Origin of the sequence: Pseudomonas sp. PAMC 25886 (assembly GCF_000242655.1) — a bacterium.
GTDB lineage: Bacteria > Pseudomonadota > Gammaproteobacteria > Pseudomonadales > Pseudomonadaceae > Aquipseudomonas.
Genome location: NZ_AHHC01000084.1, coordinates 114,312 through 225,723, shown reverse-complemented (window position 1 = coordinate 225,723; position 111,412 = coordinate 114,312). Strand labels below are relative to the sequence as shown.

Here is a 111,412-nt window from a genome sequence, read left to right as displayed (position 1 = left end):
CAGCGGTGCCGGCCACGACGCCATCCACCTGGCGCGCTTCTGCCCGACGGCGATGGTGTTCATCCCGTGCGTGGGTGGCTTGAGTCATAACGAAGCGGAAGACGTGCTGCCCGAGGATGTTCGCCAGGGCACCGATGTACTGCTCAATGCCGTGTTGAAACGCGCCGGCCAGGCTCAGTAAGGAGAAATTCCATGCGTACTTTTTTCCATCCCGAACAACTCCTGCACCATCCCCGCAGTTACTACTCCCGCGGCCAGATGCGCACCCCGCAGGAAGTCCCCGAGCGCGCCCGCAATCTGCTGCTGGCCGCACAAACCCTGGGCTTCGACATCCACCAACCGCACGACCACGGCCTCGATCCTCTGCTGGCCGTGCACGGTGCCGCCTACCTGACCTTCCTCCAGGAAGCCCACCAGCGCTGGAAGGAGATCCCCGAAGACTGGGGCGACGAAGTCATGTCCAACATCTTCGTGCGTGAACCCAACGCCCTGCGCGGCATTCTCGCCCAGGCGGCGCGCTACCTCGCCGACGGCAGTTGCCCGATTGGCGAACTCACCTGGCGTTCGGCCTACTGGTCGGCCCAAAGCGCAGTGGCTGCGGCTAAAGACATCCTCGACGGCGCGCCGGCAGCCTATGCGCTGTGCCGCCCGCCGGGTCATCACGCCCGCTTCGACGCGGCCGGTGGGTTCTGCTACATCAACAACGCCGCGGTTGCGGCGCAGGCGTTGCGCGATGGATTCGAGCGCGTCGCCGTGCTCGATACCGACATGCACCACGGGCAGGGCATCCAGGAGATTTTCTACGACCGTGATGACGTGCTGTACGTGTCAATTCACGGCGACCCGACCAATTTCTATCCCGGCGTCGCAGGCTTTGCCGAAGAACGCGGCACTGATGCGGGTGAAGGCTTCAACCTCAACCTGCCAATGGCGCATGGTGCCAGCGAGGCGGTCTTCTTTGACAAGCTGGAGCTGGCGTTGAAGGCGGTGAAGGAGTTCTCGGCGGACGTGCTGGTGTTGTCGCTGGGGTTCGATATCTACGAACTGGACCCGCAAAGCAAAGTGGCGGTGACGCGGGAAGGATTTGTGCGGCTGGGTGAGTGTATTCGTGGGTTGGGGCTGCCGTGTGTGATCGTGCAGGAGGGCGGGTATCACCTGGAGACACTGGACAGTAATGCGCAGGCGTTTTTTGAAAGTGCGCGGGCATGGTCGAAATAAGCTGCTGAATAAAGGGTCCCGGACTGCCTTGAAAATACATTCAAGGCGCGTCCGCCCCGTGGGCCTTTTAGGTCGATAATTTTTATCTGTTAACTTCTGGTCGACCCCCCTCAAGTCCCGCCCCGCCTGGCCGAAACTCTGTCATACGATGTCGTATGCCAATAATGAGAACAATCGCCATGTCGCTCCGCAATCTGTCCATCGCCCGCCGTGCGGGTCTCGGTTTTGCCTTGATTGCCTTGCTCGTGGCGTTACTGGGGTTCTTTGCGCTCTCGAACATGGCGAGCATCCGCGAAAGCGCCGTGCAGGTTGAAAGCGGCCTGGTGCCGAAAATGCGCCTGGTCTCGGATATTCGCGAAATCATGCTGCGCATCCGCACCATTTCCCTGCGCATGGCCCTTGATTCCAATCCGGCGAGCATCGCGCAATACCGCAGCCAGATGGACACCCGTAGCCAGGACTTGGCTAAGAAACTGGCCGACCTCAATGCGGTGATTGATACCCCTGAGGTACGCAATCTCTACGATCAGTTCCAGGTTTCCCTGCGTCAATATCAGCAAGGTCTCACGCAGTCGTTCATCCTCGCTGACAAGCAACAGACCGCCGAGCTGAACAAGTTGCTGCTGGTGGACATGAAAACCGTGGTCGACGGTTCCGGCAATCAGCTCAATGCCCTGGCCGACTACTACAACGCCCAGATAAACCTGCAGGGCCAGACGGCCGAATCTCAGTACAGCCGCTCGCGCACGATGGTCTTCGGTTTCGTGCTGCTGGCGGCGTTGAGCACCGTGGCCCTGGCCTGGTTGCTGACGCGCAGCATTGTCGGCCCGCTGAACCACGCGGTGCGCGCCGCAGAAAACGTCGCCCAAGGCGACCTGACCCAGACCGTTGAAGTCACCGGCGACGACGAAGTGACGCGCCTGCTCGTGGCACTCCAGACCATGCAGGGCAGCCTGCGCAGTACCCTGCAACTGATTCGCCAGTCGGCCGGGCAGATGGCGGCATCTGCCACCGACCTCAACGGCATTACCGACCAGAGCAGCCGCAGCCTGCAAAAGCAGACCGCGGAAATCGAGCAAGCCGCCACCGCCGTCAACGAGATGACCTCGGCGGCCGATGAGGTGGCGCGTAATGCTGTCTCCACTTCCGAATCCACCCGGCTCTCCAATGAAACGGCCCGCGACGGCCAGCAGCGCGTCGGCGAAACGGTCAGCGCGATTCAGGCGCTGAGTACCAACATCGGTGAAACCTCAAGCCTGGTGCAAAACCTCGCCGATCAGTCGCGGGATATCGGCAAGGTGCTGGACGTGATTCGCTCCATCGCCGAGCAGACCAACCTGTTGGCCCTGAACGCCGCCATCGAGGCCGCGCGTGCCGGTGAGTCCGGGCGTGGCTTTGCAGTGGTGGCCGACGAAGTGCGTGCGTTGGCCCATCGTACGCAGCAATCGACCCTGGAGATCGACCAGATGGTCAGCGCGATGCGCACGGGTTCCAGCGAGGCATTGACGTCGATGCAGTCGAGCACCCAGCGCGCCAGTGAAACCTTGGTCCTGGCCGAAGGGGCCGGTGGCGCGTTGAGCCAGATCACCGACTCCATCGATCAGATTCACCAGCGCAACCTGGTCATCGCCAGTGCTGCCGAGGAGCAGGCCCAAGTGGCCAAAGAGGTCGACCGTAATATCGTCAATATTCGTGACCTGTCCGCGCAATCGTCCTCCGGAGCGGGGCAGATCAACGGGTCGAGCCATGAGCTGGCGCGTTTGGCCGTGTCGCTCAATGAGGCGGTGGCGCGGTTTCAGCTGTAACGGGGTTTACCCGTGCCAGGGACGGCACCAATTCCAGGACACGGTTACGGCCACCTTCGGCCACCAGGTAGGTTCCCTTCGTCGTACGCACAATCGACTGCGGGGCCTTCAGGAAAGACAGAATCGTCTGCTGGCGCCCTTGCTTGTCGATCAACAGTAAACGCGCGCGGTGTGTGGAATCCTCGTTGATCCATAACCCGCGTTCATCGCACATCAGGAAGGTGGGTTTGTTCAGCTGGCTCAGTACCACCGGATCGCTGCCGTCGTCGGTCAGTTCCCGCACCACGCCTTTCTTCTTTTCCGTGTAGAGCATGCGCCCATCCGTGCAGCGAACGATCGACTCGCCTTCGCTGAGTTGGTCACGCACGACGCTCAATGTCTTGTCGCGCCAGTGATAGCGCAGGATCCGGGCCCCGACCTTGCGGTCTTCGATGGCGTAGAGGTACTCGCCGTCGTCCCACAGCCCTTGCACGCTTTCTCCCTTGAACAGCTCGGTGACCACGCCGTCCTTGAGAAAGCTGACCGGTGCTCCATCCACTTCCTGGCTGAACACCCAACCGCCCTGAGTGGCGACCATGCCATCGGGCTTGGATAGATTGCCTACCACCAGCTCACGTTTTCCGTCCGGCAGAATGCGCACGATACTGCCAAGCCCGTCGCTCAACTCCTGGCTGACCATCAGTGAGCCGTCGGGCATCGGCATCAGTGATGCGGCCTTTTCCACGTCGCGGTGGACTACTTGAACACTCCAGTCATCGGCAGCGCTGACCGGGTAGAAACTTTGCCAGGCGAAGAAGCCCAAAGCGGCAAAGCAGAGCGAACCCAGTAGCCACAACCCTGGTCGAAGCGTGCGATAGAGAGAGGCCGGGCTTGAAGTCCTTTTTATTGTTTTATCCATTGATTGCGTTGCCGGTAGGTATGGGGGAATGGAAAAGAGTGGAGCTGAAGTTAATCGTTATCCTGCAAGAGGGCCGCATGGTCTTGCCCTCCGTAAAACACCCCTAGAATCGATACCGTTTCCGTGTCGGCATCCACTGTAAAAGCGATGATCGTGGCGTGCCGATAGTGAGTTGTACGCAGAGTGGGTGACAAATCCTCACGGCTGGTCCCACGCTGGGGAAAAAGGGACAGGTTTTCGCAATAAGTGATGATGGCATCTACATAGCGCGCAGCGACGATGGGTGAGCCGGCCTGGGTGATGTAGTCTTCAAGTTCTTCGAGTTGCGCTACTACCTTGGGTGAAAAAGCTACTGTGTAGCTCACGGCTTGCGAGTGCCTTTCTGTTTGCGTTTGGCTGCCATCTGTTCGCGGACCTGGGCGGCAGACAACGCGCTACCGGGATCCGCTTTGAGAGCGGCGGCTGCCGGAATCACCTGATCCCGAAGCCAGTCCTCCATTGCGCGATCACGTGCCAGCAGGGCGCGTAGCCCATCGCGTATGACTTCACTTTCACTGGCGTATTCGCCGGTGCTCACTTTGGCTTTGACGAGTGCGGCCATCTCAATCGGCAAGGTGATGCTCATTTGCTGGGTTGAGCGCATGGTGGCGTCCGCTTTTGCTGGGTAGGATTTAATCCTACCCAACGATGGGCGTGTTGCAAGCGATAACTGACCAGTGTGAGCCGTTGGTATCTCCTGGACTAAGCAGCGTGCCGCCTGTTTCGTGCAGATATTGGTGGGGTAATCCATCGTCAAAGACTTTTCCATAACGGGCCTAAGGAGTAAGAACGAAATTTGAGGTTGTCAGTATTGACGCTTTTCAGGGCCTCCGTTTCTCACCAGCGCTAATTCCCGTCTGATATGTATGACCGCATATTTTCTGCAGGGCTATTGGCTGATCCCGAGTAGGTGGATCGCGCCAATAGCATCCCGCCGGCCCCCATACGATAATGCCCGCCACATCTGATCAACCAATGGCTGCCCTCGTGATCATCAACTTCGACCTCAACGACCTCCAAGCCTTCCGTGCCGTCGTAGACAAGGGCAGTTTCCGTGCGGCGGCCGAAGCCATCCGTATCTCCCAGCCGGCCCTCAGCCGGCGCATCGAGAAGCTCGAATCCGCCCTTGACGTCAAACTCTTCGAACGCACTACGCGCCGGGTCAGCCTGACCATGGTCGGTCGCGCGTTCCTGCCCCAAGTCGAGCGCATGCTCGATGACCTGGACATCGCCCTGATGGGCATCAGCAACGTGGCCTCAACCCGCATGGGCAACGTCACCATCGCCTGTGTGCCGTCCACCGCGTACTACTTCATGCCCCACGTGATCTCCGAATTCCACAAGCTCTATCCGAAGATTCGCCTGCGGGTGTTGGACGCGAGTGCGGGCGAGGTGTGTGCGGCGGTGGAAAGTGGCGAGGCAGATTTCGGCGTGAGTTTCAGTGGCAGCCTGGCCGACGGGGTGGAGTTCGAGCTGTTGTTGCAGGAGCGTTATGTGCTGGCCTGTCGCCGGGAACATCCATTGGCGGACCGGGCCAGTGTGACGTGGGCCGAGGCGTACGAGCACGACTACATCACCGTGGACAAGACCTCAGGCAATCGCTTCCTCCTGGATCAGGCCCTGCGCGGTGTGCGGGTGAAGAAGCAAAGCATCTGCGAAACCCATCACGTGACCACGATGATCGGGCTGGTGGAGGCGGGGCTTGGGGTGGCGATGGTGCCGTCGATTGCGATGCCGGCGGGCGAGCACCCGATTCTGATGAGTGTGCCGCTGGTGGAGCCGGAGGTGGTGCGTAATGTGGGGTTGATCAAGCGCCGCGGGCGTACGTTGACGCCGGCGGCACTGGAACTGGAGCGGTTGACGCGGGAGATGCCGTTTCGGTCAGTGTGACACCGAGTCCAGGCCGGTGGATTGCACCACCGGTTGCGCCTGGGGCGAGGCGAGGAATTGCAGGAGCTTTTTCGCCTGCGCCGGGTGCTCGGCGTTCACCGGAATGCCTGCGGCAAACCGGGTGACGGACTGCACGTCTTCAGGGATTTTTCCGACGTAGGTCACGCCCGGAATCGGCAGCAATTCAGAGACCTGCTGCAAGCCCACTTCGTAATCACCCTTGGCCACCTGGGAGGCCACCGGGATGCGTTCGATCATGGTGCCCTTGGACGGCATGCCGAGTTTCTTGAACAGTTCCTTTTCGACGTAGACGCCGCTGGCACTGTCTGAATACGCCACGGATTTGGCGTTGGTCAGTACGGCCTTCAGTTCGGCATCGGTGGCAATCGAGGGCTTGGCCGCACCTTCCTTGACCACCAGGCCGATGCGCGAATCCGCCAGCTCAACGCGGGACGCCTTGTCGACCTTGCCTTGCTTGATCAGCTCATCCAGCGCGTAGCCGACCATGATCACCACGTCGGCGTGTTCGCCACGGGCCAGGCGGTTGGGAATCGCTTCCGGCGCCTTGCCCATCGACGGGCCGAGGATGGTGTCGAGGGTGTCGCCGCTCTGTGTCGCGTATTGCGCACCCAGCACCTTGTAGGCAGCGGTGAAGCCGCCTGAGGTCATGACTTTCAGCGCTTCAGCGTGGGCAACCATCGCCACGGAACCGATCGCCAGTGCCACCAGTGTTTTCAACAGGGATTTCATCGGCGTGGCTCCTCAGGCGACTTGCAGGCGGGCACTGGCACGGCGATACAGCGCGAACGTTGCGCACAGGGCGCACAGCGCGGCAAACATCAGCCAGTAGGCGGGCGAAGCCTTGTCGCCCGTCTCGTGGATAAACCAGGTGGAAATCGCCGGGGTGAACCCACCGAAGATCGCGGTCGCCAGGCTGTAGGCCAGGGAGAAGCCCGCCACGCGCACTTCCACCGGCATGATTTCGGTCAAGGCCGGGATCATGGCGCCGTTGTACATGCCGTAGAGGAAGGAGAACCACAGCAGGGTTTCGAGCATGTGGGCGAAGCTTGGTGCATTTACGACGTAGGACAGTGCCGGGTAGGCGGTAAGCACGGTCAGGGTGGTCATGGCGATCAGCACGGGCTTGCGGCCAAAACGGTCACTCAGGGTGCCGCCGATGGGCAGCCAGATGAAGTTCGACACGGCCACCAGCAAGGTCACCAGCAGGGCGTCGGAAGTGGTCAGGTTGAGCACGGTTTTGCCGAAGGTCGGCGCGTAGACGGTGATCAGGTAGAACGCGGTGGTGGTCATTGCCACCATCATCATGCCGCCGATCACGATGGTCCAATTCTTCACCAGCGTGGCCAGCACTTCGCGCATGGTTGGGCGGTGCTTGCGGTTGGCGAACTCTTCGGTTTCCTGCAGGTTACGACGCAGCACGAAGATGAACGGGATGATCACGCAGCCGATGGCGAACGGAATGCGCCAGCCCCAATCGGCAACCACGGCCGGTTCCATCCATTGGTTCAGGCCATAACCCAGGGCGGCAGCGACCACGATGGAGATCTGCTGGCTGCCCGATTGCCAGCTGGTGTAGAAACCCTTGCGGCCCGGGGTGGCCATTTCGGCCAGGTACACCGACACGCCGCCCAGTTCTGCGCCGGCCGAGAAGCCTTGCAACAGACGGCCCATCAGCACCAGCAGCGGTGCCCACAAACCAATGGTGTGATAGCCCGGCACCAGCACGATCAGCAGGGTGCCACTGGCCATGATCGCCAGGGTCACGATCAAGCCTTTGCGACGGCCCACATCATCGATGTACGCACCGAGGATGATGGCCCCCAGTGGACGCATCAGAAAGCCCGCGCCGAATACGGCGAAGGTCATCATTAATGACGCAAACTCATTGGCGGCAGGGAAGAAGGCGGCAGCGATATAGGTGGCATAGAAGCCGAACAGAAAGAAGTCGAACTGTTCGAGAAAGTTGCCGGAGGTGACGCGAAAGACCGCGCCGACTTTGGAGCGGGCAGAGTCAGGCCGTGAAGGGTTTTGCATTTTTTTGTGTCTCCAGCGTTCTTTTTAAAGTGCTTGTTTCGCTTAAGACCGCGGATAGTGGCTGACACATTTAGAAATGATAAGTGAGTTGTTTACATGCATTGATGCGCTGCAGTTATCAATCGGCGGGCTCACACAAAACCGCTCCCTCATCTATGCTTCCCCAGTGTGTCCAAATCTTACGGATGGGAGGTGGGTATGAGTAACGAGCAGAAGCAGCGCGAGGAGTTGGAGCTGGAGCGGGCCAGGAAGCTTCGCGAGGAAGAAAAACCGCAGACCTGGAAGCATCCGGACGATGGCACGGAGCTGTCGGAGCGCGATCAGGAGCGCCCGCTCAGGCCTTGAGGCGTGCATTTCACTGTGGCGAGGGAGCAAGCTGTGGCGAGGGAGCTTGCTCCCGTTGGGCTGCGAAGCGGCCCCAAGATTTTTGGGAGCGCTTCGCACTCCAGCGGGAGCAAGCTCCCTCGCCACAGTACGATTCACTGAATCGGCGTACACAACTCCACCAGCGTGCCGTCCGGGCACCGCACATATGCCACCACCTGCCCCCAGGGCTTGGTGTTCGGCGCTGCCAGTTCTGTCGCGCCCTCCGCCAGCGCTCTGGCATGGGCCTTTGGCACATCTTCAGTCACAAACCCCAGCTCCATCCCCAGCGGCTGCCGTGAAGCATGCGCTTCTACGTGCCCGCCCTTGAAGTTCATCTCACCCAACTCATGCGCCGCGAAGGAGAGGGTGGTACCGCCCGTATCCAACTCACCATACGTCCCCGATTCATGCAGGAAACGGCGACTGAAGCCGAAGGCTTTTTCGAAGAATTGCAGGGATGCGGACACGTCCGGGACGTAGACGATGGTGTAGGCAAATTTCATGGTTCAGCGGTCCTTGCTTGAGAGAGGGGTCATTAAAGTCAGCGTCGCACGGACGGTCAACGGGAAACTATTTGACATATTTGATTTGTGATCACATATTGGGGCCATAAGAACGACAACACAGGTTTTGACTCATGACAGATGGCCCGCTTCTCCTTCCCACCTTGCGCCAGGTGTCCCGCGATACCTTGCAAGACCAGGTTTATCGCCAGATCCGCGAAGCCCTGATGAGTGGTCGTTTCCAGCCCGGCCAGAAACTCACCATCCGCGGCCTTGCCGAAGCCCTCGGCTCCAGCCCCATGCCGGTGCGCGAAGCGCTCCAGCGCCTGAGCGCCGAAAACGCCTTTGAAGTCACCGAAACTTCCCGTCTGCGGGTACGCATGATGACGGTCGAACGCCTGCGCGAGATTCGCGACGCGCGGGTCGCCCTGGAAGGTTTGCTGGCGGAAAAGGCCGTGCTGCTCCTGGAAAAAGCCGACCTCGACGAAATCTCCGACCTCTGCCAACAGATGCAACAAGCCGCCGACGAAGTCGACGTTTCCCGCTACCTGTGGACCAACTTCGCCTTTCACCGTCGGATCTATGCCGTCGCCCAGGCCGAATTGACCATGGCTGCCGTGGAAAACTTCTGGCTGCACATGGGCCCGTGTTTTGCCCTGGTCGCTCCCGATAAAGCTCACTTGCAGCGCTCGATGGAGGCGCACACGCGCATCGTCGAAGCCCTGGCCGCCCGCGATGGCGCCGGCGCCCGCGCTGCCGTGACCGATGACATCATGCAGGCCGCCGATTCCCTGGCGCGCCTGCTCGTCAAGAACGACCGCTCGCGGTCGTCTGTTTCAGGAGGTAAACGTGCATGAGTGTCCTACAACGGCTGCAGCCCTATCCTGGGTTACGTGTATTGATTTCCGGCGGGGCTGCCGGCATCGGTGAAGTGTTGGCCGCGGCTTATCTGGAGGCGGGCGCCAAGGTGCATGTGTGTGATGTCAGCGAACCGGCCCTGGCGGCGTTTCGCGACAAGTACCCGGGCACCGTGGCCACCCGTGCCGACGTGAGTGATGCCGCGCAGATCGAGGCGGTGTTCCAGGTGCAGCGCGAGCAGTTCGGCGGGCTGGATGTGCTGGTCAACAACGCCGGGATTGCCGGGCCCACCGGCGGTATCGATGCCATCAGCGATGCCGAGTGGCAAGCCACGATCAACATCAACCTGACGGCGCAATACCGCTTTGCCCATCACGCGGTGCCGATGCTCAAGGAATCGTCCCACGGCCATCTGCTGCATATCGCCTCGGTCGCCGGGCGTCTCGGCTACGCCTGGCGCACGCCGTATGCCGCGACCAAGTGGGCCATCGTCGGCCTGATGAAATCCCTGGCCTCGGAGCTGGGCGAAAGCGACATCCGCGTCAACGCCTTGCTGCCCGGCATCGTCGAAGGCCCGCGCATGGACGGCGTGATTCGCGCCCGTGCCGAACAGGTCGGCGTGCCCGAAGCCGAGATGCGCCAGGAATACCTCAACAAGATCTCCCTCAAGCGCATGGTCACCGCCGAAGACGTCGCGGCCATGGCCTTGTTTCTCTGCTCGCCCGCCGCCCGCAATGTCACCGGCCAGGCGATCAGTGTCGACGGCAACGTCGAGTACCTGTAGGCCGCGCCAGCGTTAGCCAAGGAAGAACACACACGCAGCACCCGGGATTTTTTTCATAAGAATAAAAGTCGGAGAATCGTCATGTCCAAAAATCGTCCTGTCATCATCACCTGCGCCGTCACCGGTGCCATCCATACGCCGTCGATGTCGCCGCATTTGCCGATCACCGCGCAGGAAATTGCCGACGCCGCCATCGGTGCCGCCGAAGCCGGCGCCGCGATTGTTCACCTGCATGCCCGCGATCCCATCGATGGCCGCCCCAGCCAGGACCCCGCGCTGTTCGCCGAATTCCTGCCGCAAATCAAAGCTGCCAGCGACGTGGTGATCAACATCACCACCGGTGGCGCACCGACCATGGGCGTTGAAGAACGCCTGCAACCGGTGATGCAGTTCAAACCGGAACTGGCCTCGTTGAACATGGGTTCGATGAACTTCGGCCTGTACGAAATGCTTAACCGCTTTACCGAGTTCAAGCACGACTGGGAGCGTCCGTACCTGGAAGAAAGCGACGACCGGATCTTTCGCAACACCTTCCGCGACATTACCCACATCCTCAATTCCTGCGCCGAGAACCGCACCCGTTTCGAAATCGAGTGCTACGACATCGGCCACCTGTACACCGCCGCTCATTTCCTGGAACGCGGCCTGCTCAAGCCGCCGCTGTTTATCCAGTCGGTTTTCGGTTTGCGCGGCGGCATCGGCGGCCACCCGGAAGACCTGGCGCACATGCGTCGCACCGCCGACCGGCTGTTTGGTGACGACTACGTGTGGTCAATCCTCGGCGCCGGCCGTGGGCAAATTCCGTTGGCAACGATGGGGCTGTCCATGGGCAGCAACGCACGGGTCGGCCTGGAGGATTCGCTGTGGGATGGCCCGGGCAAACTGGCCGCGTCCAACGCCGATCAGGTGCGGCGCATTCGCACGGTGATCGAAGCCCTCGGGCACCGGGTTGCCACACCGGATGAAGCGCGGGAAATCCTTGGGCTGAAGGGGCGCGACCAGGTCAACTTCTAAGTGATAAACCGGCCGCGTCACGGCGCGGCCATGCCCATCCCGCACAACAACAAAAAAGGGGATAACACCATGCGTATCGAAGTGCTTGTCGACGTGAAAACCACCCTGGGCGAAGGCCCGGTGTGGGACGTCGAGCAACAACGGTTGTACTGGATCGACAGCGCTGACGGCCGGATCCTGCGCTGCACCGATGACGGTCGCGAGCTGCGTGCCTGGGACGTGGGCCAGAAGATCGGCTCCATGGCCCTGCGCCATAGCGGCGATGCGGCCATCGTCGCTCTGCAAAACGGCGTGCACATCCTTGACCTCAACAGCGGCGAACTGGCGCTGGTGATCGACCCGGAACCCGCGCTGCCCAACAACCGCCTCAACGACGGCAAGGTCGACCGCCAGGGACGCTTTGTCTTCGGCTCCATGGACACCCAGGAAGACAGCGCCAGCGCCAAACTCTACCGCCTGGACGCAGACCTGAGCCTGCACACCCTGGACGAAGGCATCATCGTGTCCAACGGCCCGTGCTGGAGCCCGTCGGGCGACACGCTCTACTTTTGCGACACCTGGTCCGGCGAGATCTGGGCCTATGACTACGACCTGGCCAGCGGCGCCGTGAGCAACCGACGCACCTTCGCCAAGGTCGACACCAGCGGTGGTGGCGCCGCCGACGGCTGCACCGTGGATGCCGAAGGCTGCCTGTGGCAGGCGCTGGTCTACGCCGGAAAACTGGTGCGCTACACACCGGATGGCCAGGTCGACCGGATCATCCAGATGCCGGTGAAAAAAGTCACCAGCCTGACTTTCGGCGGGCCGAACCTGGACACCCTGTTCGTAACCTCCATGGCCAAGCCGCCGTTGCCGCGTTTCCCGGCCGACGGTCAGCAGCGCGGGGCGCTTTTTGCGATCACCGGGCTGGGCGTGCAAGGAATAGCCGAGCGACGGTTCGCCAGCTAGCGCGTTTTTTCAACAAGGCATATTCCTTCCGCAACCTTGTGTCAGTGCGCGCCCTCGCGCGCCTGGAGAAACCCATGGCAACCTTAAAAAAAGCCTCGCTGCGCAGCATTCACCGGCACTCCTGGGTGTCGTTGCTGGTGTGCTGGATGATCTGGATCCTCAACGCCTACGACCGTGAGATCGTGCTGCGCCTGGGGCCGACCATCTCCAAGCATTTCGATTTGTCGGCTGATCAGTGGGGCACCATGGCCACGGTGATCATGCTCGCCCTGGCCCTGCTGGATATTCCTGGCTCCATGTGGAGCGACCGCTACGGCGGAGGCTGGAAGCGTGCGCGGTTCCAGGTGCCGCTGGTGCTGGGCTACACGGCGATTTCGTTTCTCTCCGGGTTCAAGGCCCTGAGCGGCAACCTCGCGACCTTTATTGCGCTGCGGGTGGGCGTCAACCTCGGTGCAGGCTGGGGTGAGCCGGTGGGCGTGAGCAACACCGCCGAATGGTGGCCGGTGGAGCGTCGTGGTTTTGCCCTGGGCGCGCACCATACGGGTTACCCGATTGGCGCCATGCTCAGTGGCATCGTCGCCAGTTTTGTCATCAGCACTTTTGGTGAAGACAACTGGCGCTACGTGTTCTTCTTCGCGTTTGTCGTGGCCTTGCCGCTGATGATTTTCTGGGCGCGGTATTCCACCGCCGAACGTATAACCGCGCTGTACGTCGACATCGCCGCCAAGGGCATGACCCCGCCGGACAACGCACCGGCCAGCCAGGTAAAAGGCCACGCCTGGCGCACCTTTATCGCCACCTTGCGCAACCGCAATATCGCCCTCACGGCGGGTAATACGATGCTGACCCAAGTCGTGTACATGGGCGTCAACATCGTGCTGCCGGCGTACCTCTACAACATCGCCGGGCTGTCCCTGGCGGAGTCGGCGGGCATGAGCGTGGTGTTCACCCTGACCGGGATTCTCGGGCAACTGGTGTGGCCGTCGCTGTCGGACATCATTGGCCGGCGCGTCACCCTGATCATCTGCGGGGTGTGGATGGCCGCCAGTGTCGGGGCGTTCTACTTCGCCAACACCCTGACCCTGATCATCGTCGTGCAACTGCTGTTCGGCCTGGTGGCCAACGCGGTGTGGCCGATCTACTACGCGGTGGCCTGCGACTCGGCCGAGCCGTCGGCGACCTCCACCGCCAACGGCATCATCACCACCGCGATGTTCATCGGCGGCGGCCTGGCGCCGGTGCTGATGGGCAGCCTGATTGCCATGGGCGGCGGCTGGACCACCTTGCACGGCTACACGGTGTGCTTCTTCGTGATGGCCGGCTGTGCCCTGGGCGGGGCGCTGCTGCAACTGTTTTCCCACCGCCCGCCGGCGCTGGTTGCGCAACTCGAACCCTAGAACAACACCGATGCGTCCCCCAGCCAGGGTGCTGGCGGGGCGCCAAGAGGACTTGCCCGATGAAGACTGCCAACCCTGCCCGTGAGCCACGGGCGTTGAACAAACTGATGTTCGTCAAGCTGATGCCCTTGCTGATCATCGCCTACGTGCTGAGCTTTCTGGACCGCACCAACATTGCCCTGGCCAAGCATCACCTGGACGTGGACCTGGGAATTTCCGCCGCCGCGTACGGCCTGGGCGCCGGGTTGTTTTTCCTGACCTATGCGCTGTCGGAAATCCCCAGCAACCTGATCATGCACAAGGTCGGCGCGCGGTTCTGGATCGCCCGGATCATGGTGACCTGGGGCCTGATTTCGGCGGCCATGGCGTTCGTCCAGGGCGAGACCTCGTTCTATGTTCTGCGCCTGCTGCTGGGCATTGCCGAAGCCGGCCTGTTTCCCGGGGTGATGCTGTACCTCACCTACTGGTTCAACCGCGAGCAACGGGCGCGGGCCACCGGGTATTTTCTGCTCGGCGTGTGTTTTGCCAACATCATCGGCGGCCCGGTGGGCGCGGCATTGATGCGCATGGACGGGATCCTCGGCTGGCACGGCTGGCAGTGGATGTTCCTGCTCGAAGGCTTGCCGGCGGTCGCGTTTGCCTGGGTGGTGTGGTGCAAGTTGCCGGACCGTCCGAGCAAGGCACCCTGGCTCTCGGCCGAAGAGGCGCGCGGGATTGAACAGCGCATCGCGATGGAGACTGACGAGGGCGCAGGCGAGGGCGGGCATTCCCTGAAAAACTGGCTGACGCCGCAAATCCTGCTGGCGATCTTTGTGTATTTTTGCCATCAGATCACCATCTACACCGTGATCTTTTTCCTGCCGAGCATCATCAGCAAATATGGCGAACTGAGCACCATGAGCGTCGGCCTGCTGACCTCATTGCCATGGATTGCCGCAGCGGCCGGCGCCGTGCTGCTGCCGCGTTTTGCGACCACACCCACCCGTGCCCGGCGGCTGTTGATCACTGGTTTGCTGACCATGGCGGCGGGGTTGGGCATTGCCTCGGTGTCGGGGCCGGTGTTCAGCCTGTTGGGCTTCTGTGTGTCGGCGGTGATGTTCTTTGTGGTGCAGTCGATCATCTTTCTGTACCCCGCTTCACGCCTCAAGGGCGTGGCGCTGGCGGGCGGGCTGGGCTTCGTCAATGCCTGCGGGCTGCTCGGCGGGTTTGTCGGGCCGTCGGTGATGGGCGCAATCGAGATGAGCACCGGCAATGCCATGAACGGCTTGAAAGTGATTGCGGTGGTGCTGGTGGTGGCCGCGTTGGCCGCCTTGCGTTTGCGCCAGGGGCAGGAGCCCGATCACACCAGCAATGAAGTGGGAAACCCCGAAGCCAGCACCAGATAAGCCACGACTGCCGCCAGGCATAAACCGACAAATACCCGCAACAGTGTCCTGGCGGTGGGATGAGCGACGAATTTGATGGCCCAGAGCAAAATCCCGGCGACCAGGACGCTCAAGACAGAAATGACCAGCACGATGGTGTTCTCGAAAGCCTCGGAAGCTGTTTTATAGTCTCAAAGGCCCGCGTTGAACAGTGTGCGCATAGACGCAGGGCCCCGGGTGTTTCTAAACTGCCCCCTATCCAGGGCAGTGGGGCGAGCGCCGATGAATCGCAATGAATTACGCAAGGCCGACATCAACCTGATGGTGGTCTTTGAAACCTTGATGCTCGAACGCAATGTGACCCGGGTGGCCGAGAAGCTGTTTCTCGGCCAACCCACCATCAGTTCGGCCCTCAACCGCCTGCGCACGTTGTTCAATGACCCGCTGTTCATCCGCGTCGGCCATCGCATGGAACCGACCGCGCGGGCCGAAGAGATCATCAAGCACCTGTCGCCGGCCCTCGATTCATTGTCGTCGGCCCTGAGCCTGACCCACGATTTCGACCCGTCCATCAGCACCATGACCTTCCGCATCGGTCTGTCCGATGACGTCGAGTTCGGCCTGCTGCCGCCATTGCTGCGGGCCTTGCGCCAGGAAGCACCGATGGTGGTGTTCGTGGTTCAGCACGTGGACTACTGGCGTATCCCGGACCTGCTGGCCTCCGGCGATATCACCGTCGGCATCACCCAGACCCGTGGCCTGCCGGCGAATGCCAAGCGCAAATTATTGCGGCATATCCGCCCTTGCCTGTTGCGGGCGGACGCCTCGGACAAACCCCTGACCCTCGACGAATATTGCGCACGGCCCCATGTGCTGGTGTCCCACACGGCCAACGTGTCCGGGTTTGCGGATGAATGGCTGGCGGAAATCGGCCGCAAGCGTCACGTGGTGCTCTCGGTGCCGCAATACAGCGCGCTGCCGGCGTTGCTCGCCGGCACCGACATGATCGCCAGCCTGCCGGACTACACTGCCCAGGCCATGGCCGCCGGGGGAAATCTGTTCTGTGAGCCGTTTCCGTTCGAAACCCCGACCCTGGATTTGTCCATGGTCTGGCTCAGCCACGTCGACACCGACCCGGCGGAACGCTGGATGCGCTCGCGGCTGGAGGCGTTCATGAGCGAGCGGGACATGCTGCCGGTTGTAGCGCCAAAATCTTGAGATAACACCTTCAGGGAGATCCACCCATGACCCCATCCCGTTCCTTGCTACGTGGGCGCGGCAGTCATGACAGCGGCAAGGTTGGTATGGTCGAGCTGTTTTTCGACCTGGTGTTCGTGTTTGCCGTGACCCAATTGTCCCATTCGCTGCTCGCGCACTTGTCCATCGGCGGTGCGGTGCAGGTGGCGCTGATGATGGTGGCGGTGTGGTGGGTGTGGATCTTCACCTCGTGGGTCACCAACTGGCTGGACCCGGAAAAAATCCCGATCCGCATCGGCCTGTTCGGCTTGATGGTGGCGGGCTTGCTGCTGTCGTCTTCGATCCCCAAGGCGTTTACCGATCGCGGCCTGCTGTTCGCGGGCGCCTATGTGTTCATGCAAGTGGGGCGCACGCTGTTTGCCTTGTGGGCGGTGCGCGGCGAGTCGCTGAACATGACCCGAAACTTCCAGCGCATCCTGGCGTGGATGCTGTTTTCCGGGGTGTTCTGGATCACCGGCGCCCTGCTTGAGGGCGAGCAGCGTTTGGCCTTCTGGGCCCTGGCGCTGTTGATCGAGCTGATTTCCCCGTCGGTGTATTTCTGGGTACCGGGGCTTGGGCCCTCAACGCTTTCGGACTGGAATGTGGAAGGCAACCACATGGCCGAACGCTGCGGCCTGTTTGTGATCATCGCCCTGGGCGAGTCGTTGCTGGTGACCGGCGCTACCTTTGCCGAACTGCCCTGGAGCATGGATGGGCTGGCGGCGTTCCTGGTGGCGGTGGTGGGCAGCATCGCCCTGTGGTGGATCTATTTCGACAGCGGCGCCGAGCGCGCCCACCACCGCATTGCCAGCTCCGCCGACCCGGGACGTCAGGCGCGCATTGCCTACACCTACCTGCACGTGTTGATCGTGGCCGGGATCATTGTCAGTGCCGTGGCCGATGAACTGGTGCTGGTGCACCCGGGGCACGCCAGCCAGGCCGGCGTGGTGGCGATCATTGCCGGCCCGTGGTTGTTCCTGCTGGGCAGTGCGTTGTTCAAATGGGTGATGAGCGACCGGCCCTTGCCGCCGTTTTCGCACCTGGGTGGGTTGCTGCTGTTGCTGGTGTTGTTGCCGCTGGGATTGCAGCAGGTGTTTTCGGCGCTGGTGCTGGGAGCGCTGACGTCAGCCGTGTTGGTGGTGGTGGCGATTTGGGAAAATCGCTCGCTGCGTGGCCTGACCGAAGTTTCACATTGAAAGCGGTCTGATTTCGCCCGGCACCGTGCTATATGTATGACTCTTTTCCTACAACAACTCGGAGCTTTTCATGCCGCATCTGCATCTGGAATACACCGCCAACCTGACTGAGCTGGCGGTTGAGAAAACCCTGTTGCGGCTCAACAACGTGCTGATGGCGTCCGGGCAGTTCGGTTCCGAGTTTGATATCAAGAGTCGCGCGGTCAAGGTGGAGACGTTCCAGGTCGGCACGTCCCTGAGCCCGCGTGCGTTTATCGCCGTGAAGCTGTCGCTGCTCAGCGGGCGATCGCCGCAGGTCAAGAAGCAATTGTCGGAAAGCCTGTTGGCGGCGTTGCAGGATTTGGGCGATTGGCCTGCGGATTTGCAGGTTCAACTCAGTGTTTTGCTGGTAGACATGGACCGCGAGTCCTACAGCAAAGTCACCATCGGCTGATGGGCAGGGGTTACAGCAACCCCTGATCCGCACACACCTTCACCACCTGCTCCCGGAACCACGTGTTGGCGCTGTCCTGCTCGCTGTGTTCATTCCACTGCATGTCCAGGGTAAACCCCGGCAAACCGTTTGGTGCTTCGCAATGGCCGAACACGCTGTTGTCCGCCAGTTGCTTGTGCACCCGACGGGGCAGGGTGACGATAAAGTCGGTGCCGGTGATCATCTTCAGCGCCGCGCTGTAGCTGTTGGCCCGGGCGATCACCTGGCGCTTTTGGGACTGGCGCGCCAGCCAGCCGTCGATCATGTTGGTGTCGGAACTCCAGGGCGTCGGAAACACATGACGCCGGGCGACGAAGGATTGCAGGCTGAACGCCGGTTCCCGGGGTGCCGACTGTTTGTCGAAGACGCACACCAGGTCGTCCTCCAGCAGCATCTGGGTCTTGATGTCTTTGTGCTCGCGATGAAAGTGCGGGCCGAAGCAGATCACCAGGTCCAGGCGACCGTCGCGCAAGGCGTCGGCCGGGATCTCGGTTTCCAGCTTCTGCACATTGACGATCACCGGCAGGTCGGCGTGGTCGAAGGTTTTCAGCAGGCGCGGCAGGACCAGCTGTTCGAAGTATTCCGGGGCGCAGATATTGAAGGTCACGGCCTTACGGGTGGGGTCGAAGGCGTGGCTGCCGGCGTGGCAGAGGTTGATGCTTTCGAGGATTTTCTGCACGTGGTCGTACATGGTGGTGGCTTTGTACGTAGGACGCATGCCCGCCCGGGTGTTGATAAACAGCTCATCTTCGAAGCTGGTACGCAGCTTCTTGAGGCTGTAGCTGACGGTGGACTGGCTGACGAACAGGGTTTCGGAGACCTCGGTGACGCTGCTTTGGTCATAAACAGCGATAAACACCATCAGGTCCTGCATATCGAGCTTTCTAAGCAAGTTGCTGTTTAGCATCCGTTCCGTCCGCAAATCGTTTGTACCGAGTTCGGTACAAGACAATACAAAATGTTAACGGAACGTTCGTGCCAATAGAAAGCGCTGTCGGACCTTTCTATGTTTGAGGTGGGACAAATAATGTTTACAACACGACCTCAGCGAATATGCCGCGCGTAATGCCGGGGGTCGAAGCGCAACACGATCAGCAGCATCACCACCACCACGGCCGTCAGTGACCACCAGGCCCATTCGAAGCTGCCCAGGTGGTCGCGGATCATCCCGGCGATCAGCGGCGACAAACCGGCGATCAGGTAACCGATGCCCTGCACAAAGGCGGTCAGGCCGCCGGCGCGGCGCGGGTTGTCCAGATGGTCCAGGGACAGGATCAGGCTCATCGGAAACAACCCGCCAATGCCCAGGCCCAGCAGGCAGGGCCACAGCAGGCTCAGGTGTTGCGGGCTGAGGATCAGGCCGCAGAAGCCGGCGATGATCAGCACCAGCAACACCGCGACCACACCGCGCTTGTCCTGGCGGCGGTTGGCGATGGCCGGGGTGACCAGCCCGGAGACCACTTCCATGGCGGTCAAAAAACCCAGCAACAGGCCGGCATTCTGTTCACTCCAGCCCAGCTCCACGTAGTACGGCGCCAGCCAGGCCAGCACGCAGGTGTAGGACGCGGTGCCGAGGCCGAAAAAGATTGCCAGCAACCAGGCCCGGCGATTGCCGAAAAATGACGCCTGCGGGCCCGCGCCGGCTTGGGGCAGCGGCGGCAACACCGAGCGTTGGGCGTACCAGAACACCAGCGCCAATACCGCCAGCACCGCCCAGATTGCCAGGCCGATGCGCCAACTGCCGGTGCGCACCTGGATAAACGGCGAGAACGAAGCGGCCAGGGCTGCACCGCCCATGATCGCGGTGACGTACAGGCCCATAAACAGTGAAACGTTATCGCTGAAGCGGGATTTGATCAGCGCGGGCATCAGCGCCTGGATCATCGCGATCCCTAGGCCGGCGGCGATGGCGCTGAGGATCAGCTCAACCGCCGAATCGAGAAACAGCCGTGACACCGTGGCCAGGCCGATCACCACCAGCGACAGCACAATGCTGCGATGTTCGCCGAAGCGCTTGGCCACGCCCATGCCGAAAAACATCGCCAGGCCCATGGCCATGACTGGCAGCATGGTCAGTAGGGAGGCGGTACTGAAACTCAGGGCCACGTCCCCGCGAATCGACGACAACAACGGGCCGACGGCGGCCATTGACGGGCGCAGGTTGAGGGCGACCAGCACCACGCTGATCATCAGCCAAACGGCGGTGGCGGGTTTTGCGCGGACGTTTTCCATGGGCGAGCCTTGAACTGACAAGGGCAGTATTAGGCCGGGCGTGGGGGAGGCAGGCAAATGAGAAAGTTGTTGGGACTATTGAAAAAATGCGTGCGGGCTTTTGTGGCAAGGGAGTTTGTTGGGGGGGAGGAAGCCTGTTGTGGCGAGGGAGCTTGCTCCCGTTGGGCTGCGTAGCGGCCCCAGGATTTTTGGGAGCGCTTCGCACTCCAGCGGGAGCAAGCTCCCTCGCCACAGTGCTGTCGGGTGGTTTCAGATCGCCCGAATCACATGCTTGATCTCCTGAAACGCCTGCAACCCCCACGGTCCCAGTTCCCGGCCGATGCTGCTCTGCTTGTAACCACCCCACGCCGTTTGCGGGAAGATCACCTGCGGTGCGTTGATCCACACCAGGCCCACCTGCAAGGCATTCGCCACCCGCTCGGCCGCTTCCAGGTCGCGGCTCAATACACTGGCCACCAGGCCGAACTCGCTGTCATTGGCCAGTGCCACTGCTTCGGCTTCACTGGCAACGCTGCGCACGCACAGCACCGGGCCGAAGATTTCTTCGTTCCACAACGCGCTGTCCAGCGGCACTTCGGTAAACACCGTCGGGCGGATGAAGTAACCCTGAGGCAAATCCGCCGGACGCCCGCCGCCACACAGCAACTTCGCGCCCGCTTGCACGCCCCGTTCGATATGCCCCAGCACCCGCTGGTACTGCGCGCGGTTGACCAGTGCGCCCATTTCCACGTCTTCGGCAAATGGGTCTGCCACGCGAATACCCTCGGCCCTGGCCTGCAAGCGAATCAGAAACTCATCCGCCAATTCATCCGCCACCAACACGCGGCTGGTGGCAGAACACATCTGCCCGGCGTTGAAGAAACCACCACCGCAAGCCAGTTCCACCGCCAGGTCGAGGTCGGCGTCGGCCAGCACCAGCAACGACGATTTGCCGCCCAGTTCCAGGCTCACGCCCTTGACCGTTTCGGCAGCGCGCTGCATCACCTGCACGCCCACGGCATTGCTGCCGGTGAACGAGATTTTCGCGACCCGCGGGTCCGCCGCCAACGGGGCGCCCACCGCCAGGCCTGTGCCGCAGACCACGTTGACGACTCCGGCAGGCAAACCCACCGAGGCGATGATCCTGGCCAGTTCCAGCTCCGCCAGCGGCGTCACCTCCGAAGGCTTGAGCACCACGCAGCAACCGGCAGCCAGCGCCGGGGCGAGTTTCCAGGCGGTGGTCACCATCGGGAAATTCCACGGCACGATCAGGCCCACCACGCCGCAGGGTTCACGGCGAACGCGTGCGCTGAAATCCTCGGTGGGCAGTGCCACCGAGCGATCCTGGCTGGCGTCCATGTCGTCGGCCAAACCGGCGTAGTAGGTGAAGGTGGCGATCACGTCGTCCACATCAATGCCCGCCTCGAACAGCGGCTTGCCGTTGTTGCTCGATTGCAGGTGCATCAGGTGTTCGCGTTGGGCGCTGACGCCCTCGGCGATTTTGCGCAGCAGCGCAGCGCGATCGCGGCCGGTGCTTTTTGACCAGTCCGGGAAGGCCGCGCTGGCGGCACTCACGGCCTCCGTCACCGCGCCAGCATCACCCACGCTGACGTGAGCCAAGGTGGCCTCGGTGGCCGGGTTGATCACGTCCAGTACGTCATGGCCCGCACGCCACACGCCATTGATATACAGCCCGTTCACTGCCGCGCTCATACCGCCACCTCCTTCATCCAAAGCCCCTGGTCGATTTCAATCAGCGTCGGCCCCTGGCGATCCGTGGCGGCACGCAATGCGCTGCGCAGTTCTTCAACACCCTGGATGCGCTGGGCAGCCGCGCCGAGGGCCTGGGCCACGCCGATAAAGTCCGGCGTGTAGATGTCGACGCCCACCGGCTCGATGGCGCGGTTGACCATGTATTTCTTGATCTCTTCATAACCCTGGTTATTCCACAGCAGCACGATCACCGGGGTGCGCGCCTCCACGGCGCTGGCCAGTTCCGGCAGGGTGAATTGCAGCCCGCCGTCGCCGATCAGGCACACCACCGGCGCACCGTTGCCGCGTCCCAGCCATGCACCGATAGCGGCCGGCAAGGCGTAGCCGAGGGTGCCGTAGCCGGTGGAAGAGTTGAACCAGCGGCGCGGGTGGTCGAGGTTCAGGGTCAGGTTGCCGGTGTACACCGGCTGGGTGGAGTCGCCCACCAGTACGGCGTCGGGCAGTTCATCCAGCACGGTGTTGAGGAACAGGGTTTGCGCGCGGGTCGCGGCGTCCCAGGTGGGTTCCAGTTCGCTCCACAGGCGGGCAACGCGGTGGGCGCCCCAGTGGTTGTCGCGGGCGGCCAAGGGCGTGTCGCGCAGTTCGGCGAGCAACGCCTGGGCAGCGATTTGCGCGTCAGCCACCAGTGCCACGTGCGGTGGGTAATTGCGTACGGTCTGGTCGGAATCGATGTCGATGCGCAGCAGGGCGCCGGGAATGTCGAAGCCGCCGGCGAAGGTCACGTCGTAGTCGGTCTCTGCCAGCTCGGTGCCGATCGCCAGCACCACGTCGGCCTCGGCCACCAGCGCACGTGTGGCGACCAGGGTTTGGGTCGAGCCGATCAGCAGCGGGTGGTGGGACGCCAGCATGCCCTTGGCGTTGATGGTCAGCGCCACCGGCGCACCGAGGGTCTCGGCCAATTGCGTCAGCTCGGGCGCGGCGTCGATGGCGCCGCCACCGGCGAGAATCAGCGGGCGTTTGGCGGCCGCCAGCCACTGGCTCATTTGCTTGACCGCCGACGGCGCCGCGCCCGCGCGGGAAACGCTGACCGGCTCGCTGCCGAGCAACGCGTCGGCGTTTTCCACCAGCACATCCAGCGGGATTTCGATATGCACCGGGCGCGGTCGCCCGGCCTGGAACAGCGCAAACGCCCGGGCCAATACACCGGGCAATTCGGCCGCCGACATCAAGGTATGGGAGAACGCCGCCACGCCCGCGATCATCGCGCCCTGGTTCGGCAGCTCGTGCAGCTTGCCGCGTCCGCCGCCCAACTGGCTGCGGGACTGCACGCTGGAAATCACCAGCATCGGGATCGAGTCGGCGTAGGCCTGGCCCATGGCGGTGGTGATATTGGTCATGCCGGGGCCGGTGATGATGAAGCACACGCCGGGCTTGCCGCTGGTGCGTGCATAGCCATCGGCCATGAAGCCGGCGCCCTGTTCGTGGCGCGGGGTGACGTGGCGGATGCTGGAACGCGCCAGGCCCCGGTAGAGTTCCACGGTGTGCACGCCGGGGATGCCAAACACCTGGTCTACACCGTAGCCTTCCAGCAGGTTGACCAATACTTCGCCGCAGGTCGCCATTGTCGTCGCTCTTATTGTTGATAAAGGCCCGTATTGGAACGGCTGGCCCGTAGCGGCAACAATCGATAAAAAGTCATACTAGCCATGTCCTCACGTCATGGCTGCGCCCCTATGAAACGCCTTCCACCGTTGCCGGCCCTGCACACCTTTTGGGTCACGGCCCAGTGCTGCAACTTCACCCGTGCCGCCGAGCAATTGCACATCACTCAGGGTGCGGTGAGCCGGCAGATTGCCGGGCTGGAAAGCCACCTGGGTTATGCGCTGTTCCAGCGCCAGGCCCGGGGCTTGAGCCTGACGGAGGAGGGCCGTGAATGGTCGTTGCGGGCGCAGCAGGTGTTCGGCCTGATTGGCGAGGCGGTGGAACAGATCGGCACTCGCCGCGAAACCCTGCAGCTCAAGGCCTCCACCTGCGTGATGCGCTGGCTGTTGCCGCGCCTGATGCAGTGGCAGCAGGAACGCCCGGACGTGCCGGTGGAACTGACCACCACCGTGGCCTACACCGTGGACTTTCGCCGGGAGCAGTTCGATGCGGCGGTGATCTACGCGCCGATTGCCGAGCAGTCAACCCAGGCCCGGCACCTGTTTGATGAGCGCCTGACACCGGTGTGCGCGCCAGCGTTGCTCGGTGGTTTGCACACGCCGGCAGACTTGCAGCAACAGGTGCTGCTGCACCCCACGCGGGATGAACGGGATTGGGCGTTGTGGCTGAAGGCGGCGGATACGCGTTTGAGCAATCTGGCCCAGGGGCATCATTTTGAAACGCTGGACCTGGCGATGACGGTGGCGTCCCAGGGTTCCGGCGTGGCAATCGGCGACAGCGCGCTGATTGGCGAGGACCTCAAGGCCGGGCGGTTGGCGACGCCGTTTGAACTGCGGGTGCCGACGGGGATGGGGTATTACCTGGTGTACCCGCCGGGGACGAAGCCCTCGGCGGGGTTGGAGCAGCTTATGGACTGGCTGGTGAGCCAGGCACGCGCTTAATAACCGACGGTAAACCGCTGGCGCGAATGCTTCGGCGTTTCCACCTCATCAATCAGCGCAATCGCAAAGTCGGCAAAGCTGATCCAGCTGCGGCCTTCATTGCTCACCAGCAACTCATCCTGGCCCAGGCGGAATTTGCCGGTGCGCGCGGTCTCGGTGAACTCCGCCGAGGGCGACAGGAAGGTCCAGTCCAGGTCTTTTTCCTGACGCAAGGTGTCGAGGAACACACTGCCGGCGCTGGCTTCGGTTTTGTATTCCTCGGGGAAACCAGGGCTGTCGATCACCCGGCTGCCGCCCGACAGCAGCAGCGAGCCGGCACCGCCGACCACCAGCAGACGTTTCACGCCGGCTTTTTTCACCGGGTTGATCACCGCTTCCGCCGGCAGGCTGGCGAAGTGTGCCGCGCTGATCACCACGTCGTTGCCACGGATGGCCTGTTCCAGCGCCTCGGCATCCAGCGCGTCCACTTGCCTGGCAGTGACGCCAGGGCGCACGCCGATCTTGTCGGTACTGCGCGCGATGGCGGTCACGGTATGCCCGCGACGCAAGGCTTCTTCCAGCAGTTGGCTACCGGCACGACCGGTGGCACCAATGATTGCGATCTTGCTCATGACGTTCTCCAGTACGGTTAAGGGTTGAATCAACTCACCACTGCATTTCGCCCTTGGCGACTTTGGCGCCCAGTTCCAGGGTGCTTTCGTCGCCCAGGTTCGGGTAACGTTTTTTCATTGCGCTGATCAGTGCGGCAGAGTCCTTGGCCTTGGCGGTTTCTTCGTCAAAGGCCTTGATGTAGTCGGCGGTGAACGCCACGGATTTCAGCGACGGTGTGCCCAGGTAGTGACCCGGAATCACGGTGCGCGGTTTCAGATCCTGGATACGTTGCAGGGTCGCCAGCCAGTCGGTGTGGGATTTCGCGGTTTGGGTATCGGCCATCCACACATGAATGTTTTCCGAGACGACCACGCCACCGACGACCGCCTTGATCGACGGAATCCACACAAAGGTGCGGTCCGGTTGCGGGCCATCAAGGCCAATCACTTCCAGCTGCTTGCCTTCGAGGGTCAGGCTGTGGCCCTTGAGTACCTGGGGGATGACGGCTTTGGCAGGTTTGTCGGTCCCCAGTTTCGGGCCCCAGAACGCCAGTTTGTGTTCAACGGTGGCCTTGATATGGTCCACCACCGGCTGCGGCGCGACGATGTTGGCCTGGGGGAACGCGGCCGCCAGGGTGTCGAGGCCGAAGTAGTAGTCCGGGTCGCCGTGGCTGATGTAGATGGTGGTCAGGCGCTTGCCGCTGGCGCGGATTTTTTGCACCAGTTGCTCGGCCTGGGTTTTGCCGAATTGGGCATCCACGAGGATCGCGTCTTTGTCGCCGCTGACCAGTACCGAGGTGACCGGCATCATCGCGGTTTCGCCCGGGTTGTAGGCGTCCAGGGTCAGGTCGGCAGCCGCGGCGTGGGCGGCGAAGGCCAGGGTGGCAGCGGCCAGGGCCACGCGCTTGAGCGGGGAGAATCCAAACATGTGCAGCTCCAGTCATCGGTGAGGTGTGGACAGAGCTTAGTTGCACCAAACGCTACAAAAAATGCGATGCTTGGACATAGTTTGTTTCTAAAAGCGGGCAAATCATGGATCGTCTTCAAGCAATGCGGGTGTTTGTAGCCGTGGTGGACCTGGGCAGCCAATCGGCGGCGGCCGACCACCTGGACCTGTCCCGGCCGGTGGTGTCGCGCTACCTGGCGGAGCTGGAAGACTGGGTCGGCGCGCGCCTGATGCACCGCACCACCCGCAAGCTCAGCCTGACCGCCGCCGGCAGCGAAACCTTGCCCCGTTGCCGGCAGATGCTGGAGTTGTGCAGCGACATGCAGGCCGCCGTCAGCGAGCCGGACGAAGCGCCCCGGGGCCTGTTGCGCCTGAGCGTCAGCACCTCGTTCGGCCAGGCACAGTTGGCCGATGCCATCGCCGAATACGTCAGGCACTACCCGCTGGTCAGCATCGACATGCAGATGCTGGATCGCACGGTGAACCTGGTGGATGAGCGCATCGACCTGGCGATCCGCACCAGCTTTGAACTGGACCCCAACCTCATCGCCCGCCGGCTTACGCTGTGCCGCTCGGTGATCTGCGCGTCGCCCGCTTATCTGCTGGAGCATCCGCAGCCCCGGCGCGTGCAGGACCTGGCCCGGCACAACTGCCTGACCCATTCCTACTTCGGCAAAAGCCTGTGGCACTTCGTGGAAAACGGCGAGCCGGTGTCGGTGCCGGTGCAGGGCAATATCAGCGCCAACGAGGCCAGCACTTTATTGCGGGTCACGCTGGCGGGGGCAGGGGTGTCGCGGCTGCCGAGCTATCAGGCGGGCGACTACATCCGCAGTGGCGAGCTGATCCGTCTGTTGCCCGAGGCCGAGCCGCAGCAAATGAACATCTACGCGGTGTACGCCTCGCGCAAGCACATGCCGTCGGCGTTGCGCAGCCTGCTGGATTTCCTGGTGCTGAGGTTTCCGGAGGAACCTGAGTGGGACGTCGGTCTCTGAGCCGACATAAACAGGTTGAATGTCGCCGGATAAGCGACTTGCTGCATCTGAGCCATGCTTCTGAACTATGCTTATACAAGCACCTTCTTGATCCGATCAGAGGTCAGCATCATGTCGATCAAAACAAGAAAGTACCTGATGATTTTCACCCTGTGCGCCGCCGCCACAGCGCTTTACGGCACTGCCGCCTACCGCGTCGAACAGACCCGCATGCAGCCGAGCTTCGCCTCCAGCTGCAATCACGGGCAATGCGTTGGCCACATGGCCGCATTCAGCTCGCTGCGCTAGCGTCCTGGTCGGCTTTCAACTGCTCCCGAAACGCTTTCGGGGAGAACCCGACGCGCCGGCGAAACAGCCGTGAGAAGTTGGTCGGGTCGGAAAAGCCCAACACGTCCGACATCTCATTGATGGTCATGCTGGTGTAAGTCAGCAGGCGCTTGGCTTCCAGCAATTGGCGGTCGTGCATGATCTGCAACGCGGGCTGGCCGCCCAATTCCCGACACGTACCGTTCAGGTGTGAAACCGAGATCCCGAGCTTGTGGGCCAGGTCTTCGATTTTCGGGTGTTCGCGGTAATGCTGCTCCACCAATTGGGTGAACCGGCGGAAGTATTCGCGGCCTCGCGGTGCCCGTGGATGGCGGCGCTGGATGGCCTGGCGGCTGATCCACACCAGCAGCACGCTGACCAGCGCGTGCATCATCATGTCCCGCGCCGGTTGATCGCTGGCGTACTCATCCTGCAGCCGGGCAAACAAACTGTTGAGGTAGTCACTGTCGTTGCCGGCCGGGTAGCTGCCCAGTGCGTTCAGACCGTCCAGTGCCGCGCCCAGTTGCCCCTGCAAATGCGCCATCAGCGGCGCGGCCAGGGTGACCACGAACCCTTCGACGTCTTCGGAAAACCGGAAACCATGCACGCATAACGGCGGCAGCACCTGCAGCGTCGATTCGCTCAGCGTGCTGCGCTGGCCTTCGATCTCCAGTTGCGCCTGGCCCTTGTGCACGTACAGCAACTGGCACAGGTCCGCGTGCCGGTGGGGCTGGATTTCCCACTGGTACTCACGGCTGCGCCGGGAGATGGTTTCACAGTGCAGCAAATCAGGGGTCGGCCATTGCTGGCTCTCACCGTAGAGTTTGAACACTGGAATCGCGGCACTGGCAGTTTTGGTCATGGCTTCATCCGATACTTCGGGAGAGTTGTGCGGTAATCGCCCCAATTGGCGAAAAGCGCAGCTTTGGGCTCAGTTTTCACCTTCTTATGCCGGGCACTCAAGTGAAAAATGCCAGCAACACCTTCAATGACAACTCTTTCACCGAATACGTTCGGGTGAAGCTTGCGGGCCATAAAAATAATGAAAACGCTGAAAACCCAAGTCGCCATTATTGGCGCCGGTCCCTCGGGACTGCTGCTCGGCCAACTGTTGCACGAGGCCGGGATTGAAACCCTGATTCTTGAGCGCCAGACGCCGGATTACGTACAAGGCCGCATCCGTGCCGGGGTGCTGGAACAAGGCATGGTCGACCTGTTGCGCCAGGCCGGGGTCAGTGCGCGGATGGATGCCGAAGGCCTGGTGCACGAGGGCTTTGAACTGGCGCTGAACGGGCAATTGACCCACATCGACCTCAAGACGCTAACCGGCGGCAAGACGGTGATGATCTACGGCCAGACCGAAGTTACCCGCGACCTGATGGCCGCGCGCCAGGCCAGCGGTGCTGTCACTTTGTACGAAGCGCGCAATGTGCAGCCCCATGATCTGAAAAGCGCAGAGCCCTGGCTGAGTTTCGAGCACGAAGGCGAGCAGTATCGGCTGGACTGCGACTACATCGCCGGCTGCGACGGTTTCCACGGTGTGGCGCGCCAGTCGATTCCCGCCGAGGCATTGAAGGTCTTCGAGCGGGTGTACCCGTTTGGCTGGCTGGGCATTCTGGCCGACACCCCGCCGATCCACGATGAACTGGTGTACGCCAAGCACGCGCGCGGCTTTGCCCTGTGCAGCATGCGTTCACCGACCCGCAGCCGTTATTACCTGCAAGTGCCGGCGGATGAAGCGGTTGAAGATTGGTCCGATGAACGCTTCTGGGACGAACTGAAAACCCGCTTGCCCGCGTCGCTGACCGCGCAACTGGTGACCGGCCCGTCCATCGAAAAGAGCATCGCCCCGTTGCGCAGTTTCGTGGTGGAACCGATGCAGTACGGCCGGCTGTTCCTGCTCGGCGACGCCGCCCACATCGTGCCACCCACCGGCGCCAAGGGCTTGAACCTGGCGGCCAGCGACGTCAGCACCTTGTTCAATACACTGTTCAAGGTGTACCGCGAGGGCCGGGTGGAGTTGCTGGAGAAATACTCGCAGATTTGCCTGCGGCGGATCTGGAAGGCCGAGCGGTTTTCCTGGTGGATGACTTCGATGCTGCACCAATTCCCGGAGGCTGATGGCTTCAGCCAGCGCATCGCCCAGAGCGAGCTGGAATATTTCGTCGACTCCGAGGCCGGACGTAAAACCATTGCAGAAAATTACGTCGGACTTCCTTACGAGGCTATCGAGTAGCCAGCTATCTAGTACACTGACGAGCATTCCCGCGGGCCTCCTTTTCCCGTGGGCCCTTGCTCGCAGGTTCTGCCGTGACCAACCTCAATCAGCCCGCCACACCCGCCGTTCGCAGTGTTCTCGTCGCCTTGATGATGGCGATCTTTCTCGGGGCGTTGGACCAGACCATCGTCGCCGTGTCCATGCCGGCCATTTCCGCGCAGTTCCACGACGTCAACCTGCTGGCCTGGGTGATCTCCGGCTACATGGTGGCCATGACCGTTGCGGTGCCGATCTACGGCAAACTCGGCGACCTGTACGGGCGCCGGCCGATGATGCTGATCGGCATGGGCCTGTTTACCGTTGCATCGCTGTTCTGCGGCATGGCCCAGAGCATGGAGCAACTGGTGCTGGCGCGGATCCTCCAGGGCATCGGTGCCGGCGGGATGATTTCGGTCAGCCAGGCGATTATCGGCGACATCATTCCGCCCCGTGAGCGCGGGCGTTACCAGGGCTATTTCAGCAGCATGTACGCGGTGGCCAGCGTGGCCGGGCCGGTGTTGGGTGGCTACATGACCGAGTACCTGTCGTGGCGCTGGGTGTTCCTGATCAACCTGCCTTTGGGCGCCGGCGCCTGGTGGGTGGCCCATCGCACGCTGGTGGGGCTGCCGGTGCCGCAGCGCAAGCCGGTCATCGACTACCTCGGTACCGTGCTGATGATCGTCGGCTTGACCGCGTTGTTGCTGGGCATCACCGAAATCGGCCAGGGCCATCACTGGCGTGACGATGAAGTGCTGGGGCTGTTGGCCTGCGCGCTGGTGGCGTTGACGGTGTTTGTGTGGCACGAGCGCCGGGCGCGGGAGCCGTTGTTGCCAATGCACCTGTTCGCCAACCGCAGCGCGGTGCTGTGCTGGTGCACGATTTTCTTTACCAGCTTCCAGGCGATTTCCCTCACGGTATTGATGCCGCTGCGCTACCAGACCGTCACCGGTTCCGGTGCCGACAGCGCCGCGTTGCACTTGCTGCCGCTGGCGATGGGCTTGCCGATGGGCGCGTATTTTGCCGGGCGCATGACCTCGGTGACGGGCCGCTATAAACCGATGATCCTGATTGGCGCCTTGCTGAGTCCGATCGCGATCCTCGGCATGGCCCTCAGTGCACCCCAGGCCGTGGCGGTGACCAGCCTGTTTATGTTGCTTTGCGGGATTGCCGCCGGGATGCAGTTTCCGACCTCTCTGGTGGGGACGCAAAACTCGGTGGAACAGCGGGACATCGGCGTGGCGACCAGCACCACGAACCTGTTCCGTTCCCTGGGTGGGGCGGTCGGGGTGGCGTGCATGTCGGCGCTGTTGCTCGCGTTGTTGCAGGACTCCAGTTTTGCGCACCTGGCCAGTGGGGCACTGGTGGCGGAAGGCAGTTCCGGCAATGTGTTGCTGGACGGTTTGAATGCGGCGCCGGGGCCGGCGCAGGATGCCTTGCGGGGGGAGCTGCTGATTACCTTCAGGCATTTGCTGATGGTCAGTGCCGGGGTGTCGTTGCTGGGCTTGGCGGCGGCGATTGCGATGCCTAACCGCGTGCTGCGGGGGCGGGAAGACAAGGCGAAATAGTTGGAACAATGAAGATCAAATGTGGGAGCAGGCAAGCCAGCTCCCACATTGTGATTGCATTCCAGCTTTTGAACAGGTGATGGCCTCACGGGCTGTAATACCCCACCGCCACCATAAAATGCCCGGCCTTGCGCAAATACGCATGCTTGTTCTCGACCTTTCCGGTCACCGGGTTTTTCCAGCGGTACTTGTATTCCCCCTGATCCTGCTCCGCCATCACTGCCAGGATCGGCTCACCCACCGGCTTCCCGTCGGGATCCTTGATCTTGCTGAAATCCGTATTCACCAATCGCGGAGTTGTGCCATGGGCCACATAGCGGTGGGTGTCGAGGTCAACCACAAACACATACAGGTCGTCCTGCAGAAAACCACCCTGCATGTCGTTGATCGCCTTGAGTGTCCCGACCGGGTCCTTCTCCAGCGCCTTGACCGCTTTATTGCGCAGCGCCCTGGCATGCTCCGGGGTCGCCCGCGGCAAGTAATAACCCACGGCCAGAATCCGCTGCCCAACGCGCTGGTAATACACATGCTTGCGCTCGACCTTGCCGTCATTCCAGTTCTGCCACCGGTAATCGGCCTGCTGGATGCCACTGCCTTCCGGCACCGCCAACGCATCCTTGAATGACTTGTTCAGATCCGGCCCAAGCACCTCGGAAACGTTGCGCCCGATCAACGCAGAAGAGGGCCCGCCACTCGCCAGCAGCACGCCCTTGGTGTCGACCACGAACACATAGCGGTCCTGGTCGACGAATTCACCCTGGCGGCTGAACGCCGCAAAGGCTTTGTCGCCATTCGTCTGGTAATACCCCAAGGCCTTTTCCAGCAGGGCCTTGGCGGCTTGGGCGTCCGCATCCTCAGCGGTGGCGGCGTGCACCTGGCCAACGCACAACAGCAGCAGCCAGGTGGCTCGGAGCATTGCCTTCATTACCCGTCCCTCGTTCTTGTTGGTGTGCCAAGAGCGTAGACGGTTTGCCGACTTATCAGAACGGTTTGGTCGGCAGGTATTTACCGTCCAGGGTGATCACCGCGCGGGAACCGCCGTCCGGGTCTTCGACTTTTTTTATGTCCAGCTTGAAGTTGATCGCGCTGATGATGCCGTCGCCAAACTGCTCGTGTACCAGGGCCTTGAGGGTCGAACCGTAGACCTGCAGCATTTCATAGAAACGGTACATGGTCGGGTCCGTCGGCACGCCGCCGGGGAAGCTGCCGCGCAGGGGCACCGTTTGCAGCAGGCGGCTGGCGTCCTCGTCGAGGCCGAGTTTGTCGCACACCACATCGGCAGCGTCCTTGGGCAACGGGTGCTGGCCGAGCAGGGCGGCGGTGACGAACGCCAGGCTCAGGCCGGTGCCGTCGGTGAGGTCCTGCCACGACAGGTTCTTGCGCGCCTTGATGTCGATAACGGTGTCGGCCAGGGCCAGGCGTGGGGATTGGGCGAATTGGGATTGCAGCATGGTGATGTCCTCTTGGTTTTTAATAGGGTTCAGGCCGCGTGGGCGCGGGTGCTCGGGTTATCCAGCAGGGACACAAAGCGCCCGCTGCGGCCATCCAGGGCGTCGATGCCGCCGCTTTCGATGTCGTAGACCCAGCCGTGCAGGCTCAGTCGGCCTTGTTCCAGGGCCAGGGCCACGCAAGGGTGAGTCTTGAGATTAGCCAGTTGGGCGACCACGTTTTCCCGTACCAGCGAGTTGAGCCGGTCGGCGTCTGAGGCGTGGGTACGGGCGGCGTTGATCACCTTGGCCGACTCGGCATGGCGCAGCCAGTTGGCCACGGCCGGTAAGTGATCGAGGCATTTGCAGGTGGAAATGGCGGTCATGGCGCCGCAGTCGGAGTGGCCACAGATCACGATGTCGCTGACGCCGAGAACGGCTACCGCGTATTCGACCGTGGCCGACACACCGCCGGGCTCTGGCCCGTAGGACGGCACGATGTTGCCTGCATTACGGATCACAAACAGGTCGCCGGGTTCCTGCTGGGTCAGCAGTTCCGGGACTACACGGCTGTCGGAACAGGACACAAACAGCGTGCCGGGGTTTTGCGTGGTGGCCAGGTGTTTGAACAGGTCGCTGCGTTGGGTGAAGGCTTCACCCTGGAACTTACGGAAACCGTCGATGAGGTCTTGCATGGTGGTTCTCCTTGCGTCGCTGATGGGGCAAGGATGGAAGTTTTCAGCTATAGCGTCCAAGACCGGCTTATTATGGTTCCTATAAGTCATGCCTATAGTTGGAGCGCCCTTCATGTTGCTGCGTCATATCCGCTACCTGCTGGCCGTTGCCGAGCACCGTAATTTCACCCGAGCGGCGGAGGCGCTGCATGTGTCGCAGCCGACCTTGTCGCAGCAGATCAGGCAACTGGAAGACACCCTCGGTGCGCCACTGCTGGATCGCTCCGGCCGGAGCGTCAGCCTGACCGATGCGGGCGAGGCCTATGTGCGTTTTGCGCGCCTGGCCTTGCAGGATCTGCAGGCCGGCACCCGTGCCATGCACGACGTGCAGGACCTGAGCCGCGGCAGCCTGCGCCTGGCAATGACGCCGACGTTTACCGCGTACCTGATCGGGCCGCTGCTGGCGCGGTTCAACCGTCTGTACCCGGGGATAACGGTCAGCGTCGAGGAACTGACGCAAGACCGCATGGAGGCGGCGCTCACGGAGGACTTGCTGGATATCGGCATTGGTTTTACCGGCGAGCATTTGCCGGATATCGAGTGTGAAGGGGTGTTTGTCGAGGCGTTGAGCGTGGTGGTGAGTGCCGGCCATCCGGAGTTGAACCGCCAGCAGTGGCTTCAGCAACCGTGGGTGCTGCTGAACTCAGGGTTCGCCACGCGCCGCTATATCGATGAGTATTTTCGCAGCCAGGCGGTAAAACCCCTGATCGCCATGGAGGCCAATTCCATCAGTGCGATTATTGAAATCGTACGGAGCACTCAGTTGGCGACCATCCTGCCCAGCGCGATTGCCCAGGTGCAGGCGGGCTTGCAGGCGGTGCCGTTAAGCCCGGCGTTGCCGCAACGCACGGCGGCGCTGCTCAGTCGCAAGGGAGGCTATCGCAGCGCGGCGTGCCGGGCGTTTGTCGAACTGGTCAGGGCGCAGCCAGCCACTGGTTGATGATGCCGTCATACACGCCCGTCACCGTACTCAAGTGCAGCCACTGGTCCACGTAGCTCTTCCACGCCACATCATCCCGAGGCAGCAGGAACGCCTTCTCGCTGTACTGCATGTAGCGCTCGGGGTTTACCGCACACAGCCCCGGCTTGAGCTTTTGCTGATACCGGGCCTCGCTGGCGTCGGTGATCATCACGTCGGCCTTGTTGGCCAACAGCTTTTCAAAAATCGTCACGTTGTCCGGGAACAGTGTCAGTTGCGCCTTGCCCAGATGTGCCCGCGCAAACACTTCATTGGTACCGCCTGAAGGCTCGATCACCCGCACCTGCGGCTGATTGATTTGCTCCACGGTCTGATAGCGCTGCACATCGGCGCAGCGCACGAGCGGGATCTTGCCGTCGACGCCCAGGGGCTGGCTGAAAAACGCCTTCTTCTGCCGCTCCAGCGACACCGAAATACCGCCGAGGGCAATATCACAGCGCTGGGCCAGGAAGTCCGGCATCAGGGTTTTCCAGGTGGTGGGCACCCATTTCACTTGCACCCCAAGGCTTTTGGCCAGCGACTGGGCCATGGCGATGTCGATGCCTTCGTAGCTGCCGTCCGGGCGCAAATAGCTGTAGGGCTTGTAGTCACCGGTGGTGCAGACGGTCATTTCACCGCGCTGGAGCACTTCATCCAGGCGCGATGCGGGGCTGTCGGCCAGGGCCTGGGCGGACAGGCCGGCCAGCAGGGAAAGGGTCAGCAAAGCTTTCATGCGGTCGGGTCCTTGGGCATGAGCAGGGTCGCCATTATTTGCAAATGTTTAGCCACGGCACAACCAAACTCCGTCAAGACTGGATTTAACGGCTTAACCTCGCGTGTGAGGCTGTTCGGCATCTCTTTACTGTGACTCCCGCATGGACGGTTCCCCCGACACACACCCTGAGACATCGCCAGGCGCCACCGCGTCCAGCCGTCCGGACCGTCGTCGAATCACCGCTGATGCACTCCCTTCCGAACTCGCCTTCTGGGCACTCTGGCACTGCCGCCACGCGCGCCCACCGGACACCTTTCTCACCCGTTGATTTGCCCAACCGGATGCCCCGCGCATCTGCCCGGCAGCGCCTGCGCGCCTGCCTGACGCGAACGTATGAGAATGCCCATGAGCACGCCCTTTGCCACCCTGCACGAAGCCCAATCCTTTCTGGACCAGAACCCGGATATCGAGATGTTCGAGCTGTTCATCCTCGACAACAACGGAGTGCCCCGGGGCAAGCTGCTGCACCGCGATGAGTTGCTGGCGGTCTATGAAAGTGGCCGGCCGCTGCCGAGTACGATCCTGGGCCTGACCATCAATGGCGACGATGTGGAGAACTCCGGGCTGGTCTGGGAAGTGGGCGATATCGACTGCCGCGCCTACCCGGTCAGCGGCAGTTTGCAGCGCATGCCGTGGCGCCTGATCCCGACGGCGGCGGTGCAAGTCAGCATGCACCCCACCGAAGGCATGCCCGCCACCGTGGCCGACCCGCGGCACTTGCTGGCCAAGGTGATCGACGACCTCAAGGCCGACGGCTATTACCCGGTGATGGCGGCGGAGCTGGAGTTTTATTTGCTCGACCAGAAGCCCGACAGCAACGGCCGCCCGCAACCGGCACGGGATGTCGATGGGGGGCGCCCACGCTCGACCCAGGTCTACGGCCTGCGGGAACTGGAGCAGATCGAACCGTTCCTTGCCGACCTCTACAGCGCCTGCAAACTCCAGGGCATTCCGGCGCGCACGGCGATTTCCGAATACGCCCCGGGCCAGGTGGAAATCACCCTGGAGCACCGCAGCGACGCCCTGCAAGCCATGGACGAGGCGGTGCGTTACAAGCGCCTGGTCAAGGGCGTGGCCCACAAGCACGGGATGACCGCGTGTTTCATGGCCAAGCCTTTCGACGACCTGGCCGGCACCGGCATGCACATGCACGTCAGCCTCGCAGACCGCGACGGCAATAACCTGTTTGCCAGCGAAGCACCCGACGGCACGCCGCTGTTGCGCCAGGCGGTGGGGGGCATGCTCAGCACCTTGCTCGACTCATTGCTGATGTTCTGCCCGAACGCCAACTCCTACCGGCGCTTCCAGACCAACAGCTACGCGCCGCTGGCCGCCACCTGGGGCGTGGACAACCGCACGGTGACCCTGCGCGTACCGGGCGGGCCGGCGTTTTCCCGGCATATCGAACACCGAATCTGCGGCGCCGACGCCAACCCCTACCTTGCGGCGGCGGCGATCCTGGCGGGTATTCACCGGGGCATCCGCGAACAGCGCGATCCCGGCGCGCCGGTGGAGGGCAACGGTTACGCCCAGGCCAAGGAATTACTGCCCACCGATTGGCTGACCACCTTGCGCGCCCTTGAAGGCTCGTCCTGGGCCCGGGAAGCCTTTGGTGGTGAATTCCTCGGTGTGTACCTGGCGGTCAAACGGGCCGAGTATCGCCAGTTCATGGGCGAAGTGGGGGAGCAGGACTGGCGCTGGTATTTGCACCCGGCCTGAAGATGAAGCCTTGATCACAGACAGTTAACAGACAGGCTGGGCGCCGGATACTGGCCCTGCATGCGCGGTAAACAATCCTTCGACCTTTTTTTCACGAGACGGTGGTTAAGCTGCGAATGTCTGATCCATTAACTGAGTCGTGTGATGCCGTCGCAACTGCCGTCTTCCATCGAGATTGAATTTGCCGAACGTGCAGGCCAGGAGCATGCCCGGGTCTGCGCTGACACGCGCCCGCCCAAGTTGCTGCGGCGCCTGGCGCTGTGGCGCGATGAACGACTGGTACGCCGGGCGCTGAAAATCGCCGGCGAACCGGGGCTGATCCTCGACCTGGCCTGCGGCTCGGGGCGCTTCTGGCCGGTGCTGGCCGAGCACAGCAACCGGGTGATCCTCGCGTCGGATAACTCCCAGGACATGCTCGACCACGCCCGTACCCACCATGCGCCGGGCTTGCTCAAGCGGATCAAGACCTTCCAGGGCTCGGCCTTTTCCATCGGCCTGTCGGCCAACGCGGTGGACTGCATTTTCTGCCTGGAGTTGTTTCGCCATGTGCCGACGGCAGAAGGGCGCCTGGCCCTGCTCGGTGAATTTCATCGGGTGAGCCGCGACACGGTGATTGTCTCGGTCAACAGCGACAGCGGTTACCGGGCGATGCAGCCCGCCCTGTCGGCGGTTGCCAGCCACCGGACGCAGGTGGAAGCGGAGTTTCGCCAGGCCGGTTTCAAGGTCCTCAACCAACAGGAATTCATGCCCGGCTCGGCCATGTGGCGGGTTTACGTCCTGCGTAAGAGAGGATAAGTCCCGCCTGTCGGACTATTCTTCAGATCCTATAGGAGTTTTCATGGCGGATGCTGTGCTGCGAATGCTCGCAACTCCCTTTCGCGATATATACTGCGCGCCATTCTTCAAGGGAGAGCCGTGTGGCCATCGATATTCACTGGATCTGCGACAACGATAGCCTCGGCCAGCACTGCGCCGAATGGCAGCAGTTGCCATTCGTCGCCCTCGACACCGAATTCATGCGGGTCGACACCTTTTATCCCATTGCCGGGCTGATCCAGATTGGTGATGGCGTTCGCGCTTACCTGATCGATCCCCTGACCATCGACAACTGGCAACCCTTGGCCGCCTTGCTGGAAAACCCGGCGGTGATCAAGGTGGTGCACGCCTGCAGCGAAGACCTGGAAGTGTTGCTGCGCCTGACCGGCAGCCTGCCGGTGCCACTGTTCGACACCCAACTGGCGGCTGCGTACCTGAACCTCGGTTTCTCCATGGGCTATTCGCGGTTGGTGCAAGCCGTCCTCGATATCGAGTTGCCCAAGGGCGAGACCCGCTCGGACTGGCTGCAGCGGCCATTGTCCGAGACGCAAATCAGCTACGCCGCCGAAGACGCGGTGCACTTGGCGGAAGTCTACACACGCCTGCGCCCGAAACTTTCCGACGATAAGTACGCCTGGGTCCTGGAAGACGGCGCCGAGCTCGTGGCCAACCTGCGCCGCGAAGTCGACCCGTACGAGGTCTACCGCGACGCCAAGCTGGCCTGGAAACTGTCCCGTGCCCAGCTCGCCGTATTGCGCGAACTGTGCGCCTGGCGCGAGCAGCAAGCCCGTGCCCGTGACCTGCCGCGCAACCGGATCATTCGTGAACACTCGTTATGGCCCCTGGCCAAATCCCAGCCGGATAACCTCGCCGCGCTGGGCAAGATCGAAGACATGCACCCGCGCACCGTGCGCCAGGACGGCGAGTTCCTGCTGGGCCTGATCAAGCGTGCCGGCAGCGTCCCGATGGACCAATGGCCGCCGGCGGTTGCCGAGCCGTTGCCGGTGGACGCCGCCACGCTGATCAAGCAACTGCGCGCCCTGGGCCAGGCCGAGGCTGAACGCCTGGACATGGCGCCGGAACTGATGCTGCGCAAGAAAACCCTCGAAGCCCTGGTCAAGAGTGGCTATCCCGAGGGGCCTTACCAATTGCCAGATTCGCTGCGTGGCTGGCGCCGCGAATTGATGGGCCAGGCGCTGCTGGACAGCCTGGCCACTGCCGGAGAACAGCCTTGAAACGTATTTGCTCCATCTATCGCAGCCTCAAACGAAACGAGATGTACCTCTACGTGCTGAAAAGCGATGCACTGGAGCGCGTGCCGGAAAGTCTGCTGGCCGCCTTCGGCAAGCCGCACCACGCCTTTGACTTGGTGCTGAGCCCGGAGCGCAAGCTGTCCCGCGAGGACATCACCGTGGTCCTGGAAAACCTCGAAAAGCAGGGCTACCACCTGCAAATGCCGCCGGCCGAGGACGAGTACATCGAACACTTGCCCGAAGAGCTGCTGCGACGTAATGACCCGATGTGATCGGTCAGTGCCCCGTCCGGGGCACATTCATCAATGGAATTCAATTTTTGGCGGTGGCAGCAACGGACAGTGAACTGGACCGGCGGCCGCCTGCAGTGTTTTTGAAAGGTTTGAACCATGCGCGTTCTGATTGCTGAACACGATCACCCGCTGTACGCCCGGCTGCTGCGCGAAGCGGCGCCGGACCTTGAGGTCATGACCAGCGGCGATTCCGCTGAACTGTCGCGCCTGGCGGCGGATTGCCCGGTGTGGCTGGGCCAGCCGGACCTGTTGGCGACCTTGCTGCGCCAGGGCCATCAGCCTCAATGGTTGCAATCGACCTGGGCGGGCATCACCCCACTGTTGGCTGAAGGCCTGCCGCGGGATTACCGCCTGACCCGCGCCGTGGGCATTTTTGGCCAGGTGATGGCCGAATACGTGCTCACCTACATGCTCGGCCACGAGCGTGAAGTGCTGGCGCGGCTGGTCAGCCAGGTCGAGCGCAAATGGGACAACCGCATGGGCCAGAGCCTGGCGGGGCGCAAGGTGCTGATCGTCGGCACCGGCGATATCGGCCGCAGCGTTGCGCAGTTCCTGTTGCCGTTTGGCGTGGAGTTGTACGGCATCGCCAGCGAAGCCCGTGAGCAGGCGCCGTTTATCGAAGTCGCCGCGCTTGAAGAGCTGCCACGGCTGGTGGGCGAGGTGGACTACGTGGTCAACCTGCTGCCCAACACCCCGAACACCCATGATTTGTACGATGCCGCGCTGTTCAAGCAGTTCAAGCCGACCGGGTTGTTTATCAACGTCGGGCGCGGTGTGGCGGTGGTCGATGCGGACCTGGTGGAGGCCTTGAAGGAAGGGCATCTGGCGGGCGCGGTGATCGACGTGTGCCGTCAGGAGCCATTGCCACAGCGTCATCCGTTCTGGACCGCCTGGGGCTTGCTGCTGACCGGGCACAGTTCTGCGCCGACCTCACCGGGGATGATGGTGCAGTTGTTTGTCGAGAATTTGCGGGCGTATCAGGCGCAGGAAGCATTGCGCGGGGAAGTGAGTTTCGAGCGCGGATACTGAAAACACTGGCCTTGCCGAGCGGCTCCGGATTCTCCGTAGCCGCTCGGCAAGGCGTGATGGCACGTCCTGACAAATCTCTGTAAACACTCCTTCAGTTTTACCTTCGCAATCCCTATGTGACGCTCGGGCCATTCTTCAAATGGAACTTGCCCGATGTTGAATCTTCAGACTTCCCCTGCACCTGCCCGTGTTATCCCGTTACAGCCCACGGCCTTGGCCGATCAGGCCATCGCGTCGAGCCCGACAGTTGGCGACACCCATCCTGCGGTCCCCCGAAAAGACGGACTCAAGGCGGCATTGGGCGACAGACGGAACTTGCAGGTACTGGCGCAAAAGCTCAACGAAATAGCGACGAACCTGGGCATAAACGCCACGCCTCACGCGGTGCTGGCCGCGCTGGAAGCGACGCCGATGGAGGTGCATCCTGACTCATCCCACCCGCTGGAGGCGGGTGATACGGCGACCCTGGCGACTGTCCTCAAGCGTATTGGCCTGGGTTTGCCCACCAACCACTTTCAACTCACCGGCCATGCCCGTGCACTGAGTGACAAGGCCCTGGAACATCCTCTCGGGAATTTTGGCGGTGGTTTATCCTGGCCCGTGCCCATGACGGTCAGTGATCAGCGTCTCGCGCGTGCTGCAGCCATCCGCCACGGCAGCGAGCACCCGAACCCGCCACACGTCGGCGTGAGCCTTGGGATACTGGAGTATTTGAACACCAATCAACCGGCACTCGATGACGCGGCCAGGACGCTGGAAGCCATCGTCAATTCCGAGCGTGGGCAGGCGTTGGGGCAAGTGATTCAGACTCAACTGAATGGCATTGCCACCGGTACCAGCGTGAACGAATACACCCTGGCCGCCATCAACCTCATGCTGGATCCTGAGTCTATTGCCCGGCCCCTGCGCAACCGGGTTGCGGGCTTTAACCTGGCCCACCCGGACCACTGGGGAAAGCCGGCGGCAGCGGTGCTTGAGGGGTTGAGGGAGCACCTGAGCGTCAACGGCAAGACCAGCCCGGACATGGCCCGGGCCGGCGCTCACCTGTTGCTGGCCAGGAAGGCCCCGGAGTTTCTGATCAAGGGCATTCCCGACAACGTGACTTATGGCAGCGCCGCCTGGGTCAGCCTGGCCATTGCAGCGGCGACCATCGAAGCCCAGGCGCCGGGGAAGGTGGCGAACATGACGTTTACCCAGGTCATGTCGGCGGCTGAAAGTGCCGGCCTGGTTGATCGGGCCGTGACCGAACAGGCGCAGAGGACGGCGCTGATTGACTGGGGTGTGGTCAACGGGATTGTCCCGGTAAACGTCGATGACGGTTACAGCCCTGGCGAAATGGAGCGGGTCAGGACTGCGTTCAATCAGCAACAGCAGGAGAGGATCGCCGCCTCGGGGTTATTGGAAGCCGAAATCCCGAGCCGCAAGGAAATAGCGCTGGCCAAGCTCAAACAGCGGTTTGGCGAGCAGGTGTTTTTTGAGGAGAAGCTGCTGAGGGTCGACGACTCGCGCCAACCGGGCATCGAGCCGCTTTACAATCCCAATCGGGCGCCCGTCGGCCTGTACTCGATGCTGGATATCGCCATGATGGAGTTGAATGGCTACCGGTGGAAAACCACCGACCGGCGCATCCCCATCAGCGCGATAAACGCCCCGCTCAAACTGGAGGTCAACAAGGCCTTTGATCAGCAGTTCAGCCAGGCAATCGAGTCGCGCAAGCAGGGGATTGGCACCGTCATCAAGCACATGGTCGCCAGACTTCCATTGGCCGACAGGCAAAACCTTGAACAGGCCTCGCTTGAGTTCTTTCAAACCAAGACCTACGCCCTGGGGACCGACTTTACATCCAGGACACTCCATCACACCGATGAAAGTCTTTTGGTGAAGGCCGCAGGGGTTGTTTATAAGATCGACCTGAAAAATGCTGAAGTGACTATTGTGCCTGCCTCTGTGTTAACTGAGCAGCTACCGCGCGACGCCAATAAAATCTACACGGTTGAAAAGTTTGCCCCGACGGGAACCGGTACTTCTGACCTGGGCCAAAAACAGCCTCAGGGTTTACTGCCACCCTCGAGTTTCACTACCGCTCGCACCCAGTCCATCGCCGATGTATTCGTCGAACACCTTGATATCGATAATCAGAACGTGGTGAAGCAGGCCAAGGGAGCTACGCCCCTGGACCGGCAAATGGAGCAGGAGTGGACGGTCACGAACTTCTTCCTGGACCTGATTCCGCTACGCTCAGCCGTTGTCAACTTTCAGAACGGTAACTACGTTGATGGTGCGATGGATCTGGCCATGGACGCCTTCGGTTTCCTCACTGCCGGGATCGGGGTTGCCGGGAAGGTGGCGAAGGCCGGAACTCGGGTTGCCAGCACGGGTGTCAAGGCGATGAAGGTGACAAAAATCATCGGTACTACCCTTATCCGTGAATTCAATCCGCTCAATGGCCTGGACGACCTGGTACTGGGAGGCACCCGGCTGATACGCCGGGGCGGTGCAGACGCGGTAGCGAGTGAGGTGCTGAGCAACCGCTTACTGAGTGAGTTCAAAGTCCCGGAATCAACCATTGCCGGTCTCTCACGCAACAGTCAGGGGCTCTACGTCGCAGCCGATGGTCACTTGTCGCACATACGCCACACCGACAGTACCGGCCAAACTGCCGTCTATGAGGTGCGGGAAGCGACCCGAACCACCGAGGGTGTCGTCCAGGCACGGATTTATCACAATAATCGGCAAACGCCACTCCTGGTCCAGCATATCCAGGGTGATCAATGGCAGCGATTGGGCGCCAGGGGCGGTAGCCCGCTGTCGGTTGCGTCGGACCTGGGGCCTGAAATTGGCCGGGGCGGTGAAGGGGTGGTCTACGAAAGCCTGGATGGCAAAAGCGTTTATAAAGACTTCAACACTAAAAATGCTACGCGTATTCCGGATTATGTAACCCAGGAAACAGACTGCCTGAACACCTATTACGGAGCGGGTTTTGCCAAGGCGGTCGTTGAGAACGGTCGGGCTTACATCAAGATGGGTAAGCTGGATGGGGTCAACCTTGCAGCAGTCGAGCGGCGTAGCCTGCCTCCGGAAGCCAGGACGTGGCTGGAGGATGCCTTGAAGGGAATGGAGGAAAAAGGAATACATCACCAGGACTTGCAGCTTAAGAACTTTCTATATTCCACAAGGGATAAAAAAGTGTACCCGGTGGATATCCAGTCGTTGTCCCTTGAAGACATGGTCCCCGGGGATGGTCTCTATGAGTGGGAGATGAACGTGTACAACAGTCGAAAGAAAGAATTGCTCAGGGACTTTAATGCGCTTGTCAGGTAGTGGGCCGTTTGGGAGTGACCGGCAGTGGTAAAGGCAGCGCGCCTCTATCCAAAACGCGGTAACTCCCGGGCTCGCCTTACAGGCTGAAGTCGCCTTCAGCCACCAGCTCGCTCAACGGCTTGCGCGGGCTCGGGGTTTCCCGGGCTTGCAGGTAATCGGCCAGGGTCGATTTGTCGCCCAGTTTGCCAATCGCCACGGCCGCGTGCAAGGCATAGCCCTCTGGCACCTTGAGTTCCTTGCGGGTCAGCTCCTGGTCGAAACCGGCCATGCCGTGGGTGTGCCAGCCGCTGAGGCTGGCTTGCAGCGCCAGGTGGCCCCAGGCGGAGCCGGTGTCAAAGGTGTGCCACAGGGCCGGGGTTTCCTCGGCGGCGCCGGGTACCTGGAAGTCGGTCTTCGAGGCCACGATCACCAGGGCCGACGCATGTTGCGCCCAGCCGCGGTTGAATTCGTTCAGCAGGCCGAGGAAACGCTCCCAGTTTGGTGTGTCACGACGCGCGTAGAGGAAGCGCCACGGCTGCGAGTTGTAGGCCGAGGGTGACCAGCGGGCGGCTTCGAAGAAGCTCAGCAGGGTGTCTACCGGGATGCTTTCGCCGGTAAAGGCGCGCGGCGACCAGCGGTCGGTGAATTGCGGGTGGATCGGGTAGTCGGCGACGCGTGGGTTGCTGCTCATTGGGCTGATCCTGATGAAAAACCGGGGTTCAAAACTACTTCGCCGCCGACGGGCTGACAAGTCTTGTTCTACCGACAGTCGTAAGCGCTTGGCCCCGGGGGCCATGGGCACTAGACTGGCGGCCTTTTAACATACCGATACCGATGTAGAGCCATGGCCGCCAAAGTCGAACCTTTCTGGATCCGCAAAACCCTCGAACAACTCGACCAGGATGAGTGGGAGTCGTTGTGCGACGGCTGCGGCCTGTGCTGCCTGCAAAAGCTCGAGGATGAAGACGACAACAGCGTCTATTACACGCGCATTGCCTGCAAACTGCTGGACCTGAAAACCTGCCAGTGCACCGATTACCCCAACCGTCGCGACTCGGTGCCCGATTGCATCCAGCTCACCCCGGGCCAGGCCGACCAGTTCAAATGGCTGCCGCCCACCTGCGGTTACCGGCTGGTCAGCGAGCGCAAGGACTTGCCGCTCTGGCACCATCTGGTCTGCGGTGACCGCGACGCCGTGCACCAGGAACGCATTTCCCAGTCCGGGCGCATGCTCAGCGAAGGCAGCGTGCCCGAGGATGACTGGGAGGATTACCTGATTTTTCGCGCCGGTTGAAAAGGAGTGTGTATGACGGTTGGAGCCAGGGTGGCAGCAAGCCTGCTGTTGTTGGCATTGAGCGCGTCGGCGTGGGCGGCGAAGAAAGTTGACCTGGACTATCACGTCAAGCTGCTGCCCCAAAGTGATCAGGCTGAAGTACGCCTGAGCCTGTCCCAGGGCTCGGCGGTGCGCAGCCTCAACTTCGACCTGGGCCGCGACGGCGACTACAGCGACTTCAAGGCCGATGGCCAATGGCAAGTGCTGCCGGGCAATACGCCGGGTGACAGCCGAGGCCTATGGCAGCCCAGCGCCGACAAGGCCAGCCTGACCTACCGTGTCCGCCTGACCCATGCGCGCAAGAAGGGGATTTACGAAGCACGCATGACGCCGAGCTGGGCGCTGTTTCGGGGTGAAGACCTGGTGCCCACTGCACGCCTGGATCAACAGGACGGCATTGAACTGGTGTCGCGCCTGGTGTTTGAACTGCCCGCCGGCTGGAAAAGCGTCGAGACGTCATGGCCGCGCATCGGTAAGAACAAATTTCGTATCGACAACGTTTCCCGCCTGTTTGACCGGCCCACCGGCTGGATGCTCGCCGGCAACCTGGGCAGCCGCAGGATGCGCTTGGGCGAAACCGAAATCACGGTGGCTTCGCCCAAAGGGCAGGGCATGCACCGCATGGATGTGCTGACCATGCTGACGTTTGTCTGGCCTCAGGTGCAAGCAGCGTTCCCGAGGCATCCGGCAAAACTGCTGGTGGTGGGCGCCAGCGATCCCATGCGGCGCGGTGCATTCGCGGCGCGGGATTCCATCTACCTCAACAGCCGCACACCGCTGGTCAGCGAAAATGGCAGCAGCCCGTTGATCCGTGAAGTGGTGCAGGCCATCGGCCGGTTCAATGACCATGAGGGCAGCGACTGGATCAGCGAAGGCTTGGCGCAGTATTACGCCATTGAACTGATGCGCCGCGCTGGCGGTATCAGTGACGACCGTTACGCCGCTATACAGGCCCGGCTGACCAAGGACGGCAAGGACGTGACGAGCCTGCGGGTCGAGCACGCCAACAGCGCGACGGTGGCGCGGGCGGTGGTGTTATTGCAGGAGCTGGACCGCGAGATTCGTGTGAAAACCCACAACAAGCGTTCGCTGGACGATCTGACTCAGGCGTTGATGCGCCTGAACAGCATCAGCACAAAGGAATTCGTGCAGTTGGGGGAAAGCATTCTCGGCGAGTCGTCGGTGGTGCTCGACAGCAAGCTGCTGCACTGATGCCTGTAGGAACCCTGCTTGCCGGCGATTAGGCCCTTGAGGACGCCATCGCCGGCAAGCCGGGCTCCTGCAGGATCGGGATCGGCTTCAGCCAGTGGTTTTACTGGCTTTCTCAGCCGCCACTTCAGCCTTGGTCTTGAGGTTTTTCAATTCCTCACCGGCGCGTTCAATCTTGGTGCGCACGGTGTTCATTTCCTGGCGACTGCGCTCCAGCAACTCTTTCGCCGAGCTGTGCCCGCTGATGCCGCGCGCCAATGCAACGCCACCAATCGCCACCTGAATCAAGCCGAAAAAGCCGCCACGGCGCAGGCCTTTGCCCATCATCACCACGCCACCCGCCAGGGAGCCGATGCGTTCCCAGCCCTGGACGTTTTGTGTCGGTTGGCGCTCCAACGGTGTAGACCGGATAACGGGTCGCAGGGTTTTGCTGTCGCTCATGATCTGTCTCCAACAAGGGCTTATTGATATGCAACTGACTGCACACAGGCCGCGGACGTTCCCAAAAAATCAGTACTTGGGACCCGAACGGGTGTTGTTGCCCTTGGCCAGACGGTCGTAAAGCACCACGTTGACGGTGGCGGCGAGGTTCATGCAGCCGGTGGTCGGGATGTAGATCACGTCTTCACACCAGTCGCGAATCTCTTTGTCCAGGGAGCCGTCTTCCGGCCCGAAGATATACAGCGCGCGGTCCGGGTGGGTGTACTCGGGGAGAGGGCGGGCGCCCTCCACCAGCTCGACGGCGACCGGGATGCAGCCCAGGGGCAGGATCTTTTTCAGGTCGTCGATGCCGATCAGTGGAATGTCGTGGTGGACCTTCTTGGTGTCGGTAATAAAGTCCCGGGCCCGTTCGTAACGCTTGCCGGTGTAGAACACCGAGGCCACGCCGTAGCAGCCGGCGGCGCGCATCACCGAACCGACGTTTTCGGGGGATTTGGGGTTATACAGACCGATGCAGCTGTAGCGTTTATTGCCCACGGGAGAGGGTGCCTTCGAGAAAAACGGCGATTATACGGGGATTGCTCGAAAGGCGGTCGGTTTGAACGGCATGGGGTGCAACACTGTGGCGAGGGAGCTTGCTCCCGCTGGAGTGCGAAGCGCTCCCAAAAAACGTGGGGCCGCTACGCAGCCCAGCGGGAGCAAGCTCCCTCGCCACAGCAAGCCTCCTCCCACACCAGCCTCCTCCCACAGCAAGTCGTTCATCACATCGCTTCAGTCGTCTTTCTTCATCAACCCGGCCAGTGCCGCAAACGGGTTGTGCGTCGCCTTGGCAATCGTCGGGCTGCTGGTGGAGCCTTCGCCGAAATACTGCTGGTCGGTATACCGCGAGTGTTCGTTGTCGTGGCAATACAGGCACAGCAACTCCCAGTTGGAGCCGTCCTGGGGGTTGTCGTCATGATTATGGTTGCGGTGGTGCACGGTCAGTTCGCTCAGGCGCTTGCCGGCGAATTCACGGGCGCAGCGGCCGCACACATGGGGGTACATCTTCAGGGCTTTGTCGCGATAGCCCATTTCCCGGTCGCGCTGGGCATCGGCGAGGATACGGTCCAGCTTGGCGGTGTGGGAGGGCGGGTTGGTCGAGCTCATCATGGCTCCTGTCTTTTAGTGGATCACGGATAGCGTTGATTCTAGCTGCTTGCGGGGTAATAAACCTCCGGCTTTTTCCGTCGCAGTACACGCAGGTGCCAGGGAATGTTTGTAGTATCGGCGAACTGAATTCAAAGGAGCGGTACTCATGCGGATGCATTCATGGTGGTGGGCGTTGCTGTTATGCGCCGTCAGCGTTCACGTCCAGGCGCTTTCCACGCCCCAGCCCGGCCAGGTGATCGAGGTGGCGCTGGAGCAACTCCACCCGACCCAGGCGGTCATCGGCTTTGACCAGATCCACTACAAGCTGGGGGTGTTTGCCGAGTCCCCCAAGAAGGTGTTCGACGAATACTGTGAGACCAACGGCCGGGGCGGAGCAGACACAGTGCCCAAAGGCGCCGATTTGCATAAGCCCGACAGTTTCACCTGCAAGGACCCGGTGGGCACTCACCCGGCAGACATGAAAACCGTGGTGGTCGGCCCCGCAGGCCAGCTGTACCTCACTGATGGCCATCACAGCTTCAGTACCTTATGGGAACAGCCCGGTGCGGGGGCCACGCTGAAAATGTGGGTGCGGGTCACCGATAACTTCAGCGACAGCCCGGACCTGGCGACGTTCTGGAAACGGATGGAGCAGGGGCGCAAGGTCTGGCTCAAGGACGGCCAGGGCAAGATCATCAGTCCTGAGCAGATACCGGCACACTTGGGTTTCAAGGACCTCGGCGACGATAGGTTCCGCAGCCTGGTGTACTTCTCCCGCAAGGCTTCCTACGGCAAGCCGAACTCCGGCGCGGTGGTGCCGGAGTTCCTGGAATTCTATTGGGGCGGCTGGCTGCGCACGCAGATTGACCTCGGCGCGTTCAACCTGAACAAGCAAGGCGGGTATGAGGACGCTATCGAGGCGCTGGCAAAGCGCATGGTCAGCCTGGCGCCCGATGCGCCGGTGGGGGACAGCGGCTTCAGCGCTCAACAGTTGGGTGGCTTCACGTCGCTTAACCGCAAGGAACTGAACGAGACGTTCAAGAAGAAAGTGCCCTACGTTATCGACAGCAGAAGTAAGTGACGAACCGTTAAGGGCGGCATTGTGCCGCCTCTGTTCAGTCGGCTGCTTCAGCCCTTGAGCTTCTCGGCGATCCAGATGGTATGCCGGGTGCCTTTGTTGCCATGGGCAAACACCTGCACTTCTTCGGCCTTGAAGCCGGCCTTGCGCAGTTTGTCGCTGAACTGCTTGTCGGCGCTGGCCGACCACACCGCCAGCACGCCCTTGGGCCGCAGGGCCTTGGCGCAGGCGCTGAGGCCACCGGCGGAATACAGCCAACTGTTGGCTTTTTGCGTCAGGCCTTCGGGGCCGTTGTCGACGTCCAGCATGATCGCGTCAAAGCCCTGGGGCTCGGCCTGCAGCACCTTGGCCACGTCTTCCAGGCGGATCACGGTGCGCGGGTCCAGCAGCGGGCGGCCGGACTTTTCACCCAGCGGGCCGCGATTCCACTCCACCACGCCGGGCACCAGCTCGGCGACCACCACTTCGGCGGTCTTGCCCAAGTGCTTGAGCGCCGCCGCCAGGGTAAAGCCCATGCCCAGGCCGCCAATCAACACCCGGGAACCGGGCCGGCCGGCGACCTTGCGGCAGGGGATTTCCGCCAGTGCATCCTCGGAGCCGTGCATGCGCGTGTTCATCAACTGGCCACCGTCACCGCCCTGAATCTTGATGACAAAATCCTCACCGTATTCGAACAGGCACAAGGCACCGCCGTTGTCGGGGATCGGAGTGGTGTCCAGCAGAACGAAACGTTTCATGGAAATCTCATTGGGAAGGGCATTCTTGCGCGGTTGGGAGTAGCCTTACGACTTTACGGTCAGGCCATGGAGCCATCGATGAAGTGCAGCATTCTAACGGTCATTGTATGGGGCGCGCTCACCCTTAGCGGTGCGGCCGGGGCCCAGGAGTCGCAAACCGTGCCGATCACCCCCGCGCCCACTGCGGGTTCGCCGGGTACTGCAACGCCCACACCTTATCCGCAAGTCACGCCGCCGGCGACGCCAAAGGCTTCCGGCGGTGGAGAACCGATGCTGGCGCCGATCGTGTTGCCGACGCCGCCGAAGGACCAGACGATCCCCGGCTTGCAGCAAAACGACATCAAGCCCAAGACCCCGGGCGGTTAAAATTGCTGGGACAGCAATTGCCCGTCCGCCATGCGCAGGCGTTTGGACAGGGCGATCGCAATCGCACGAATGATCTTGGCCGCGATTTTCGGTGCATCGTTGAGCATTTTTTCCAGGGAATCCTTGCCCAGGTTCAACAGCACGCAATCGCTGGCCGCCACACAGCTGGCGGAACGGCGCTCGCCATCCAGCACCGCCATCTCGCCAAAGGCCCGCCCGCTGCGCAAGGTGGCGATGGTCAGCCGCTGGCCTTCATGGTTGGTTTTCTGCACGGCCACCTGGCCTGAGTGGATGATGCACATGAAGGTGCCGGCGTCGCCCTCGAGGAAAATCACCTCGTCACGGGCAATGCTGCTGATGTTGAAATAGCCCGCCGCCACATGGAAATCTTCCGGTAGCAGCGGGTCGAAGAGCCCGCAATCCATCAGCATGTCGCGGATTTCGTTATTGAGTAAGGTCGGTTCTGGCATGAGGCTTACAGTCTTTGTCCATAAATCGTGCAGGGCGCGCGCCCGGCGGTCAGGTGTTCAGACCCGCCCGCCGAGCGGAGTTCCTTAAATCAGCCCCAGGGCCTTGAAAACAAATCCATATTCGAGTGCTACGTCACGTAATCCCTGGTAACGACCACTCATGCCGCCATGGCCGGCGCCCAGCTCGGTCTTGAGCAGCAGCAGGTTGTCGTCGGTCTTGGTGTCCCGCAGCCTGGCCACCCACTTGGCGGCTTCCCAATATTGCACGCGGCTGTCGTTGTAGCCGGCGATCACCAGTGTGGCGGGGTAGGCCTGGGCGCTGACGTTTTCGTACGGCGCGTAGGCCTTGATTCGCGCATACACCTCGGGCTCCTCAGGGTTGCCCCATTCGTCGTACTCGGTGATGGTCAGCGGCAGTTCCGGGTCGAGCATGGTGTTGAGCACGTCGACGAACGGCACTTCGGCAATCGCCGCCTGGAACAGCTCCGGGCGCTGATTGAGCACCGCGCCGATCAACAGGCCGCCGGCGCTGCCGCCGCTGATGGCCAGTTGCTTGGAGGTGGTCAGGCCCTGGGCGATCAGGTGTTCGGCACAGGCGATAAAGTCGCTGAAGGTGTTTTGCTTGTGCTCCTGCTTGCCGGCGCGGTACCAGGCTTCGCCCAGCTCGCCGCCGCCACGTACATGCGCGATGGCGAAGGCCACGCCGCGGTCCAGCAGGCTCAGACGCGCGTGGGAGAACCACGGGTCGAGGCTGTGGCCGTAGGCGCCGTAGCCGTACAGGTACAACGGCGTCGGCTTGCCCAACTGGTCGCGGCGCACTACAAGGCTGATGGGCACCTGGGTGCCATCGGCCGAGGTCGCCCACAGCCGCTGGCTGATGTAGTCGTCGGCGTTGAACACGCCCAGCACCGGGGTTTCCTTGAGCACCTGTTGTGCGCCGCTGGCCAGTTCCAGCTGACGGACCTGCGCCGGGCGGTTCAGCGCTTCATAGCGCAGGCGGATCTTGTCGCTGACAAATTCCAGGCTGTTTTGCACGTAGAGGCTGTAGGCCGCGTCCGGTAATTCCACCCGATAGGCGATTTGGCCTTGTGGGTGAACTTCGATGATCGGCAGGCCGCCGATGCGCAGGCTCAGGGTCATCGCCCGGGCATTAAGGCTCACGCCATCGAGCATCACCGCGTCGTCGTGGGGGATCAGGTTCTGCCAGTCGTCCTGGGTCGGCACGCTTCCAGTATCGGCGGCCTGGAACAGGGCGAAGTTGATGCCGTCGCGGTTGCTGCGGATAAACCAGGTCCACTGGTCGTCCAGCTTGCCGTGGTCGACGTCGTATTCATGGCCTTCGACCCGTGGCGCCATGCAGGTAAACGCCTGCTGCGGCTGATCGGCATCCAGGGCCCAGATTTCGCTGGTGGTCTTGCTGCCCAGGGCCAGCAGCAACTGGCGCTCGGAGCTTGAGCGATAGCAGTGCAGGAAGAAACGGCCGTCAGGCTCGTGGAACACTTCCTCGGCGGCAGTGCCGTCCAGGCGATAGCGGTACAGCTTGTGGGGACGGTGGGTATCGTCCAGTTCGCTGAAGAACAGGGTCAGGCTGTCGTTGGCCCAGGTCATGCTGCCGTCGCAGTCTTCAAACTCGAGTTCGCTGACCTTGCCGGTGGACAATTCCTTCACGTAGAGGGTGTAGATCTCTTCGCCGCTGGTGTCCAGGCTGTAGGCCAGGCGCTGGTGGTCCGGGCTGATGCTGAACGCGCCGAGGGAGAAAAAGCCGCCGTTGGCCAATGCGTTCGGGTCCAGCAGCAACTCTTCTGCGCTTTCGTCGACCTGTTGGCTGTCATCTGCCGGGCGCGGGCACCGGTAGTGGCGGGCGTATTCGTCGCCGGCGGTGGTGCGGGTGTAATACAGGTACGGGCCCCAGGGCGAGGGCAGGGACAGGTCGGTTTCGAGGATGCGGCCCTTGATCTCTTCGAACAGGGTTTCGCGCAGGGCCTGCTGGTCGGACAATTCTGCTTCTTGCCAGGCATTTTCCGCCTTGAGGTAATCGAGCACCTCGGCGCTGTCGCGCTCTTGCAGCCAGGCGTACGGGTCGGTGCCTGGGGCCTTGCGGGCGATCGGGGCGGCAGTGATGTGGGTCGCTGGGGGCATGGATCACTCTCTGTCTGGCGGTTGGCCGACGGCATTGCAGCCTCGGCACTGAAAAGCCGTTATCATAGCGGCCTGTTTGCCTACCTTGCCATGGACACCATGACCGAGAACGACTATCTGATCGCTTGGGGCCTCTACGCCTTCGCAGCCCTGGGTTGCCTGTTGGTGTGGTTTGCCATGACCCGCTGGATGTGGCGCTGGCTGCGCGAGCCGCTGCGGTTGCTGGTGGCGGTGCTGCTGTTCAGCCCGACCATTGTCGACCCGGTGAAGACCCAGTTCGCCCCGGCCGTGGCCATTACCGCCCTGGACCTGGTGCTGAAGGTCGGCAACAACGCCTGGCGGGCGATCTCCGATCTGTTCATGTATTCCATGATCGCGTTCGGCGTGTACCTGGTTTTTGTGCTGATTCGCTGGCCCATCGAGCGTGCCGCCAGGACCCGTCGTGAGCAGAAGGCCGCCGCTGCGGCAGCCGCTGCCGCCGAGCCGGATGACGACGAGCCGTTCGCCGATGAGCGTTACGGTCGTCCTGCCCCTGTCAGCGGTATGCGGGTCGAACCGCGTCTTTAACGTTGTACGCCCTGTATCGAGAAGCCTGGCATGTGTGAATTATTGGGCATGAGTGCCAACGTACCGACCGATATCGTCTTCAGCTTTACCGGGCTGATGCAGCGCGGCGGACGTACCGGCCCCCACCGCGACGGTTGGGGCATCGCCTTCTACGAGGGCCGCGGCCTGCGGTTGTTCCAGGACCCGGCGGCCAGCAGCGAATCGGAAGTCGCGCTGCTGGTGCAGCGTTATCCCATCAAGAGTGAAGTGGTGATTGGCCATATCCGCCAGGCCAATGTCGGCAAGGTGTGCCTGTCCAATACCCATCCGTTCGTGCGTGAACTGTGGGGCCGCAACTGGTGTTTCGCCCATAACGGCCAACTGGCGGACTTCAATCCTCGCGCCACGTTCTACCGCCCGGTGGGCGATACCGACAGCGAAGCGGCGTTCTGCGATTTGCTCAACCGCGTCCGTGAAGCGTTCCCGGAGCCGGTGGACATCGAACAGGTGCTGCCCGACCTGATTGCCGCCTGCAGCGAATACCGCAGCAAGGGCGTGTTCAACTGCCTGCTGAGCGACGGTGACTGGCTGTTCTGCTATTGCTCGACCAAACTGGCGCAGATCACCCGGCGTGCGCCGTTTGGCCCTGCGCGCTTGAAAGATGTCGACGTGATCGTCGATTTTCAGGCCGAAACCACGCCAAATGATGTGGTAACGGTGATCGCAACCGAGCCCCTGACCGAAAACGAGACCTGGACCCGCTACGAACCGGGCCAGTGGAGCCTGTGGCGACGCGGTGAATGCGTCTCCCAAGGTACAACCGAGTAAGGACGCCGAATATGTTGCTCAGCTATTTGCGACTGGTGCTGTTTGCCGTGGGCCTGCTGGTGGGTGTGCAGGTGCCGGGGTTTATCAGCGACTACGCCAAGCGCGTCGAAGCCCATTTGATCGAGGCCCAGACCGGCCTGCGCGGCTTCGATGCCACGGCGCAGCAGTTCTTCAACGGCGACTTGCAGGCGCTGGTGGCTCATTACCGTGCCAGTGACGACCCGGTGTTTCGCAGCGATGCCAACAGCCTGGGGACCCTGCTCGACCGTCAGGTAGCGCTGGATAAGCAATTCCAGGCGATGCAAGGCCCGTGGTACATCCGCGCGCTGCAAGTGGCCGTGGCCGCCGACCCGGCGATTCGCCAGGAAACCTGGAATGGCTACAGCTACATGCTGTTGCTGACCCCGGAAGCCATGGGCTGGGGCCTGGGCGGCGCGATGCTGTTGTCGTTTGGCATCGAATGCCTGTTCCGCCTGATCGACTGGGTGGTGTTGGGCGGCAAGCGCCTGCGCCAGAGCCGGCCGATTGAAGAGCGGGACCTGAAAGGGTTGTAGGACCGGTTACGGTCCGGCCGAGGGTTTGCTCAGCACCATCAAACCCTCGCCGACCTTCTGCGCATACCGCCCCACCACGATCTGGCACAGCGCCACGATTTCCTCCACCAACTCCACCCCGACCCGCCACGACACCACCACCTGCAGGTTGGGCGGGCGTTGTGCCATGGCCAGCAGGGTCATCTCGCCCCGCGCCAACTCTTCCCTGACCAGCACCGGCGGCAACGCGCCAATCCCGAACCCGTCGCGCAGCAAACGGGTAATCGCCGACACCGAATTCACGCAGTTCATCCTGGGCGCAGCCACGCCGTTGGCTTGCATCAGGCTGAGCACGTCCTGGTGCGGGCAGGAGTTTTTCGAGTAGGTGATGATGCGTTCCTGGGCCAGTTCGGCGAGGGAGGCGTAGTTGCGGTTGTGGATCGAGTCGCTGGCGACGATCCAGCCCATGGGGTGGCTGGCCAGTTCCAGGCTGCGCAGGGTTTCCTGGCGCAGCAGGTCGGTTTGCAGGATCAAGTCGAGAAAACCTTTTTGCAGTTGATCGATGAGGTTGAACGAGGTGTCGGCCACCAGTTCGATCTCCACCCGCGGAAAGCGCTCCATCAACTCGGTCACCAGCGGGCTGAGCCAGGTGTGGATCACCGTGTCCATCACCCCGATGCGGATCCGCCCAACCTGGCTGCTGGTGGTTTCCAGCGACTGCTTGAGCCCTTGCATGGTGGCCATCATCTGCTCGGCGTAATCCAGCACCTTCACCCCTTCCGGGGTCAGGCTCACGCCGCGGGAATCGCGCAGGAACAGCTTCACCCCCAGCTCACTTTCCAGCACCGCGATGCGGCTGGAAATCGACGCCTGGGTGGTGAAGAGCTTTTCGGCGGTGAGGCGAAAGCTCTTGAGCTTGGCCACCCAGACGAAGGTTTCAAGGAACTTCAAATTCATGGGATCAACTTTTTCTTATGCATTGGGGCGGTTTTTATTAGTTGGACGCAGCAGGGGTCGCACGCCAAAAATCGGCTCGTCTCACGATAAGCGTCGTAGGGGCCCAGAACAATACCAATAATATTCACGTGGAGATCCGCCATGAGTGCGCCCGATACCCTGGAGGTGGCCAAGCCCGAACGCCGCGCCGGACCGTTTGACTGGTACCGCAATATCAACCAGCAGGAGCGCCGTACGTTCTGGAGCTGCAAGATCGGTTACGGCCTGGACGGCATGGACACCCAGATGCTCAGCTTTGTGGTCCCGACACTGATTGCGATGTGGGGCATTACCACCGGCCAGGCAGGCTTGATCCACACCAGCACCCTGATCGCCTCGGCACTGGGCGGCTGGATCGCTGGCATCCTGTCGGACCGCATTGGCCGGGTGCTCACCCTGCAACTGACGGTGCTGTGGTTTGCGGTGTTCACCTTCCTGTGTGGCCTGGCGCAAAGCTACGAGCAGTTGCTGGTGGCGCGTACCTTGATGGGCTTTGGTTTTGGCGGCGAATGGACCGCCGGCGCCGTGCTGATGGGCGAGGTGATTCGCGCCAAGGACCGCGGCAAGGCGGTGGGCATGGTGCAGTCCGGCTGGGCACTGGGCTGGGGCATCACGGCGATTCTTTACGCACTGTTGTACTCCTGGTTGCCCCCGGAAGACGCCTGGCGCGCGCTGTTCATGTTGGGCCTGCTGCCGGCGATCTTCGTGATTTTTGTGCGGCGCCTGGTCAAGGACCCGGAGATTTATCGCCAGGCCAAAGCGAAGGAAGCACCGAGCAACCCGGCGAAGTTCTACGAGATTTTCGCCCCCGGCATGCTCAGCACCACGCTTCGCGCTTCGCTGCTGACCACCGGCGCGCTGGGTGGGTATTACGCCATCACGTCGTGGCTGCCGACCTTTCTGAAAAACGAACGGGGCTTAAGTGTCCTCGGTACCGGCGGATATCTGGCCATGGTGATCGTGGGTTCCTACGTGGGCTATGTGATCAGTGCCTACATGACGGACCTGCTCGGGCGCAAAAAGAACTTTATTTTGTTCGCCGTGGGCTCCTTCATCATCGTCGTGCTCTACACCCAATTGCAGGTCAGCAACCAGGTCATGCTGTGGCTGGGTTTCCCCCTGGGCTTCTTTGCCTCGGGGATTTTCAGCGGCATGGGCGCGTTTCTCACCGAGCTGTTTCCCACACGGATTCGTGGTTCTGGCCAGGGTTTTTGCTACAACATCGGCCGGGCACTCGCGGCGTTCTTCCCGCTGCTGATTGGCCTGTTGAGCCAGAAGGTGCCCCTGAGCATGGGCATTGGCGGGTTTGCGGCGGTGTCCTACGGCGTGGTGATCCTGGCGGCGCTGAGCCTGCCGGAAACCCGTGGCAAGCAGCTTGAAGCACAGTAACCTGAGCGTTGCGGGATCTTGAAGAAAGGTCCCACACTAGAAAAATATAAAGACTACAGGAGCCCTCACCGTGAGCCGCCTGCTATTGAACTGCGACATCGGCGAAAGCTTTGGCAACTGGACCTTGGGTCTGGACGCCGAGGTCATGCCGTTCATTGATTGCGCCAACGTTGCCTGCGGTTTCCACGCCGGCGACCCGAGCATCATGCGCAAGACCGTCAGCCTGGCCTTCCAGCATGGCGTGCAAGTGGGTGCGCACCCGGCGTACCAGGATTTGCAGGGTTTCGGCCGCCGCTCGATGGCCTACACCCCGCAGGAAATCCAGGACCTGTTGCACTACCAGATCGGCGCCCTCGACGGCATTTGCCGGGCCCAGGGCGGGCGTGTCAGCTACGTCAAACCCCATGGCGCGATGTACAACGACATGATGGCCAAGCCGGCCCAATTGCGCGCAGTGATCCAGGCCGTGGCGGCCTACGACGCCAGCCTGCCCCTGATGCTGATGGCCACCCGCGACAACAGTGCCGCCCAGGCCCTGGGTGACGAATATGGCGTGACCCTGTGGTTCGAAGCGTTCGCTGACCGGGCCTACGACAGCGCCGGCCATCTGGTCTCCCGCCAGTTGCCGGGCGCGGTGCACCACGATCCGGAAAAGATCATCCAGCAGGCCTTGATCATCGCTCGCGGTGAGCACCTGGTCGCCAGCGACGGCAGCCCGTTACATCTGCAGGCCAATACCTTGTGTGTGCATGGCGATAACGCCAGCTCGGTGGCCGCCGTGCAGCGCATCCGCGCGGCGCTGACCCCAGCATGAAGCCGCGGATTGAAGTAGTGGCCATCGACTGCCTGATGGTGCGCCTGTTTGATGTGATCGCCGAAGACAACATGCCCTGGATGCTCGCCGCCACACGGCGGCTGAGGGAAGGGTTTGGCCCGGCGCTGGTGGACCTGGTGCCGTCCTACACGACCCTGATGGTGCACTACGACCTGTTGGCGCTGGACCCGGGCCAGGCCAGGGTGTTGATCGATCAGGCGCTTGAAGAATTGCAGCCAGAGCCCAAGGGCAGCGGGCAATGCCATGTGTTGCCGGTTTGGTATGACCTGAGTGTTGGCCCCGAGCTGACATTGCTCGCGCAGCGCAGTGGCCTGGCGGTGGAGGAGGTGATTCGTCGCCACAGCCAGCACGAGTACCAGGTGTTCGCCTTGGGCTTCGCCCCGGGGTTTGCCTTTATGGGGCTGGTGGATGAACAGCTCGCCACGCCACGCCTCAACACCCCGCGCAAGCGAGTAGCGGCCGGCAGCGTGGGGATCGCCGAGCGGCAGACGGCGGCCTATCCGGTGGTATCGCCGGGCGGCTGGAACCTGATCGGCCGCACGCCGGCCAAGCTGTTTGACCGCGAGCGTGACGGCTACAGCCTGATGCAGCCGGGGGACACCGTGCGTTACGAAGCCGTCAGCCACAGCGAATTCATCCACCTGGGTGGCGATGACACGCCGTTGGAGGCGCAGGCATGAGCCGCTTGATGATCGAGGCCAGCACACCGCTGTGCCTATTGCAGGACGCTGGACGCTTTGGCGTAAGGCATTTGGGCGTGACCCAGGGCGGTGCGCTGGATTGGGTATCAATGTCGTGGGCCAATTGGTTGCTGGGCAATGCCCTGGACGCGCCGGTGGTGGAAATCACCCTGGGCGGCTTTACGGTGCAGGCCGAGGGCTATTGCCTGCTGGCGCTGGCCGGGGCGGACCTGGGCGCTTATGTTGATGAGCGCGCCATCAGCCCGGGACGCAGCTTTATTCTGCAAAAAGGCCAGCGTTTGCGTTTTACCCAGCCCTTCAGTGGTGCGCGGGCTTACCTCGCCGCGCCGGGCGGGTTCGATGCGCCGCAGGTGCTGGGCAGTTGCGCCACGGTGGGGCGTGAGGAGCTGGGCGGGCTGGATGGTTTTGGCCGGGCGCTGGCTGAAGGTGCGCAGCTGACGTATTCAGGCACGGGCGGTGCAATGCGGGAGTTGTCCGCCGGGCAGTTGCCGAAACTGGACGCGAAGGCGCCACTGGAGGTGATCCTCGGGGCACAGATTGGCCAGTTTGGCGGGCAGAGTCTGTTTGATGTGTTCAACAGCGAGTGGACCCTCGACAGCCGCGCCGATCGCATGGGCATGCGCTTGCTGGGCACGCCGTTGCAGTACCAGGGGCCGTCGCTGATCTCGGAAGGCATACCGCTGGGCGCGATCCAGGTGCCGCCGGACGGGCAGCCGATCGTGTTGCTCAACGATCGGCAGACCATTGGCGGCTACCCACGATTGGGCGCGTTGACGCCATTGGCGTTGGCGCGGCTGGCGCAGTGTTTGCCGGGGGAGAAGGTGCGATTGGCGCCGGTGGTGCAAGAGACGGCGCATCGGCAGCATGTGGAGTATTTGCGCCGCTTTATGGACCGCTAAAAGCATCGCAGGCAAGCCAGCTCCCACAATTTGGAATGCATTCCCTGTGGGAGCTGGCTTGCCTGCGATGGCGTCAGTGAGTGCTCCGCCTATTTGGAAAGAAAGCGCATCCCTTCCTCAAGCCCCCGCAACGTCAACGGAAACATCTGGTCCTCGATCAAGTCCCGGACAATCCCGGTGGACGCGGTATAGCCCCAGGTATCTTTTGGATACGGATTAATCCAGATCAGCTTCTTGTACTTCTCCATGAACCGCTGCATCCACACGTACCCGGGTTCTTCGTTCCAGTGCTCGACGCTGCCGCCGGCCTGGGTGATTTCATACGGCGCCATGGCCGCATCGCCGATAAAGATCACTTTGTAGTCGGCGCCGTACTTGTGCAGCAAGTCCTGGGTCGATGTGCGCTCGGAGGTGCGGCGCATGTTGTTCTTCCACACCGATTCATAAATGAAGTTGTGGAAGTAGAAGTACTCCAGGTGCTTGAACTCGGTCTTGCACGCGGAGAACAGCTCTTCGCAAGTCTTCACATGGGCATCCATCGACCCGCCAATGTCGAACAGCAACAGCAGCTTGATGGTGTTGCGCCGCTCCGGGCGCATCTGGATATTCAGCAACCCGGCATCGCGCGCCGTATGGTCGATGGTGCCGTCGATGTCGAGCTCTTCCGCCGCACCCTGGCGCGCGAACTTGCGCAGGCGGCGCAGGGCGATCTTGATGTTGCGCGTGCCCAGTTCCACCGAGTCATCGAGGTTCTTGTACTCGCGCTGGTCCCAGACCTTGACCGCCTTGCCCTGGCGCTTGCCGGCATCACCCACGCGAATGCCTTCGGGGTTGAAGCCGCCGGAGCCGAACGGGCTGGTGCCGCCGGTGCCGATCCACTTATTGCCGCCGGCGTGGCGTTCCTTCTGTTCTTCCAGGCGTTTCTTGAATTCTTCGATCAGCTTGTCCAGCCCGCCAAGCGACTGGATTTGCGCGCGTTCCTCGTCGGTCAGCGAGCGTTCGAACTCCTTGCGCAGCCAGTCTTCGGGGATCAGCGCCTGCAGGTGATCGTCGAGTTTTTCCAGGCCATTGAAGTAGGCGCCGAAGGCTCGGTCGAATTTGTCGAAATGCCGTTCGTCCTTCACCAGGATCGCTCGGGCCAAGTAGTAAAACTCGTCCATGTCGGCGAAGGTCACGCGCTGTTTCAGCGCGTTGATCAGGTCCAGCAGCTCGCGCACCGAGACGGGCACCTTGGCTGCGCGCATTTCATTGAACAGGTTGAGCAGCATGGCGATCGCCCTTATCGGTTACCGCGACGGCTCATGAACGCCAGGCGTTCCAGCAACTGCACGTCTTGCTCGTTTTTCACCAGGGCACCGGCCAGGGGTGGGATGGCCTTGGTGGGGTCGCGCTCGCGCAGCACCGCTTCGCCGATGTTGTCGGCCATCAGCAGTTTGAGCCAGTCCACCAGTTCGGAGGTGGACGGTTTTTTCTTCAGGCCCGGTACCTTGCGCACGTCGAAGAACACGTCCAGCGCTTCGCTGACCAGGTCTTTCTTGATGTCCGGGTAGTGCACGTCGACGATTTTTTGCAGGGTGGTGCGGTCCGGGAAGGCGATGTAGTGGAAGAAGCAGCGGCGCAGGAAAGCGTCCGGCAGCTCTTTTTCGTTGTTGGAGGTAATGATGATGATCGGGCGCTTCTTGGCCTTGATGGTCTCGTCGATTTCGTAGACGTAGAACTCCATCTTGTCGAGTTCTTGCAGCAGGTCGTTGGGGAATTCGATGTCGGCCTTGTCGATTTCGTCGATCAGCAGAATCACCCGCTCCTCGGACTCGAAAGCCTCCCAGAGCTTGCCCTTTTTCAGGTAGTTGCGAACGTCATGCACCTTGTCCACGCCCAGTTGCGAGTCCCGCAGGCGGCTCACCGCGTCGTACTCGTAGAGGCCTTGGTGGGCCTTGGTGGTGGACTTGATGTGCCAGGTGATCAGCTTGGCACCAAAGGATTCGGCCAGTTGTTCGGCGAGCATGGTCTTGCCGGTGCCCGGTTCGCCCTTGACCAGCAGCGGCCGCTCCAGCGTGATGGCGGCGTTGACGGCCAGTTTCAGGTCATCGGTGGCAACGTAGGCCTGGGTGCCTTCGAACTTCATCTATCAATCCTCGAACGTGACGCCGAACGGTCCGGGACCGAAGCGGGCGAGTAATCAGCTTTGCCCGACTATACCGCGCAGCCCCGGCGACTGTGAACGCAGACGGGCTATTCAGTCTCTGAATGGGCAGTCACGTTTGACATCAATTTGCCGAAGGCTTGGGCTGTTCATAGCGAGCGTTGAAGGCCTGGACAAAACCATTACGCAAAATCTGCAAAAACGCCTGGAACGCGCTGATATCTTGCTGGTGAACGTTGCCGCTCAGCTCTACGCGAGTGGCAAACTGGTTTTTGTTCTGGTTTTTCAGCACGGTCTCGCTGGCGCCAACCACCGCCTCCCAGATTGAACGGAAGATGCCCTTGTCCTTGTTCTCTACGTCCTGTTGCCAGTTGAACACTTCGACATTGCGCAACAGCGGCTTGATGTAGCCCGTCAGTTGGCCCTTTTCGGCCTGTGCCTCGACCACCAGGTCGCCGGTGCCCGCATTGAAGTCGAACTTGCCGTAGGCCGAGGCGAAGTCATTCATGCGCTTGAGCTCGATATCCCGGGCCCGGAAGCGGAATTCGAAGTTTTCGAAATTGCTCAAGGGGTCGAACGTGGCGGTGGCTTCCAGCGGTGCCTGGCCCAGGAACAGCGCCTTGCCGTCGAAGCGTGCGTCGCGCTGGCCTTTGACGTCCACTACGTTGGTCAGGTTGTAGAAGCTGGCATTGACCTGGGTAGCGTACAGATTGACCGGTGGTTTCGAGCTGAAGTTATGGAAGGCGATCTTTCCGTCGTCGATGCGCACCTCGTTGAGGGTGATCGGCAACAGTTTGCCCAGTTGTGCCCGCCAGTCGGTGCCCTGACCGGTCTGGGACGCCTGTTTGTTGGTGCCACCGTCGACAAAGTTCAGCTCCGGCCTGATGAACTGTGCCTCGGCCACGACTGCATGGTCGTACCACAGCGAGTGCCAACTGACCGACAGGTCGATCACCGGCACCTTGACGAACGGTACCGGCACCTTGCCGTCGACCTTGACGATCTGCAAACCATTGATTCGATAGGCGCCGCGCCACAACGCTAGGTCGACATCGGTGACCTGGCCGCGGTAGTCGCCCATGTCGGCGAGTTTGTCATTCAGGTAATTGCGCACCAGATAGGGCAGGGCGATATCCAGGACGACCAGCAGTACCACGATCCCGACGAGGGTCCAGAGCGGCCAACTGTAGCGACGTTTCATAGGAAATTTCTCCATCCGTGTAGGCGATTGACTGCTGGCGCCGCCGGACGTTCGCTTGACTGGACGCCTCGCAACACGAGGCATACCCTTGGGGCCTTCCTGAAATTGCCTTAAGGACCCGTCATGAGCCGCATTTTTGCAGACAACGCGCACTCCATCGGTAATACGCCCCTGGTTCAGATCAACCGTATCGCCCCGCGTGGCGTGACCATCCTGGCCAAGATCGAAGGGCGTAACCCGGGGTATTCGGTAAAGTGCCGGATTGGCGCAAACATGATCTGGGACGCCGAAGGCAGCGGCAAACTCAAGCCCGGCATGACCATTGTCGAACCGACTTCCGGCAACACCGGTATCGGCCTGGCGTTTGTCGCCGCCGCCCGTGGTTACAAGCTGTTGCTGACCATGCCCGCTTCCATGAGCATCGAGCGACGCAAGGTGCTCAAGGCCCTCGGCGCCGAACTGGTGCTGACCGAGCCGGCCAAGGGCATGAAGGGCGCGATCGAAAAAGCCGGCGAAATCCTCGCCAGCGACCCGGCCAAGTACTTTATGCCGGCCCAGTTCGAAAACCCGGCCAACCCGGCGATCCACGAGAAAACCACCGGTCCGGAAATCTGGAATGACACCGATGGCGCCGTGGATGTGCTGGTGGCAGGCGTAGGCACCGGCGGCACCATCACCGGGGTGTCGCGCTACATCAAGAACATCCAGGGCAAGCCGATCCTGTCGGTGGCGGTGGAGCCCATCAGCTCGCCGGTGATTACCCAGGCGCTGGCCGGTGAAGAGATCAAGCCCAGCCCCCACAAGATCCAGGGCATTGGCGCCGGTTTTGTGCCGAAAAACCTCGACCTGTCGATGGTCGACCGGGTCGAACTGGTCAGCGACGAAGAGTCCAAGGCCATGGCGTTGCGCTTGATGCAGGAGGAGGGGATTCTGTGCGGTATCTCCTGCGGCGCGGCGATGGCCGTGGCGGTGCGCCTGGCCGAGAAGCCGGAAATGCAGGGCAAGACCATCGTGGTGGTGCTGCCGGACTCCGGTGAACGCTACCTGTCGAGCATGTTGTTCGCCGATTTGTTCACCGATCAGGAAAACCAGGCTTGATTCAAATCAGCGCGATGGCGTGGCCCTTATGCATAATTGGCCCGTTATCGCGCACCGCTAGATGCTGATTGTTGGAGTGCGCGGGTTTTTCCCGAGGCCCGGAGTGTTTATCATGGCCGGCTGCTACGTCTGGTTTCCCCAAGCCGGGAGGCTAATCGCCAGACGCCTATTTCCAGGAGTTGCTGCATGACCTTTTCTTTGGCCGCCAAACTGTCGGTGTTGCTGCTGTTTATCGGCAGCACGCTGTATGTGCATTTGCGTGGCAAGGCCCGTTTGCCGATGTTGCGTCAGTTCGTCAACCATTCGGCGCTGTTCGCTCCGTACAACGCCTTGATGTACCTCTTCTCTGCCGTGCCATCCAAGCCGTACCTGGACCGCAGCAAGTTCCCGGAGCTGGACGTGCTCAAGGACAACTGGGAAGTGATTCGCGAAGAGGCCATGCACCTGTTCGACGAGGGCTACATCCGTGCGGCCGAGAAGAACAACGACGCCGGTTTTGGCTCGTTCTTCAAGAAGGGCTGGAAGCGTTTCTACCTCAAGTGGTACGACAAACCGTTGCCGTCGGCTGAACTGCTGTGCCCGAAAACCGTGGCCCTGGTCAGCAGCATTCCCAACGTCAAGGGCGCGATGTTTGCGCTGTTGCCCGGTGGCAGCCACCTCAACCCGCATCGCGATCCGTTTGCCGGTTCCCTGCGTTATCACCTGGGGCTGTCCACGCCCAACTCCGATGACTGCCGCATCTTCGTCGACGGCCAGGTATACGCCTGGCGTGACGGTGAAGACGTGATGTTCGACGAAACCTACGTGCACTGGGTGAAGAACGAAACCGAGCACACCCGGGTGATCCTGTTCTGCGACATCGAACGCCCGCTGAGCAGCCGCCTGATGACCCGCATCAACCGTTGGGTCAGCGCCCAACTGGGCCGCGCTACCGCGCCACAGAACCTGGATGACGAACGCGTTGGCGGGATCAACCAGGCGTATGCCTGGAGCAAGCGCTTCAGTGACGGCTTCAGTGGTGTGGTCAAGCAGTGGAAGCGCAAGCATCCGAAGGCTTATCGCATCCTGCGGCCGGTGCTGGCGGTGGTGGTGCTGACGGCGTTGGGGTATTGGTTGTTTGGCTGATTCAAGTGCCTGAAACGAAAAAACCGCTCTGTTGGAGCGGTTTTTTTATGGGGGGATTATTTACGGCCTGCCAATACGCCTGCTGGCTCGTCGACCCCCTCAAGGAGCGCTCGAAGTATGCGTGGATCGATTGCCGGGAGCTCATCGGTGAGCTGTTCGTGGTTACGGGCTGATTTTTTGTTTTTTGTTGCTTTATTTTGAACGAGACCTTTCATGGTGTCTCCGAATTGATCATTAATTGATCGATGGTCTGGATCCTAAGCGCTGCCTATTTCCTTTGCAAGCCTGCCTGACCCATCGAACGTAAAGCCCAGTTTTTCGTAGGCTGGAACTGCTCCCGGTAAAGGCTCCTGTATTTCGATGGCCTTGCTGCCAACGATCCGTACGTAATGCTCTACCGCCATCAACGCAAGCGGGGCAATGTAACCGCGCAGTGAATGATCGCCTCCCGGTTTTGCTTCTAATCGGACGATCCGCATCCTCAGTCGGCTGTGGTTCGGGTTGGCAAAGCACAGTCCACAGAGTTCACGATCCAACCAGATTGAAAGGTCGAAATACATCAGCTCCTTCGCTTTCCACTGTACGACCTCTTCCCATGAAAAGCAGGGCGACTCCCAGGTGTGATAAGCATCCAGGGCTGCCCCATTTATTGCTTCAAAGCGGACGTGCGTGAGGTTTGGTATACCGCCGGTTGCGTGCTCCCATTTAGTCGACAATCGGGCAAGTGTTGCGTTGGCAAAGTTGCGGGCTTTTGACCTATTCAACTGGTACCTGAGAAAGGTGTGTGGTCGCGGCATTTTTTCTCTTGAGGTTGTGGGGGGCTGGTTTTTCCAGCCTAGGCATGCACCCATCGCCTGTCCTTACTGGCCTTTTGGCGAAGTCATTGCAAAGCATGTCCCCGGCTGGTTATAGTCGACCACCGGTGTTTTCAGACACCGTATTCACCCCTTCAAAAAAGATCAGCACATGCCAGCTTCCTTGCGCATAGCGGTAGTCGATTCAGCGGTCAACGCTGCGGTCGTGCCGTGCGGGAGCCAGCAGCCTGCGCAGATCAGTCACTACCCCCCACCTGTCAGTAGCACGCCGGTGTACGCAGTCGTATCACCGCCGGGTGTTGGCATTTCGGGCTGATCAGTTGATTGCTGTTCCCCTGTGCCCGCCTGAAAAAACCTACTGAATTTCAGCGTTTGCTGAGTTGGCTTTTTGCCTGATCACAGGTGGTATCCATGTCTGTTCTTTCGAAACAATCCGTGGCCGCGGCGGCCTCGACGAGCCTGTTTGTCTTGCTGTGGAGCAGCGGGGCGATTTTCTCCAAATGGGGCCTGGCCCACGCGTCTCCCTTTGCGTTTCTGCTGATCCGTTTTGCCATCGCCCTGGCGGGGCTGGTGATTCTGGTACCGGTCCTCAAGTTGAAGTTGCCGCGCCCCGGCAAGCCGATGCTCTACGCGGCAGCCACCGGTCTGGTGCTGTTGGGGGCTTACCAGATTTTCTATCTGCTGGCGCTGGACCTCAAAGTGACGCCGGGCATGATGGCGACCATCATGGGCGTGCAACCGATCCTGACCGTGGTGCTGATGGAGCGTCAGCGCTCCTGGAGCCGGATGTTCGGCCTGGCGCTGGGGTTGGCGGGGTTGATCATGGTGGTGTATCAGGGCATCGGTATGTCCGGTATGTCCCTGGCGGGCATGCTCTTCGGCCTGCTGGCCCTGGCCAGCATGACCTTCGGCTCGATCATGCAGAAGCGCATCACCGATAACCCGTTGGGCACACTGCCGGTGCAGTACCTGGCGGGCTTGGTGTTGTGCTCGGTGTTTGTGCCGTTCCAGCCGTTTCACTTTGAACACAGCACTGGCTTTTTCGTACCGGTGCTGTGGATGGGGCTGGTGGTGTCACTGCTGGCGACGCTGTTGCTGTACCGGCTGATCGCCCGGGGCAATCTGGTGAATGTCACCAGCCTGTTCTACCTGGTGCCGGCAGTGACGGCGGTGATGGACTACCTGATCTTCGGCAACCGGCTGGCAATGCTGAGCCTGCTGGGGATGGGGTTGATCATTGTCGGGTTGGCTTTTGTGTTTCGTAAGGGCTGACCTACCCACGCTGTAGGAGCCGAAAAGCTCCTACAGCTTCCTGGTCAATTTCCCTGGCCGAAGCACCAGCCACAACGCCCCCGCAATCAACAACCCGCCATACAGATGCGCCATCGACAACGGCTCATCCAGCAGCAACGCGCCCCACAACACCCCGAACGGCGGAATCATGAAGGTCACGGTCATCGACTTCACCGGGCCAATGGACGTCAGCAAACGGAAGTACAGGATGTAGGCAAACGCTGTACACACCAGCCCCAGCCCCAGCAGCGACAACCACACAGGCCAACCGCCCCAGCTGACCGGTGGATGGCTGATGGCACTCCAGGCAAACAGCGGCAGCAGAAACAGCGTGGCCCCGAGCATGCTGCCCAAGGCCGCCAGGCGACTGTCCAGGCCACCCCGTTGATCGAGCCAGCGCCGCGCCAAAAAGCCGGCAAAGCCATAACAGGTGGTCGCCAGCAGGCACGCCAGCGCGCCCATCAGCAACTCCATGTCGAACGCCACCGGCCCTGCGCGGGTCAGGATGCCAACGCCGAACAAACCCAGGCACACCCCGGCGATTTTCGACGGTGTGAGGCGCTCACTGAAAAACAGCCCGCCAATCAGCACGCCCATCAACGGCGTCGTGGCATTGAAGATCGCCGAGTAACCCGCCGGCAGCACCTGGGCTGCCACCGAATACATGGTCGCGGGAATGCCCGAATTGATCACGCCCAGCAACAGAACCGTCTTGAACTTGCCCTGGAAATCCCAGCTCACCCGCATCATGGCGAGGATCACCAGCAGCCCGGTGGCGGCAATCGACACCCGGAAAAACGCCGTAGGAAGGGTGCCGATTTCCGGCGCGATAATCCGCATGAACAGAAAGCTTGCGCCCCAGATAGCGGCCAGCACCAACAGGTGCAGGGTGTCGACAGGTCTCACGGGAAAACTCCTGTTTGATAAGGGCGGCAGTGTTGCCCACCGACCTGCCTGACACAATCGCTAATACATGTTTTTACAGGACGAAACGGGTCACCAAACCATTGAGGTCCACCGCCAAGCGCGACAGTTCCTGGCTGGCCGCCGAGGTCTGGGTGGCACCGGCGGCGGTTTGCGTCGACAGGTCCCGAATGTTCACCAGGCTACGGTCCACTTCACGGGCCACCAGGGCCTGTTGCTCGGCGGCGCTGGCGATCACCAGGTTGCGCTGGCTGATCTGCGAGATCGCCGCGGTGATTTTCTCCAGTGCGCTGCCGGCGCTGTTGGCCCGCTGCAAGGTCTGGCCGGCGTGTTCGGCGCTGCTGTTCAGGGCGCCGACGGTGTCCTGGGTGCCTTGCTGGATACCGTTGATCATCTGCTCGATTTCTTCGGTGGAGTCCTGGGTGCGTTGTGCCAGGGAGCGCACTTCGTCCGCCACCACGGCAAAACCGCGACCGGCCTCGCCTGCGCGGGCTGCCTCAATGGCGGCATTGAGCGCCAGCAGGTTGGTCTGCCCGGCGATCCCGCGAATCACTTCCAGCACCTTGCTGATGTCCTGTGCCTGCACCGCGAGGCCTTCGGCCTTGGTCGAGGCACCGAGCACTTCGTCCACCAGGTTCTGGATCGAGCTGATGGTTTCGCTGATCTGGTAGTGGCCGTGTTTGCTGTCTTCGTCGGAGGCCTTGGAGGCTTCGGCGCTGGACACCGCATTGCCCGCCACTTCATCGACCGCCGCGCTCATCTGCGTCACGGCGGTAGCTGCCTGTTCGATCTCATCGTTCTGCGCCTGCAGGCCACGGGTGCTCTGCTCCATCACCGAGCTCATCTCTTCTGCCGCCGATGCCAACTGCTGCGAGGATTCGCTGATGCCCCGGATGGTGTCCTGCAGGTGGGTCTGCATGGTGGCCAGGGCGGTGAGCAACTGGGCTGCTTCATCCTTGCCTTCCACGACGATCGGCCGGCTCAGGTCGCCGGACGCGATGGTGCGGGCCACCGTCAGTGCCTGGCCAATGGGCGTGGTGATGCTGCGGGTCAGCAGCCAGGCCAGCAACAAGGTGGCCAGCAGGGCGGTGAGGATAATGGTGCCGACCACCCACTGGGCGCTGGTGTACATCTGGGCCGCTGATTCTGCTGCGTCCTCCACACCTTTTTGGTTGAAGGTAATCATGTCTTCCAGGCTTTTATTGAGGACCGTGCCCTGAGGTGCCAGGCGGCTGTTGAGCAGGTCCATGGCGTTTTGCTGTTGGTCCTGGTCGACCATTTGAATCATCTGGGCGACGATCGTCATGTAGCTCGCAACGTTGGCTTTCAACTGCTTGAGCATGTCGCGTTCCTGCTCGTTGCTCAGCAGGGCTTCGTGGCGGTTAAGCAATTCTTCCAAGTCAGCGCGCTGGCGGGTGATCAGGTTTTTGCTGTTGTCCCGCACTCTGGACTCGTCGGTGGTCAGCAAGCGCAACGCTTCCAGGCGGATGCTGGCGACATAGGCGGCGCTGTCGTGAATGTTCTCGATACTCGGCATCCACGATTCTTCGATGATCAGCGCGCTTTCCCGCAGCTTGGCCATCTGGCCCAGGCCAAACAGGCCGACCACAATCAACAGACTGGCCAAAACCCCAAAACTCAGACTGGCACGCAGACCGATCCGCATATTCCTCAATGACATCTCAATGCTCCTTGGGCGATTAGAACCTGTTCCCGGATCGGTCTTCTGACCTTGTTAGGGTGGGAAAGGGCGCGCTATATAGCAAAGAGCCATCACTCTTGTAATCAGGGTTTCCCTTACGTTGGATCCAATGCGCAGGGAAGGGGAGAGGCCCGTTGCGGTAGAGCAAAGACTCGGATTTTTCCGAAGACACACGGGTAAGGCCCGTGGTTAAAGGCCTTCAGCTGGAGCGCTGAATGAGGCGGGGATGACTTGCAGGTGTTTTTATTGACCGAATGGTCGAACTATTAAAATTGAAAATAAATGTACAAAGTGAACAAAGCTGTACAAGGGTGAACGAAAAATGACCCTTCTCCTGTCACTGCACACTGGCTAAGCTCAGCTCATTCCAAATGCCCGCAGAGGTTTCCCAAATGCCGCAGCAAACGCCAGCGCTCGACATTGCGCAGATGATCCTCGACGGCTTCGACGACTACCGCGAGCACTTCCGCCAGATCACCGATGGCGCCCGGGAGCGCTTCGAAAAGGCGCAGTGGCAGCAAGGGCAGACGGCTTCGGCTGCGCGCATCAACCTGTATGAAGACAAGGTCAGTGAGGTCACGGCGCGGCTGCGGGCGGCCTTCGATGAGGCCGTATTGCTCGACATTTCAGTGTGGCCGCTGGTGAAAAGCGCCTACATCAGCCTGATCGACCTGCGGTTTGACGATGAGCTGTCCGAGACCTGGTACAACTCGACGTTTTGCGGCCTGTTCAGCCATGACCTGATCAGCGACGGCTGCATGTTCATCCACACCACCCGGCCGAGCCTGCGCCGCGCCCGGGCTGCACAAACCCGCACCTACAAGCCGGGCGGCAAGCTGGCGGGCATGCTGGAGCAGATTTTCGCCGACTACAGTTTCAGCGAACCCTACGCCGACTTGCCCGCCGACCTGCGCCGCCTGGAAGCGCAATTGCGCGAAAACCTGCCGGACTGGGTCTGCAAGGACCCGGACCTCAACGTCGAACTGTTTTCCTCGGTGCTGTACCGCAACAAAGGCGCGTACCTCGTAGGGCGTATCTACACCCGTGATGAGCAATGGCCGCTGGTCATCCCGCTGTTGCACCGGGAAGGACGGGGCATCCAGATCGACGCGCTGATCACCGACGAGGCCGATGTGTCGATCATCTTCTCGTTCACCCGTTCCTATTTCATGGTGGACGTGCCGGTTCCGGCCGAGTTTATCGGCTTCCTCAAGCGCATCCTGCCGGGCAAGCACATCGCCGAGTTGTACACCTCCATCGGCTTCTACAAACACGGCAAATCCGAGTTCTACCGGGCGCTGATCAACCACCTCGCCACCACCGATGACCAGTTCATCATGGCCCCGGGCGTGCGCGGCATGGTCATGAGCGTGTTTACCCTGCCGGGCTTCAACACCGTGTTCAAGATCATCAAGGACCGGTTTTCGCCCTCGAAAAACGTCAACCGCGCCACCGTGATCGAGAAGTACCGGCTGGTGAAAAGTGTCGACCGGGTCGGGCGCATGGCCGACACCCAGGAGTTCGCCGACTTCCGCTTTCCGTTGAGCAAGTTCGAACCCGAGTGCCTGGCCGAGTTGCTTGAAGTCGCCGCCGGCACCGTCGAGGTGGAAGGCGACACGGTGCTGATTCGCCACTGCTGGACCGAACGGCGCATGACCCCGCTCAACCTCTACCTGGAAAACGCCAACGAAGCCCAGGTGCGCGAAGCCCTGGAAGACTACGGCCTGGCGATTAAACAACTGGCCGCGGCGAATATTTTCCCCGGCGACATGCTGCTGAAGAATTTTGGCGTCACCCGTCACGGTCGCGTGGTGTTTTACGACTACGACGAAATCTGCTTCCTGACCGAGGCCAACTTCCGTCATATCCCGGCGCCACGTACGCCGGAAGATGAAATGGCTTCCGAGCCTTGGTATTCCATCGGCCCGCTGGATGTGTTCCCGGAGGAATTCCCACCGTTCCTGTTTGCCGATTCCGGCCAGCGCCAGCTGTTCGACCAGTTGCACGGCGAGTTGTACAACGCCGACTATTGGAAAGGCCTGCAAGAGGCGATTCGCGCCGGCAAGGTGATTGATGTGTTTCCCTACCGGCGCAAGGGCCTGGACAACGAATGAGGGGAGCGCGTGGCGGCGCTTTTCTGCGACAATCCGCCCCCTGCATAAATAGACGACCTTTGCGTACCTGATGACTGACCAAGCGCCCGCTATCGACCAACTGCTGAAAAACCTCGATCACGCCATGCTCGCCGACCGCCACCGCTTGCGGCGGCAGCTGCTTGAGCTGCGCAAGAAACCCGATGAGGAAAAACTTGCGCAGTGGGTGACGCGGATGCAGGCCTCCTGTGCCCAGGTGACGGCGCGGCGCGCCAGCCTGCCGGTGATTCGCTACGACGACAGCCTGCCGATCGCCGCCAAGCGCGACGAGATCAAAGAGGCGCTGCTCAAGCATCAGGTGCTGATCATTGCGGGTGAGACCGGTTCGGGTAAAACCACGCAGTTGCCGAAAATCTGCCTGGAAATCGGCCGTGGCCAATACGGCCTGGTCGGCCACACCCAGCCGCGGCGGATTGCGGCACGCAGCGTGGCGAGCCGGGTCGCGGAAGAATTGGCGACGCCGCTGGGAGCGCTGGTGGGCTATCAGGTGCGGTTTGAGGATCAGAGCGATTCCAACACCCTGATCAAGCTGATGACCGACGGCATCCTGCTGGCCGAAACCCAGAACGACCGCTACCTCGAACGGTACGACACGATCATCGTCGACGAAGCCCACGAACGCAGCCTGAACATCGACTTCCTGCTGGGCTACCTGAAAACCCTGCTGCCGCGTCGCCCGGACCTCAAGGTCATCATCACCTCGGCCACCATCGACCTGGAGCGCTTTTCCAAGCACTTCGACGATGCGCCGATTGTCGAGGTGTCGGGCCGCACGTTCCCGGTGGAAACCTGGTACCGCCCGCTGACCCTGGAGCAGGACGAGGAGGGCAACCGCGTCGAGGATGACCTGACCGTCGACCAGGCGATTCTCGCCACCCTCGATGAAATCGCCGCCTTCGAGCGTAGCGAGCGCAAGAGCCCCGGCGATGTGCTGGTGTTCCTGCCCGGCGAGCGCGAGATTCGCGATGCGGCCGACATGCTGCGCAAGGCCCAGCTCAAGCACACTGAAATCCTGCCGCTGTATGCGCGCCTGTCACCGGCCGAGCAGCAGCGGATTTTCCAGTCCCACCCCGGCCGTCGTGTGGTGCTGGCGACCAACGTCGCGGAAACCTCGCTGACCGTGCCGGGCATTCGCTATGTGATCGACAGCGGCACCGCGCGGATCAGCCGCTACAGCTATCGGGCCAAGGTCCAGCGTTTGCCGATCGAGGCGATTTCCCAGGCCAGCGCCAACCAGCGTAAAGGCCGGTGCGGGCGCGTCGAGCCGGGCATTTGCGTGCGCCTGTTCAGCGAAGAAGACTTTATCGGGCGCCCGGAATTTACCGACCCCGAGATTCTTCGCACCAACCTCGCGGCCGTAATCCTGCAGATGCTGCACCTGCGTCTGGGGGAAATCACCGACTTCCCGTTTATCGAGCCGCCGGATGGCAAGGCCATCAGCGACGGTTTCAACCTGCTGCAAGAATTGTCCGCAGTCGATCGCAACAGCCAACTGACGCCGCTGGGCCGCCAGTTGGCACGCTTGCCGGTGGACCCGCGCATGGGCCGCATGCTGCTGGAGGCCGCCAAGCTTGGCAGCTTGCAGGAAGTACTGATCGTCGCCAGCGCCATGTCGATCCAGGACCCGCGCGAGCGCCCGCCAGAACGCCAGCAAGCCGCCGACCAGGCCCACGCACAATGGAAGGACGCGGACTCGGACTTCGCCGGGCTGGTCAACCTGTGGCGCGGTTTTGAAGAGCAGCGCCAGGCATTGACCGCCAGCCCGCTGCGCAACTGGTGTCGCAAGAATTTCCTGAATTACCTGCGCCTGCGGGAGTGGCGTGATTCCCACCGCCAGTTGAGCCTGATCTGCCGCGACATGCAGCTGACCGTCAACAAAGAACCGGCGGATTTCCCGAAACTGCACAAGGCGGTGTTGTCCGGCCTGCTCAGCCAGATTGGCCAGAAAACCGAAGAAGGCGATTACCTCGGCGCGCGTCAGCGGCGTTTTTGGATTCACCCTTCGTCGGGCATCGGCAAGAAGCGCCCGCAATGGCTGATGACCGCCGAGCTGGTGGAAACCACCAAGCTGTATGCGCGGATGGTGGCCAAGATCGACGCCGACTGGATCGAGCCGTTGGCCGGGCACCTGATCAAGAAAAACCACTTCGAACCGCACTGGGAGAAGAAGCGTGGCCAGGTGGTGGCGTTTGAGCAGATCACCCTGTTCGGGTTGATCATCGTCGGTCGCCGGCCAGTGCATTACGGGCCGATTGACCCGGTGACGTCCCGCGAGCTGTTTATCCGTGAAGGCCTGGTGCGGGGCGAAATTCAGTCCCGGGCCCGGTGCCTGACGGCCAACCAGCAACTGCTGGAGCAGCTCGATGAGCTGGAAGCCAAGGCTCGCCGGCGCGACATCCTGGCGGACGAAGAAACCCTGTACGCCTTCTACGATGCGCGCCTGCCCGCCGAGATCCACCAGACGGCGACCTTCGACAGTTGGTACAAGGTCAACAGCCAGAAAGACCCGCAACTGTTGATCATGCGCGAAGAAGACGTGCTGGCCCGGGAGGCCAGTGAAGTCACCGCCGCCCATTACCCCGACACCCTGCACCTGGGCGACCTGGCCCTGGCCTTGAGTTACCACTTCGAGCCCAACCATCCCCGGGACGGCGTGACCCTGCGCGTGCCGGCACCGCTGTTGCCGGCGTTGCCGCCCGAGCGCCTGGAGTGGCTGGTGCCGGGTGTGATCGAGGCCAAGTGCATTGCCCTGGTGCGCAACTTGCCCAAGGCCCTGCGCAAGAACTTCGTGCCGGTGCCGGATTTCGTCAAGGCGGCGTTGCAGCGTATCGAGTTCGGCCAAGGTTCGTTGCCCCAGGCATTGGGGCGCGAATTGTTGCGCATGACCGGGGCACGGGTCAGCGATGAAGCCTGGGCCGAGGCCGCGCAGCAGGTGGAAAGCCACCTGAAGATGAACCTGGAAGTGGTCGACGGCCAGGGCAAGTTCCTTGGCGAAGGCCGCGACCTGGCCGAGCTGACCGCCCGTTTCGCCGAAGCCAGCCAGGCCGCGTTGGCCGTGCCGCAGACCGCGAAAAGCCAGCAGCCGGTGGAGGCCAAGGTGTTCGCGGCGGTGGCCGAGAAAACCCAGCAAAACATCGCTGGGCTGTCGATGACGGTTTATCCGGCATTGGTGGAAGAAAATGGCACGGTGAAGGAGGGGCGTTTCTCCACTGCCGCCGAGGCCGAGTTCCAGCACCGCCGGGCCTTGCAGCGCCTGTTGTTGCAGCAATTGGCCGAACCGGCGAAATTCCTGCGGGGCAAGTTGCCCGGCCTGACCGAACTGGGGCTGATGTACCGCGAGCTGGGGCGTATTGAAGCCCTGGTGGAAGACATCCTGTTGGCCAGCCTCGACAGCTGCGTGCTGGAAGGCGAAGCCAGCCTGCCGCGTGACGGCGCCGGCCTGGCGGCCCTGGCCGAGCGCAAGCGCGGCAGTTGGACCGAGCATGCCGAGCGTCAGGCGCGCTTGACCCTCGAGATCCTGAAACTGTGGCATGGTTTGCAAAAACGCTTCAAAGGCAAGATTGACCTGGCTCAGGCCGTGGCTCTCAATGACATCAAGCAGCAACTGAGCAACCTGGTGTATCCCGGTTTTGTGCGGGAAACCCCGGCTCAGTGGTTCAAGGAGCTGCCGCGTTTCCTCAAGGCCATCGAGCTGCGCCTGGAGAAATTGCCGAGCCAGGTGCAGAAGGACCGGGTCTGGAGTACCGAACTGGGCGGCCTGTGGAGCCAGTATCAGAACCGCCTGAACAAACACGCCCAGGAAGGCAAGCGCGACCCTCAACTGGAGCTGTATCGCTGGTGGTTGGAGGAATATCGGGTGTCGTTGTTTGCCCAGCAATTGGGTACCAAGGTGCCGATTTCCGACAAGCGTTTGAGCAAGCAATGGAGCCTGGTCGAAGCGTGACCACAATCCCCGGGACAGGCGCCTGTCGAGCAAATGGCGCCAAATCCGGGGCTTTATGGCAAACTTCGCGGTTATAAATGCCGGGATCGTCGAGTTGGGCTGATGCAGCCGTGGCGCGATGGAATAAAGCGTTTCCAGTTTGAAGGCCGCTGGGCGGCATAAAACTACTTACGGTTTGGTACGACGGTACCAATACCCTTCTGCCTGAACAGATTTAGAGGAACGACCGTGCATAACGTCGTCATCAGCGGCACAGGCCTGTACACCCCGGCCAACAGCATCTCCAACGAAGAGCTGGTGCAGTCTTTCAATGCTTACGTGCAACAGTTCAACCTGGATAACGCCGCCGCCATCGAACGGGGTGACGTGCAGGCGCTGACCGAATCCAGCGCCGCGTTTATCGAAAAGGCCTCGGGCATCAAGAGCCGCTTTGTCATGGACAAGGCCGGCATTCTCGACCCGCAGCGCATGGCGCCCCGCCTGCCCGAGCGCTCCAACGACGAATGGTCGATTCTCTGCCAGATGGCCGTCAGTGCTGCCGAGCAAGCCTTGCAGCGCGCCGGCAAGACCGCCGCCGACATTGATGGGGTGATCGTCGCCTGTTCCAACCTGCAGCGGGCGTACCCGGCGATTGCCATCGAAGTCCAGGAAGCGCTGGGCATCCAGGGTTTTGGCTTTGACATGAACGTGGCCTGCTCCTCGGCGACTTTCGGCATCCAGAACGCTGCCAACAGCATCCAGTTGGGCCAGGCCCGGGCGATCCTGATGGTCAACCCGGAGATCTGCACCGGCCACCTGAACTTCCGTGATCGTGACAGCCACTTCATCTTCGGCGACGCGGCCACCGCTGTGATTCTGGAGCGCGCTGACCTCGCCACGTCCGAGCATCAGTTCGACGTGGTGAGCACCAAGCTGCTGACCAAGTTCTCCAACAACATCCGCAATAATTTCGGCTTCCTCAACCGCGCGGCGGAAGAGGGCATCGGTGCCCCAGACAAGCTGTTCGTGCAGGAAGGCCGCAAAGTCTTCCGTGATGTCTGCCCGATGGTCGCCGAGTTGATTGGCAAGCACCTGACGGAAAACCAGCTGAATGTGGGGGATGTGAAGCGCTTCTGGCTGCATCAGGCCAACCTCAGCATGAACCACCTGATCGTCAAGAAACTGCTGGGCCGCGAGGCTTCGGTGGAAGAAGCGCCGGTGATCCTCGATACTTACGCCAACACCAGCTCGGCGGGCTCGGTGATTGCGTTTCACACCTACCAGGACGACCTGCCCAAGGGCGCCGTGGCGGTGCTCAGCTCGTTTGGCGCGGGTTATTCGATTGGTAGCGTGATTCTGCGCAAACGCTGATCATGTTTTGAAATCGAGGTCTTGAATGGCAGCAGCGGACGACGCGCACCTGCTTGAACGATTGCTCAAGGGCGAGCAGCGGGCTTACAAGGAAATGGTCACCACCTACCAGAGCGCCATGCGCGCCGTGGCCTATGCCATCGTCGGCCAGCGTCATGCCGATGAGGTGGTGCAGGACGCCTGGCTCTCGGTGGTACGTAACCTGGCGAAGTTCGAGGGGCGCTCCAGCCTCAAGACCTGGCTGCTGACCATCACGGCCAACTCGGCAAAGGGCCGCTACAAGCAAAATCGCCGGGAAGTGCTGCTCGATGACTTGCCGTCGCCCCACGGCACCATCGGTGATGATCGCTTTGTGCCCGATGATGGCCACTGGGCCGTTGCACCGTTTGCCTGGCACCAGGACACGCCTGAAGCGTTGCTCACCGAAGACGAACTGCGCGAATGCCTGGAGCACACGCTGGCGAGTCTTTCCGAGTTGCAGAGCAGCGTATTGCTGCTGCGGGAACGTCAGGGCCTGGAATTGGAAGAGATTTGTAATCTTCTGACACTATCGCTCTCCAATGTTCGTGTGCTGCTGCATCGGGCACGGCTTAAAGTCTTCGCCACGGTGGAGCATTTTGAGGAAACCGGCGAATGTTGACCTGTAAGGAACAAGTGGCGCGTTCCAGTGACTATCTCGATGGGCAATTGACCTTTCGCGAGCGCCTGTTGGTGCGCCATCACCTGATGTTCTGCCCCAACTGCCGGCGGTTTATCCGGCAGATGCGCTTGATGCAGGCAACGCTGAAGATCCTGCCCGAGCCGCCAATCGCTGATGTCGACGCGTTGGCCGAACGCCTGGCCGCCGAGCGCTCCCGCGACCAGTAGTACCCGTCACTTTTCACACAAAAACGAAGCCCGCATCGATAAAGGATGCGGGCTTTTTTTTGCTCAAAAAATAACCAAGATGAAAAATATTTCATTTTTCTCGGGTGTTTTTACATTTTGCAACATCTGACATTTTTACCATTTTAAAGCGCTGGAGCCTTGATTTACGTGGGGTTTGGCTTATTTCGAATGGCTATTAAAAAGTTCCTGAGTAACAAAATCTTTATGTTCCAGCAACCCGGCTGAAATATCCCCTCGCCAAGATCGCCCCCCAACACGAGCGGCTCTAAACCGCGTGTTTTGCCAATGCACAAGACCATCAATTAGGGGAATTCTTCGATGATCCGTAAGCACTTCGCCGGTTTCGCGGCCAGCGCCCTGGCCCTGGCTGTCACCGCCCAGGCTTTCGCTGGTACTGTCACAACTGACGGCGCCGATATCGTTGTCAAAACCAAGGGCGGCCTTGAGGTTGCAACCACCGACCAGAATTTCAGCTTCAAGCTGGGTGGTCGTTTGCAGGCCGATTACGGCACGTTTGATGGCTTTTACACCAAAAACGGCAACTCGGCCGACGCCACGTATTTCCGACGCGCCTACCTCGAATTGGGCGGCACGGTGTACAAGGACTGGAAATACCAGATCAACTACGACTTCTCCCACAACTCCGGCAACGCCGATGATGGCTACTTCGACGAAGCGTCTTTCTCGTACGTAGGCTTCAAGCCGGTGGTGATTCGCGCCGGCCGCTTCGACCAGGACTTCGGCCTGGAAAAAGCCACCAGCTCCAAGTGGGTCACCGCCATCGAGCGTAACCTGGGTTATGAAGTCGCCGATTGGGTCAACTCCCACGAAAACGGCATGGGCCTGCAAGTCAGCGCCGTGGTCGCCGACATGGCCTACCTGTCCTCCAGCGTGTCGTCCAAAGACATCAACGACAAGAACGGCAAAGGCGTGAAGCAGTTCAACGGCCGAGCCGTGTTTGCGCCGATGCACGAGAGCGGCAACGTCTTGCACCTGGGTGTGGACGTGGCGGTGCGTGACCTGAAGGACACCTCGTTCGACTCGCGAATCCGTCCTCGCCTGGATGCTCGCGGTGTTGCCACCAACGGCGGCAACGATGCCGGCGCCAACGGTAACCGTGCGACCTTCGGCGGTGGCGTGGGGCTGGATTCCGGCAACCTGACCGCGAATGACGCCTACGACACCGACACGGTGTTCGGCGGTGAATTTGCCTTCGCTCGCGGCCCGCTGTCCCTGCAGGCCGAATACCTGAACCGCAAGATGAAGGCCGACAGCAGCGCTTATCAGGACGTGAAGGCCACGGGCTTCTACGGCCAGGTCGCCTACACCCTGACTGGCGAGTCCCGCGTCTACAAACTCGACGGCGCCAAGTTCGACACCATCAAGCCGGAGAACAAGCAGTTCGGTGCGTGGGAAGTGTTCTACCGCTACGACAACATCAGCGTTGATGACAAAAACGTCGTGCGTAACAGCGCGACCCGTGAAGTGGGCGACGCCAAGGCCAGCCTGAACACCATCGGCGTCAACTGGTACGCCAACGAAGCGGTGAAGATCTCCGCCAACTACCTCAAGGTCAGCACTGACAAGATCCAGAACGCCAATGGCGACGACAGCGGCGACGCCATCGTAGCCCGCGTGCAATACGTGTTCTAAGCAACCTGTAACACCGCTCCAATGCGCTTTTTCTTCATCCGTTAAAGCGCTCCTCATTTGGTTTTGCCCCGCCGCTTGGCGGGGCTTTTTTTATGGGGCGGATAACCCCAAATGCCCACCGGAACTGCGATACTCGCCACGTCTGCCTGTGGTCACCGTCGGGGAATGGGATGCCGTTACAACGTTTGAATAGCCTGTCCGAGATTGCGCCCGATGAATGGAATGCGCTGGTCCCCGTAGATCAGCCGTTTCTGCGCCATGCGTTCCTCAGCGCCCTGGAAGACAGCGCCAGCATCGGCCCGCACTCCGGCTGGCAGCCGGAGCATTTGCTGCACTACGAAGGTGGCCGGCTGATTGCCGCGTTGCCCAGCTACCGCAAATGGCATTCTTACGGTGAATACGTGTTCGACCACGGTTGGGCCGACGCCTGTGAGCGTGCCGGTATCGACTACTACCCGAAATTGCTCACGGCAGTGCCCTTCAGCCCGGTCAGCGGCCCGCGCCTGCTGGCCGCCCGCGCAGAGGACGGCTTCGAATTGCTCAAGAGCCTGCCGGGTTATCTGGAGATCGAAGGTCTTTCCAGCGCTCATATCAACTTTACCGATACGCTGGCAGACACCGCACTGGCCCAACAGCCGGGTTGGTTGCAACGCCTGGGCTGCCAGTTTCATTGGCAGAATCGCGGTTACCGCGACTTCCAGGACTTCCTCGATGCCTTGAGTTCGCGCAAGCGCAAACAGATGCGCAAGGAGCGCGAACAGGTGGCGGGGCAGGGGATTGAGTTCGAGTGGTTGCAAGGCCATGAACTGAGCGAAGCGCAGTGGGATTTCGTCTACGCCTGTTACGCCAATACCTACGCTGTGCGTCGACAATCGCCCTACCTGACCCGGGCGTTTTTCAGCCTGCTGGCCGAGCGCATGCCCGAGGCGATTCGCGTGGTGCTGGCCAAGCAAGGCTCACGGCCGGTGGCCATGGCGTTCAGCCTGATCGGCGGCGACAGCTTTTATGGTCGTTACTGGGGCTGCCTGGCGGAGTTCGACCGGCTGCATTTCGAGACGTGTTTCTATCAAGGCATGGACTACGCGATTGCCCACGGTTTGCAGCGGTTCGACGCCGGTGCCCAGGGCGAGCACAAGTTGATTCGCGGGTTTGAGCCGGTGATTACCCGCTCCTGGCATTACTTGCGCCATCCGGGATTGAAGACGGCGGTGGCGGATTTCCTGGAGCGCGAAAGCGTGGGAATCCTGGCGTACGCTGAAGAAGCGAGAACAGCCCTGCCTTATCGGCAGGGCTGAACCCGTTGGGCTCAGGCGGTTTCTTCCTTGCCCAGCCATCGATAAGTGACACCGCCGATCACCGCACCGAGGATCGGCGCCAGCCAGAACAGCCACAGCTGCTGGAGCGCCCAACCGCCGACAATCAGCGCCGGGCCGGTACTGCGGGCCGGGTTGACCGAGGTGTTGGTGACCGGGATCGAGATCAGGTGGATCAGCGTCAGTGCCAGGCCGATGGCGATAGGCGCCAGGCCTGCCGGGGCACGGCGGTCGGTGGCGCCGAGGATGATCAGCACGAACATCGCGGTCATCACCAGCTCACACACAAACCCCGCCGCCATTGAATAACCACCGGGCGAATGCTCGCCATAGCCATTGCTGGCGAGGCCAGAGGCCAGTTCGAACCCAGGCTTGCCGCTGGCAATGAAGTACAGCAGCGCGGCGGCGATGGTACCGCCGATCACCTGGGACACGATGTAGGCGGGTAACTCCCTGGCCGGAAACCTTCCGCCCACGACCAGCCCCACCGAAACGGCCGGGTTCAGGTGACAGCCGCTGATATGCCCGATGGCAAATGCCATGGTCAGCACCGTGAGCCCGAACGCCAGGGCCACACCGAGCAGACCGATTCCGACGTTGGGGAACGCTGCGGCCAACACCGCACTCCCGCAGCCGCCCAACACCAGCCAAAACGTACCCAGTCCTTCCGTAACGGAACGTTTGAACAGTGACATGAACACATCCTTAGTAGATTTCTCTATCTGATTAACGGGTCTGTGGTGCATCCCTGCTGCCTTAAATCAGGGCCCTCCTGGGGCCTGATTGCAGTACAGCAGGATTGTGTCGCAAGACCAGCGAGATGGAGAAAACTGTCAGAATTGTTCGGAATTGAGGGTGCAGTTAACCAACGGAATCAGTCTATTCCGACGAAGCCTCCGGTCTGGTGTTGCCAGAGTCGCGCATACAGGCCGCCGTGTTCGAGCAATTGGGCATGGCTGCCGCTTTCGGCAATCTGGCCTTTTTCCAGCACCACCAGCCTGTCCATTCTGGCAATGGTCGAAAGCCGGTGCGCGATGGCGATCACGGTCTTGCCCTGCATCAGGGTTTCCAGGCTTTCCTGGATCGCCGCTTCCACTTCCGAGTCCAGCGCCGAGGTGGCTTCGTCCATGATCAGGATGGGCGCGTCCTTGAGCAGTACCCGCGCAATAGCGATGCGCTGGCGCTGCCCGCCGGAGAGTTTGACCCCGCGCTCGCCGACGTGCGCGTCCAGGCCGGTGCGGCCCTCGGCGTCCGACAGCAACGGGATGAACTCGTCGGCGCGGGCCTTGTGCACGGCGGCCCAGAGCTCTTCATCAGTGGCGTCCGGTTTGCCGTACAACAGGTTGTCGCGGATCGAACGGTGCAGCAACGAAGTGTCCTGGGTGATCATGCCGATCTGTTCGCGCAGGGTTTCCTGGGCGACTTCGGCGATGTTCTGGCCGTCGATCAGGATGCGTCCGCCTTGCAGGTCGTACAGGCGCAGCAGCAGGTTGACCAGGGTGGACTTACCCGCGCCGGACGGCCCGATCAGGCCGATTTTTTCACCCGGTTTAATGTCCAGGTTCAGGCCGCTGATGATTCCGCTCTTCTTGCCGTAGTGGAAGTCCACCTGATCGAAACGCACCTCGCCATGGGGCACTTCCAGGCGCGGGGCATTTTCCCGATCGGTCACTGCCAGCGGTTGGGCGATGGTTTTCAGGCCGTCCTGCACCATGCCGATGTTTTCGAAAATGCCGTTGACCACCCACATGATCCAGCCGGACATGTTGACGATACGAATCACCAGGCCTGTGGCCAGGGCGATGGCGCCCACCGAAATCAGGGATTGGGTCCACAGCCACAGGGCAAGGCCGGTGGTGGTGACAATCAGCAGGCCGTTCATGGTGGTGATCACGATGTCCATGCTGGTCACGACGCGGCTGGCCAGCTGGGTTTTCTCGGTCTGTTCGACGATCGCTTCCTTGGCGTAGTTCTGCTCGAAATTCGTGTGAGCGAACAGCTTCAAGGTGGTGATGTTGGTGTAGCCGTCGACAATCCGCCCCATCAGTTTGGAGCGGGCCTCGGATGAGATGACCGAGCGGTCCTTGACCCGTGGTACGAAGTAACGCAAGGCCAGGCTGTAGGCGATGATCCAGGTAATCAACGGGATCATCAGGCGCCAGTCGGCTTCGGCGAACAGCACCAGGGCGCTGATGGCGTAGATCGCCACGTGCCAGATCGCGTCCACGGCCGCCACCGCGGAGTCGCGCAGGGAGTTGCCGGTTTGCATGATGCGCTGGGCAATGCGCCCGGCGAAGTCGTTCTGGAAGAAGTTCAGGCTCTGCTTGAGCACATAGCTGTGGTTCTGCCAGCGGATCAGGCTGGTCATGCCCGGGCTGATGGTCTGGTGCACCAGCAGGTCATGCAGGGCGCCGAAGATCGGGCGCAGCAGCAGGGCGACCACGGCCATCCAGATCAGCTCATTGGCGTGAATCTGGAAGAAGTTGGCGGGCGGCGTGCCCTGGGCCAAATCGATGATGCGGCTCAGGTAGCTGAACAGCGCCACTTCGATCAGCGCACCGATCAGGCCCACCACCAGCAAGGCGGCAAAGCACGGCCATACCTGGCGCAGGTAATAGACGTAGAAGGGCAGGACTTTATCGGGAGGGGCCGCGCTGGGAGCGTCGCGGAAGATGTCGATCAGTTGTTCAAAACGACGATAGAGCATTAGGTCTGACGCCCGCGCGGCGGGCTCTCCTGTTCAAATGCGCGCGGTGCCTGGCGGGCACCGCGCGAAACTCCCTGTAGCCTTCAGTCGATGCGCTTGGCCGACTTGATCAGGACAGGATCGATTGGCACGTTCTGCATGCCTTGTTTGGTGGTGGTTTGCGAGTTGACGATGATGTCGACCACATCCATGCCCTTGACCACTTTGGCGAACACCGCGTAACCGGCATCACGGCCCGGGTCGAGGAAGGCATTGTCTGCAACGTTGATGAAGAATTGACTGGTAGCGGAGTTCGGGTCGTTGGTACGCGCCATCGACAGGGTGCCGCGCACGTTATGCAGGCCGTTGCTGGCTTCGTTCTTGATCGGTGCTTCGGTCGGCTTTTGCGACATTTGCTGGGTAAAACCTCCGCCCTGCACCATGAACCCCGGGATCACCCGGTGAAAAATGGTGTTGGTGTAGAAGCCCTTGTCGACATAGGCCAGGAAGTTCTTGGTGCTGATCGGGGCCTTGACCGGGTCCAGTTCGATTTCGATGTCGCCATTGGTGGTGGTGATCAATACGTGAGGTGCCTTGGCAGGCTCGGCCGCCATCAGGTTGGCAGCGAACAGTACGGAACCGGCAAAGAAGGCGATTTTTTTCAGCATGGGTCAGTGATCCTGGGTTGTGGTTTCGACTGTCTTGAGAAAATCGAGCAGGGTGTTATTGAAGTGTTCGGGTTGGTCCAGCGGCGTGGCATGGCGGGAATTCTCGATCACCACCAGTCGCGCATCGGGCAGCAGTTTTACATAGATTTCTTTCTGCGCCACGGGGGTGTAGTCGTGGTCGGCGCTGATGACCAGGGTTGGACAGGCAATTTTCGACAGTTGTTCCTGTACGCCCCAGCCAACAATGGCGTCGAAGCTGGCGAGGTAAGCACGTTTGTCGTTTTTTGCCCAGCGTTCGGTCATCTTGCGCCGCAGTTCGGCCTGTTCGGGCTTGGGAAACAGCAGGCTGCCCAGGGCTTTGCCGATGGTGTTCAGGCTGAGGATGCGCGCCAGGCTCCAGCGCCTGGCCCATTGCCAATAATCGCTGGCTGTGCGGACCTTGACCTGGGGCGCGCTGTTGACGATGCACAGGCTCTTGAGCATCTGTGGCTCGTCCACCGCCAACTGGAAGGCAATCATGCCCCCCATGGACAGGCCCACCACGTGGGCCGGCGGCAGTTGCAGGTGTTCGATCAAGGCCACCAGGTCGGCGGTAAAGCCTGGGATGCTGTAGCGTTCCCGGGGCTTGTCGGAGCGGCCGTGGCCGCGTACGTCGATCACCACCAGCCGGTAGTGTTGCGACAGTACCGGCACTTGCAGTTCCCAATCCACACAGCTGGAGCCCAGGCCGTGGATCAGGATCAGCGGCGCGCCATGGCCATATTCCTCGTAATGCAGGGTGCAACCTTCATGTTCGAAATAGGCCATGGGAACTCCTTGTTCAGGCTTGTTGCGGTGCGGCGAAAGGCGCGTCCAGTGGGGCAGTGTCGAAGGTGCGCAGCAACTCGACGAGAATCTGCGTGGCCGGTCCGAGGGGTTTGTCCTTGTTCGAGTAAAGATAGAAGGTCGGGTTGCGGCTGCCACCCCGTTCCAGAGGCAGCAGCTTGAGCAGGCCTTCCTTGAGTTCGCGTTCGATCAGGTGCCGGGGCAACCAGGCAAAGCCCAGGCCGCTGCTGACGAAGGTGGCGGCGGTGGGCAGGCTGCCGACGGTCCAGCGCTGTTCGGCACCGAGCCAGCCGACGTCCCGTGGCTGCTGGCGGCCGGAGTCGCGGATCACCACCTGCATATGGCTTTCCAGGTCCTGGAAGCTCAGTTCACGGTGCAGGCGATGCAGCGGATGATCGGGATGGGCCACGGCGACAAATTCGACGTCGCTCATTTCGGTGCCCAGGTAACCCGGAATGATAAAGCTGCTGATGGCAAGGTCGGCCATGCCATCGATCAGCAGCTCTTCGACACCGGACAGCACCTCTTCACGCAGGCGCACCCGGCAACCACGGCTTTGCGGCATGAAGGCGGTGAGGGCGCGCACCAGGCGGGCGTTGGGGTAAGCGGCATCGACCACCAGCCGTACCTCGGCTTCCCAGCCCTGTTCCATATGGTGGGCCAGGTCTTCCAGTTGGCTGGCGTTTTTCACCAGTTGCCGGGAGCGGCGCAGCAGCACTTCGCCTGCTTCGGTGAGCACCGCCTTGCGCCCGTCGATGCGCAGCAGCGGTACGCCGAGCTGATCCTGCATGCGGGCCACGGTGTAGCTCACCGAGGACTGCGAACGGTGCAATGCTTCGGCGGCCTGGGCGAAGCCGCCATGGTCGACCACGGCTTGCAAGGTACGCCATTGATCGAGGGTAACGCGGGGCGCTTTCAAGATGAGCTCCTCTTGTCCTAAGCTGGCGGTCCTAATTGGAGACTGCCGAATGAGAAAATTCTGTTGTGTGCTGCTGGCGCTGCTGCCGTTGAGTGCGTTTGCATTCAGCACCGATGTGACGAAAGACATTCAGGGCGTGAAGATCGATTACAGCGCGTCGGACGTCGACAGCAATATCAGTTCGATCCAACTCACCAACTACGGCGCCAATGATGCGGAGTGCAAGGTCCGCTTTACCAACGGCCCGGAAGCCCCGCGTACTCGCAAGGTCACGGTCGCAGCGGGGAAAACCACCAACACCACGGTCAATTTCAGCCGGGCCATTATCAAGATGCGTATCCAGCTGACCTGCGCACCGAAATAAGGCAAAAGCGGAGCTTTGCGTACCGCAATACTCCGCTTATAAACAAATTTATAGATGGGTTATAGCAGTTTTTTACGCTTTTTAATCGAACGAGCCCTGATTAACCTTCACTCCATCGCCTTACAGCATTTACAGATGGAGCTAACATAATCATGGCCCGTGTTCTGATCATCGAAAGCAGCGCCCGTCAGCAGGACTCAATCTCCCGCCACCTGACCCAGCAATTCATCAGCCAATGGAAGGTCGCACACCCGGCTGACCAGATCACCGTGCGTGACCTGGCCGTCAACCCGGTGCCTCACCTGGACGCCAACCTGCTGGGCGGCTGGATGAAACCTGCCGAGCAGCGCACCGCCATCGAACAGGCTTCCCTGGACCGTTCCAACGAATTGACCGACGAACTGATGGCCGCCGATGTACTGGTCATGGCCGCGCCGATGTACAACTTCGCGATTCCCAGCACGCTTAAAGCCTGGCTCGACCATGTGCTGCGTGCCGGTGTGACCTTCAAGTACACCGCCACCGGTCCACAGGGCCTGCTGACGGACAAGCGCGCCTTTGTGCTGACTGCCCGCGGTGGGATTCACGCCGGTGGCAGCACCGACCACCAGGAACCGTACCTGCGTCAGGTCATGGGCTTTATTGGCATTCACGACGTCACGTTCATCCATGCCGAAGGGGTGAACCTGGGCGGTGATTTCCAGGAAAAGGGCTTGAACCAGGCCAAGGCGTTGCTGGCCCAAGTGGAGTGAGATGTTAATCGTCAGATAATCGCCCGCTGTTTAGATGGCTCCACGCAACCCTTCAAGTACGCGTATCGAACCTCCCTTTGCACTTTTTGCTCCTGAGTGCTCCCGCCCGACTGACGCTTTTAGCGAGGTCGGGTTTTTTTTGCCTTGAGTTTCGTAAAGGGCCGAAAACCGCTAATGTCGCGCCCATTCAAAATGAGGCGAGCATGGGCTATCTACTTGTTGTGACGCTGATCCAGGCGTTTTCCTTCAGCTTGATCGGCGAATACCTGGCCGGTCACGTCGACAGTTATTTCGCGGTGCTGGTGCGTGTGCTGCTGGCCGGGCTGGTGTTTATTCCGCTGACCCGCTGGCGCTCGGTGGAACCGGCGTTCATGCGCGGCATGCTGGTGATCGGCGCGTTGCAGTTTGGCGTGACCTACGTGTGCCTGTACCTGAGCTTCCGCGTGCTGACGGTGCCGGAGGTGCTGCTGTTCACCATCCTGACGCCGTTGCACGTGACCTTGATCGAAGACGCCTTGAACCGCCGATTCAATCCGTGGGCGCTAGTGGCTGCGTTGGTGGCGGTGACAGGAGCGGCGGTGATTCGCTTTGACCAGATCACCCCGAACTTCTTCATGGGCTTCCTGCTGCTGCAACTGGCCAACTTCACCTACGCCGCGGGGCAGGTGCTTTATAAGCATCTGGTGGCCCGCCATCCGAGCGATCTGCCGCATTACCGGCGGTTCGGGTACTTCTACCTCGGTGCCTTGGCGGTGGCGTTGCCCGCGTTCCTGATGTTCGGCAAGGCCAACTTCCTGCCGGAAGCGCCGTTGCAATGGGGTGTGCTGGTATTCCTGGGGCTGGTCAGCACGGCACTGGGTATGTACTGGTGGAACAAGGGCGCGTGCCTGGTCAACGGCGGCACGCTGGCGGTGATGAACAACCTGCATGTGCCGGTAGGGTTATTGCTCAACCTGCTGATCTGGAATCAGCACGAGCCGTTGGGCAGGTTGCTGCTGGGTGGGTTGGTGATTCTGGCGGCGGTGTGGATCAGTCGGCTGGGCCTGCGGTCTTCGGCGCCAATTGCGTCACCAAAAAATCAATGAACGCCCGGGTTTTTTGCGGCACGCGTCGTGCTGACGAATAAACCGCATTGATGGTGATTGCCGGTGCCTGCCAGTCGCACAGCACCGGCACCAGGCGCCCGGTGTTCAGGGCGTCTTCGACGATAAAGTCCGGTAACAGGGCGATGCCCATTCCGGCTTCTGCCGCCTGGGCCAGCAGGTCGCCATTGTTGGCGTGCAACGGGCCGGTGACATTCACCCGCTGGGTTTCCTGGCCCTTGCTCAGTTGCAGGCTGACGCCGCTCTGCAGATACCCATAGTTGAGGCATTGGTGCTGGCGCAGGTCTTGCGGGGTTTGCGGTGTGCCCGCGCGTGCCAGGTAGGCCGGCGCGGCCACCATGATCCGTGGCGCAGGCGCCAGCTGGCGGGCGATCATCGTCGAGTCGGGCATGCTGGCGATGCGTAGGGTCACGTCAAAACCGCCGCGCACCGGGTCAACCTGCTGGTCGCTGAGCACCAGTTGCAACTCGATATGGGGATGCTGTTCATGGAACAGCGGAATCAACCGGCCCAGGCGATGCAGCCCGAACGACATCGGCGCATTGACCCGCAACACGCCGCGTAACTCACCGATGCCGTCCCGGGCCCGCTGCTCTGCCTCGTCCAGGGCGGCCAATACTTCCCGTGCCGCGTCGAAATACTCGGCCCCGGCCTCCGTCAAATGCAGGCTGCGAGTGGTGCGCTGAAGCAATTGCACGCCAATGGCCTCTTCCAGTGCCTGAATCTGCTTGCTGACTTTTGAGCGCGGTACGTCCATGGCTCGCGCGGCGGCCGCAAAGCCGTTCTCGCCGACCGTGACGACAAACGCCCGCATGCATTCAATACGATCCATGATTGTCCCTTTTTTGGAATCAATGATTCTCGATTTTAGGTAATTGTCTCGATTTTATCCAGCCCGTAAAGTTACTTCCAAGCCGCCAGCAAAGCTTCTCAGCGGCGCTGAACCCACCCCTTACCGAATCGAAAACATTAAAAGGAAGTCACCATGTCTATTCGCGAATTGCTCAACCCAACCAACTCCACCCTGATCCTGATCGACCACCAGCCGCAAATGGCATTTGGTGTGCAGTCGATCGATCGCCAGACTCTGAAGAACAACACCGTGGCACTGGCCAAGGCGGCCAGGATCTTCAACGTGCCGACCATCCTGACCTCGGTTGAGACCAAGAGCTTCAGCGGCTATATCTGGCCGGAACTGCTGAACGTATTCCCGGACCAGCAGCCGATCGAGCGCACCTCGATGAATTCCTGGGAAGACAAGGCTCTGGTGGCAGCGGTGAAAGCCACTGGCCGCAAGAAGCTCATCATGGCGGCCCTGTGGACCGAGGTTTGCCTGAACTTCCCGGCCCTGGAAGCCCTGGCTGAAGGGTATGAGGTGTACATCGTCACCGACGCGTCGGGCGGCACCAGCAAAGAAGCGCACGACATGTCAGTGCAGCGAATGATCCAGGCCGGCGCGGTACCGGTCACCTGGCAGCAAGTGCTGCTGGAGTACCAGCGTGACTGGGCTCACAAGGAAACCTACGACGCGGTGATGGGCCTGGTGCTGGAACACAGCGGCGCTTACGGCATGGGCGTGGATTACGCCTATACCATGGTGCACGGTGCTCCGCAGCGCCAGCTCAAGTAAGGCCGACCTCAACAAAAAACGGCACAACTCAGGTTGTGCCGTTTTTTGTTGTTACATCACTGCCTTTTCTGCCGGAGGCAAATGGCTCGCCCCCAACACCGCCGGCAACATTCCCGCCCGCAAGTCTCCACCACTCGGCTGCTGGTACAGGCTCAAGCCAAATTCCGGCAGCACCGCCAGCAGGTAATCGAAGATATCGCCCTGGATGCGCTCGTAGTCGGCCCACGCAGTGGTGCGGGTGAAGCAGTAGATCTCCAGCGGAATGCCCTGGGCCGTGGTCTGCATCTGCCGCACCATGCAGGTCATGTTCGGCTGGATCTCCGGATGGCTTTTCAGATAGGCCAGCGCATATGCGCGGAAGGTGCCGATATTGGTCATGCGCCGCCGGTTGGCGGACATCGCGGCGACATTGCCCTGGGCTTCGTTCCATGCCTTGAGCTCGGCCTTCTTGCGGCTCATGTAGTCGGTCAGCAGGTGCACCTGGGAGAGTTTCAGCTCTTCGTCGTCGCGGATGAAACGTACGCCGCTGGCGTCGATGTACAGGCTGCGCTTGATCCGCCGGCCACCGGAGGCCTGCATGCCGCGCCAGTTCTTGAACGACTCGGACATCAGGCGCCAGGTGGGAATCGAGACGATGGTCTTGTCGAAATTCTGCACCTTCACGGTGTGCAGGGTGATGTCCACCACGTCACCGTCGGCGCCCACCTGGGGCATTTCGATCCAGTCGCCGACCCGCAGCATGTCGTTGCTGGTCAACTGCACGCTGGCGACGAACGACAGCAAGGTGTCCTTGTAGACCAACAGGATCACCGCCGACATCGCACCCAGACCGGAAAGCAGCAGCAGCGGCGAGCGGTCGATCAGCGTGGCGACGATGATGATTGCGCCAAACACGAACAACACCATTTTCGCCAACTGCACGTAACCCTTGATCGAGCGGGTGCGGGCGTGTTCGGTGCGGGCGTAGATATCCAGCAAGGCGTTGAGCAGCGCGCTTATCGCCAGCACCATGAACAGGATGGTTAATGCCAGGGCGACGTTGCCGATGAACAGCGTGGCGGTCTTGCTCAGGTCCGGCACCAGGTACAGGCCGAACTGGATCACCAGCGAGGGCGTCATCTGCGCCAGGCGGTGGAAGACTTTGTTGTGCCGCAGGTCGTTGAGCCAGTGCAGCGCGGGTTGCCGGCCCAGCAGCTTGACGGCGTGCAGGATGAGGTACCGAGCCACTCGTCCGAGCAGCAGGGCGACCACCAGCAGCACCATCAGCGCCAGGCTGGAATGCAGCAACGGGTGCTCGTCGAGGGTGCCCCAGAGGTCTTGGACGTTGAGCCAGAGCTGTTTGATATCCATGGGTAAACGCGATTCTTCTGTAAGACGTGACGGGGCGATTAGAGCATTTAAGTGCGTCAAAGTTGTCCTTGTAGACAAATCCCCTGACAAAAAAGCGCCTGATTAACGCAGTTCGCGTAAAGAAACTCGGCCTTGGCGCCCGAAACCGTTACCCTATGCAGCTGTTTTTTTGTATTTCTTCGAGGTAGCACCCGTGTTTTCCCAATTCGCCCTGCACGAACGCCTGCTCAAAGCCGTGGCCGAGCTTAAATTTGTCGAGCCAACGCCTGTGCAAGCAGCGGCCATCCCGCTCGCGCTCGAAGGGCGTGACCTGCGGGTGACGGCTCAAACCGGGAGTGGCAAAACCGCCGCTTTCGTCCTGCCGATTCTCAACCGTCTGATCGGCCCGGCGAAAGTCCGTGTCAGCATCAAGACCCTGATCCTGCTGCCCACCCGCGAGCTGGCCCAGCAGACCTTGAAGGAAGTGGAGCGCTTCTCGCAGTTCACCTTCATCAAGTCCGGCCTGATCACCGGCGGCGAAGACTTCAAGGTCCAGGCCGCCATGCTGCGCAAGGTGCCGGACATCCTGATCGGTACCCCGGGCCGGATGATCGAGCAACTGAACGCCGGCAACCTGGACCTCAAGGAAGTTGAAGTGCTGGTGCTCGACGAAGCCGACCGCATGCTCGACATGGGTTTTGCCGACGACGTGCAGCGCCTTGTGCAAGAATGTGTAAACCGTCAGCAGACCATGCTGTTCTCGGCCACCACCGGCGGTTCGACCCTGCGCGACATGGTCGCCAAGGTCCTGAACAACCCCGAGCACCTGCAGGTCAACAACGTCAGCGACCTGAACTCGACCACCCGTCAGCAGATCATCACCGCTGACCACAACGTGCACAAAGAGCAGATCCTCAACTGGTTGCTGGCTAACGAGACCTATCAGAAGGCCATCGTGTTCACCAACACCCGCGCCATGGCCGATCGCATCTACGGTCGCCTGGTGGCTCAGGAGTACAAGGCGTTCGTCCTGCACGGTGAGAAAGACCAGAAGGACCGCAAGCTGGCCATTGACCGCCTCAAGCAAGGCGGCGTGAAGATCCTGGTCGCCACCGACGTTGCTGCCCGCGGCCTGGACGTGGATAGCCTGGACATGGTGATCAACTTCGACATGCCTCGCAGCGGCGACGAATACGTGCACCGTATCGGTCGTACCGGGCGTGCCGGCAACGATGGCCTGGCGATCTCGCTCATCTGCCACGGCGACTGGAACCTGATGTCGAGCATCGAGCGCTACTTGAAGCAGTCGTTCGAGCGCCGCACCATCAAGGAAGTCAAAGGCACCTACGGCGGGCCGAAGAAGGTCAAGGCTTCGGGTAAAGCTGTTGGCGTGAAGAAGAAAAAGGTCGACGCCAAGGGCGAGAAGAAGAAAGCCGGCGCCAAGTCGCCGACCAAGCGCAAGATTGCCAACCGTCCAAAGACCGACAACCTGTCGTTGGTCAGCAAGGATGGCATGGCCCCGCTCAAGCGCCGCAAGCCGGAAGCGCCTGCTGCCGAGTAAGGTTTGCGCCACAAAAAAACCGGACAGTGTCCGGTTTTTTTTCGCCTCAGTTTTTGGCTTTGGCGGCCGCTTCGTCCATTTCCTTGAGGCGCTGGTCGATCAGTTGGCACTTGTCGGGCAGGTCTGCGCTGGCGGTTTCCAGCTTCATGTTCTGCAATTCCTCGTTGATCTCCTTGGCCTTCTCCGGGTTCTGTTGGGTGAGCTTGGTCACCTCCTTGGCCAGTTGCTCACGTTTGGCGGTGGCTTCTTCAAGCGTGCAGGCCCAGGCGGGCAGGGCGGCGAGCAGCGTGGCAGCGACGGCTATATTCAGCAGGGTTTTCATGGTTCGGACCTCCTTGGCGATGATGTTCGGTTGAGGGCTCCGAACGCTTAAAAGTTCAGCGAAATCGCGCCTGTCCGCTAGGCTGAACGGCAACGGGTCCGGCATGTCACACCTTGGAAGGGCCTATATTCGTGTGCCTTCAGGAGGAATCAGGATGACGACTTACGATTGGGATTTGATCGAACGACTGCTGCATGAGGTGCAGAACGGTGGAGCCAGCTTCGCCCCGCGCAAATATGCCGAGGAAGAAGCCGCCAAAAGGGCTGCCGCTGGTGAGCCCATCGGTAATCTCGATGAGTTTAAAAAGACCGCAGCGGATTACGAGGGATTGTTGTTCACGCGCGGCTTTATTGAGTCGCGGTCAGAGGAAGAGTGCGGCAATGGTGAAAATTTCAAATTGACCCTGCGCGGCTCACAGCTGCTGAGCCTGATCGACAGCTGCATCCCTGGCAATAATCACCCGCGTGAGGTGCTGGACGAGCAGGCGGATGCGCTGGATCCGGCGACGTTCGATGAAGTGGCTTCGAAAGCACAGATTGCCTGATGATTATGGGGTGCCAGCCTTCAGGCATTTAAGGGCCTTGAAGTCGCTGCGCACCTTGTCGATCTTCTGCGTCAGCTTCTGGCGCTGCTGCACGGTGCTTTCCGCCATCAGGTCGACGATCAGGCTGCGGGCGGCGGTTTCGGTCTGGGCGTAGGCCTGGCGATACTCCGGCGTCCACAGGCTTTCGCGGTCCACCAGTAGTTGCTCGATCTTGTTCGGGAAGTCGCTGCTGTGGCGGTCCTTGACCGCTGCGATAAACAGCGCCTGCCAGTGGGCACGGTTACCAATCCATTGCCGGTTCTGCTCGCCGAGGGCGATCGACCAGGCGGTGACGCGATTCTGCTGGCTGGCGCTTAACGGCCCCAGCCATGCATCCAGTCGCTTGTTCATGCGCTCGGCGCGTTCCTTGATCTGCTGTTCGAGGGACGGTTTCAGGTACTCGTCCTGACGCTTGCGCAGGTCTTTGGCGAATGCTTGCTCCATGTCTTGTACTTGCTGGTCATCGAGCCCCTGCAATAATTCGACGGCGGACGGCGTGATCGTACGGGCGCTCTCGGCAATCGCTTGCTTGGCCTCGGCCGTACGGGTTTGCAGGGCGGCGTCAGTCACCTGGTTGTTGTCGACCATCTGTTGCAGGCGGTCGAGCCAATCCAGGTAGCCCGGCAGTTGCGTGGTGCAATGCCAGGCCAAGTGTTCCTTGAGTTTGTCGTTGAACCAGCTCTTTTGCCCGGCGTTCATGTCCAGGTAGTCGCTGAGGGTCCAGGGGATGATCACATCCAGGTTGCGATAGGCCAGGCCCACCCGGTTGCAGCCGGCAAGCACCAGGCTGAGGGTCAGCAACATCACCAGAAGTTTTAAGCGACGCAGCATGAGCGAGTCCTTGCGCAGACGAGGTTATTGCATCTGAACCCGCCAGTGCCGCGACAGTTCAGCCCATCAATAAAACGCCCGCTCGGCTTTTAAGGTCAATAGGCCGTCGCATTGCGAGTTGTGTCCGGAGTAGGCCGAGCAATCGCCGCCGCTGAGGCTGGAGTCGCTGTAGATCAGGTTCAGGTCGACACCCATCCACGGCCGGGAGAATTGCACCGACCAATCGCTGAAGCTGCGGATGGAGCTGCCATCGGCGACCGAGACCGGGGTGCCCAACTGGTGGGTGGTGTACTTCATGCTGACGCCAATGCCGAAGGGCTTGGTGCCGCCCAGGTCGGCGAACAGGGTGCTGTCCTGCCGGTCCGGGTCGTTGCTGAAGGAGGCGCCGAAGCGATTGCCCAGCAAGGTCAGGCCGCCGTAGAACTCCTGGCTGTCGAGTGGGCTCAGCTTGGGGTAGCTGTAGTGGATCATCCCCAGTTCATAACCCAGGGTCTGGTCAAAGGGCCGCTTGAAGCCCAGGTAGGAGTCAACTTCCAGGTTGCTGGTCGGGGAGATGCCCATACTTGGTGAGAATTGGCCGAGGTACAGGCCGCTGCCGTGGCTCAGGTCGAGGCCGCCGTGGAACGAGTCGCTGCCGGGCGAAGTGGGTTTGACCAGGCCTTGGGCCATGCTGCGGCTGGGCGTGGTGCCCAATTTCAGGTCGAAGTCACCCAGTTCACGCTGGAAAACCTGCGCTTCGGCAAGGGGGCTGGCCAACAGGGCACCGGCCAGGAAAATGCAGGATTTGAGCATGCTTCACTCCGTGAAAAGCGAGGAGCAGTAACGGGAAATATCAGGCAAATGCCCGATCTAGACGTGTGCAAGCATACCGGCGATGGTTCACGGATGAAGCCCGTTCGTCGATTGGTGCAAAAGGGGGAGTATCAGAGGGTGTTGCGGGCTCTAGTCCTAGCGCCTTGAAAGGCAAAGCGCATAGGGACCAGGTGTAATGCGCACGTATTACTTTTTACCCAGGGTGATCTGCTTGGACGGGCCGAAAGTCTGGCCGCTTACGCCTTTGGCAATCTGCTGGATTTCGCCGCCCTGCTTGAGGAATGCAGCAATTTGGCTGTTGATCGATTCGCTGGTTTCAACGGCGGGAGCTGGCTTTGCTTTGCTGTTGGATGCTTTTACGCGCATGGCGGCCACTAACCTGTAGAAAATTAACTTGGCCATGCATCGTACATGAAATGCTTGACAATTGCTTGGCAAATATCCCCAGGAATATACGGCGGCTTTATGAATGGCCTGAAATTAATCAGTGAAATACTCACCTAACTCGCTGTTTTAATTCGAAACCCATGGGAGAAATATGGCTTGGGTGCTTGCATAAATCAGGCTGATCATCTGACGAGCGGGGCGGTCCGCGGCAAACCCATGATTTTTCAGGCCTGTGCGCCGGTACACGGGACCGCCGCCGTCAACTCGGGTAGAATGCCGCCCACGCAATGAGGGTATTGGAAATGGCTTTAGTCGGGCGCTACAACAGCTTGCAAGTGGTTAAACACACTAACTTTGGTTTGTACCTGGATGGTGATCAAGAGGGCGAAATCCTCTTGCCCAATCGTTATATTCCCAAAGATATTCCCAGTGAAGATGAAGACTGGCTCAACGTTTTTATTTATCTGGACAGCGATGACAAACTTATCGCGACCACCGAAAAACCAAAAGTACAGGTGGGTGAATTTGCCAGTCTGAAAGTGGTTGAAGTCAACAGCATTGGTGTCTTCCTGGATTGGGGCCTGCCCAAGGACTTGCTGCTGCCTTACTCCGAAGAAAAGCGCCAGCTGACCGCCGGTGAATATTGCGTGGTGCACGTCTACCTCGACAAGCACACCAAGCGCATCACCGCCACCGCGCGCCTTGACCGTTACCTGGACAAGACCCCGGCCACCTACAAGGTAGGCCAGGAAGTTGACTTGCTGGTGGCTGAAGCCACCGACATGGGCTTCAAGGCCATCATCAACAACAAGCATTGGGGCCTGATCCACAAGAACGAAGTGTTCAAGTTCCTGCGCCCGGGCAAGGAAGAGAAAGGCTTCATCAAGGAAATCCGCGCCGACGGCAATATCAGCCTGAGCCTGCAGCCGGTAGGTGAAGAAGCGGCGTCCAGCCTGAACTCGAAGATCCTCGCCAAGTTGCGCGAGAACAACGGCACCTTGCCGGTCAGCGATAAAAGCGACCCGGCGGTGATCAGCAGTTTGTTCGGTGTCAGCAAAGGCAACTTCAAGAAGGCCATCGGTGCTCTCTACAAGCAGGGTCACATCGTGATCCACGCGGATCGTATTGAACTAAGCTGATCGCGGTTTGCTCTCCTGTAGGAGCCGGCTTGCCGGCGATAAGGCCCGTGAGCCTTGCGGTGATTCTTCTGACGCCATCGCCGGCAAGCCAGCTCCTGCAAGGATCCTATGAATGTCCAGAAAAACCCTCTTCGCCTACCTCGGCACCTTGCTCGCCTTCCTGGTCCTCGACGGCCTGTGGCTCGGCGTTTTCATGGGGCCGACCTACAAAGCCCTGCTGGGCCCGCTGATGCTCGATCAGCCGCGCCTGTTCCCCGCCGTGGCGTTCTATCTCCTCTATGTATTCGGTTGTGTGGTGTTTGTCGTCCTTCCCGCTGTAACGAGCGGCGGCTGGCAACGTGCCGCGCGGCTTGGCGCATTGCTGGGCCTGGTGGCCTACGGCACCTATGACCTGAGCAATTGGGCAACCTTGCAGGGTTGGTCCGCCGGGTTGGCCGTGATGGATATTGCGTGGGGCACTTTCCTTAGCGCGGTTTGCTGCACCGTGGGCTACCAATGTGCACGCAGGGTGCACAATTGATTGTGTACAGGATTGGTCTGCACCATCCCTGAGCGAACCTGCACCGTTTAGTCATTTTTGTGCCTTTGCATAATTCCCTGAAGACCCACGCCGCAGAGGGATTGTGCCGAGTTTTATTTCTTTGGCACGCATTCTGCTCATTAACTCGTATACAAACCATGCCGCCTCCCGTACGCACTCCCGTCGCGGGTGGCAGGCCGGTATTTACGAGGAGCCCTGCGATGACCGAACAATTGCCCCAAGGCTACAGCCCGCGCCTGTACAACCAGGACCTGGGGCCGCTGCCGCAAAAATGGAACTGGTACAACATCTTCGCCTTCTGGATGAGCGACGTGCACAGCGTTGGCGGTTACGTGTTCGCCGCCAGCCTGTTTGCGCTGGGGCTGGCCAGTTGGCAGGTGCTGATCGCCTTGCTCGCCGGGATTTGCATTGTGCAATTGATCGCCAATCTGGTGGCCAAGCCGAGCCAGCAGGCGGCAGTGCCGTACCCGGTGATCTGCCGGTTGGCCTTTGGGGTGTTCGGCGCGAATATTCCTGCGGTGATTCGCGGTTTGATCGCGGTGGCCTGGTACGGGATTCAGACCTACCTGGCATCCAGCGCATTGATTATCGTGGTGCTGCGGTTTTTCCCACAGATGGCGGTATACGCAGAGCCACATTTTGCCGGCCTGTCGTACCTGGGCTGGTTCGGTTTCCTCAGTCTGTGGACGCTCCAGGCGCTGGTGTTCTGGGCCGGCATGGAGTCCATCCGTCGTTTTATCGACTGGGCGGGGCCCATTGTCTATGCGGTGATGTTTGCCCTGGCAGGCTGGATCGTGTGGAAGGCGGGCTGGGCCAATATCAGCTTCACCCTGGCGGAAAAGTCCCTGTCTGGCTGGCAAGCCTTTGGCCAAATCATCGTGGCGACGGCATTGGTGGTGTCGTACTTTTCCGGTCCGACCCTGAACTTCGGTGATTTCAGTCGTTACTGCCGGACGATGAAGGACGTGCGTCGCGGAAATTTCTGGGGCTTGCCGGTAAATTTCCTGGCGTTCTCCCTGGTCACCGTGGTGATTGTTTCGGGCACCTTGCCGGTGTTCGGCGAAATGCTCCACGACCCGATCGCCACGGTCTCGCGCATCGACAACGATATGGCCGTACTTCTGGGGGCGTTCGCCTTTGTCACCGCGACCATCGGCATCAACATCGTCGCCAACTTTGTCTCGCCGGCCTTTGATTTTGCCAACGTGGCACCGAGCAAAATCAGCTGGCGCGTCGGCGGGATGATTGCGGCGGTGGCCTCGATCTTTATCACCCCGTGGAACCTGTTCAACAACCCGTTGATGATCCACTACACCCTCGACATCCTCGCGGCGTTTATCGGGCCGCTGTTCGGGATTCTGTTGGTGGATTACTACCTGGTGAAGAAGCAGAAGATCGACGTCGACGCGCTGTTCGACGACAGCCCGAGCGGGCGCTACTACTTTGATGGCGGCGTGAACTGGACGGCGGTCAAGGCGCTGGTGCCCGCGACGCTGGTGGGCGTCGCGATCACCTTCACTCCGGCCTTGCAGGGCATGGCCAACTTCGCCTGGTTTACCGGCTGCTTCCTGGGTGGGCTGTTTTTCCTGGTGCTTGCGCGGCGTGAACAGGTTCGCGCACCTGCGCCGATGGTTGCCGGCTGACCAGCACCGATCCTGCCACTACCAAACCGGCGCCAGCGACCACCAGCGCCGGTTGCAGGCCACCGCTGAGGTGGCTGCTCACCGACGCCAGCAACGGCCCGCTCAATTGGCCGATCGCAAAGCTGGCGGTCAGCAACCCGGTGCTGCGCTGGTAGCCATGGGGGGCGACCTCACGCAAGCGGGCCATCACCAACTGCATGCACGCCAGGAATGGCCCGCCGCACAACAACACCCCCAGCGCCAGGCCCCAACCGTTGCCCAGCAGGCAGGCGAACACCCCGGCAGCTTGCAGCCAAAGGGTTGTCATCAGCCAGCGGCGGGTGGTGTCCGGGTCCTTACGGCGCAGGCTCGCGACCACCACGCCAATCGCGGCGGCCAGGCCAAAGCAGGGCCAGAACAGATCCGCTTGCCATGCGCCGTTGAATTGCGCGCTGGCCATCTGTGACAGGAATGTCGCCGGGATGATGTAGCCGAGACCGTACAACACGTAGATCCAGCACAGGTGGGTGATGCTGCCGTTGTTGATCACGTCGGTGTGGCTGGCAACGGGCGAGCTGGCGGCGGAAGGCTTGGGCAGGAACGGCAGGATGGCCAGCAGCATCACCAGCGCGACTGCGCCATACACCAGCCACAAGGTTGCAGAGTCTTGCCCCAGCAGGTTGGAGCCCAGCGCCAGCAACCCGGTCAACAGAATCCCCAGCCCCGGCCCGGCAAATACCAGTGCACCCAGGCGTGGGCGCCCGGCCGCAATGGCCAGAGGCTGGCTCAGGCTGGTGATCATCACCAAGGCCCAGGCGCTTGCCACACCGGTACCAAAGCGCAACAACAAATGCGGCCAGAACCCATGGGCCCAGTACGACGCCAGGGTCAGCAGCACACATAACCACAGCCCGCCGTACAGGCGCCCGCGTACATGGTGATGGCTGCGGGCAAATATCGAGTCCACCGCGCCGACGAAGTAACCCAGGTAGTTGGCTGCCGCAATCAGGCCGGCGCCGGTCAAGTCGATCTGGCCCTCACTGAGCAAGTGCGGCATTTGCGGGGTAAGCGCGAAGCGGCCAATGCCCATGGCCATCATCAAGGCGATAAAACTGGCGAGTAAGCGGATCAGCGGTGACATGGTGGTTTTTCCTGGGAGCAGCAAGTGACCCTCAGGCTAAAGTGGATTGACTTTCTTTAAAAATGAATAATAGTGAGTAACTTGTTCAGTTTTGGAGAATAGTGATGGAGTTTAGTCAATTGCGTATTTTCCAGGCGGTGGCCGAGGAGGGCTCCATCACCCGTGCGGCCGAGCGTTTGCACCGGGTGCCGTCCAACTTGTCGACCCGGCTTAAACAGATGGAAGAACAGCTGGGCGTCGAACTGTTCGTGCGCGAGCGCCAGCGCTTGCAGCTTTCTCCCGCAGGCAAAGTGTTGTTGGACTACAGCGCACGCCTGCTGGCCCTGCATGACGAAGCCCATGGCGCGGTGCAAGGCGGGCAACCGGCCGGTGACTTTGTGCTCGGCAGCATGTACAGCACGGCGGCGATTCACTTGCCCAAGCTGTTGGCGCGCTACCACAAGGCGTATCCGATGGTGAACCTGCAGGTGCAATCGGCCCCCAGCGGTGAGCTGCTGGAAGGCTTGATTACCGGGCGCCTCGACGCCGCGCTGGTGGACGGGCCGTTGACCCTGGCCACCCTGGATGGCGTGCCGCTGTGCGAAGAGCGCCTGCTGCTGATTTGCGAGGCGGACCACCCGCCCGTGCGTGGGCCGCAGGATGTTGCCGGCCGCTCGGTGTTCACGTTCCGACGCAGTTGTTCCTACCGGGCGCGGCTGGAAGCCTGGTTTTCCCACGATCGCGTGGCGATGGGCCGAGCCATCGAGATTGAGTCCTACCAGGGCATGCTGGCTTGTGTGATCGCCGGTTCCGGGGTGGCGTTGATGTCTGAATCGATGCTCGACAGCCTGCCGGGCAAGGACAGTGTGTCCATTCATCCGCTGGCCGAGCCTTTTGCCAGCGCCACCACCTGGTTGATGTGGCGCAAGGGCATGCTCGGCGCTAACCTCAATGCGTGGATTGACCTGCAGCAAGAGGGCAAGGTGGCACTGGAACCCTTAACCCGAGCGATTGCTTGAACGATCCGTCAGGATTTTGATCAATTCAGTAATAGTTCGTTGTGGTTTCGTTCAAGCATTACGTAGGACTTAGGGCTACTATCTGTAGGAAGCGGCCACAGAATTCCAGCCGCTCGGCATTACCCCAAGGGGGCACCATGAAAGAGAAACTGCAAAACTGGCTGCACGACCTCGGCGTCGCACTCGGCTTGATCGAGCCACCGCTGCAACCGGTGCCAATTCGCACCGATGACGAGCAGCGTCGCCCGCGTCGCAGGTAAGTCCTGGAAAGCGCCCAAACCCCCGGTGTTTGGGCGTGGTCTGAAGCGGCATAAATTTTATGTGGGAGCGGGCTTGCTCGCGAATACGGTGTATCAGTGAACTTTGCACTGACTGACACAGCGTATTCGCGAGCAAGCCCGCTCCCATATTTGTTTTGTGCACTTGCAAAAAAAAGGCTGGTCAGGAAAGTTTTCGAAAAAGCCATTTGATCATTTCGCGGAAATACTTGAGTAGTCCGAATCTGTGCACGTCAGTCATGCCTTGGCGTTCAAGTGTCGGAAGTGGACTACTTGTTTGTCAGAAGTGTCTGGCTTATTCAATTCTGAAGATAAGCGTAGGTTGAGTTCCGTTAGGAAAAGATTTGTATCGTTTGCATTTCCAGAACCCCAACTTTATTGAACTCCCCTTGAGCACGTCAGAATTGTTGGAGATAAAGCTATGATGCTTTCTTCCGTCCCGCCAGTCGCTGCGTCACTCATCGCCATCACCGAAAATATTTTACATATCGCCCCTGCGTCCAGGGGCTGGAAGGCTGACGCGCCCAGCAATGTAGTGTTTTTCCCGCCGACATTAACCAAGCAAGCGCTGCTTATGCAGATCGGACTGTTGCGCCCATCAACGATCATAGTCGGTGACCAGCCTATTGATGCAGATGTCATTGACCAATGGCGTGTATCCCACCCATTTGGAAACCTATGTCTGGTCCGCAGAGGGACGAGCCTGGATAAGATTCGATTGGATCTGTGCGCCTCTAACAACATTCAAGTGATCCATACGCCGGGGGTCAACTCGCCGCATGTTGCCGCTTATATTGCACATTGGCTGACCCTGGCCGATGGCTCTCTCCCCGATGATATTTGTGTGCTGGGATACGGCAATGTTGGAAAAGAACTCGTCAAGTTATTACTTGATCGAAATCCGACTGTTCGGATTAAGGTGTTGGTTCGGCCCGGTCAAGTATCGGACGCTATCGGCAAAGTCTTTTCCGACACTAAAGTGTCATTTGTCGTGGACTTGCTCGAAGCAGTGAAGGGGGTCGAAGCAGTCGCCTTATGCTTGTCCCTGAATGATGACTCTACTCATCGTATTGATCGGGCTCTTATTCAATGTATGCACAGGCAAGCTCGCCTGGTCTGTGTCGCCAAGCCGGATGTCTTCAGCGATGATGCTTTGCAGGCCCTGGCTACGGCAGAAGGTATCCAGCTGGTATTGGACTACGGTCCCAGGACACTGGACGCGTTTCGCAGGCGTACAGAAGCACTCGGCTGTAGTGTCTACACCTGGTGCAAACCAGCAACGCTTACGACACAGGCGGCAACCACCGAAGCCTGCCATGGCGACCTTGACTATGCCGTCTCTGTTCAACTGAGCCTGGTAGCCTTGCGCAGCCTTGTCAGGCGCAAACTTGCACATTCACTGATGATCCCCACTCAGCAGGCACATGCCGGTGCACCGCGCGTGTCGATCATCGGCAGGGGTATCAACGGCCTGCTCCAGGCCGTGATGTTCCGCCTGGCGAATTATCAAGTCATTGTTTACGGAGGAACGCAGGCGCGCGACGGCGCCAGCCATAACAGGGTGAACATGCGCCATCTGTCAGCAACGGAGACGACGGCAAAGCCGCTACGCAATGGTTATCTGACGCCCGGAAATCAGTATTTGGCCGTTGAGTGCAATCGTGCAGGCATTGAGTTGTTTGAAAAGCTCCTCGCCGACAACCCGTCCCTCGCACCATTCGCGCGGTCGCGGATTGTACGAGCGTACGCGGACGACGCCAGTGGCGTAGAGGCCGCGATCCGCGAACAGTGCGATATCGAAAACAGGCCGTGGCCCAGTGGCAAGCCGGGCAATGAGCTTGCAGAGATCAGCCAGCCGCAATTCCAGGCTAGTTATGGAATTCCAGGGATCAGCCGGGCTATTGAGGTGTCGGGCTACGATCTGGAGTTTGCTCATCTAATGGATGAATTAGTGGCGCTTTTGCAGCGCTCCGGGGTTCAGTTCCTGCCCCGGAATTTGAGTCCGGTCCAGATTGCTGACCTGAGCAGAGAACACTTCGTCGTCACGGCCATGGGGGTAGAGGAACCCGAGGTGTTCGCGATCGTTGGCTGGTTTTTCAAACTGCGTGCGGTGGGGAATGAGGGTGTCGAAATGCGCGGACTCAAGCTGCAGTACGACCTGCCCATCGGCGTCATGAATTGCCGCTTGGACGGAGACTTTATTCTTGTCTCCGGTGGTCGGGTTCCGCCCGATTCGATGCAGGAACACAAGGAAGAGGTACTGGCGGCGTGCCTGACGGCTGTGGCTCGGCACTTTCCAGCGTCCTACCGCAGCGCGATCGAAAGTGGCAACTTGCAGGTTATTGAATGTGCCAGGCCTGGCACCGCAGATGGACTTTCAATCGTTTATTGGTCCGCATACAACCGAATTGTCGCAGGGGCAACTTATGCCGGGGGTACAACCCAGGGATTGGTATGGGCTTCTTTGGTTCAGGAAGTCATTCAGGCAAGGGCGCCGGCGGTTTCGGTAATGTGGGAATGAAAAAAAACGGGTGCGACATCCGACGTCGCACCCGCTGAAGAAAGCTGCTTTCAACTATTCGTTCAGATCGCCCGTGCCGCAACAGCCTCCGGACGACGGGACAGCAAGCTCACCAGCACAAAACTCACCAGGCCCACGCCCAGGCTGTAATAGATCGGGGTATTGGCGTCCAAACCGTCCTTGATCATGAACACCAGCGCCGTCACAAAGCCCAGGGTCATGGAGGTAATCGCCCCGGAAGTTGTCGCGCGCTTCCAGAAAATCGCTCCGATCAGCGGGATCAGCATGCCGCCCACCAGCAGGTTGTAAGCGAGGGTGAGCGCGCTGATCACATCGTTCACCACCAGTGCGATACCCAGCACGGCAATCCCTGTCAGCAGGGTAAACAGACGGTTGATCTTCAGGCTCGACTGTTTACCGCCCCGCAGGCGCGGCAGCAGGTCTTCGGTCAATACGGTGGACGCGGCAAGCAAGCCGGCACTGGCGGTGGACATCATTGCGGCCAGTGCAGCAGCAATCACCAGGCCACGGATACCGTCCGGCAGCGAGACTTTGACGATGGCGGCAAACGCGTTGTTGACGTTGTCCAGGTCCGGGATCAGTACGTGGGCGGCCATGCCGATCAGCGCACAGGCCAGGCCGTAGAGGATGCAGTAGAAACCGGCGAAAGTGCCTGCATACTTGGCGACCTTTTCGTCACGGGCGGTGAACACCCGTTGCCAGATGTCCTGGCCGATCAGGATGCCGAAAAAGTAGATCATGAAGTAGGTGATGATGGTGTCCCAGCCAATTTCGGTGAAGCTGAAATTCGACGCGGGCAGCTTCGCCACCAATTCATCCCAGCCGCCGACGCGGTACAGGCAGATTGGCAGCAGGATAAACATCAGGCCGACGGTCTTGATCACGAACTGCACGATGTCAGTCAGGGTCAGCGACCACATGCCGCCGATGGTCGAGTACACCACCACCACGCCACCGCCCAGCAGCACCGAGATCCAGAACGGCAGGCCGAACAGCACTTGCAGTACGGTGCCGATGGCGAGGATCGAGGTCACGCCGATCATCAGCGCGTAAGCCAGCATGATCACCGCACTGGCCTGGCGGGCCATGGGGTTGTAGCGCTTTTCCAGGACCTGGGTCACGGTGAAGATTTTCAGTTTCAGCAGCGGCTTGGCCAGGAACAGGTTCAGCGCAATGATCCCCGCACCCAGGGCGGCGCACAGCCAGAAACCGGAAATGCCATGCACATAACCCAGGCGCACGGTGCCGACGGTGGACGCACCGCCCAGCACGGTGGCCGCCATGGTGCCCATGTACAGCGTCGGGCCCAGGTTGCGGCCGGCCACCAGGTAGTCTTCATGAGTCTTGGCCCGGCGCATGCCGTAGTAGCCGAGCACCAGCATGCCGGCGGCGTAGATGAGGACGACGAATAGATCTAAAGCCATGACGGCGAGTCTCCGGTTATCTTTTTTATGTGGGGCTAAAGGGGGCTGTGTGGCGAGGGAGCTTGCTCCCGCTGGGCTGCGCAGCAGCCCCAATCCATTTCACGCCATTCATCAGGCGGCCTCGCGACTGTTGCGCAGTCGAACGGGAGCAAGCTCCCTCGCCACAGTCGGCCCGTAGACGGAAGCCGGTTCCGGGAACACGCGAAGCAGCGTCAGGTACACCAGCGAGGCCAGGCCCAGGGTGACCGGCAAGCTGATGTCGATGCCATCGGCGAGGTTGCCCAGCGGCCCGACGAACTGCCCCGGCAGGTTGACGAAGCACAGGCCCACCAGCGCACTCGGGATCCAGGCCCCCAGGCCGCGCCAGTTCCAGCCGTGGCTGAACCAGTAGCGCCCGCCGGTTTCACCACGCGTGAACACTTGCAGGTCGTCCGGGCAGTAGTAACCCCGGCGCACGATCAGGCCGATGATCATCATCACCATCCACGGCGTGGTGCAGGTGATGATCAGCACGGCGAAGGTCGACACGCTCTGCACCAGGTTGGCAGCGAAACGTCCGATAAAGATGAAGGCAATCGACATCACCCCGATCAGCAGCGTCGCCTTGACCCGTGACAGCAGGCGCGGGAACACGCTGGACATGTCCAGCCCGGTGCCATACAGCGAGGTGGTGCCGGTGGACATGCCGCCGATCACCGCGATCAGGCACACCGGCAGGAAGAACCAGCTCGGAGCCACGGCCAGCAGGCCGCCGACATAGTTGTTGGAGGCGATGTAGTCCGGTGCCTTGATCGCCACGATGGTCGCGGTGGCCAGGCCGAACAGGAACGGGATCAGGGTAGCGATCTGCGCGAACACCACCGCCAGCATGATCCGCATCTTCGAGGTTTCCCGCGGGATGTAGCGCGACCAGTCGCCGAGGAACGCGCCGAAGGAAATCGGGTTGCTCATGGCCACCAGTGCCGCACCGATAAACGCGGCCCAGAAGCCGGTCTGGCCGAGGGCGACGGTGCCGGCGAAGTGGCTGTCGAAAGCGGGCGCGAAGGCGAAGATGCCCAGCAGGAACAGCAGGCTGGCCGCCCACACCGCGATACGGTTGACCCACAGCATGAAGCGAAAGCCGTAGATGCACACCGTCAGCACCAGAATGGCGAACACGCCGTAGGCCAGGCCCAGGGTCAGGTCGGTTTCCGGCAAGCCCACCAGCCGTTTCGCACCGCCCACCAGCGCATCGCCTGAACTCCACACCGAGAGTGAGAAGAACGCGATCGCGGTCAGCAGCGACAGGAACGAGCCGACAATCCGCCCGTGCACACCAAAATGCGCACCGGAAGACACCGCGTTATTGGTGCCATTGAGCGGCCCGAACAGGCCCATGGGCGCGAGGATCACCGCCCCCACCAGCACGCCCAGCACAATCGCCCAGACGCCGGCCTGGAACGACAAGCCAAACAGCACTGGAAAGCTCCCCAGCACGGCGGTGGCGAAGGTATTGGCACCGCCGAAAATCAGGCGAAAAAAATCCTTCGGCCCGGCGGTACGTTCGTGGTCCGGGATCTGTTCGACGCCGTTGGTTTCTATGTTGCGAATACTATTTTCGTTGTTTTTATTATTCATGATCAGCTCCGATCACATTGGCTAAGGGGGCGGCAGCCCTTCCGGCATAGCGGACAAATGTTCGTGACAGGCCAGCCACAGGCCTTCTTTTTGTTGTGTGCGATCACCTTGCCGTTTGAAGACAATGGTCTCGCGTTCCTGGCTAAAGAATTGCTCCCCGTTCATGCGCAGCTCGGTGGCCACGTCATGCACAAATACCGCGACGTCACCTTGCAGGCTGACGAATGCGTTGCTTGAGGTGCAGGACAGCACCTCAAATCCCTCGTCCCGGCGCCAGCTGTCCCACAACACCTGGTAGGCGTCGCGACTCAGCAGCGGCTGGGGGAGGGTGTAGAACACGAAGCTGGCGTCGGCGCTGAACGCACCGAAGTAAGCCTCGCGGTCATTGCGGGCGAAGGCCGACACCAGGTCGGCCGCGGCTTTTAACACCTCGGCCTGGTTGCTCATCAGCGGTGCGCCACGCCAGGCAGTACGCAGAGCATTTCGTACAGCAGGTTGGCGCCCAGCAGCGAGGTGTTGCCGGTGGTGTCGTACGGCGGCGAAACTTCTACCAGATCGCAACCAATCAGATCCAGGCCTTGGCAGCCGCGGATGATTTCAATCGCCTGGATCGTGGTCAAGCCACCGATTTCCGGGGTGCCGGTGCCAGGTGCCCAGGCCGGGTCGATGCCGTCGATGTCGAAGCTCAGGTACACCGGACCGCCGCCGACTTTCTCGCGCACTTCGGCCATCAAGGGTGCCAGCGAGTGGTGCCAGCATTCTTCGGCCTGGACCACACGGAAACCCTGCTTGCGGCTCCAGTTGAAGTCTTCGGCGGTATAGCCCTGGGCGCGCAGGCCGATTTGAACAACGCGGTCGCAATCCAGCAGGCCTTCTTCCACCGCGCGGCGGAAGGTGGTGCCGTGGGCGATTTTCTCGCCGAACATGTGGTCGTTGACGTCAGCGTGGGCGTCGATGTGCACCAGCCCGACCTTGCCGTGTTTCTTATGGATCGCCCGCAGGATCGGCAGGGTGATGGTGTGGTCACCGCCCAGGGTCATCGGGATTACGTTGTGTTCGAGGATCTCGTCGTAGGCTTCTTCGATGATGCGCACGGCGTCCAGCAGGTTGAAGGTGTTGATCGCCACGTCGCCGATGTCGGCAACCGACAGCGAGTCAAACGGTGCAGCACCGGTGGCCATGTTGTAAGGGCGGATCATCACCGATTCGGCGCGGATTTCCCGAGGCCCGAAACGGGTGCCGGCACGCAGGGAGGTGCCGATGTCCAGGGGCACGCCGACGAAGGCGGCATCCAGGCCCTTGGCCGATTGCAAATGGGGAAGACGCATCATGGTGGCGATGCCGGCGAAGCGCGGCATTTCGTTGCCGCCCAGTGGTTGGTGGAAAATCTTGTCCACGGGATTGCCTCATCGTTTTGTTTATTAGAAGCCGATTCTGCGAAATGCATGGGAAGGGAAGAATCGGCAGGGGCAAATACTTAGTTCAGATTTTTCTAAACTAATGGCTGAGGTAAACTCGGCTGCAACTGTAGGAGCTGGCTTGCCAGCGATGCAGGCGCCTCGGTGTAACAGGCGCACCGAGTGGATTCCATCGCTGGCAAGCCAGCTCCTACAGGTTTTGTGTTACTTGGAGATCTTATGGCCAACGCCTTGCCCGACCTGAAACTCCTGCGCATCTTCGTCAGCGTCGTGCGGCACCAGGGTTTCGCCAACGCCCAGCACGAACTCAACCTGTCGACCTCCGCGATAAGCACCTACATGAGCCAGCTCGAAGCCGCGTTGGGCCTGGTGCTGTGCCATCGCGGCCGGGGCGGGTTCAGCCTGACCAGCAAGGGCGAGCTGTTCCATCAGGAAACCCTGCGTCTGTTGGGCGAGCTGGAAGGCTTCGAGCAATATGCCGCCGCACTCAAAGGTGAGTTGCGCGGCACCCTGAAGCTCGGCGTGCTCGACTCCACCGTCAGCGATAAGGCCCTGCCGTTTGCCGAAGTCATCGGCGCCTATAGCCAGGAGCACCCGGCGGTGCATTTGCATCTGTCGGTGATGAGCCCTTACGAATTGCAGCTTGGGGTACAGGACAATCGCCTGGACCTGGCCATCGGCGCCTTCTCCAACCGGATGAGCGGGCTGATCTATATGCCGCTCTACCGCGAACAGCACTGGCTGTATTGCAGCACCCGCCACCCGTTGTTCAACGAGCGGCGTATCCCTGAACAAGTCATCACCCAGCAGCGCATGGTCGGCCGCGGCTACTGGAGCCAGGCCGAACTGGCGCGCCACGGCTTCAAGCACAGCGCCGCCACGGTAGAAAGTATGGAGGCGCAGTTGATCCTGGTGCTGTCCGGCGCCTACATCGGCTACTTGCCGGAACACTACGCCCAGGCCTGGGCCGACAAAGGCGACTTGCGGGTGCTGCTGCCGGCGACCTTTGGTTACCAGGCGCCGTTCTCGATGATCATGCGTCGGGGCCGCAGCCGCGAGCCGTTGATCCAGACGTTCCGCGATTTACTCAAAGCCCAGCTCAACCAGGCCTGAAAACCCATGTCCAGACCCCAATGTTCCCGCTGCCTGCGGCCCACCACCCATTGCCTGTGCGCGCTGATCCCGAGCCTGGAGAGCCGCACCCGCGTGTTGCTGTTGCAGCATCCGAGTGAGGTCAATCATGCATTGAACACCGCGCGCTTGGCGGCCCTCGGACTGGTGAATGCGCAGTTAATAGTGGGAGAGGTATTTGAGGATTTGCAGGTGCTGTTGAATCCGCCGGGTTATCAGGCGCGCCTGTTATTCCCTGCCGAGGATGCGCAACCGCTGCAGGCCTATACGCCATCCGACGAACCGTTGCTGCTGGTAGTGCCGGACGGGACCTGGCGCAAGGCGCGCAAGCTGCTGCACCTCAATCCCTTGTTGGCGGCGTTGCCTCGGGTGACGCTGGCAGAAGGTGCCGTGTCCCGGTATCGACTGCGCAAGGCGCCGGGGCCCGGCGCTTTGTCGACGGTGGAAGCCATCGTGCAGGCGTTGCAGGTGCTTGAAGCGCCCACTTCATTTGAGCCGCTGTTGAAGCCATTCGAGGCGTTGATCGAAGGGCAAATTGCCGCGATGGGCGACGAAGTGTTCCAGAGAAACCACGGCCCGGCCTGACTTATTCCATTAAGCGATAAGCACCACACTTTGCGTGATATGGCCCGCCAGTCTTTCCCGGTATGATAGTCGCCCCCGCAGTCTGGATTGCGAATACGCCATGACCTTGCAGTACCCCACCATCGCCGATTGCGTCGGCAACACCCCGCTGGTCCGCTTGCAGCGCCTGCCGGGCAACACCAGCAATACCTTGTTGCTCAAGCTCGAAGGGAACAACCCGGCCGGCTCGGTCAAGGACCGCCCGGCGCTGTCGATGATCACCCGCGCCGAGCTGCGTGGGCAGATCAAGCCCGGCGACACCCTGATCGAAGCCACCTCCGGTAACACCGGGATTGCCCTGGCCATGGCCGCCGCCATCAAGGGCTACCGGATGATTCTGATCATGCCCGACAACGGCAGCGCCGAGCGCAAGGCGGCGATGACGGCCTATGGCGCCGAGTTGATCCTGGTCACCCAGGAAGAAGGCATGGAAGGCGCCCGCGACCTCGCCGAGCGCATGGCCGCCGAAGGCCGTGGCCTGGTGCTGGACCAGTTCGCCAACGGCGACAACCCCGAGGCGCACTACACCACCACCGGCCCGGAAATCTGGCGCCAGACCCAGGGCACCATCACTCACTTCGTGAGTTCGATGGGCACCACCGGCACCATCATGGGCAATTCGCGCTACCTCAAGGAGCAGAACCCCGAGATCCAGATCGTCGGCCTGCAACCGATGGAAGGCGCGGCGATCCCGGGGATCCGTCGTTGGCCCGAAGAGTACTTGCCGAAAATTTATAACTCGGCCCGCGTCGATCGCATCATCGACATGGCCCAGCGTGAAGCCGAAGACACCACCCGCCGGTTGGCCCGTGAAGAAGGCATCTTCTGTGGCGTGTCGTCCGGTGGCGCCGTTGCCGGGATGTTGCGCTTGTCCCAGGAGTTGGAAAACGCAGTGATCGTCGCGATCATCTGTGACCGTGGCGACCGTTACTTGTCGACCGGCATTTTCGACGCGCCCAACTGATGGCCAAGCACGAGAGAGGCCTGCGCTTCCAACCGACGGGCGGCAGCCGGGCCCCACAGATTCCTGTAGGCAAGAAGCAACGCCTGACCATCGAGCGCCTGGCCAACGACGGCCGCGGCATTGTGTTCTTTGAAGGCCGCACCTGGTTTGTAGTGGGTGCCCTGGCCGGCGAAGAGGTTGAGGCGCGGGTGCTGGGCGCCCATGGCAAAGTGGTCGAGGCGCGCACCGAGCGCGTATTTACCGCCAGTGAACTGCGCCGCCCGGCGCCCTGTGTGCACGCCGGCCGCTGTGGCGGTTGCAGCCTGCAACACTTGCCCCATGACGAACAGCTCGCCCTGAAACAGCGCATGCTCGCCGAGCAATTATCCCGTGTGGCAGGTGTCGAACCCCAGGAGTGGGCCGCGCCGTTGAGCGGGCCGGAATTCGGCTATCGCCGTCGCG

112 protein-coding genes (2 of these 112 only partly in view) are annotated in these 111,412 nt (G+C 61.1%); 63 read left to right on the top strand and 49 right to left on the bottom strand.

The features are described from left to right. The 3 genes from MUM_RS0129275 to MUM_RS0129265 form a co-directional block, all read left to right on the top strand. Nucleotides 1-181 carry the 3' end of a Zn-dependent hydrolase gene (locus MUM_RS0129275; RefSeq protein WP_010176570.1) on the top strand. Its footprint begins 1,049 nt before the window's first position, so the window shows 181 of its 1,230 coding nt (coding positions 1,050-1,230); its start codon lies off the left edge, out of view; the stop codon is at nt 179-181. Between the two features lie 11 nt (nt 182-192). Further along, nucleotides 193-1,218, top strand: a complete 1,026-nt coding sequence (locus MUM_RS0129270) for a histone deacetylase family protein (RefSeq protein WP_010176569.1) — start codon at nt 193-195, stop codon at nt 1,216-1,218. Nucleotides 1,219-1,397: 179 nt separating this feature from the next. Next, nucleotides 1,398-3,023 (top strand): methyl-accepting chemotaxis protein, encoded by a 1,626-nt coding sequence (locus MUM_RS0129265; protein WP_010176568.1) that lies wholly within the window; start codon nt 1,398-1,400, stop codon nt 3,021-3,023. Here MUM_RS0129265 and MUM_RS0129260 read toward each other — a convergent pair. The 3 genes from MUM_RS0129260 to MUM_RS0129250 are packed head-to-tail and all read right to left on the bottom strand — an operon-like array spanning nt 2,992 to nt 4,564. After that, a complete protein-coding gene (locus MUM_RS0129260; protein ID WP_238535556.1) occupies nt 2,992-3,921 on the bottom strand; it encodes a hypothetical protein in 930 nt (309 codons plus the stop codon). The genes MUM_RS0129265 and MUM_RS0129260 overlap by 32 nt on opposite strands. A 50-nt stretch (nt 3,922-3,971) precedes the next feature. Further along, on the bottom strand, nt 3,972-4,286 hold the full coding sequence (locus MUM_RS0129255) for a type II toxin-antitoxin system RelE/ParE family toxin (protein ID WP_010176566.1): 315 nt from the start codon (nt 4,284-4,286) through the stop codon (nt 3,972-3,974). Beyond that, entirely contained in the window at nt 4,283-4,564 is a 282-nt protein-coding gene (locus tag MUM_RS0129250) for a ribbon-helix-helix domain-containing protein (protein WP_010176565.1), read from the bottom strand. Before MUM_RS0129250 ends, MUM_RS0129255 begins: the two co-directional genes overlap by 4 nt. Nucleotides 4,565-4,947: 383 nt before the next feature. Between MUM_RS0129250 and MUM_RS0129245 the strand changes: the two genes are divergently transcribed. Next, nucleotides 4,948-5,850 (top strand): LysR family transcriptional regulator, encoded by a 903-nt coding sequence (locus tag MUM_RS0129245; RefSeq protein WP_029616148.1) that lies wholly within the window; start codon nt 4,948-4,950, stop codon nt 5,848-5,850. Here the strand turns inward: MUM_RS0129245 and MUM_RS0129240 are convergent. Both MUM_RS0129240 and MUM_RS0129235 read right to left on the bottom strand, forming a co-directional pair. Continuing rightward, nucleotides 5,842-6,600 carry a substrate-binding domain-containing protein gene (locus tag MUM_RS0129240; RefSeq protein ID WP_010176563.1) on the bottom strand — a complete coding sequence of 253 codons (759 nt, stop codon included), beginning with the start codon at nt 6,598-6,600 and terminating at the stop codon, nt 5,842-5,844. The genes MUM_RS0129245 and MUM_RS0129240 overlap by 9 nt on opposite strands. 12 nt (nt 6,601-6,612) lie before the next feature. Next, nucleotides 6,613-7,905, bottom strand: a complete 1,293-nt coding sequence (locus MUM_RS0129235; RefSeq protein ID WP_010176562.1) for an MFS transporter — start codon at nt 7,903-7,905, stop codon at nt 6,613-6,615. 198 nt (nt 7,906-8,103) lie between these two features. On the opposite strand from MUM_RS0129235, the gene MUM_RS1000000134655 reads away from it, so the two are divergent. Beyond that, nucleotides 8,104-8,250 (top strand): hypothetical protein, encoded by a 147-nt coding sequence (locus MUM_RS1000000134655; protein ID WP_010176561.1) that lies wholly within the window; start codon nt 8,104-8,106, stop codon nt 8,248-8,250. 134 nt (nt 8,251-8,384) lie between these two features. Here the strand turns inward: MUM_RS1000000134655 and MUM_RS0129225 are convergent, their stop codons facing one another. Beyond that, nucleotides 8,385-8,774 carry a VOC family protein gene (locus tag MUM_RS0129225; RefSeq protein ID WP_010176560.1) on the bottom strand — a complete coding sequence of 130 codons (390 nt, stop codon included), beginning with the start codon at nt 8,772-8,774 and terminating at the stop codon, nt 8,385-8,387. Between the two features lie 134 nt (nt 8,775-8,908). On the opposite strand from MUM_RS0129225, the gene MUM_RS0129220 reads away from it, so the two are divergent. The 6 genes from MUM_RS0129220 (at nt 8,909) to MUM_RS0129195 (ending at nt 15,160) form a co-directional block, all read left to right on the top strand. Beyond that, on the top strand, nt 8,909-9,631 hold the full coding sequence (locus MUM_RS0129220) for a GntR family transcriptional regulator (RefSeq protein ID WP_003211913.1): 723 nt from the start codon (nt 8,909-8,911) through the stop codon (nt 9,629-9,631). After that, nucleotides 9,628-10,416, top strand: coding sequence for an SDR family oxidoreductase (locus MUM_RS0129215; protein ID WP_010176559.1), 789 nt, complete (start codon nt 9,628-9,630; stop codon nt 10,414-10,416). The genes MUM_RS0129220 and MUM_RS0129215 overlap by 4 nt, the downstream gene beginning before the upstream one ends. An 81-nt stretch (nt 10,417-10,497) precedes the next feature. Beyond that, nucleotides 10,498-11,430 (top strand): 3-keto-5-aminohexanoate cleavage protein, encoded by a 933-nt coding sequence (locus tag MUM_RS0129210; RefSeq protein WP_010176558.1) that lies wholly within the window; start codon nt 10,498-10,500, stop codon nt 11,428-11,430. Nucleotides 11,431-11,499: 69 nt separating this feature from the next. Next, complete coding sequence (locus MUM_RS0129205) at nt 11,500-12,378, top strand: SMP-30/gluconolactonase/LRE family protein (RefSeq protein ID WP_010176557.1); 879 nt, start codon at nt 11,500-11,502, stop codon at nt 12,376-12,378. A gap of 74 nt (nt 12,379-12,452) precedes the next feature. Further along, a complete protein-coding gene (locus tag MUM_RS0129200; RefSeq protein WP_003211904.1) occupies nt 12,453-13,775 on the top strand; it encodes an MFS transporter in 1,323 nt (440 codons plus the stop codon). A 59-nt stretch (nt 13,776-13,834) separates the two neighbouring features. After that, entirely contained in the window at nt 13,835-15,160 is a 1,326-nt protein-coding gene (locus MUM_RS0129195) for an MFS transporter (protein WP_010176556.1), read from the top strand. On the opposite strand, the gene MUM_RS1000000134525 is transcribed toward MUM_RS0129195, so the two are convergent. After that, entirely contained in the window at nt 15,115-15,291 is a 177-nt protein-coding gene (locus MUM_RS1000000134525) for a hypothetical protein (RefSeq protein ID WP_158000320.1), read from the bottom strand. The two genes, MUM_RS0129195 and MUM_RS1000000134525, sit on opposite strands and share 46 nt — an antisense overlap. Before the next feature lie 130 nt (nt 15,292-15,421). On the opposite strand from MUM_RS1000000134525, the gene MUM_RS0129190 reads away from it, so the two are divergent. From MUM_RS0129190 to MUM_RS0129180, 3 genes are all read left to right on the top strand, one after another. After that, on the top strand, nt 15,422-16,357 hold the full coding sequence (locus tag MUM_RS0129190) for a LysR substrate-binding domain-containing protein (RefSeq protein ID WP_010176555.1): 936 nt from the start codon (nt 15,422-15,424) through the stop codon (nt 16,355-16,357). Nucleotides 16,358-16,383: 26 nt separating this feature from the next. Continuing rightward, a complete protein-coding gene (locus tag MUM_RS0129185) occupies nt 16,384-17,571 on the top strand; it encodes a low temperature requirement protein A (protein WP_010176554.1) in 1,188 nt (395 codons plus the stop codon). A gap of 70 nt (nt 17,572-17,641) precedes the next feature. Beyond that, entirely contained in the window at nt 17,642-18,004 is a 363-nt protein-coding gene (locus MUM_RS0129180) for a 5-carboxymethyl-2-hydroxymuconate Delta-isomerase (protein ID WP_010176553.1), read from the top strand. A 10-nt stretch (nt 18,005-18,014) separates the two neighbouring features. Here MUM_RS0129180 and MUM_RS0129175 read toward each other — a convergent pair whose 3' ends face one another. The 4 genes from MUM_RS0129175 to MUM_RS0129160 form a co-directional block, all read right to left on the bottom strand. After that, nucleotides 18,015-18,950, bottom strand: a complete 936-nt coding sequence (locus MUM_RS0129175) for a LysR family transcriptional regulator (protein WP_032882337.1) — start codon at nt 18,948-18,950, stop codon at nt 18,015-18,017. A 137-nt stretch (nt 18,951-19,087) separates the two neighbouring features. Next, nucleotides 19,088-20,275: a cyanate transporter gene (locus MUM_RS0129170; RefSeq protein ID WP_010176551.1), complete on the bottom strand. Its 1,188-nt coding sequence runs from the start codon at nt 20,273-20,275 to the stop codon at nt 19,088-19,090. A 249-nt stretch (nt 20,276-20,524) separates the two neighbouring features. Further along, entirely contained in the window at nt 20,525-21,967 is a 1,443-nt protein-coding gene (locus MUM_RS0129165) for an aldehyde dehydrogenase family protein (RefSeq protein WP_010176550.1), read from the bottom strand. After that, nucleotides 21,964-23,589: a 5-guanidino-2-oxopentanoate decarboxylase gene (locus tag MUM_RS0129160; protein WP_010176549.1), complete on the bottom strand. Its 1,626-nt coding sequence runs from the start codon at nt 23,587-23,589 to the stop codon at nt 21,964-21,966. Before MUM_RS0129160 ends, MUM_RS0129165 begins: the two co-directional genes overlap by 4 nt. A gap of 111 nt (nt 23,590-23,700) precedes the next feature. Between MUM_RS0129160 and MUM_RS0129155 the strand changes: the two genes are divergently transcribed. Continuing rightward, a complete protein-coding gene (locus MUM_RS0129155) occupies nt 23,701-24,570 on the top strand; it encodes a LysR substrate-binding domain-containing protein (RefSeq protein ID WP_010176548.1) in 870 nt (289 codons plus the stop codon). On the opposite strand, the gene MUM_RS0129150 is transcribed toward MUM_RS0129155, so the two are convergent. Together MUM_RS0129150 and MUM_RS0129145 are read right to left on the bottom strand one after the other, a co-directional pair. Next, nucleotides 24,567-25,181: an NAD(P)-dependent oxidoreductase gene (locus tag MUM_RS0129150; protein WP_010176547.1), complete on the bottom strand. Its 615-nt coding sequence runs from the start codon at nt 25,179-25,181 to the stop codon at nt 24,567-24,569. The genes MUM_RS0129155 and MUM_RS0129150 overlap by 4 nt on opposite strands. Before the next feature lie 34 nt (nt 25,182-25,215). Then, nucleotides 25,216-26,088 (bottom strand): MBL fold metallo-hydrolase, encoded by an 873-nt coding sequence (locus MUM_RS0129145; protein WP_010176546.1) that lies wholly within the window; start codon nt 26,086-26,088, stop codon nt 25,216-25,218. A gap of 104 nt (nt 26,089-26,192) precedes the next feature. Here MUM_RS0129145 and MUM_RS0129140 point away from each other — a divergent pair, with 104 nt between their 5' ends. Both MUM_RS0129140 and MUM_RS1000000134650 read left to right on the top strand, forming a co-directional pair. Next, entirely contained in the window at nt 26,193-27,098 is a 906-nt protein-coding gene (locus MUM_RS0129140; RefSeq protein ID WP_010176545.1) for a LysR family transcriptional regulator, read from the top strand. Between the two features lie 111 nt (nt 27,099-27,209). Further along, nucleotides 27,210-27,386 (top strand): hypothetical protein, encoded by a 177-nt coding sequence (locus tag MUM_RS1000000134650; RefSeq protein WP_177325019.1) that lies wholly within the window; start codon nt 27,210-27,212, stop codon nt 27,384-27,386. On the opposite strand, the gene MUM_RS0129130 is transcribed toward MUM_RS1000000134650, so the two are convergent. Continuing rightward, nucleotides 27,370-28,266 (bottom strand): helix-turn-helix domain-containing protein, encoded by an 897-nt coding sequence (locus tag MUM_RS0129130; protein ID WP_010176543.1) that lies wholly within the window; start codon nt 28,264-28,266, stop codon nt 27,370-27,372. The genes MUM_RS1000000134650 and MUM_RS0129130 overlap by 17 nt on opposite strands. Before the next feature lie 189 nt (nt 28,267-28,455). Between MUM_RS0129130 and pobA the strand changes: the two genes are divergently transcribed. Both pobA and MUM_RS0129120 read left to right on the top strand, forming a co-directional pair. Beyond that, nucleotides 28,456-29,640 carry a 4-hydroxybenzoate 3-monooxygenase gene (gene pobA, locus MUM_RS0129125; RefSeq protein WP_177325021.1) on the top strand — a complete coding sequence of 395 codons (1,185 nt, stop codon included), beginning with the start codon at nt 28,456-28,458 and terminating at the stop codon, nt 29,638-29,640. Between the two features lie 74 nt (nt 29,641-29,714). Further along, entirely contained in the window at nt 29,715-31,226 is a 1,512-nt protein-coding gene (locus MUM_RS0129120) for an MDR family MFS transporter (RefSeq protein ID WP_010176541.1), read from the top strand. Between the two features lie 85 nt (nt 31,227-31,311). Here MUM_RS0129120 and MUM_RS0129115 read toward each other — a convergent pair whose 3' ends face one another. From MUM_RS0129115 to MUM_RS0129105, 3 genes are read right to left on the bottom strand one after another with little or no spacing between them, the layout of a single operon-like run. After that, nucleotides 31,312-32,151 carry a cache domain-containing protein gene (locus tag MUM_RS0129115; RefSeq protein WP_010176540.1) on the bottom strand — a complete coding sequence of 280 codons (840 nt, stop codon included), beginning with the start codon at nt 32,149-32,151 and terminating at the stop codon, nt 31,312-31,314. A gap of 55 nt (nt 32,152-32,206) precedes the next feature. After that, nucleotides 32,207-32,677, bottom strand: coding sequence for a cyanase (gene cynS / locus MUM_RS0129110; protein WP_010176539.1), 471 nt, complete (start codon nt 32,675-32,677; stop codon nt 32,207-32,209). A gap of 29 nt (nt 32,678-32,706) precedes the next feature. Next, nucleotides 32,707-33,348, bottom strand: a complete 642-nt coding sequence (locus tag MUM_RS0129105; protein ID WP_010176538.1) for a carbonic anhydrase — start codon at nt 33,346-33,348, stop codon at nt 32,707-32,709. A gap of 112 nt (nt 33,349-33,460) precedes the next feature. Here MUM_RS0129105 and cynR point away from each other — a divergent pair, with 112 nt between their 5' ends. Beyond that, nucleotides 33,461-34,327 (top strand): transcriptional regulator CynR, encoded by an 867-nt coding sequence (gene cynR / locus MUM_RS0129100; protein ID WP_010176537.1) that lies wholly within the window; start codon nt 33,461-33,463, stop codon nt 34,325-34,327. Here cynR and MUM_RS0129095 read toward each other — a convergent pair. Next, the gene (locus MUM_RS0129095) at nt 34,302-35,078 is read right to left on the bottom strand and encodes a transporter substrate-binding domain-containing protein (RefSeq protein WP_010176536.1); all 777 of its coding nucleotides are present in this window, start codon (nt 35,076-35,078) and stop codon (nt 34,302-34,304) included. The genes cynR and MUM_RS0129095 overlap by 26 nt on opposite strands. Before the next feature lie 387 nt (nt 35,079-35,465). Here MUM_RS0129095 and MUM_RS0129090 point away from each other — a divergent pair, with 387 nt between their 5' ends. From MUM_RS0129090 to MUM_RS0129065, 6 genes are all read left to right on the top strand, one after another. Next, the gene (locus MUM_RS0129090) at nt 35,466-36,839 is read left to right on the top strand and encodes a glutamine synthetase family protein (RefSeq protein WP_010176535.1); all 1,374 of its coding nucleotides are present in this window, start codon (nt 35,466-35,468) and stop codon (nt 36,837-36,839) included. Nucleotides 36,840-36,983: 144 nt separating this feature from the next. Further along, nucleotides 36,984-37,634, top strand: coding sequence for a class I SAM-dependent methyltransferase (locus MUM_RS0129085; protein WP_010176534.1), 651 nt, complete (start codon nt 36,984-36,986; stop codon nt 37,632-37,634). A 122-nt stretch (nt 37,635-37,756) separates the two neighbouring features. Next, entirely contained in the window at nt 37,757-38,890 is a 1,134-nt protein-coding gene (gene rnd / locus MUM_RS0129080) for a ribonuclease D (protein ID WP_003210666.1), read from the top strand. Then, entirely contained in the window at nt 38,887-39,180 is a 294-nt protein-coding gene (locus MUM_RS0129075; protein WP_003210667.1) for a YcgL domain-containing protein, read from the top strand. Before rnd ends, MUM_RS0129075 begins: the two co-directional genes overlap by 4 nt. A 117-nt stretch (nt 39,181-39,297) precedes the next feature. Next, nucleotides 39,298-40,230, top strand: coding sequence for a D-2-hydroxyacid dehydrogenase (locus MUM_RS0129070; protein WP_010176533.1), 933 nt, complete (start codon nt 39,298-39,300; stop codon nt 40,228-40,230). A gap of 153 nt (nt 40,231-40,383) precedes the next feature. Continuing rightward, on the top strand, nt 40,384-43,551 hold the full coding sequence (locus MUM_RS0129065; RefSeq protein WP_010176532.1) for an OspG family effector kinase: 3,168 nt from the start codon (nt 40,384-40,386) through the stop codon (nt 43,549-43,551). Between the two features lie 76 nt (nt 43,552-43,627). Here the strand turns inward: MUM_RS0129065 and MUM_RS0129060 are convergent, their stop codons facing one another. Continuing rightward, nucleotides 43,628-44,221: a nitroreductase family protein gene (locus MUM_RS0129060; protein WP_010176531.1), complete on the bottom strand. Its 594-nt coding sequence runs from the start codon at nt 44,219-44,221 to the stop codon at nt 43,628-43,630. Between the two features lie 153 nt (nt 44,222-44,374). Here MUM_RS0129060 and MUM_RS0129055 point away from each other — a divergent pair, with 153 nt between their 5' ends. Further along, nucleotides 44,375-44,824 (top strand): YcgN family cysteine cluster protein, encoded by a 450-nt coding sequence (locus MUM_RS0129055; RefSeq protein ID WP_010176530.1) that lies wholly within the window; start codon nt 44,375-44,377, stop codon nt 44,822-44,824. A gap of 12 nt (nt 44,825-44,836) precedes the next feature. Beyond that, nucleotides 44,837-46,075 carry a hypothetical protein gene (locus tag MUM_RS0129050; protein WP_010176529.1) on the top strand — a complete coding sequence of 413 codons (1,239 nt, stop codon included), beginning with the start codon at nt 44,837-44,839 and terminating at the stop codon, nt 46,073-46,075. An 87-nt stretch (nt 46,076-46,162) separates the two neighbouring features. Here the strand turns inward: MUM_RS0129050 and MUM_RS0129045 are convergent, their stop codons facing one another. The 3 genes from MUM_RS0129045 to MUM_RS0129035 form a co-directional block, all read right to left on the bottom strand. After that, on the bottom strand, nt 46,163-46,513 hold the full coding sequence (locus MUM_RS0129045; RefSeq protein WP_010176528.1) for a YgaP family membrane protein: 351 nt from the start codon (nt 46,511-46,513) through the stop codon (nt 46,163-46,165). A 69-nt stretch (nt 46,514-46,582) separates the two neighbouring features. Further along, complete coding sequence (locus tag MUM_RS0129040) at nt 46,583-47,050, bottom strand: RNA methyltransferase (protein WP_003210674.1); 468 nt, start codon at nt 47,048-47,050, stop codon at nt 46,583-46,585. Nucleotides 47,051-47,284: 234 nt separating this feature from the next. Then, nucleotides 47,285-47,659: a YajD family HNH nuclease gene (locus MUM_RS0129035; protein ID WP_003210675.1), complete on the bottom strand. Its 375-nt coding sequence runs from the start codon at nt 47,657-47,659 to the stop codon at nt 47,285-47,287. Nucleotides 47,660-47,807: 148 nt separating this feature from the next. Here MUM_RS0129035 and MUM_RS0129030 point away from each other — a divergent pair, with 148 nt between their 5' ends. Further along, nucleotides 47,808-48,722: a ParB/Srx family N-terminal domain-containing protein gene (locus MUM_RS0129030; protein ID WP_010176527.1), complete on the top strand. Its 915-nt coding sequence runs from the start codon at nt 47,808-47,810 to the stop codon at nt 48,720-48,722. A 47-nt stretch (nt 48,723-48,769) separates the two neighbouring features. Here the strand turns inward: MUM_RS0129030 and MUM_RS0129025 are convergent, their stop codons facing one another. Then, a complete protein-coding gene (locus MUM_RS0129025) occupies nt 48,770-49,456 on the bottom strand; it encodes a spermidine synthase (RefSeq protein WP_003210678.1) in 687 nt (228 codons plus the stop codon). Between the two features lie 78 nt (nt 49,457-49,534). On the opposite strand from MUM_RS0129025, the gene MUM_RS0129020 reads away from it, so the two are divergent. Further along, a complete protein-coding gene (locus MUM_RS0129020) occupies nt 49,535-49,822 on the top strand; it encodes a hypothetical protein (protein WP_029616147.1) in 288 nt (95 codons plus the stop codon). Here MUM_RS0129020 and MUM_RS0129015 read toward each other — a convergent pair. Continuing rightward, nucleotides 49,819-50,292, bottom strand: a complete 474-nt coding sequence (locus MUM_RS0129015) for a cyclic nucleotide-binding domain-containing protein (protein WP_010176525.1) — start codon at nt 50,290-50,292, stop codon at nt 49,819-49,821. The two genes, MUM_RS0129020 and MUM_RS0129015, sit on opposite strands and share 4 nt — an antisense overlap. Nucleotides 50,293-50,376: 84 nt before the next feature. Then, a complete protein-coding gene (locus MUM_RS0129010; RefSeq protein ID WP_010176524.1) occupies nt 50,377-52,431 on the bottom strand; it encodes a S9 family peptidase in 2,055 nt (684 codons plus the stop codon). A 90-nt stretch (nt 52,432-52,521) separates the two neighbouring features. On the opposite strand from MUM_RS0129010, the gene MUM_RS0129005 reads away from it, so the two are divergent. The 3 genes from MUM_RS0129005 to MUM_RS0128995 are packed head-to-tail and all read left to right on the top strand — an operon-like array spanning nt 52,522 to nt 54,359. Beyond that, on the top strand, nt 52,522-52,998 hold the full coding sequence (locus tag MUM_RS0129005) for an MFS transporter (RefSeq protein WP_237150957.1): 477 nt from the start codon (nt 52,522-52,524) through the stop codon (nt 52,996-52,998). 30 nt (nt 52,999-53,028) lie between these two features. Beyond that, nucleotides 53,029-53,805 (top strand): class II glutamine amidotransferase, encoded by a 777-nt coding sequence (locus MUM_RS0129000; RefSeq protein WP_010176522.1) that lies wholly within the window; start codon nt 53,029-53,031, stop codon nt 53,803-53,805. Between the two features lie 11 nt (nt 53,806-53,816). Further along, nucleotides 53,817-54,359 (top strand): DUF2937 family protein, encoded by a 543-nt coding sequence (locus MUM_RS0128995; RefSeq protein WP_003210684.1) that lies wholly within the window; start codon nt 53,817-53,819, stop codon nt 54,357-54,359. Nucleotides 54,360-54,365: 6 nt separating this feature from the next. On the opposite strand, the gene MUM_RS0128990 is transcribed toward MUM_RS0128995, so the two are convergent. Then, nucleotides 54,366-55,295, bottom strand: a complete 930-nt coding sequence (locus MUM_RS0128990) for a LysR family transcriptional regulator (protein ID WP_010176521.1) — start codon at nt 55,293-55,295, stop codon at nt 54,366-54,368. Between the two features lie 141 nt (nt 55,296-55,436). On the opposite strand from MUM_RS0128990, the gene MUM_RS0128985 reads away from it, so the two are divergent. From MUM_RS0128985 to MUM_RS0128970, 4 genes are all read left to right on the top strand, one after another. After that, nucleotides 55,437-56,723 carry an MFS transporter gene (locus tag MUM_RS0128985; RefSeq protein WP_010176520.1) on the top strand — a complete coding sequence of 429 codons (1,287 nt, stop codon included), beginning with the start codon at nt 55,437-55,439 and terminating at the stop codon, nt 56,721-56,723. 70 nt (nt 56,724-56,793) lie between these two features. After that, complete coding sequence (locus MUM_RS0128980) at nt 56,794-57,537, top strand: 5-oxoprolinase subunit PxpA (RefSeq protein ID WP_010176519.1); 744 nt, start codon at nt 56,794-56,796, stop codon at nt 57,535-57,537. Beyond that, on the top strand, nt 57,534-58,238 hold the full coding sequence (pxpB, locus tag MUM_RS0128975) for a 5-oxoprolinase subunit PxpB (RefSeq protein ID WP_010176518.1): 705 nt from the start codon (nt 57,534-57,536) through the stop codon (nt 58,236-58,238). The genes MUM_RS0128980 and pxpB overlap by 4 nt, the downstream gene beginning before the upstream one ends. Then, nucleotides 58,235-59,158 (top strand): biotin-dependent carboxyltransferase family protein, encoded by a 924-nt coding sequence (locus MUM_RS0128970; RefSeq protein ID WP_010176517.1) that lies wholly within the window; start codon nt 58,235-58,237, stop codon nt 59,156-59,158. The genes pxpB and MUM_RS0128970 overlap by 4 nt, the downstream gene beginning before the upstream one ends. A gap of 89 nt (nt 59,159-59,247) precedes the next feature. On the opposite strand, the gene MUM_RS0128965 is transcribed toward MUM_RS0128970, so the two are convergent. From MUM_RS0128965 to MUM_RS0128955, 3 genes are all read right to left on the bottom strand, one after another. Next, the gene (locus tag MUM_RS0128965) at nt 59,248-60,426 is read right to left on the bottom strand and encodes a vWA domain-containing protein (protein WP_010176516.1); all 1,179 of its coding nucleotides are present in this window, start codon (nt 60,424-60,426) and stop codon (nt 59,248-59,250) included. Nucleotides 60,427-60,437: 11 nt separating this feature from the next. Continuing rightward, a complete protein-coding gene (locus MUM_RS0128960; protein ID WP_003210690.1) occupies nt 60,438-61,283 on the bottom strand; it encodes an AAA family ATPase in 846 nt (281 codons plus the stop codon). Between the two features lie 142 nt (nt 61,284-61,425). Then, nucleotides 61,426-62,502, bottom strand: coding sequence for a DUF748 domain-containing protein (locus MUM_RS0128955; RefSeq protein ID WP_010176515.1), 1,077 nt, complete (start codon nt 62,500-62,502; stop codon nt 61,426-61,428). Nucleotides 62,503-62,625: 123 nt separating this feature from the next. On the opposite strand from MUM_RS0128955, the gene cysK reads away from it, so the two are divergent. Both cysK and MUM_RS0128945 read left to right on the top strand, forming a co-directional pair. Continuing rightward, nucleotides 62,626-63,600 carry a cysteine synthase A gene (gene cysK, locus MUM_RS0128950; RefSeq protein WP_010176514.1) on the top strand — a complete coding sequence of 325 codons (975 nt, stop codon included), beginning with the start codon at nt 62,626-62,628 and terminating at the stop codon, nt 63,598-63,600. A gap of 186 nt (nt 63,601-63,786) precedes the next feature. Continuing rightward, on the top strand, nt 63,787-64,725 hold the full coding sequence (locus MUM_RS0128945) for an aspartyl/asparaginyl beta-hydroxylase domain-containing protein (protein WP_010176513.1): 939 nt from the start codon (nt 63,787-63,789) through the stop codon (nt 64,723-64,725). A gap of 56 nt (nt 64,726-64,781) precedes the next feature. On the opposite strand, the gene MUM_RS1000000134520 is transcribed toward MUM_RS0128945, so the two are convergent. Beyond that, nucleotides 64,782-64,940: a hypothetical protein gene (locus MUM_RS1000000134520; RefSeq protein WP_158000319.1), complete on the bottom strand. Its 159-nt coding sequence runs from the start codon at nt 64,938-64,940 to the stop codon at nt 64,782-64,784. A 42-nt stretch (nt 64,941-64,982) separates the two neighbouring features. Beyond that, nucleotides 64,983-65,522, bottom strand: a complete 540-nt coding sequence (locus MUM_RS0128935) for a hypothetical protein (RefSeq protein WP_010176512.1) — start codon at nt 65,520-65,522, stop codon at nt 64,983-64,985. A gap of 429 nt (nt 65,523-65,951) precedes the next feature. Here MUM_RS0128935 and MUM_RS0128930 point away from each other — a divergent pair, with 429 nt between their 5' ends. Next, nucleotides 65,952-66,812 (top strand): DMT family transporter, encoded by an 861-nt coding sequence (locus MUM_RS0128930; protein WP_010176511.1) that lies wholly within the window; start codon nt 65,952-65,954, stop codon nt 66,810-66,812. Between the two features lie 30 nt (nt 66,813-66,842). Here MUM_RS0128930 and MUM_RS0128925 read toward each other — a convergent pair whose 3' ends face one another. Then, a complete protein-coding gene (locus tag MUM_RS0128925) occupies nt 66,843-67,739 on the bottom strand; it encodes a DMT family transporter (RefSeq protein WP_010176510.1) in 897 nt (298 codons plus the stop codon). Nucleotides 67,740-67,812: 73 nt separating this feature from the next. After that, the gene (locus MUM_RS0128920; protein ID WP_010176509.1) at nt 67,813-69,423 is read right to left on the bottom strand and encodes a methyl-accepting chemotaxis protein; all 1,611 of its coding nucleotides are present in this window, start codon (nt 69,421-69,423) and stop codon (nt 67,813-67,815) included. A gap of 428 nt (nt 69,424-69,851) precedes the next feature. On the opposite strand from MUM_RS0128920, the gene aceK reads away from it, so the two are divergent. The 7 genes from aceK to MUM_RS0128885 all read left to right on the top strand — a co-directional run bounded on the left by aceK (nt 69,852) and on the right by MUM_RS0128885 (nt 80,741). Beyond that, on the top strand, nt 69,852-71,573 hold the full coding sequence (aceK, locus tag MUM_RS0128915) for a bifunctional isocitrate dehydrogenase kinase/phosphatase (protein ID WP_010176508.1): 1,722 nt from the start codon (nt 69,852-69,854) through the stop codon (nt 71,571-71,573). Nucleotides 71,574-71,643: 70 nt separating this feature from the next. Further along, a complete protein-coding gene (gene hrpA, locus MUM_RS0128910; protein ID WP_010176507.1) occupies nt 71,644-75,555 on the top strand; it encodes an ATP-dependent RNA helicase HrpA in 3,912 nt (1,303 codons plus the stop codon). A gap of 228 nt (nt 75,556-75,783) precedes the next feature. After that, on the top strand, nt 75,784-76,905 hold the full coding sequence (locus tag MUM_RS0128905) for a beta-ketoacyl-ACP synthase III (protein ID WP_010176506.1): 1,122 nt from the start codon (nt 75,784-75,786) through the stop codon (nt 76,903-76,905). 25 nt (nt 76,906-76,930) lie between these two features. Further along, nucleotides 76,931-77,545 (top strand): RNA polymerase sigma factor, encoded by a 615-nt coding sequence (locus MUM_RS0128900; protein WP_010176505.1) that lies wholly within the window; start codon nt 76,931-76,933, stop codon nt 77,543-77,545. Then, nucleotides 77,539-77,772, top strand: a complete 234-nt coding sequence (locus MUM_RS0128895) for an anti-sigma factor family protein (RefSeq protein ID WP_003210701.1) — start codon at nt 77,539-77,541, stop codon at nt 77,770-77,772. The genes MUM_RS0128900 and MUM_RS0128895 overlap by 7 nt, the downstream gene beginning before the upstream one ends. A gap of 339 nt (nt 77,773-78,111) precedes the next feature. Then, nucleotides 78,112-79,446, top strand: a complete 1,335-nt coding sequence (locus MUM_RS0128890; RefSeq protein WP_010176504.1) for an OprO/OprP family phosphate-selective porin — start codon at nt 78,112-78,114, stop codon at nt 79,444-79,446. A gap of 170 nt (nt 79,447-79,616) precedes the next feature. Next, nucleotides 79,617-80,741: a GNAT family N-acetyltransferase gene (locus tag MUM_RS0128885; protein ID WP_010176503.1), complete on the top strand. Its 1,125-nt coding sequence runs from the start codon at nt 79,617-79,619 to the stop codon at nt 80,739-80,741. An 11-nt stretch (nt 80,742-80,752) separates the two neighbouring features. Here the strand turns inward: MUM_RS0128885 and aqpZ are convergent, their stop codons facing one another. The 5 genes from aqpZ to MUM_RS0128860 all read right to left on the bottom strand — a co-directional run bounded on the left by aqpZ (nt 80,753) and on the right by MUM_RS0128860 (nt 85,857). After that, complete coding sequence (aqpZ, locus tag MUM_RS0128880; RefSeq protein ID WP_010176502.1) at nt 80,753-81,454, bottom strand: aquaporin Z; 702 nt, start codon at nt 81,452-81,454, stop codon at nt 80,753-80,755. 179 nt (nt 81,455-81,633) lie between these two features. Beyond that, nucleotides 81,634-83,466 carry an ABC transporter ATP-binding protein gene (locus MUM_RS0128875; RefSeq protein ID WP_010176501.1) on the bottom strand — a complete coding sequence of 611 codons (1,833 nt, stop codon included), beginning with the start codon at nt 83,464-83,466 and terminating at the stop codon, nt 81,634-81,636. Nucleotides 83,467-83,549: 83 nt separating this feature from the next. After that, nucleotides 83,550-84,113, bottom strand: coding sequence for a peptidylprolyl isomerase A (locus MUM_RS0128870; RefSeq protein WP_003210708.1), 564 nt, complete (start codon nt 84,111-84,113; stop codon nt 83,550-83,552). Nucleotides 84,114-84,116: 3 nt separating this feature from the next. Then, nucleotides 84,117-84,920: an alpha/beta fold hydrolase gene (locus MUM_RS0128865; protein WP_010176500.1), complete on the bottom strand. Its 804-nt coding sequence runs from the start codon at nt 84,918-84,920 to the stop codon at nt 84,117-84,119. 13 nt (nt 84,921-84,933) lie between these two features. Continuing rightward, on the bottom strand, nt 84,934-85,857 hold the full coding sequence (locus tag MUM_RS0128860) for a LysR family transcriptional regulator (RefSeq protein ID WP_010176499.1): 924 nt from the start codon (nt 85,855-85,857) through the stop codon (nt 84,934-84,936). A 49-nt stretch (nt 85,858-85,906) separates the two neighbouring features. Between MUM_RS0128860 and MUM_RS0128855 the strand changes: the two genes are divergently transcribed. From MUM_RS0128855 to MUM_RS0128845, 3 genes are all read left to right on the top strand, one after another. Beyond that, on the top strand, nt 85,907-86,221 hold the full coding sequence (locus MUM_RS0128855; RefSeq protein ID WP_029616145.1) for a hypothetical protein: 315 nt from the start codon (nt 85,907-85,909) through the stop codon (nt 86,219-86,221). 152 nt (nt 86,222-86,373) lie between these two features. Further along, complete coding sequence (locus MUM_RS0128850; RefSeq protein WP_010176497.1) at nt 86,374-86,973, top strand: FMN-dependent NADH-azoreductase; 600 nt, start codon at nt 86,374-86,376, stop codon at nt 86,971-86,973. 203 nt (nt 86,974-87,176) lie between these two features. Continuing rightward, on the top strand, nt 87,177-88,058 hold the full coding sequence (locus tag MUM_RS0128845; protein WP_010176496.1) for a carboxylate/amino acid/amine transporter: 882 nt from the start codon (nt 87,177-87,179) through the stop codon (nt 88,056-88,058). Here the strand turns inward: MUM_RS0128845 and MUM_RS0128840 are convergent. Continuing rightward, nucleotides 88,003-88,908: a LysR family transcriptional regulator gene (locus MUM_RS0128840; RefSeq protein WP_010176495.1), complete on the bottom strand. Its 906-nt coding sequence runs from the start codon at nt 88,906-88,908 to the stop codon at nt 88,003-88,005. The genes MUM_RS0128845 and MUM_RS0128840 overlap by 56 nt on opposite strands. 153 nt (nt 88,909-89,061) lie before the next feature. Here MUM_RS0128840 and MUM_RS0128835 point away from each other — a divergent pair, with 153 nt between their 5' ends. Continuing rightward, on the top strand, nt 89,062-89,706 hold the full coding sequence (locus tag MUM_RS0128835; protein ID WP_010176494.1) for a hydrolase: 645 nt from the start codon (nt 89,062-89,064) through the stop codon (nt 89,704-89,706). 51 nt (nt 89,707-89,757) lie between these two features. On the opposite strand, the gene MUM_RS0128830 is transcribed toward MUM_RS0128835, so the two are convergent. Further along, a complete protein-coding gene (locus MUM_RS0128830) occupies nt 89,758-91,056 on the bottom strand; it encodes a mechanosensitive ion channel family protein (RefSeq protein ID WP_010176493.1) in 1,299 nt (432 codons plus the stop codon). A gap of 193 nt (nt 91,057-91,249) precedes the next feature. On the opposite strand from MUM_RS0128830, the gene MUM_RS0128825 reads away from it, so the two are divergent. Further along, nucleotides 91,250-92,596, top strand: coding sequence for a DEAD/DEAH box helicase (locus tag MUM_RS0128825; protein ID WP_010176492.1), 1,347 nt, complete (start codon nt 91,250-91,252; stop codon nt 92,594-92,596). A 46-nt stretch (nt 92,597-92,642) separates the two neighbouring features. On the opposite strand, the gene MUM_RS0128820 is transcribed toward MUM_RS0128825, so the two are convergent. Continuing rightward, on the bottom strand, nt 92,643-92,918 hold the full coding sequence (locus tag MUM_RS0128820; RefSeq protein WP_010176491.1) for a hypothetical protein: 276 nt from the start codon (nt 92,916-92,918) through the stop codon (nt 92,643-92,645). A gap of 154 nt (nt 92,919-93,072) precedes the next feature. Here MUM_RS0128820 and MUM_RS0128815 point away from each other — a divergent pair, with 154 nt between their 5' ends. Beyond that, a complete protein-coding gene (locus MUM_RS0128815; RefSeq protein WP_010176490.1) occupies nt 93,073-93,462 on the top strand; it encodes a hypothetical protein in 390 nt (129 codons plus the stop codon). Between the two features lie 3 nt (nt 93,463-93,465). Here MUM_RS0128815 and MUM_RS0128810 read toward each other — a convergent pair whose 3' ends face one another. The 3 genes from MUM_RS0128810 to MUM_RS0128800 form a co-directional block, all read right to left on the bottom strand. Continuing rightward, nucleotides 93,466-94,332 carry a DUF6279 family lipoprotein gene (locus MUM_RS0128810; protein ID WP_010176489.1) on the bottom strand — a complete coding sequence of 289 codons (867 nt, stop codon included), beginning with the start codon at nt 94,330-94,332 and terminating at the stop codon, nt 93,466-93,468. Between the two features lie 66 nt (nt 94,333-94,398). Continuing rightward, the gene (locus MUM_RS0128805; RefSeq protein ID WP_010176488.1) at nt 94,399-95,124 is read right to left on the bottom strand and encodes a TorF family putative porin; all 726 of its coding nucleotides are present in this window, start codon (nt 95,122-95,124) and stop codon (nt 94,399-94,401) included. Nucleotides 95,125-95,331: 207 nt separating this feature from the next. Then, entirely contained in the window at nt 95,332-95,511 is a 180-nt protein-coding gene (locus tag MUM_RS0128800; RefSeq protein WP_003210722.1) for a hypothetical protein, read from the bottom strand. 323 nt (nt 95,512-95,834) lie between these two features. Here MUM_RS0128800 and MUM_RS0128795 point away from each other — a divergent pair, with 323 nt between their 5' ends. The 3 genes from MUM_RS0128795 (at nt 95,835) to MUM_RS0128785 (ending at nt 98,855) form a co-directional block, all read left to right on the top strand. Continuing rightward, a complete protein-coding gene (locus tag MUM_RS0128795) occupies nt 95,835-96,671 on the top strand; it encodes a CvfB family protein (RefSeq protein ID WP_010176487.1) in 837 nt (278 codons plus the stop codon). 112 nt (nt 96,672-96,783) lie between these two features. Continuing rightward, a complete protein-coding gene (locus tag MUM_RS0128790) occupies nt 96,784-97,191 on the top strand; it encodes a DUF2177 family protein (protein ID WP_010176486.1) in 408 nt (135 codons plus the stop codon). 221 nt (nt 97,192-97,412) lie between these two features. Then, nucleotides 97,413-98,855, top strand: a complete 1,443-nt coding sequence (locus MUM_RS0128785; RefSeq protein ID WP_010176485.1) for an NCS1 family nucleobase:cation symporter-1 — start codon at nt 97,413-97,415, stop codon at nt 98,853-98,855. Here the strand turns inward: MUM_RS0128785 and MUM_RS0128780 are convergent. Then, entirely contained in the window at nt 98,767-99,975 is a 1,209-nt protein-coding gene (locus tag MUM_RS0128780) for an MFS transporter (protein ID WP_029616144.1), read from the bottom strand. The genes MUM_RS0128785 and MUM_RS0128780 overlap by 89 nt on opposite strands. A 104-nt stretch (nt 99,976-100,079) precedes the next feature. On the opposite strand from MUM_RS0128780, the gene ptrR reads away from it, so the two are divergent. The 3 genes from ptrR (at nt 100,080) to MUM_RS0128765 (ending at nt 103,772) form a co-directional block, all read left to right on the top strand. Further along, complete coding sequence (ptrR, locus tag MUM_RS0128775; RefSeq protein ID WP_010176483.1) at nt 100,080-100,973, top strand: putrescine utilization regulator PtrR; 894 nt, start codon at nt 100,080-100,082, stop codon at nt 100,971-100,973. A gap of 137 nt (nt 100,974-101,110) precedes the next feature. Further along, nucleotides 101,111-101,233, top strand: coding sequence for a PA1414 family protein (locus tag MUM_RS1000000134900; protein WP_003210728.1), 123 nt, complete (start codon nt 101,111-101,113; stop codon nt 101,231-101,233). A 439-nt stretch (nt 101,234-101,672) separates the two neighbouring features. Beyond that, the gene (locus MUM_RS0128765; RefSeq protein ID WP_010176482.1) at nt 101,673-103,772 is read left to right on the top strand and encodes an FAD-dependent oxidoreductase; all 2,100 of its coding nucleotides are present in this window, start codon (nt 101,673-101,675) and stop codon (nt 103,770-103,772) included. Nucleotides 103,773-103,834: 62 nt separating this feature from the next. On the opposite strand, the gene MUM_RS0128760 is transcribed toward MUM_RS0128765, so the two are convergent. The 4 genes from MUM_RS0128760 to speB all read right to left on the bottom strand — a co-directional run bounded on the left by MUM_RS0128760 (nt 103,835) and on the right by speB (nt 108,231). Continuing rightward, nucleotides 103,835-105,217, bottom strand: coding sequence for a sodium:solute symporter (locus MUM_RS0128760; protein WP_010176481.1), 1,383 nt, complete (start codon nt 105,215-105,217; stop codon nt 103,835-103,837). A gap of 111 nt (nt 105,218-105,328) precedes the next feature. After that, on the bottom strand, nt 105,329-106,834 hold the full coding sequence (locus MUM_RS0128755) for a purine-cytosine permease family protein (RefSeq protein ID WP_010176480.1): 1,506 nt from the start codon (nt 106,832-106,834) through the stop codon (nt 105,329-105,331). Nucleotides 106,835-106,855: 21 nt separating this feature from the next. Further along, nucleotides 106,856-107,281 carry a YybH family protein gene (locus MUM_RS0128750; RefSeq protein WP_010176479.1) on the bottom strand — a complete coding sequence of 142 codons (426 nt, stop codon included), beginning with the start codon at nt 107,279-107,281 and terminating at the stop codon, nt 106,856-106,858. After that, nucleotides 107,281-108,231, bottom strand: a complete 951-nt coding sequence (speB, locus tag MUM_RS0128745; protein WP_003210733.1) for an agmatinase — start codon at nt 108,229-108,231, stop codon at nt 107,281-107,283. The genes MUM_RS0128750 and speB overlap by 1 nt, the downstream gene beginning before the upstream one ends. A gap of 240 nt (nt 108,232-108,471) precedes the next feature. On the opposite strand from speB, the gene MUM_RS0128740 reads away from it, so the two are divergent. The 4 genes from MUM_RS0128740 to rlmD form a co-directional block, all read left to right on the top strand. Beyond that, nucleotides 108,472-109,365: a LysR family transcriptional regulator gene (locus tag MUM_RS0128740; protein ID WP_003210734.1), complete on the top strand. Its 894-nt coding sequence runs from the start codon at nt 108,472-108,474 to the stop codon at nt 109,363-109,365. Between the two features lie 6 nt (nt 109,366-109,371). Then, complete coding sequence (locus MUM_RS0128735; RefSeq protein WP_010176478.1) at nt 109,372-109,968, top strand: tRNA-uridine aminocarboxypropyltransferase; 597 nt, start codon at nt 109,372-109,374, stop codon at nt 109,966-109,968. Between the two features lie 100 nt (nt 109,969-110,068). Further along, entirely contained in the window at nt 110,069-110,971 is a 903-nt protein-coding gene (gene cysM, locus MUM_RS0128730; protein ID WP_029616143.1) for a cysteine synthase CysM, read from the top strand. Continuing rightward, on the top strand, nt 110,971-111,412 hold the start of the coding sequence (gene rlmD / locus MUM_RS0128725) for a 23S rRNA (uracil(1939)-C(5))-methyltransferase RlmD (protein ID WP_010176476.1). It continues 911 nt past the right edge of the window; the window shows 442 of its 1,353 coding nt (coding positions 1-442); it begins with the start codon at nt 110,971-110,973; its stop codon lies off the right edge, out of view. Before cysM ends, rlmD begins: the two co-directional genes overlap by 1 nt.

What these genes read in the sequence shown, in the direction of transcription:
- MUM_RS0129270 (WP_010176569.1), top strand. Translation starts at nt 193, where the DNA reads ATGCGTACTTTTTTCCATCCCGAACAACTCCTGCACCATCCCCGCAGT.
- MUM_RS0129265 (WP_010176568.1), top strand. Translation starts at nt 1,398, where the DNA reads ATGTCGCTCCGCAATCTGTCCATCGCCCGCCGTGCGGGTCTCGGTTTT.
- MUM_RS0129260 (WP_238535556.1), bottom strand. Translation starts at nt 3,921, where the DNA reads ATGGATAAAACAATAAAAAGGACTTCAAGCCCGGCCTCTCTCTATCGC.
- MUM_RS0129250 (WP_010176565.1), bottom strand. Translation starts at nt 4,564, where the DNA reads ATGCGCTCAACCCAGCAAATGAGCATCACCTTGCCGATTGAGATGGCC.
- MUM_RS0129240 (WP_010176563.1), bottom strand. Translation starts at nt 6,600, where the DNA reads ATGAAATCCCTGTTGAAAACACTGGTGGCACTGGCGATCGGTTCCGTG.
- MUM_RS0129235 (WP_010176562.1), bottom strand. Translation starts at nt 7,905, where the DNA reads ATGCAAAACCCTTCACGGCCTGACTCTGCCCGCTCCAAAGTCGGCGCG.
- MUM_RS1000000134655 (WP_010176561.1), top strand. Translation starts at nt 8,104, where the DNA reads ATGAGTAACGAGCAGAAGCAGCGCGAGGAGTTGGAGCTGGAGCGGGCC.
- MUM_RS0129225 (WP_010176560.1), bottom strand. Translation starts at nt 8,774, where the DNA reads ATGAAATTTGCCTACACCATCGTCTACGTCCCGGACGTGTCCGCATCC.
- MUM_RS0129220 (WP_003211913.1), top strand. Translation starts at nt 8,909, where the DNA reads ATGACAGATGGCCCGCTTCTCCTTCCCACCTTGCGCCAGGTGTCCCGC.
- MUM_RS0129215 (WP_010176559.1), top strand. Translation starts at nt 9,628, where the DNA reads ATGAGTGTCCTACAACGGCTGCAGCCCTATCCTGGGTTACGTGTATTG.
- MUM_RS0129210 (WP_010176558.1), top strand. Translation starts at nt 10,498, where the DNA reads ATGTCCAAAAATCGTCCTGTCATCATCACCTGCGCCGTCACCGGTGCC.
- MUM_RS0129205 (WP_010176557.1), top strand. Translation starts at nt 11,500, where the DNA reads ATGCGTATCGAAGTGCTTGTCGACGTGAAAACCACCCTGGGCGAAGGC.
- MUM_RS0129200 (WP_003211904.1), top strand. Translation starts at nt 12,453, where the DNA reads ATGGCAACCTTAAAAAAAGCCTCGCTGCGCAGCATTCACCGGCACTCC.
- MUM_RS0129195 (WP_010176556.1), top strand. Translation starts at nt 13,835, where the DNA reads ATGAAGACTGCCAACCCTGCCCGTGAGCCACGGGCGTTGAACAAACTG.
- MUM_RS0129190 (WP_010176555.1), top strand. Translation starts at nt 15,422, where the DNA reads ATGAATCGCAATGAATTACGCAAGGCCGACATCAACCTGATGGTGGTC.
- MUM_RS0129185 (WP_010176554.1), top strand. Translation starts at nt 16,384, where the DNA reads ATGACCCCATCCCGTTCCTTGCTACGTGGGCGCGGCAGTCATGACAGC.
- MUM_RS0129180 (WP_010176553.1), top strand. Translation starts at nt 17,642, where the DNA reads ATGCCGCATCTGCATCTGGAATACACCGCCAACCTGACTGAGCTGGCG.
- MUM_RS0129175 (WP_032882337.1), bottom strand. Translation starts at nt 18,950, where the DNA reads ATGCTAAACAGCAACTTGCTTAGAAAGCTCGATATGCAGGACCTGATG.
- MUM_RS0129170 (WP_010176551.1), bottom strand. Translation starts at nt 20,275, where the DNA reads ATGGAAAACGTCCGCGCAAAACCCGCCACCGCCGTTTGGCTGATGATC.
- MUM_RS0129165 (WP_010176550.1), bottom strand. Translation starts at nt 21,967, where the DNA reads ATGAGCGCGGCAGTGAACGGGCTGTATATCAATGGCGTGTGGCGTGCG.
- MUM_RS0129160 (WP_010176549.1), bottom strand. Translation starts at nt 23,589, where the DNA reads ATGGCGACCTGCGGCGAAGTATTGGTCAACCTGCTGGAAGGCTACGGT.
- MUM_RS0129155 (WP_010176548.1), top strand. Translation starts at nt 23,701, where the DNA reads ATGAAACGCCTTCCACCGTTGCCGGCCCTGCACACCTTTTGGGTCACG.
- MUM_RS0129150 (WP_010176547.1), bottom strand. Translation starts at nt 25,181, where the DNA reads ATGAGCAAGATCGCAATCATTGGTGCCACCGGTCGTGCCGGTAGCCAA.
- MUM_RS0129145 (WP_010176546.1), bottom strand. Translation starts at nt 26,088, where the DNA reads ATGTTTGGATTCTCCCCGCTCAAGCGCGTGGCCCTGGCCGCTGCCACC.
- MUM_RS0129140 (WP_010176545.1), top strand. Translation starts at nt 26,193, where the DNA reads ATGGATCGTCTTCAAGCAATGCGGGTGTTTGTAGCCGTGGTGGACCTG.
- MUM_RS1000000134650 (WP_177325019.1), top strand. Translation starts at nt 27,210, where the DNA reads ATGTCGATCAAAACAAGAAAGTACCTGATGATTTTCACCCTGTGCGCC.
- MUM_RS0129130 (WP_010176543.1), bottom strand. Translation starts at nt 28,266, where the DNA reads ATGACCAAAACTGCCAGTGCCGCGATTCCAGTGTTCAAACTCTACGGT.
- MUM_RS0129115 (WP_010176540.1), bottom strand. Translation starts at nt 32,151, where the DNA reads ATGAAGGCAATGCTCCGAGCCACCTGGCTGCTGCTGTTGTGCGTTGGC.
- cynS (WP_010176539.1), bottom strand. Translation starts at nt 32,677, where the DNA reads ATGCTGCAATCCCAATTCGCCCAATCCCCACGCCTGGCCCTGGCCGAC.
- MUM_RS0129105 (WP_010176538.1), bottom strand. Translation starts at nt 33,348, where the DNA reads ATGCAAGACCTCATCGACGGTTTCCGTAAGTTCCAGGGTGAAGCCTTC.
- cynR (WP_010176537.1), top strand. Translation starts at nt 33,461, where the DNA reads ATGTTGCTGCGTCATATCCGCTACCTGCTGGCCGTTGCCGAGCACCGT.
- MUM_RS0129095 (WP_010176536.1), bottom strand. Translation starts at nt 35,078, where the DNA reads ATGAAAGCTTTGCTGACCCTTTCCCTGCTGGCCGGCCTGTCCGCCCAG.
- MUM_RS0129090 (WP_010176535.1), top strand. Translation starts at nt 35,466, where the DNA reads ATGAGCACGCCCTTTGCCACCCTGCACGAAGCCCAATCCTTTCTGGAC.
- MUM_RS0129085 (WP_010176534.1), top strand. Translation starts at nt 36,984, where the DNA reads ATGCCGTCGCAACTGCCGTCTTCCATCGAGATTGAATTTGCCGAACGT.
- MUM_RS0129070 (WP_010176533.1), top strand. Translation starts at nt 39,298, where the DNA reads ATGCGCGTTCTGATTGCTGAACACGATCACCCGCTGTACGCCCGGCTG.
- MUM_RS0129065 (WP_010176532.1), top strand. Translation starts at nt 40,384, where the DNA reads ATGTTGAATCTTCAGACTTCCCCTGCACCTGCCCGTGTTATCCCGTTA.
- MUM_RS0129060 (WP_010176531.1), bottom strand. Translation starts at nt 44,221, where the DNA reads ATGAGCAGCAACCCACGCGTCGCCGACTACCCGATCCACCCGCAATTC.
- MUM_RS0129055 (WP_010176530.1), top strand. Translation starts at nt 44,375, where the DNA reads ATGGCCGCCAAAGTCGAACCTTTCTGGATCCGCAAAACCCTCGAACAA.
- MUM_RS0129050 (WP_010176529.1), top strand. Translation starts at nt 44,837, where the DNA reads ATGACGGTTGGAGCCAGGGTGGCAGCAAGCCTGCTGTTGTTGGCATTG.
- MUM_RS0129045 (WP_010176528.1), bottom strand. Translation starts at nt 46,513, where the DNA reads ATGAGCGACAGCAAAACCCTGCGACCCGTTATCCGGTCTACACCGTTG.
- MUM_RS0129035 (WP_003210675.1), bottom strand. Translation starts at nt 47,659, where the DNA reads ATGAGCTCGACCAACCCGCCCTCCCACACCGCCAAGCTGGACCGTATC.
- MUM_RS0129030 (WP_010176527.1), top strand. Translation starts at nt 47,808, where the DNA reads ATGCGGATGCATTCATGGTGGTGGGCGTTGCTGTTATGCGCCGTCAGC.
- MUM_RS0129025 (WP_003210678.1), bottom strand. Translation starts at nt 49,456, where the DNA reads ATGAAACGTTTCGTTCTGCTGGACACCACTCCGATCCCCGACAACGGC.
- MUM_RS0129020 (WP_029616147.1), top strand. Translation starts at nt 49,535, where the DNA reads ATGAAGTGCAGCATTCTAACGGTCATTGTATGGGGCGCGCTCACCCTT.
- MUM_RS0129015 (WP_010176525.1), bottom strand. Translation starts at nt 50,292, where the DNA reads ATGCCAGAACCGACCTTACTCAATAACGAAATCCGCGACATGCTGATG.
- MUM_RS0129010 (WP_010176524.1), bottom strand. Translation starts at nt 52,431, where the DNA reads ATGCCCCCAGCGACCCACATCACTGCCGCCCCGATCGCCCGCAAGGCC.
- MUM_RS0129005 (WP_237150957.1), top strand. Translation starts at nt 52,522, where the DNA reads ATGGACACCATGACCGAGAACGACTATCTGATCGCTTGGGGCCTCTAC.
- MUM_RS0129000 (WP_010176522.1), top strand. Translation starts at nt 53,029, where the DNA reads ATGTGTGAATTATTGGGCATGAGTGCCAACGTACCGACCGATATCGTC.
- MUM_RS0128995 (WP_003210684.1), top strand. Translation starts at nt 53,817, where the DNA reads ATGTTGCTCAGCTATTTGCGACTGGTGCTGTTTGCCGTGGGCCTGCTG.
- MUM_RS0128990 (WP_010176521.1), bottom strand. Translation starts at nt 55,295, where the DNA reads ATGAATTTGAAGTTCCTTGAAACCTTCGTCTGGGTGGCCAAGCTCAAG.
- MUM_RS0128985 (WP_010176520.1), top strand. Translation starts at nt 55,437, where the DNA reads ATGAGTGCGCCCGATACCCTGGAGGTGGCCAAGCCCGAACGCCGCGCC.
- pxpB (WP_010176518.1), top strand. Translation starts at nt 57,534, where the DNA reads ATGAAGCCGCGGATTGAAGTAGTGGCCATCGACTGCCTGATGGTGCGC.
- MUM_RS0128970 (WP_010176517.1), top strand. Translation starts at nt 58,235, where the DNA reads ATGAGCCGCTTGATGATCGAGGCCAGCACACCGCTGTGCCTATTGCAG.
- MUM_RS0128965 (WP_010176516.1), bottom strand. Translation starts at nt 60,426, where the DNA reads ATGCTGCTCAACCTGTTCAATGAAATGCGCGCAGCCAAGGTGCCCGTC.
- MUM_RS0128960 (WP_003210690.1), bottom strand. Translation starts at nt 61,283, where the DNA reads ATGAAGTTCGAAGGCACCCAGGCCTACGTTGCCACCGATGACCTGAAA.
- MUM_RS0128955 (WP_010176515.1), bottom strand. Translation starts at nt 62,502, where the DNA reads ATGAAACGTCGCTACAGTTGGCCGCTCTGGACCCTCGTCGGGATCGTG.
- cysK (WP_010176514.1), top strand. Translation starts at nt 62,626, where the DNA reads ATGAGCCGCATTTTTGCAGACAACGCGCACTCCATCGGTAATACGCCC.
- MUM_RS0128945 (WP_010176513.1), top strand. Translation starts at nt 63,787, where the DNA reads ATGACCTTTTCTTTGGCCGCCAAACTGTCGGTGTTGCTGCTGTTTATC.
- MUM_RS1000000134520 (WP_158000319.1), bottom strand. Translation starts at nt 64,940, where the DNA reads ATGAAAGGTCTCGTTCAAAATAAAGCAACAAAAAACAAAAAATCAGCC.
- MUM_RS0128935 (WP_010176512.1), bottom strand. Translation starts at nt 65,522, where the DNA reads ATGCCGCGACCACACACCTTTCTCAGGTACCAGTTGAATAGGTCAAAA.
- MUM_RS0128930 (WP_010176511.1), top strand. Translation starts at nt 65,952, where the DNA reads ATGTCTGTTCTTTCGAAACAATCCGTGGCCGCGGCGGCCTCGACGAGC.
- MUM_RS0128920 (WP_010176509.1), bottom strand. Translation starts at nt 69,423, where the DNA reads ATGCGGATCGGTCTGCGTGCCAGTCTGAGTTTTGGGGTTTTGGCCAGT.
- aceK (WP_010176508.1), top strand. Translation starts at nt 69,852, where the DNA reads ATGCCGCAGCAAACGCCAGCGCTCGACATTGCGCAGATGATCCTCGAC.
- hrpA (WP_010176507.1), top strand. Translation starts at nt 71,644, where the DNA reads ATGACTGACCAAGCGCCCGCTATCGACCAACTGCTGAAAAACCTCGAT.
- MUM_RS0128900 (WP_010176505.1), top strand. Translation starts at nt 76,931, where the DNA reads ATGGCAGCAGCGGACGACGCGCACCTGCTTGAACGATTGCTCAAGGGC.
- MUM_RS0128895 (WP_003210701.1), top strand. Translation starts at nt 77,539, where the DNA reads ATGTTGACCTGTAAGGAACAAGTGGCGCGTTCCAGTGACTATCTCGAT.
- MUM_RS0128890 (WP_010176504.1), top strand. Translation starts at nt 78,112, where the DNA reads ATGATCCGTAAGCACTTCGCCGGTTTCGCGGCCAGCGCCCTGGCCCTG.
- MUM_RS0128885 (WP_010176503.1), top strand. Translation starts at nt 79,617, where the DNA reads ATGCCGTTACAACGTTTGAATAGCCTGTCCGAGATTGCGCCCGATGAA.
- aqpZ (WP_010176502.1), bottom strand. Translation starts at nt 81,454, where the DNA reads ATGTCACTGTTCAAACGTTCCGTTACGGAAGGACTGGGTACGTTTTGG.
- MUM_RS0128875 (WP_010176501.1), bottom strand. Translation starts at nt 83,466, where the DNA reads ATGCTCTATCGTCGTTTTGAACAACTGATCGACATCTTCCGCGACGCT.
- MUM_RS0128870 (WP_003210708.1), bottom strand. Translation starts at nt 84,113, where the DNA reads ATGCTGAAAAAAATCGCCTTCTTTGCCGGTTCCGTACTGTTCGCTGCC.
- MUM_RS0128865 (WP_010176500.1), bottom strand. Translation starts at nt 84,920, where the DNA reads ATGGCCTATTTCGAACATGAAGGTTGCACCCTGCATTACGAGGAATAT.
- MUM_RS0128855 (WP_029616145.1), top strand. Translation starts at nt 85,907, where the DNA reads ATGAGAAAATTCTGTTGTGTGCTGCTGGCGCTGCTGCCGTTGAGTGCG.
- MUM_RS0128850 (WP_010176497.1), top strand. Translation starts at nt 86,374, where the DNA reads ATGGCCCGTGTTCTGATCATCGAAAGCAGCGCCCGTCAGCAGGACTCA.
- MUM_RS0128845 (WP_010176496.1), top strand. Translation starts at nt 87,177, where the DNA reads ATGGGCTATCTACTTGTTGTGACGCTGATCCAGGCGTTTTCCTTCAGC.
- MUM_RS0128840 (WP_010176495.1), bottom strand. Translation starts at nt 88,908, where the DNA reads ATGGATCGTATTGAATGCATGCGGGCGTTTGTCGTCACGGTCGGCGAG.
- MUM_RS0128835 (WP_010176494.1), top strand. Translation starts at nt 89,062, where the DNA reads ATGTCTATTCGCGAATTGCTCAACCCAACCAACTCCACCCTGATCCTG.
- MUM_RS0128830 (WP_010176493.1), bottom strand. Translation starts at nt 91,056, where the DNA reads ATGGATATCAAACAGCTCTGGCTCAACGTCCAAGACCTCTGGGGCACC.
- MUM_RS0128820 (WP_010176491.1), bottom strand. Translation starts at nt 92,918, where the DNA reads ATGAAAACCCTGCTGAATATAGCCGTCGCTGCCACGCTGCTCGCCGCC.
- MUM_RS0128815 (WP_010176490.1), top strand. Translation starts at nt 93,073, where the DNA reads ATGACGACTTACGATTGGGATTTGATCGAACGACTGCTGCATGAGGTG.
- MUM_RS0128810 (WP_010176489.1), bottom strand. Translation starts at nt 94,332, where the DNA reads ATGCTGCGTCGCTTAAAACTTCTGGTGATGTTGCTGACCCTCAGCCTG.
- MUM_RS0128805 (WP_010176488.1), bottom strand. Translation starts at nt 95,124, where the DNA reads ATGCTCAAATCCTGCATTTTCCTGGCCGGTGCCCTGTTGGCCAGCCCC.
- MUM_RS0128800 (WP_003210722.1), bottom strand. Translation starts at nt 95,511, where the DNA reads ATGCGCGTAAAAGCATCCAACAGCAAAGCAAAGCCAGCTCCCGCCGTT.
- MUM_RS0128795 (WP_010176487.1), top strand. Translation starts at nt 95,835, where the DNA reads ATGGCTTTAGTCGGGCGCTACAACAGCTTGCAAGTGGTTAAACACACT.
- MUM_RS0128790 (WP_010176486.1), top strand. Translation starts at nt 96,784, where the DNA reads ATGTCCAGAAAAACCCTCTTCGCCTACCTCGGCACCTTGCTCGCCTTC.
- MUM_RS0128785 (WP_010176485.1), top strand. Translation starts at nt 97,413, where the DNA reads ATGACCGAACAATTGCCCCAAGGCTACAGCCCGCGCCTGTACAACCAG.
- MUM_RS0128780 (WP_029616144.1), bottom strand. Translation starts at nt 99,975, where the DNA reads ATGTCACCGCTGATCCGCTTACTCGCCAGTTTTATCGCCTTGATGATG.
- ptrR (WP_010176483.1), top strand. Translation starts at nt 100,080, where the DNA reads ATGGAGTTTAGTCAATTGCGTATTTTCCAGGCGGTGGCCGAGGAGGGC.
- MUM_RS1000000134900 (WP_003210728.1), top strand. Translation starts at nt 101,111, where the DNA reads ATGAAAGAGAAACTGCAAAACTGGCTGCACGACCTCGGCGTCGCACTC.
- MUM_RS0128765 (WP_010176482.1), top strand. Translation starts at nt 101,673, where the DNA reads ATGATGCTTTCTTCCGTCCCGCCAGTCGCTGCGTCACTCATCGCCATC.
- MUM_RS0128760 (WP_010176481.1), bottom strand. Translation starts at nt 105,217, where the DNA reads ATGGCTTTAGATCTATTCGTCGTCCTCATCTACGCCGCCGGCATGCTG.
- MUM_RS0128755 (WP_010176480.1), bottom strand. Translation starts at nt 106,834, where the DNA reads ATGAATAATAAAAACAACGAAAATAGTATTCGCAACATAGAAACCAAC.
- MUM_RS0128750 (WP_010176479.1), bottom strand. Translation starts at nt 107,281, where the DNA reads ATGAGCAACCAGGCCGAGGTGTTAAAAGCCGCGGCCGACCTGGTGTCG.
- MUM_RS0128740 (WP_003210734.1), top strand. Translation starts at nt 108,472, where the DNA reads ATGGCCAACGCCTTGCCCGACCTGAAACTCCTGCGCATCTTCGTCAGC.
- MUM_RS0128735 (WP_010176478.1), top strand. Translation starts at nt 109,372, where the DNA reads ATGTCCAGACCCCAATGTTCCCGCTGCCTGCGGCCCACCACCCATTGC.
- cysM (WP_029616143.1), top strand. Translation starts at nt 110,069, where the DNA reads ATGACCTTGCAGTACCCCACCATCGCCGATTGCGTCGGCAACACCCCG.